Raw genomic sequence first — 115343 nt, forward strand, 5'->3', positions numbered from 1 at the left:
GTGAAAATCTGGGTGGATGATTTTAACGGAAAATTTAAAAAGAAAATCAGTCCGGAAATTTATAAAGCCATTATCACTGAGGCACACAAGCGGGATCTGCGTGTTGCGGCGCACGTTTATTATTTATCTGATTTAAAAGAATTGGTGAAGGATGGAATTGATGTGATCGGTCACAGCGTTAGAAGCGAAGTGATTGATGATGCGACTTTAGTTCAGATGAAAGCAAAAAACATTATTTACATTCCTACCCTTTCTCTGGATGAGTTCGCATACGTCTACGCCAAAAAACCGGAATGGATTAATGATGAATTCTTCAAAAAGTCACTCGAGCAAGGCGTTTATGAGATGATCACTTCAGAAAAGTATCAGAATGAACTGAAAAATTCTCCTGCCTTTGCCAAGAATATGAAAGCTTTTGACATCGCAAAACAGAATCTGAAAAAAGTTTTCGATGCAGGAATTCCCGTGGCAATGGGAACAGACAGCGGTGCAATGCCTTTGAGAGCTCAGGGATTTTCAGAACATCTGGAATTACAGTTAATGACAGAATCGGGATTAACTCCGCTTCAGGCAATTACCGTGGCGACGAAAAATTCGGCGCAAGCTTTAAAAATTGACAAAGATTTTGGAACGATTGAGACTGGGAAAATGGCAGATTTTATCATCTTAAATTCAGATCCTTCAGAAAATATTAAAAACACGAGAGACATTTTCTGGGTTTATAAAGCCGGAAAAGAAGTTAGTAAAGGTCCAATTGCAAAATAGAAGGTATGAAAAAGTTGATATTGAGTATATGTTTTGTTGGAATTTCTCTTTTAACAAATGCACAGTCGAATTATGAATTGGTAACTAAAATTTCACCACCCAATCCAGATCCTTCAGGAATTGCAGTGAGCTCAAAAGACCGGGTATTTCTAGGATTTCCACGTCATGCAGACAATCATAAAGAATTGGCCCTGGCAGAAGTGGTCGACGGTAAATTAATTCCTTTTCCCAATAAAGAATATGTTTATCCGGGCAATAAGGATTACAAAAACTGGTTGGTTTCACCACACGGAATGTACATCGATAAAAATGATGTTCTATGGGTTTTAGATGACGGCAAACGTTCCGGGCTGAAAGAGATCCCTGAAGGTGCTGCCAAGGTCGTGGGAATTGACATCAATACGAAAAAAATTATTCATACTATTATTATTCCCAAACCGGTTTTGTCGGATGACGCGCACTACAACGATCTCCGCGTGGATTTGTCTCATGGCCCGAAAGGCACTGTCTACATTGCAAATTCAGGATTTGGTGAACGGTTTTCTCTGGTTGTCTTGGATGTTGCTACAGGAAAAGCGAAAGAAGTTCTCCTGAACCACTATTCCACTTCTCCTGATAAGGGTTTTGTAGCATTTTTGGAAGGAAAACCATTGAAGTATGATTTCAAAAAACAAAAATTTCCTTTAGGCGGTGCAGATGGAATTGCAATAAGTCCGGATGAAAAAACATTGTACTGGACGGCTATCAGCAGTAGAAAGTTATACAGTATTTCAACAGATCTTCTGAGCACTATTGATTCGACTGAACAGGAAATTGAAAATGCAGTAAAATTTGAAGGTGAAAGACCCGCCTGCGATGGTTTGGCAGAAGACGAAAAAGGAAACATTTACTTTGGAGCATTTGAACAGCAATCTATCGTGAAGAGAAATTCAGCGGGAGAATTTTCTGAGATTTCATACGACAAAGAAAATTATGTCTGGCCAGATGGCCTGGCTTACAGAAACGGTTACATTTACATAACGCTTGGTCAGTGGAATCGGCTTCCCGGATTTAATGATGGAAAAGATTTAAGAAAGCCGCCTTACTTAGTCGTTAAAATTAAGACAGAAAAATAATAAATATAACATTACACCTTATACAATAAAAATTATGGAATACAGAAAATTAGGATACAGCGATTTAGACGTTTCAGCAATCACTTTCGGAGCTTGGGCTGCCGGCGGATGGATGTGGGGTAGCACAGATAGAAAAGATGCAATTGATGCGATCAAAGCTTCTTATAATGTCGGTGTGACTTCGATTGACACGGCTCCGATTTATGGACAAGGCGTGAGTGAAGAAATCGTTGGTGAGGCTATCAAAGGCTATTCAAGAGATAAAGTTCAAATTCTGACCAAATTCGGGATGCGTTGGGATTTGGCGAAGGGCGATTTTGGATTTAACAGCTTTAAAAATGACGGTGAAGCTATTGATATTTACAAATATGCCGGGAAAGAAAGCATCATCTACGAATGCGAACAGAGTTTAAAAAGACTGGGCACAGATTATATTGATCTGTATCAGATTCACTGGCCGGATTCAACCACGACGATTGACGAAACGTTTGAAGCGGTTTCAAAATTAATTGAGCAGGGGAAAGTTCGTTTTGCAGGCGTCTGTAATTATGATGCCGCTCAAATGGCTGAGGCTGAGAAGACTTTGAAATTAGTCTCCAATCAGATTCCATTCAGTATGGTGAATCGTGGAGTTGAAGAGGAAACGGTTCCTTACTGTATTGAAAACAGCAAATCTATTTTAGCATACAGTCCGTTGGGAAGAGGTTTGCTGACGGGAAAAATCACTTCAGATTACAAATTTCAAGACGGCGATCACAGAGCGGGTCATTCTCATTTCCAGCCAGATTTTATTGAGAAGACGAATAAGCTTTTAGATCAAATAAAACCGATTGCAGAACAGCACAATGCATCTCTGGGCCAACTGGTTTTAAGATGGACGATTGACAGACCAGGCATCACAATTGCATTAGCAGGAGCAAGAAATGCAGAACAGGCTGTACAAAATGCAAAAGCGATCGATATTAAATTAAGCAAAGAGGAACTGAAAACAATTGATGAATTGGTGAATGCGTTTTAAATTAAATTAATTTCCTGGATTATCTGACTGATCTGATTTGATAGAGAAATTTGTTTGACTAAATTTTAAACGCAAGGTTAGACAAGGAATTTTATTCTACTACCGATGAAGATAAAACAAAGGCGTTTCACTTAAGAATGAAATACAGGTTTGTTTATTAAATAAATTAAGCTGTTTTTTTGTAAGCTTAAAAGCGATGTGTTTGTTAAAAATCTTGTCAGGCAATGCTTTTAGATAAATAGAATAACATCACACCAAGAAAATATTAAATATGGAAAGAAGAACATTCATTAAAAACAGCGGACTTGCCGCAGCAGGATTGATGGCTTCATCTGCCGTACCTGCGTTTGCATCACAACTATTAAAAGAAAATTTTATGGAACAATTTGAAAATAAAGAACTGGGAAAAAGATTCAGACCCGAATATAAATCAGGATTTGGCGGTGTCGCTATAGGAAATGGTTTCAATGTCAATCCCGATATCGAATGTTTACAATCCATTGAAGCGGCCTGGAATGCGGGAGTCCGTTATTTCGATACTTCTCCCTGGTACGGTTTGGGACTTAGCGAACACAGAATGGGATTGTTTCTGAGAGACAAAAAACGCGATGAATTCACTCTTTCTACAAAGATGGGAAGAATACTTAAACCACATGACGATTTTAAACTGGATGGCCTGTGGAAAGGAAAACTCAACTTTTCTTATGAGTACGATTACACAGCCGCCGGCGCCAGAAAAAGTGTGGAAGACAGTCTGAACAGATTGGGAGTTGCCTCATTAGACATCGTTTTCATCCACGATTTGTCTCCGGATAACAAAGATATGAAGGGTGATTGGGTAAAATATTTTGATATTGCAGCCAAAGGCGCCATGCCCGAGCTGATAAAAATGCGTGAAGAAGGTTTGATTAAAGGCTGGGGTTTTGGAGTCAACACCATCGAACCTATTTTAAAAGCCATCGAGGTTTCGGATCCTGATATTTTCCTTTCAGCATGTCAGTATTCATTGATTCATCACAAAGACGATCTGAATAAAGTATTCCCGAAGGCTGCTGAAAAAGACATTTCAATTGTTGTGGGAGCTCCTTTGTGTGCAGGTTTTCTGTCAGGTAAAGACCGGTATTTATACAATGGCGATTTTCCGGCTGGGGTGAAAGAAAAACTGGTGGCACTACAACGTGTTGCCAATAATCATAAAGTAGATCTGAGGACGGCTGCGCTTCAGTTTGCGGCAGCTCCTGATGTGGTTTCCGGCGTGATTCCAGGGGCTCACACGGTAAAACAGTCTGAAGAAAATGCGGCATCGTTTAAAACGAAAATTCCTGCAGGATTCTGGGCAGAACTGAAAAAGGAAAAATTAATTGAAGAAAATGCTCCAACACCAAAAGCTTAATTATGGAAAAAAGAAATAACAGATACCATATTGATCTGAAAGAATTAGAATTAAAAGATGGCTCGATAGCCGGAAAGAATCTTTCTTTTGAGTTTGAAAACCATGATGATCTTTTTAAAATTTTCTATTTAATAAAAACTAAAAATCTCTTTGAAGATGAAAAAACGTCTCTTGAATTTACATTAGGTTTGAAATTATTTACAGAAGTTTTAATTAAAAATAAAAATCACCCGCTGTTTGAAGATTTAAGTCCGGCAATTTTAGAATTTATGAAAAAACTTAAAAGTTATTAATTTAGATAGTAAAATATGAGCACAGAAAAAATAGGCTTTATCGGCTTGGGAAATATGGGACATCCAATGGCGAAAAATCTGGAAAAAGCAGGGTTTCCATTGACCGTTTACAACAGAACTGCGGGGAAAGCGGAAGAGTTTAAAGCTGAGTCAAAAGTAGCTGGTGATATAAAAGAACTGGTAGAAAACAGTGATATCATTTTCACAATGCTGACCAATGATGAAGCTGCAAAAGATGTTTATAGACAGATTTTAGAACTGAATATTTCAGAAAAACTGTTTGTCGATATGAGTACAATCTCACCTGAAGCGAGTACAAAACTTGCAGATGCCGTTAAAATAAAAGAGGCTTCTTTCCTTGATGCTCCAGTTGCGGGAAGCACAAAACCGGCTGCCGAAGGAACTTTAATTTTCATGGTCGGTGGAGATGAGAATGATGTGGAAAGAGCAAAACCGTATTTAGAAAAACTTGGGAAACAGATCAAACATTTAGGCAAAAACGGAAAAGGTCTGGCGGCAAAACTGTCTGTCAACTATTTTATTTCAACGCTTTATAAGGGTTTGGCGGAGACGATTCTGTTCTCAGATCATTTGGGAATTGAAAGAAAGGATATGTTGGAAATCATTAACGAAAGTGCAAGCGGAAGCGGTGCGACCAAAGTCAAAACGCCTCTTTTGGTTGAAGACAATTATCAGCCTGCATTTTCTTTAGATTTAATGTTGAAAGATATTCTGCTGGCGAAAAATGCCGGTGCTGATTTTCCTCTGTCTCAAACTTTAATTGAAACTTATCAGTCCGCAAAAAACGATGGCTTCGGGAAAGACGATGTGATTGGAATTATCAATTATTTAAAAAAGAACCAAGGCCAGAAATAAATATGATAAACTAAAGATAAGATAAATTTCAATCAGCCATCAACTGACATCCAACACCCATCCTCAAGCATCCAACCAAAAACAAAAACTATGAAAGACTTCAAAATCTTATTCTTTTTCCTGAGACTTCCAATCGCCATTTCACTCGCCGGTCACGGCTTGGTACGAATTCCAAAACTGCAGGCTTTTACCGAAGGCATGGTAAAATCTATGGAGAAATCTGCAATTCCTGAAGTGTTGATTACACCTTTCGGATATCTGCTCCCATTTTTAGAAGCGATTGTCGGAATAGCTTTGTTGATTGGTTTTAAACCTAAATTAACCATTTATGCATCACTTGCCTTGATGAGCATTTTGATTTTTGGAAGCAGTTCCGTCGAAAACTGGTCAGCCATTGAAGCACAGCTACTCCACTCACTGTATCTGTTTGCGCTTTTGTGGTTTTATTTAAAATACAGTTCAGAAGAACATCAACCCATTATATAACAATATGAAAGAAAGAATTTTAGAAGGCGAATTATGGACCGCCAAAAAAATAGAAAACAATTATATCGTCAGTATAAAAGATCAGTCGAGCATTGTGCAGGCGCTGAATGATTTTGTATTAAATCAGAACATCAAATCCGGTCAGATCACGGGAATTGGCGCCGTGAGTGAAGCAACTCTCAGATTTTTTGACTTTTCCACTAAAGATTATGTAGACAAAAAGTTTGACGAACAGATGGAAGTGACCAATATCTCGGGCAACGTTTCTGTGGCTGAAAATAAGCCGCTCCTCCATTTACATATTACTTTGGGAAGGCAGGATTATTCAGCGATTGCGGGACATTTACAGGATGCAAAAATTCGCGGAGCCGGAGAATTCTTTTACTATCCAATGGCAATTCCCGTTTTTAAAACTAAAAATGAGGATATCGGAATCAATCTTTATGATTTTGAGAAGTCGGACGATAAACCTTAATTTTGATGTATATTTTTCTGCATGTTTGATATTCTAATTTCTCATATTCAAAACAAAGTAAACTTAACCGGTGAAGAAAAAAGTGAATTACAGTCTTTCTTTTCGGTAAAAAAACTGAAGAAAAGACAGTTTCTTTTGAAAGAAGGAGACATTTGTACTCATCTTTCTTTTGTGAGTAAAGGTTTGCTTAAATCTTATTATGTAGGTGAAAAGGGCGGAGAAAACATCAATATGTTTGCTTTTGAAGGTTGGTGGATTTCAGATTTTAAAAGTTTTATCAGTCAGGAAAAGGCTGTCTTGAATATTGATGCTGTAGAGGAAACAGAACTGCTGATGATCAGTCTTGAAGATTACGAAAAACTGACGTTAAAAATTCCCGTGATGGACCGATATTTCAGAATTTTGTATCAGAACAGTTTGGTGACAAAAGATTATCGTTTAATTGCATCAAACAGTTATACCGCAGAAGAGAAATATTTGGAGTTTTCAAAGAAAAATCCTGAAATAATCAAAAGAATTCCACACAATCTCATTGCTTCATTTTTAGGTTTAGCTCCGGAAACCGTCAGCAGAATCCGCAAGAAACTTTTATTAAAAAAGCTATAATTTTGAACTTAAAAATCTTGAATCTTGAATCTTGAATCTTGAATCTTGAATCTTGAATTTTGAATTTGTCGAAACTCATGACCCAGATCAAGTGCTTTCGCCAATGATCACCATAACTTTGTAGGAGAAATTTTACAGAATGGAAAACAATAAAAATATCGCCTTAGTTGTTGGTGCCACCGGAATTACCGGAAGCAACCTCGCCAACGAACTTATTTCTCAGGGATGGACAACCTACGGAATCTCCAGAAATACCAATAACAATGCCAGTGGATTAATTTCTGTGAAAGCAGACCTTCTTGACGTTGAAAGTCTGGAAACTGCCTTAGAAAACATCACTCCTACTCACGTATTTTTTACAACCTGGATGCGGAATGACACCGAAGAAGAAAACATCCGTGTCAACAGTGCTTTGGTAAGAAATCTTTTAAACGTTTTATCTCCAAAAAAATCAATTCAGCATGTTGCTTTGGTTACAGGACTGAAACATTACCTCGGACCGTTTGAAGCCTACGCAAAAGAAGGAAAACTTCCGGAAACGCCTTTGAGAGAAGAGCAACCGAGACTTCCGCTTCCTAACTTTTACTATGCTCAGGAAGATGAAGTTTATGCAGCGGCCGAAAGGGATGGTTTCAGCTGGAGCATTCACAGACCGCATACTGTAATCGGTTATGCAGTGGGAAATGCCATGAATCTGGGAACAACCTTAGCAGTGTACGCTAGCATCTGCAAAGAGACTGGCAGAAAATTCATCTGGCCCGGTTCACCCGCACAGTGGAACGGAATTTCCGATGTAACCGACGCAGGAATTTTAGCAAAACAGCTGGTTTGGGCATCTACAACAGAATCCGCAAAAAATACAGCATTCAATATCACCAACGGAGATATTTTCCGCTGGAAATGGTTGTGGTACAGACTGGCAGCATATTTTGGCGTTGAAGCAGTAGGTTTTGAGAATGAAATCAGACCTCTCGAAAAAGAAATGCAGAACGATCAGGAAATCTGGAGCAAAATTGTAGAGAAATATGATTTAAAAGAAGCAAATATCGAGAGATTATCTTCCGCATGGCACACCGATTTGGATTTAGGAAGGCCTCTTGAAGTAATGACCGATATGACCAACAGCCGAAAAGCAGGCTTCAGAGAATTTCAGAATACCGAAGAATCTTTCTTTGACTTATTTAAAAAATTAAAAGAAGAAAAGATTATTCCTTAAGATTTCAAAAGAGTTGTTTTAAAAGCAGCTCTTTTTTTTGTTTGATAAAATTTGTTCCTTTGCGAAAACAGATCCGTTGGTATTTTATGAAAAAATCTCAGGAAACCCGCTTAAATATTCTTCAGAAAGCTTTTGAACTGATTTACCAAAAAGGCTATCAGACAACAAGCGTTGATGAAATTATCGCTACAACTCAGGTTACGAAAGGTGCTTTTTATTATCATTTTAAAACCAAAGACGAAATGGGTCTGGCGATTCTCAATGAACTGATGATCCCCAATTTTAAAAACAACTTCATCCAGCCTTTTCAAACTGAGGGAAATCCTTTGGACACGATTTATAATTTACTTCATTATTTACTGATGGAAAGTGAAGATTTAAAAGTGGAATACGGCTGTCCGGCCTCCAACTTCACTCAGGAAATGGCCCCGTGGAATATTGATTTTACAAAAGCTTTAAATAACCTTTCTCTTGACTGGGAAAAAACAATGATTGACTCCATTGAAAAAGCCAAGGTGGACGGAGTATTAAAATCTGATGTGAATGCGAAAGAGGTTGCTGTTTTTGTAATATCGGGATATTGGGGTGTACGTAATTTGGGTAAACTTGAAAACTCAAAATCTGTATATCTTATTTATTTAAAAGGACTTAAGAATTATTTTGAAAGTCTGAAATAATTTTTTTCTTAAAAACATACTAATTAGTATGTTTTTGATTTATCTTTGCTGCATTGAAATTTATAACAATGTACCAAACGCTTACATTTCTCCATTCCATATTTCGCTGGCTGGTTTTACTAAGTTTGCTCTACTCTATTTTCAGAGCTTATCAAGGTTACTTTTCCGATAAAATCTTTTCAAAAACAGACGATTCCGTCAGACACTGGACGGCGACCATTGCACATATTCAACTGGTTTTGGGAATCACCTTATATTCTCAAAGTCCCATTATCAAATATTTTTGGAAGAATTTCACCGAAGCCCGAGAATCTTTTGACTTATTTTTTTTCGGACTGACTCACATTTCACTGATGTTGATCTCCATTATTCTAATTACCATTGGTTCCTCCATTTCAAAAAGAAAGTCCGATGACAGGGAGAAATTTAAGACAATATTAATTTACTTCGTTATCGCTTTAGTGATAATTTTCATCGCTATTCCGTGGCCCTTTTCACCGCTTGCCAACAGACCTTATTTCAGATAATTATGATTGATTTACTTAAAACCAAAATCGGACGCCTGAGAATCATTGCCATTCTTGAAGGAATTTCGCTATTAACATTAGTATTTATCGCCGTTCCCTTAAAATATGGATTTGATAATCCCGCTTTCGTCAAAATGATGGGACCGATTCACGGTTCATTATTTCTGCTTTTTTTATTCAATACGTTAAGTGTTGGTATAGAACAAAACTGGAAGTTTAAAGAAACAACCTGGAAAGTTCTTTTAGCGTGCATCATTCCGTTCGGAACATTTTATATCGATAAAAAACTACTAAGCAAACTATGAAGAATATCTTGATTTTCTGTGGAGTAATCTTATTGATTTATGTTGTGTACAGAGTTTATCAATATCAGACTTTGGACGATGGTTTAGACAAAATGATTAAAAACGGAGCCGTCATCCTAGATGTTCGCACTGAAAAAGAATTTGAGATGGGACACATTTCCGGTTCACAGAATATTTCTTTAGGAAACATCAGAGAAAGGTACACTGAACTTGACCCGAATAAAACCTACATTACCGTCTGCTCTCACGGTTTACGAAGTGTAAAAGTTGAACATATTTTAAAAGAAAAAGGTTTCAAAAAGGTTTACAACGGCGGTGCGTGGAGTGATTTGCAGAAAAGTATTGAACAAAAGTAATTTGGTTAGGTTTTTGAATATTCAGAAACACACTAATCATCACACTTTTGAAACTCATCACATTCACAAACAAAGGTATTTACTGTCCGCAGGGTAAATTTTATATTGACCCGTGGCGACCTGTAGATTATGCGGTCATCACGCATGGACACGCCGACCACGCCCGTTGGGGAATGAAAAAATATCTGTGTCATCATTTCACAAAACCTATTTTACATCAAAGAATTTCTCCAGATATTGAATGTCAGACCTTGCAGTATGGCGAGGTTTTAGACATTAATGGTGTCAAACTTTCGATGCATCCAGCTGGTCACATCATTGGCTCGGCGCAGATTCGTTTGGAATATAAAGGTTATGTAAGCGTGATTTCGGGTGACTACAAAGTTCAGGATGATGGTTTGAGTACACCTTTTGAGTTGGTAAAATGTAACGAATTTGTGACGGAAAGTACATTCGGACTTCCCATTTACAACTGGCTGGAAGTTCCGGATTTAAATAAAAGACTGCAGAATTGGGTTTTAAGAAATCAGGAAAATCAGAAGACTTCTGTGTTCATCGGATATTCTTTGGGCAAAGCACAAAGAATTATGAAAGCCGTAGAAGGAATGGGAAAAATCCAAGTTCACTACTCGATTGGCAAACTGAATAAAGCCTTTGAAGAAGTCGGAATTGTGCTTCCGGATTATGAAGTTCCCGATTTCAGGGAAAGCATCAAACATGTTGCAGGCGATATTGTGATTGTTCCTCCGGCGCTGTTAGACAGCAATGTCATCAAGAAAATTCCTGATGCGGCAACTGCAATTTGCTCCGGTTGGATGCAGGTTCGCGGTGCGAGAAGGTGGCGTAGTATGGATGCCGGTTTTCCAATGAGCGACCACGCCGACTGGAAAGGTTTATTACAGGCCATCAAAGCGACCGAAGCAGAAATCGTTCACGTAACGCATGGACAAACCGAGGTTTTTTCTAAATATTTAAATGAACTCGGAATTAAATCTGATGTTGTGGAAACTTTGTATGGGGACGATGATGAAGAGGTAACTGAAAAAGAAGTAGCAAAAGATAATAATTGATTCTAAATAACCTTGTCAAGGTTTGAACCGTGGCAAGTTTGGTGACAAACTTTAAGAGCAGATTTCAGATTTGAAAAAGCTGGAATAGTTTATAACAGCTCCGTAGGAGCCACCTGTTAATAGCAGATTAGAATAAGAATTATAAGAGCTCCGTAGGAGCGGCCTGTTAATTTTTTTGAACATCGAATTGCTCGCACCCCGACTTGAACGGAGCTCTTTTTGTGAGGAGGAAAACGAGCAAAAAAGCGGGAGTGGAAGGCATAAATGAGATGAAGCACAGACTTTATCGAAATTTACGAACAAAGTTCAAAGCTGCCCAAATAAAATAAAAGATTAGAATGAAAAATTTCGCAGAACTCATCAACGCCCTCGAAAGTACGAATAAAACAAACGCTAAAATCGATGCCATCATCGATTATCTGGAGCGTGCGCCTGATGATGATAAATTGTGGTTCATCGCCCTGTTTACGGGAAAAAGACCCAAGCGAAATGTGAACACCAACTATATGAAAGAATGGGCGTTGGAAATTACCCAACTGCCATTCTGGCTTTTTCAGGAAAGTTATTCTTCAGTCGGCGATTTGGGTGAAACAATATCGTTGATTCTTCCTCCTCCCACTGAAAAAATAGAGAAAACTTTATCTGAATGGATGACGGAAATCATCGGACTTAAAACGAAAACTGAAGCCGAGAAAAAAGAATTTGTTCTTAATTCCTGGAACGGTTTGGATTATACGGAACGTTTGATTTTCAACAAATTACTGGGTGGAAGTTTCAGAATTGGAGTTTCTTCGAAAACTTTAATTAATTCCCTCACAAAATTTTCCGGACAGGAAGCAAGTACGTTGATGCACAGTTTAATGGGAAAATGGCAACCTGATGAAGTTTCGTTTCAGGAATTGATTTCGGCTGAAAATATCAATCCTGACAACTCAAAACCCTACCCTTTTTGTTTGGCTTATCCGCTTGAAAAAGAGCTGGAAGATTTGGGAAAACCTGAGGAATGGCTCATCGAATACAAGTGGGACGGAATCCGTGGACAAATTATCAGACGAAACGGTGAAGTTTTCATCTGGTCGCGTGGTGAAGAACTGGTTACCGAGCAGTTTCCCGAAATTGCCGAGACCGTAAAAGCGATGAAAGGTAACTTTGTGATAGATGGAGAAATACTTGCGGTAATGGAAGGTAATGTTTTAAATTTTAATGAATTACAGAAACGTTTGAACCGTAAAACTTTAACTAAAAAAATGCTCACCGAGATTCCGATTGAAGTTTTTGCTTATGATATTTTGGAACTGGAAGGAACTGATTTAAGGGAAAAACCCATCTCCGCTAGAAGAGCAATGTTGGAGGAATTACTATTAAATGAAGAGCCGGGAAACATTAAAATCTCTCAGGCTATTGATTTTGAAGACTGGAGCAAATTAGATTTAATCAGAGAAAATTCAAGGGAAATCAACAGTGAAGGATTAATGTTGAAACAGAAAAATTCACACTACCATTCCGGACGGAAGAAAGGTGACTGGTGGAAATGGAAAATCAGTCCGTTGACCATTGATGCAGTTCTGATTTACGCTCAAAAAGGTAGCGGACGACGAAGCGCTTACTACACCGATTACAGTTTTGCCGTGAAAAGTGGCGATAAATTGGTTACCATTGCCAAAGCCTATTCCGGATTGACGGATAAGGAAATTATGGAAGTCAGCAAGTTTGTCAATAAAAATGCGATTGAAAAATTCGGTCCCGTCCGAACTGTGAAAGCTGAATTAGTTTTCGAAATTGCGTTTGAAGGAATTGGCTTCAGCAATCGACACAAAAGCGGTGTGGCATTGCGTTTCCCAAGAATTTCAAGATGGCGAAAAGACAAAACCGTGAATGATATTGATGATATTGAAGAGATTAAGAGACTGATACAGTAGATTTGATTTAAACCACAAAAGTCACAAAAGTTTTTGTGATTGTTTTAATTAATGAGAATCAGAAGTTCAAAAAAGCTGATGCCAAAGCCTTTTTTGAACTTTAAAAAGTATTAATTTAAAACTTTTCTTTTGTGACTTTTGTGGTGAAATATTTATTCAGTTAAAAAATGAGCAACTACGAAAATACCGAAGGCTTTAAAATCATTCAGAACTGGATGATGGAAAAAGGCAACTCACCATTTAAATTTCAGGTCGATACCTGGAAGAAATTTGGCAGTGGCTATAGCGGAATGGTGGTAGCTCCGACCGGTTTTGGGAAAACGTTTTCGGTATTTTTAGCTTTGGTTTCAGATTTTCTTACGAATCCCGACAAGTACAAAAAAGGGCTTAAAATGATTTGGATTACGCCACTTCGTTCCCTTTCCAAAGACATAGCCAAAGCAATGCAGGAAGCGATTGACGAGATTGGTTTAGACTGGGCTGTTGGCGTAAGAAACGGAGATACTGACCCAAAAGTCCGTCAGCAACAAGTGAAAAATATGCCTGAAATTCTGGTGGTCACACCTGAAAGTCTGCACTTGCTTTTAGCTCAGAAAAATCATCAGCGATTTTTTACGAATATGCATTGTGTTGCTGTGGATGAATGGCACGAATTGTTGGGTTCAAAACGTGGTGTGATGGTTGAATTGGGAATTTCACAGCTCTTTCATTATGTTCCGAAACTTAAAATCTGGGGAATTACGGCGACCATCGGAAACCTCGAAGAAGCGCAGGATGTTTTGATTCCGTATGACATTAAAAAAACAAAAATTACAGCTAAGGAACTTAAAAAAATTGATATTATCTCTGTGTTTCCAGATGAAGTTGAACTTTTGCCGTGGGCAGGGCATCTCGGACAAAAACTGGCGGATAAAGTGGTTCCTATTATTTTAGAATCGAAATCGACTATCGTCTTTACGAATACGAGGAGCCAGAGCGAAATGTGGTATCAGCTTTTGCTAAATGCCTATCCCGATTTTGCCGGACAAATCGCCATTCACCACAGCTCGATTGATGCGCATCTCAGAATTTGGATTGAAGAAAATTTAAGTTCAGGGAAACTGAAAGCCGTCGTTTCCACATCATCTCTGGATTTGGGAATTGACTTTAAACCTGTTGATACAGTCATTCAAATTGGCTCTGCGAAAGGCGTTGCGAGATTTCTGCAACGTGCGGGACGAAGTGGCCACTCCCCTTTTGAAACATCAAAAATTTTCTGTGTCCCCACGCACTCTTTGGAACTAATTGAAGTTGCGGCTTTGAAAGAAGCTGTAAAACAGAAAGTGATTGAGCCTCGAGAACCTGTAGTTTTGTGTTTCGACGTCCTGGTTCAGTTTCTGATGACTTTGGCGGTTGGTGATGGATTTTTACCCAACGAAGTTTACGAAAGAATTAAAAAAGTCTATACTTTTCAGGAAATCAGAGATGAGGAATGGAAAGCGATGATTGATTTTCTTACGATTGGAGGAAGTGCTTTAAAAAGCTATGAAGAGTATCATAAGGTCGTTGTGTTGGAAGACGGTTTGCACAAAGTGACTTCCAGAAAAATTGCGATGCTCCACCGGATGAATATGGGTGCGATTGTCAGTGACGCAATGCTGAAAGTTAAATTTATTTCCGGCGGTTACATCGGGATGGTCGAGGAATATTTTATTTCAAGACTGAAAAAAGAAGAGAAATTTATTCTGGCCGGCCGGGTTTTGGAAGTGGCGATGATTAAAGATATGACGGTTTTCGTGCGGGCTTCCAAAGGAAAAGCGCAGGCTCCGAGTTATCTGGGCGGAAGACTTCCTTTAAGCTCAAATCTGGGTCATTTTTTAAGAGAAAAATTATCAGGAGCATTGAATCCGAAGGCTTCTGAGAAGGAACTTAAATTTCTGCATCCACTTTTGGCGAATCAGGAAAAACGCTCTCATATTCCAAGAGAAGATGAATTTTTGATTGAATTAATTAAAAACCGTGAAGGCTATCATTTGTTTATGTACCCTTTCGAAGGGCGTTTGGTGCACGAAGTGATGGCGGCTTTGATTGCCTACCGGATTTCCAAACTGGCTCCGATTTCTTTTTCGATGGCGATGAATGACTACGGTTTTGAACTGTTCAGTGACAAAGAAATTCCTGTGACTGAAGATAATTTAGATAGAATTCTGACCAGAGATAATCTGATGGTTGATGTGATTTCCAGTATCAATTCAGCGGAAATGGCAAGCCGTAAATTCAGAGATATTGCGGTGATTTCGGGAATGGTCGTACAGAATTTCCCCGGACAGCAACGTTCGAATAAAGCTTTACAAAGTTCAGCCGGACTAATTTTCAAAGTTCTCGAAGATTATGACCCGAATCATTTTCTCGTGAGACAGGCTTACACAGAAGTTTTTAATATGCAGTTGCAGGAGCAAAGATTGGTGGAAGCTTTTAAAAGGATTGAAAAATCGAAGTTTATTTTAAAATATTCCAATAAATTTACACCTTTGAGTTTCCCAATAAAGGTCGACAGTTTAAGACAGACATTGACGAGTGAAAATCTCGATGCGAGAATTCAAAAATTAATTAAGCAATCCGGTAGAAATATTAAAGACGATTGAGTCGAAAGATATCCGTAAAGTTGTCATTCCAAAGGAATTTCAACGTTGCCGATATTAAAAAAATTAAGTTATTGCAGAATGAAAAATGATAAATTTAAATGAATATAGCGACTAAAGATATTACGATACATAACGAAATTTTTACCTTAACTAATCAACGCGCGCTATACTGGGAAAAAGAAAAAGCCTTAATTTTTTCAGATTTGCATATCGGAAAAACCGCTCATTTCCGTAAAAACGGAATCGCTTTGGCCAATCATATTATGAAAAATGATTTGGAGCGTTTATCTATTTTAATTGAAAATTTTCAGCCCGATAAATTTATTATCGTTGGCGATTTGTTGCACGCAGGAAATAATTCTGATGTAGATGAATTTTGCGCGTGGCAAAATCAATATCCAGAGATTAAGTTCTGTCTCGTAGAAGGCAATCACGACAGGATTTCGAAAACTTTAGAGAAGAAATTATGTTTGGATTCGAGAAGTGCTTCTTTGGAAATTGATGACATTGCTTTTGTCCACGACTTTGACCGTTCAAATCCAAAATTTCAAATTACGGGACATATTCATCCGGGTTTAGTTATTAATTCTCCTGTAAAAAGAATAAAACTCCCCTGTTTCGCCCAGACTTCAAAACAATTATTATTACCTGCCTTCAGCGAATTCACAGGTCTTGATACAAAAAACATCCCTAAAAAAGGGATGTACTTTGTCTTTACAGATTCTGAAATCTATGAGATTTAATTTTTTAAATTTGATCAAACCATTTGTAGATATCAGTATCAGACGAAATGTTGAGTTTTTTTCTGAGTCTGTTTTTTCTGTTTTGAATCGCTTTTGGTGTCACAAAAGTATAAGTTGCAACTTCTTTGGTGCTCAATCTCAATTTGAGATATATGCAGAAAATAATTTCAGAGTTTTGTAGGTTTGCATTAATGACCGAAAGTTTTTCAAAAAACTTTGGATATGCAGATTTAAATTTACTCAATAATCGTGGCGAATTTTCTTTCGCAAGTCTAATGATTTCTTCGTCTGCCGCAATTTTCGCGTTGTAATTTTCTGCGTTTAGGTCTTGTACGTTTTCGTTATTTTTATTCATCATATAGCAGAATTTTTCTCTATCATTACTTTAGTTTTGTTTTTAAAACTAAAATTTGATTAACATTCTTACAGTCAGTTATTTCTTCTTTTTAAAATTGAAGTGTTTTTAAAATTTAATTTATTTTAATAAGATTTTATCAATTGATTTGCCATTCTCAATTTATAAATCCAAATGTATCAGAATTTTTAGTTTTCTTTTTATGATTCTAATCAACAAAAACACGATTTATCGATTCTTACTTTTATAAAATTAATTCAAACATAGATTTTTGTTTGAAATTTTTATCTGCGATAAAAAATAAGGCTTTAATTTCGAATGTGGTATCTGTGTGGTATATGAATAATTCACTTTTGTAAAAATTTACATTTTCTTTACAATTCTAAAATTTACAGCATCATTACGTTTTAGAATATATTATGAATTTTTTTTATTTGATTTAATCCCTATAATATGATAAATGAAGATCTATTATTTTCTTTTGGTGCAGATTTAAAAACTTATGACCCCGAAGACATTATTTTTTCTGAAGGAGAAATGCCTAGTTATTTTTTTCTGATTTCCAACGGTAAAGTAAAATTGAATAACTATAATGAAGGAGGAAAAGAATTTATTCAGGGAATACTTTTACAAGGTCACAGCATTGCTGTATCTACTCTTTTTACAGAAAAATCCTATCCAATCAATGCGGTTGCGATTGAAGAAACTGAAGTGGTAAGACTTCCAAAAGCAAATTATTTTGAAATTTTACGAAAGCAACCAGAGTATTATTCTGATATTATAAGCTGTCTTTCAGAGCATATGCATTATAAATTTCTGATGATGCAGAGTATGGCTTTTCAAAATCCTTCTCAAAAGCTCTTGACGTTGATGGATTATATTAAATCTCACCATCATGATCAGTCCCAATATGCGCTACAAATTCAGTTAACAAGACAGCAATTGGCTTCACTTACGGGATTAAGCGTAGAAACAGTGATCCGTGTAATAAAAAATATGGAAACGGAAGGCATTCTAAAAATACAAAACAGAAAGATTTTTTATTAAATTTAATGAATTCTAAGTGGCTTGGTTTAGATAATGTTCTTGATAATCTTTCTGTTTAATTTTATTTCAGAATTAAAAGCTTGTTGATTTCGCTTTTAAAGCAACCCAAAATAAATTCAGTATAATACTCTTGAGCCCCTAAAGCCTGTGTTTTTGGGTGAAGCTCTAATTTTTTAGATAAAATAATTTCACCTTTGTAAGCAAAAGAATAATAAGAATAAATTTTGTAAGTTGAATTTCTGATTGGGTTTGCATAACCTGTAACGGCAATAGACCAATCGGTTTCAAATAATTTGGCAACATTCAGCGCCATTGTTTCTGAAACACTCTCGGAAACGCAATCACAGAGATCTGCTTCATTTTCATCGACGTTTAGAAGCTTAACTTTTTGCGCTAAAGAATAGGCTGTGATTCCGCCTTTGTAGAACATTCCTGCATTTGGCATTTGTGAAAAAGCCAATTGGAAAAGTCCAGATGTTACACTTTCAGCAATAGAAATGGTCTCATTGGTTGTAATCAATGCTTCGCTGATATAATTGAGTAAATTTTGTTGAAATTCCATGATATAAGTGATGTGTATTTGGTAAAATGTTGGTGTAATCCATTGGTTACAATAAAGATTTAATAAATTACCTCTTCCTCAGCAAAAGAAGTAATATGAGAAAATTAATTATGATGAAGATATCTGAAATTATATCAACTCTGTTTAAAAATCTCAGCTTCAGATTTTTGTAGTTTAGGTTTCATATTGATTTGTTTATTTGGTGAAAGGTTATGTTATTTGCAAGCAACTTTACAAAGAATCATATTCAAATATAATCTTCAAAACATTTATGAACTTATGATTTGAGTCATAATTCTAATAACAAATCTTACGTTCGTGAATTTTTACCAAATCATCTTTTTCCATTTTTTTGATGGTACGGATGATGGTTTCTACACGCAATCCTGTAAGATCTGCAATTTGCTGTCTTGTAAGTTTTACATTAAAAGAATGGGTATCACCACACTCTGAATAGCTTTTAAGATAATCAAAAAGCCCTGTAATTCTTGCAGCCGGATTCTGTGATGCCATATTTTGAATCATAATCATCTTAAAATAAAGTCTATGTGAAAGACAGGCATTCATTTCCATCGAAACATGAGGATGCTCTTTAATTAAATTGATAAAATTCTTTCTGGGTAAACGGATAACCGTCGTAGGTTTTAGGGTAATAGCATTTACGGGATATCTTTTGTCAATAAATAGCAGCGGATCGCCAAAACTCTGTCCGTTTTCTAAAATATTGTGAATAAACTCCTTCCCTTCTTCATTGTAATTATTCACTTTTACAGAACCATCCATAATTTGAAAATAATAAGAAGGCGAGTCTCCTTCGCGGAAAATAAATTCTTTTTCTTTGTAAATTTTAATTTCGGCACTGTAAGATTTCAGCAATTGCTCATCAATCTTCATGCAACTAATCGTTTTCATGGTATAGTATTTTAAGTTTAATACAAAATTTTACCATTTTCGATCAACAATTTGCCGTCTCTTTCCATTTTTTTTAATGCTCTGATCACAGTTTCTACACAAAGCCCGGTAAGATTTGCCATTTGCTGTCTCGTTAATGGGATCTGAAAGGTGAATCTCTTTTCTCCACAGCCAAAACTCTTCATGTAATCCATAAGAGTTTTTAGTTTCACCGTAGGACTTTGTGTACACATATTCTGTGCCATAATTTGTTTGAAATATAGTTTTTCTGAAAGTGATTTATTCATTTCAAAACAAACTTTGGGGTTTTCTTCTAAAAGGGTTAAAAATTTTTCTTTTGTAAGGATTAAAACTTCGCAGTAATTTAATGCAACTGCGTTCATGGGATACGATCGATTAATAAAAAGTAGAGATTCCCCAATACAATCTCCTTTTTCTAAAAGATGCTGAATGCTTTCTTTACCGGACTCGTCGTAATTGTTCATTTTTACGTTTCCGTAAACAATCTGGAAATAATGATTGGCAGATTCTCCTGCTGTGAAGATATTTTCTGATGAAGTATAATTTTTTGTAACCGCACCTGCATTTTCGAGGATTTTATTATTGATTACCATAGTTTTCTCAATATTTATAATGAATTGTGATGGTAATCCTCACAAAAGATATTAGTAAATATTAGGTGAAAACAATGTTTACAGTAACGGTTGGACTCGTTGAAATAAAAAGTGTCAAAACTTAGATATTTTACTGAATTTCAGTATTTATATTTTAAATAATAGAATTATCTACACGTTTAAAGGTGTAAATTTTAAAGTTTTAATAAATAATTTAAAACTTAGTACAAAAGCTAGATATTTACAAATTTCAAATAATTATTTTCTTTTTGTAGACGTTGAATCTTTTAGTGTTCAGAATTGTCTGTAATCGTAGAAACGGGCATTACACCTTAAGTAACAAGAACAGGTTCGAAGTCATTGTATCTGCAGATAAAGAATCTTATATATTTGGTCTGGATTTTCTTTACTTTTTTAGAAACAACAGGACAAGAATTCCCAAAGCTACGATTAGCACTTATTTTTTCATAATATTTATTTTTGGCTTAATTTAAATACTCAGTTATTTGATTTTCAAATAATTATTTCTACTTACCTAACAAATCTATTATTTAATAATGAGCTAAATTATGATTACAGTCATAATAATTTCTCAAAACTATAAGATCTAGCTAAATAATGGTTGTTTTGATTATTTTTCACATAAATCTAATATTTATTTTAGCAAATTTATATTTTGGTTAGGTTTTTGAAGTGTCAAAATAATACAAATACAATCTATTTGTAAAAATCATCCAAACAATCACAAATTATTATGTCAACAGAAAACTTAACTCATTTAGAAGCAGTAAAGAAAATTAAAGAGCTTACAGAAAAAGCAAAATTCTGTATGTTTTGTACCAATTTGGAAACTCTACCAATCAATACCCGACCGATGGGATTACAGGAAACTGACGAAAGCGGAAATCTTTGGTTCATCAGTAGCGATTCTAGCAACAAAAATTTTGAAATAAAAGACGACAAAAGAGTGCAGCTTTTATTTATGAATAATTCAGATTCAGAATATATTTCTATATTTGGAGAAGCTTCTATCTACAAAGACCGTTCAACTATTGAAGAAAAGTGGTCTGCCATGGCAAATGCATGGTTTGATGGAAAAGATGACCCGGATGTTTCAATCATTCGAGTAGAACCGAAAGACACTTATTATTGGGATACAAAAGCAGGGAAACTGGTAAGCCTGATAAGTTTTGTAGCCGCAGCTGTTACTGGAAATAAAACCGACAATTCAGACGGTGTTGAAGGGAACGCTACCCTATAAATTTTAATAAACTATTCTTTATTATAAAACTTTAAAACTAAGAAAATCATGATATTCGAAGATGATCCGCACGCTGTTGTTCATGAGACGAATAATAAGCCAATAAGCAATTTTGCAATGATTACACAGGTAATTCAGTTTAATGGGGATAAATCTTTTATACTCAATTCTCTGCAGAAAATTAAGAACAGTACCATTTGTGAAATTAAAAAGAAATTAATTGATACCTTCATTACAGAATATGCGGTAGATTTCAACGGATATGTTGAAAACGACAGTTATCATCTTCATTCTGACGGTTATCAGTTGTCACCTTCTTATGCGAAGCAATCTTACGAAAAAGTTTTAAGGGAACAGGAATATCTTAATAGAATAATCACCACACTAAACAACGATTAGTTGTTTGGTGTGGTGATTATAATTTGATCTAATAGTTAATTATTTATCGGTAACAAAATTCTTTTTTGCCAATTCTTTTCTTACGCGGCTCAAACTTTCCGGTGTAATTCCTAGATAAGATGCAATCATCCATTGTGGAACCCTCAGTAAAAGATCAGGGTACATTTTAATGAATTTCAAATAACGTTCTTCAGCAGTTTCTCCTAACAAAGAATTGATTCTGTCTTGTAAACTTTTTACGTGTTTTTGAATAATTAAATCATTCTTTTCAATCGTATTGGGGAATTCTTCCAAAAGTTTACTAAAAAAATCAGGCTGTAAAAACAGAACCTCAGAATCTTCAACAGCTTCAATATAGTATTTTGATTTTTCATGAAAATAGAGACTGCTTCGGTCACCAATCAGCCAATTTTCCGGAGCAAATTGTATAACGTGCTCTTTACCGTTTTTATCAATAGAATACATTCTCAGAAGTCCTTTTTCAACAAAAAAAGTATTTCGGCACACTTCACCTTCCTGTAAAAGCATTTCGTGTTTTCCTACTTTCTTCAATTCATACTGAATACTGCATAAATTTACTTTTTCGGCAGGAACTTCAAAAACTTTTGCTAAATATTCGTTTATATTGCTCATAAAATTTGGCTTAAAGAAATATCCTGATGTGATGCGTTGCTGATGGCTTTTCCGTTTTCGATAACAATCAATTGCGGACTTTCGTGACGGATGCCAAAATCTTCAGCGATTTTATTGGAGATTGGTCTGAATGCCAAAAGATCAAGAAAATAAAAACTTACATTCTGATCTTCAGAATTTTCAATTTCTTTCTCAAAATTTTTCAAAACCGTTTTACTGATGAAGCAACTTGTAGAATGCTTGAAAATTGCTACTTTATTTTCATAAGATTCTTTAATTGCTTTTTCTAAATCTTCCTCAGATTTTATCGTTTTCCAGAAAGATTTTGTTTCTCCCTGCTCCTGTTTTCCGCCAAATATTTTATCTAAAAAACTCATACTTTAAATTGTTTTAAGTGGTGATCAAGATGTTTATACTCCATAAATCCCCAGTCTTTTTCTTTCATTTCACCAAAAAGTTCATGTTTGGCTGGTAAAAGATGTTTTTTGGAAGCCAACTGATATTCGTCTAACCTCTGTAAAAGATTATTTTTGGCTTCCTCAAAGTTACATTCAAAATTAACGATTACTTTTTTAAAAGTAGGCATATTTCGGGGAATTCCGTTATTGAAAATCTGCATTTCTTTTTTTACGAAAATTCCAACAGATTTAAAGATAATATTAGTTGGCGGAAGAATTATTTTCTTTAAAGCGATCTGCAGAATCAAATCACAGTGTACCAACATCTGAGAAACGCTCATACTCCCCCATTTTCTCTCTGAGTTTTCAGAAAGTTGGGCAATTCTCTGTTTTATTTCGTTAAAATCATTTTGGTTGTGAAGACTTTTATACTGCAATTTTCTTGGTTTTAATTCACCGCATTCTTCGATATTAAGCTAATTAGGGAAGAAATCAAAACAGCATTTTCATCTTTTAAAAAATAAAGCATTTTATTTTTATACTGATCTTCTTTTGAATAGATAATCAAATAATGATTGTACTTTTTTATCCCCAAATCTGAATACGATATTTCTTTATTATCAAATTCTATGCAAGTGTCTCTGAAGAGAATTCCGCCGAGATTGAATTCTTCATTATTATTGTATTGACGGATGTATTTATTTAAAATATCATCAAAATAACAATTCCATAATTCATCTATAATATCACAAAAGAGCTGATGTTTTTTATCTAATTTTCTTCCGTAGAAAAGCTTGAAAGAAATTTTTAACTCTTTACCTAAATTAGTTTTAATAAAAATCTGGTATTCTCTACCGACATAAAATTCAAAACCTCTGATGAAGTGAATTCCGTAACGGATCCCTGCAATTTCATTTTTAGGAATTATAGTGAATAAATCGTCAGTATGATCTTTATTTTCGAACTTTAAAAATTCTTCATCAATAATGAGTTGACGTTTCCTTGTATCAAACAAACCTCTTACGATGGTAAATTCTTTCATAAATTTAGATCTATCGGAGAATTATATCTGATTAATATTCAATTTGAATGGTAAATCTGCACAATTAGCGAGAGAAAATTAATAACCGTGCAATTCAATTCCTTCCGTTCTCTGCAAAGTCACTTTCTTTCCCATTTTCTTTTGAATCACTCTGAAATGCTGCAATTCATCATCTGTTAAAATGTTAATTGCTGTTCCTTTTTCTCCGGCACGACCGGTTCTACCAATTCTGTGGATGTAGTCTAAAGGTGAACGAGGTAATTCGTAATTGATAACACAAGGCAAAGATTCAATATGAATTCCACGGCCAATCAAATCGGTTGCGACCAAAATTTGTGCACCGTTAACTTTAAATTCTTCCAGATTATTTTTACGTGCACCTTGTGATTTCTGACTGTGAATTGCGACTGCTTTTATTTTATTTTTTTTCAGTTTTTCAACCAAATTATCTGCAGATCTTGTAGATGAAACAAAAATCAACGCTTTTTCAACTTTCTTTTCTTTAATTAAATATCTTAAAAAAGGACCTTTATTTTCAGGAGAAACATGATAAGCCAATTGCTCGATATTATCAATTTCAACTTCCTCTTTTTTAATTTCAATAATTGTCGGATTAATTGATAAACGTTCTTTCATTTCAGAAACTTTATCATTTAAAGTCGCTGAAAATAAAGTGGTCTGTTTTGCAACAGGCATCATGGCAAAAAGTTTATTCATTTCTTCACCGAATCCAAGCTGGAACATTTTATCTGCTTCATCAATCACTAAATGCTGAATTCCAGAAATACTTAATGCATTGTGATCAATCAAATCCAATAAACGACCGGGAGTCGCAATAAGAACTTCCACGCCATACATTCCTTTCATTTGGGGATTGATAGAAACTCCACCATAAACTGCCATTGTACGTATTTCACGCTTCAAATTATCAGTAAAAGCTTTGAATACCTCATCAATCTGAATCGCTAATTCTCTTGTAGGAACCAATATTAAGACCTGAATATTACGGTCTTTTTTAACCTCTGCATTTTGTAGCTTTTCTAAAATAGGCATTACAAAACAAGCGGTCTTACCGGAGCCAGTCTCTGCAATTCCTATCAAATCTTTTCCCTGTAAAATAACCGGAACAGCCTGCTCCTGAATTGGAAAAGGTTTCAGATAACCCAGTTTTTTAACAGATCGAATAATATTGTGTGATAATCCTAACGATTCAAATGACATAAAATAAATATTTGTTGCAAAGATAAACTATTGCAGTTTGGTATTGTTGATCTAAACGCTTTTCAGAATGTATTTTTATTTTTTGAAATGCCGTTTTGTCCGATATTTCTTTTTTGGACAAATTTTTGAGGAATAATTTTTATAATTTTATCAAATAAACGAGACAGCTATATATGAAAAAAGCATTAATAATCGTCGATGTACAGAATGATTTTTGTGAAGGTGGAGCTCTTGCAGTTCCGGGTGCGAATGAGGTGATTCCTTACATCAATCTTCTGATGGAGGAAAACGACTATGAACAAATTGTTCTTACCCAAGATTGGCATCCTGCAAATCACAAAAGTTTTGCAAGTAACAATAACAGAAAAGTTGGAGAAAGTATTATTTTAAATGGTATTCCGCAGTTTATGTGGCCAGATCATTGTGTGGAAGGAACTTTCGGAGCAGAATTTCATAAAGATCTGAATCGTGATAAAGTAACACATATTATTCAAAAAGGAAAAAATACTGAAATTGATGCATACAGCGGTTTTCAGGATAACAATCATTTTATGAAAACCGGATTGGATGATTTCTTAAAGTATCACGAAATTCAATTGGTAGAAATCGTTGGTTTAGCAATGGATTATTGTGTGAAATTTACCTGTACTGATGCCGTTGCGAATGGTTACATTACTTGTCTTCACTTCAATGGAACTCGAGCTGTTAATGTGAAACCTGAAAATGGAAGAGACGCTATTTATGAAATGATTCAAAAAGGTGTGACAGTTTTGGGATAGTTTTTTAATTATAAATTATTAATTATGAAGATGAGTTTCTGAATGAAATTTTTCTACTCATAATTTCACTACACAAAAAAGACGTTGAAAATATTCAACGTCTTTTTTTATGTAAATTTTAAGTTAAGAACGAATAAAAATGTATAATTCATCATTCAAAACTTATAACTCTTTAAAGCATTTTCAAGTTGTTCACTTCTTGTTCTGTTAAAATCCTCCAGTGACCTCTTTTGATATTTTTCTTGGTTAATCCTGCAAACATTACTCTGTCAAGCGCTTCAACCTCATATCCTAATCTTTGGAAAATTCTTCTGATTACACGATTCCAACCGATATGAATTTCAATTCCGACTTCATTTCTCGGCTTTCCTTCGATGAAAGAAATCTGATCTACCATTGCAACCCCTTCATCCAAACGAATTCCTTCAACAATCAGTTTTAGATCTTCATTTGTCAATTTTTTATCTAAAGTTACATGATAAATTTTCTTGGCATCAAAAGAAGGATGCGTTAATTTTTTCGTCATGTGACCGTCATTTGTCAATAATATAACTCCGGTTGTAGAACGATCTAATCTTCCGACAGGAAAAACTCTGTATGGAGAAGCATTTGCAACTAAATCCATTACAGTTTTTCTAGCTTTATCATCTTTTGTAGTAGAAATATAACCTTTGGGCTTATTTAAAAGTACATAAACCGGTTTTTCTGGAGTAATATTTTGTCCGTCGAAAACTACTTTATCAGATTTCTGAACCTGATACCCCATTTCAGTTACCACTTTCCCATTCACTTCTACCAAACCTTGGGTAATCAGTTCGTCAGCTTCTCTTCTGCTGCAAATTCCTGAATTGGCAATATATTTATTAAGACGAATCGTATCTTTATGAACGTCTTTTTCAATCTTACTTAATCTTCTCTTCTGTACAAAAGATTTGGTTTTATCTTCTTTGTCTTCTGTTGTTCCTGGTCTTCTTCCGTATTTTAGGCTGCCTCTTTCGTATTTATCTCTGGTATCAAAACTACCGGGTCTGCTGCCACCTCTACTTGGAGCTGATTTGCTGAAAGGTTTTCTCTCTTCACCTTGGGTGGTGATAAAAGGCTCTTGTTCAGTTTTTCCAAACTTTTTGTCCATTCTAGCCTGGTAACTGTTGTCACTACTCCTTTTGGAGTCTGAATTCCTTTCTCCTGCTTTAGGAAAAGGTTTTTTGAAAGGTTTTGATCCTGAATTTCCTGATCTTGAAGCACGAGATTCATCAGAACTATTTCTTGTTGAACTTCTTGGTTTCTTTGGTCTTCCTGAATTATTGTCTCTGCTCATGCTAAATATTTGTGCAAAGATAGTAATTTAATAACGAGTTAAAAATTAAGAATCATAACTTTGTAGCGCATTATACCTTTAAATATTAAAAAATCATACGATGATTACCATATTAGACGAAAATTTTTCGCAGCTCAATCAATTCATGACCGAAAAATCATTCAGCAAAGTTTTTATTTTGGTGGATGAAAATACGCATGAATATTGTCTTCCATTACTTTTAGGAAATTTAGAAACAGATATCGCTTTTGAAATTTTAGAAATTGAAGCTGGTGAAGAAATGAAAAATATTCAGACAGCCAACCAGCTTTGGGAAATTCTGACCGAAATGCAAGCTGACCGAAAAGCTTTAATCATCAATCTTGGAGGGGGAGTTATTACAGATATGGGCGGTTTTGTAGCATCAACCTACAAAAGAGGAATTCAGTTCATCAATATTCCAACTACTCTACTTTCAATGTGTGATGCTTCAATTGGTGGAAAAACGGGAATTGATTTAATGCATTATAAAAATATGGTGGGAACATTTTCTTTCCCCGAGCAAATCTATGTTTATCCCCGATTTTTAGATACACTTCCTGCAAAAGAAGTAAAAAGTGGTTTTGCGGAAATGCTAAAACACGGTTTAATTGCTGATAAAAAACATTGGGAAGATTTAATTCAGTTGCAGCATTTAGATCCTGTTGGAATTGAACCTTTCATTCCACAATCAATGGAAATTAAACAGGAAGTTGTAAATGCTGATTTCCACGAAAAAAATGTGAGAAAAACTTTGAATTTCGGTCATACGATCGGTCATGCGATTGAAAGTTTATGTCTTCAAAGTGAAAATCCGATTCTTCATGGTGAAGCAGTTGCTTTAGGAATGATCTGCGAAAGCCACCTTTCTTATCTTGAAGGTTTAATTTCTAAAGAAGATTCAGGTTTAATTATAGAAAATATTCAGAAATATTTCTGCTTTGTTGATTTAACTGATTTTAAAGATAAAGATATTTTCAGTTTATTATTAAATGATAAGAAAAATTCAGATGCAAAAATTAATTTTTCTTTGCTTTCGGGAATTGGTTCTTGTGTATTTGATCATCAATGTTCAACAGAAAACATTCAAAAATCTATTGATTTTTATAAAAAACTGAGTGAGTTTTAATTTTTAAACTAAATTTTTAGATAATAGATTTATAAAATTAATATTCATAGCATATTAGTTTTTTCGGTCATAATTTGTTTATTTTCAATTAATTATAATAATAACCATTTATTATTGTGAATCGTTTTATTCTTTATTTTTAGGCACAATTATTTTTTTGGCAAGCAATTTGAAAGATACGACTCGTCAAACTGAAAAAGTTTGGTAGTAAAATTTAAAATTAGAATTAGTAAAATATTAAAAAATTTAAGTTATGAAAAAGTTAATCTTAGGAATTGCAGTTTTGTCAACATCTTTGGCATTTGCTCAGACAACACCAACTTCTACATCATCTTCATCTCCGGTAAGATTTGGTCTTAAAGCAGGAATGAACGTAGCTTCTTTATCTAAAGATGCAGGTTTAGAAGATCAAAAATCTAAAATTGGTTTTAATGCAGGTGTATTTGCAAACATTCCTATTGCAGAATCTTTTAGTATTCAGCCAGAGGTTTTGTATAACCAGTTAGGAGCAAAAGTTGAAAGCAGAGACGAATTTACAGTGCTTGGTACAACAACAAGAAATGTACAGTCTTATTCTACAAATTTAGATTACATCTCAGTACCGGTAATGTTCCAGTATAATTTTGTACCTAATTTCTATATAGAAGCAGGTCCTGAATTTGGATTTATGGTTTCAGCGAAAAATAAAGGTGACAGAACTACAACTGTAACAAATGCTTCAGGAACTAGTACTTCTACAGCAAGCTACACAGATGATATCGATAAAGATAACCTAAATACATTCAACTTCGGTGTAGGTATTGGTGCAGGTTATTATTTTACAGATAATATCGGTTTAACTGCAAGATATACAGCAGGTGTAACTGATGTTGCGAAAGACAGACCAAGTGGTTCTGATGCTATTAGAAATAACAACTTCCAAGTTGGTTTAGCATTCAAATTCTAATAAGAAACAATCTTAATTTCAATAAAAAATGTCAGACTTAGAAATAAGTCTGACATTTGTATATTAAATCATTTATACTTAACTAAATAATTCTATTTCCTCACCCTTTGCAACAGGATATTCCTCAGTAAAACATCCGAAACAATGATTGGAAGAACCTAAAATTTCTTTTAAATTATCTGTACTCAAGAATTCCAAAGAATCAACGCCTAAATAATCTCTCAATTGCTCGGTAGACATATTTGCCGAAATCAAATCATCTTTCGATGGCGTATCAATTCCTAAATAACACGGTGCAATAATTGGCGGAGAAACACTTCTGAAATGAATTTCCTTTACACCAGCTTCTTTTAAAATCTTTACCAATCTTTTTGAAGTTGTTCCACGAACGATTGAATCGTCAATAATTACAACTCTTTTTCCTTTAATTTCAGAAATAATTGGATTCAGCTTAAGATTCACTACCCTTTCTCTCATTTCCTGGGTCGGTACGATGAAACTTCTACCGATATATCTGTTTTTAATCAAAACCGGACGGAAAGGAATTCCCGAAGCTTTAGAAAAACCAATTGCAGCAGGAACTCCCGAATCAGGAACTCCAATCACGAGATCAGCTTCTACAGGAGCCTGTTCCCAGATTTTCTCACCAGATTTTTCTCTGATTTCGTAAACATTGATGTTTTCTAAAGAAGAGTCGGGTCTAGCAAAATAAATATATTCAAAAGAACAAATTCTCTGCTTTCCTCTTGCTTCATCTGCCATGTAAGAATTAAGTTTACCTGGTTCGTTTTCGTTGGTATAAACGATTTCTCCGGGTAAAATATCACGAACATATTGAGCTCCGACAGCATCTAAAGCCACAGACTCAGAAGCAACAACATAAGAATTTTCGCTGGTTGCTCCCAAAACCAAAGGTCTGATTCCGTTGAAATCTCTGAATGCGAAAAATTTATTTCTCGTCATGCCAACCACAGAATATGCTCCTTCAATTTTTTCCATGGTCGCTTTAATAGCTCCACGAAGACCTAAATCAAGATTTTTTTGAATTAATCTTAAGATAACCTCAGAATCTGAAGTTGCTCTGAAAACTACGCCTTCAGCTTCCAATTCTGTTTTTAATTCTCTCGCATTGGTAAGGTTACCGTTGTGAGCAATAGAAAGTATAATCTGGTCATATTCGTTTTTGGCAAAAAATGGCTGAAAATTATATTTCTTTTTGTCTCCTGCAGTCGTGTAACGGGTGTGACCGATTGCAGAATTTCCCATAAAAGTTTCAGGATCTTGGATCTCTTTATAAACATCCAAAACCAACCCTTCATCTTTCATATTGGTGATTTTTCCGTCTTTAAGAACAGAAATACCACAAGCTTCCTGACCTCTGTGCTGTAAAGCAAAAAGCCCGAATTGCGAAAGAGAAAACGTATCTAAATCATTATCAGAATACATTCCGAAGATGCCGCACTCCTCGTTCGGAGCATCCAGTCTTTCTTCTTCCTGCGTTCTGAAAAGATTTCTTCCGTAGGTTTGAGTTTCAAACTGTTTTAAATATTCACTTTTATGAATGTCTAAACTTTTCATTTCTATTTTTTCTAAATTAGAAGTTAGATATTAGATGTTAGAAATTAGTCTAAGTTAACTTCAATTATAATTTTAAACTTGTCTTTAATGAATAAATCATTTTCTGTATCTCAGTTAAAAGTTCTTTTACAGGAACTATTTTAGTTTCGGAAATAAAATTTAAATCTATTAATAATTGTAGTTGTGTTTGCAACTCATAAGTTGAGCCAAACGCAATTCCAAGAAATTGATAAAATTCATTTTTATTATTTCTTCCTGCTCCTTCTGCAATATTTGAAGGTATTGAAACAGCACATCTTCTAATTTGAGACAGTAAACCAAATTTTTCTTCATTTGGTAATTCTGCAGTGACCAAATAAACTTCTTTTACTAAAGCCATTGATTTACTTCAAACTTTAAGATCCTCTATCCGGTGCGATTTCATACTAACCTCTAATATCTAACTTCTAACTTCTAAAAATTTACTTACCAAGTAAATTTTTCAATCGATTGTAAATTTCTACATAAGCTTCAGTAACTTCTCCTAAATCTCTTCTGAATCTATCTTTATCCAACTTCTTCATCGTGTCTTTGTCCCAAAGTCTGCATGTATCAGGAGAAATTTCGTCAGCCAAGATGATTTCGCCAGTAGAAGTTTTTCCTAATTCAATTTTGAAATCAACCAAGATGATATTCATTTTATCAAAAAGATCGATCAGAATTTCGTTGATTTTTCCTGTTAAAGCATACATTTCGTTTAATTCTTCATACGTTGCAGCACCTAAGAAAACAGCGTGGTGATCGTTGATTAGTGGATCTCCCAACTCGTCTTTTTTGTAGCATATATCGAAGATGGTAACAGGAGATTTAATTCCTTCTTCAACACCTAATCTTTGAGCCATACTGCCTGCAGAATAGTTCCTTACCACCATTTCCAAAGGAATAATTGATACTTTCGTTACCAATTGCTCTCTTTCGTCTATTTGTTTGATGAAATGAGTTTTGATTCCTTTTTCATTTAAATATTCAAAAATAAGAGTAGTGATGGCATTATTCATTTCACCTTTTAAATCTACTGATCCTCTTTTTTGAGCATTAAATGCAGTTGCATCGTCTTTGAAACGTACTACAACTTCTTCAGGGTTCTCGGTTGCAAATACTTGTTTTGCTTTACCTTCATACAACATTTCTAGCTTTTGACTCATAATTTTTACTTTTTACTTTAGAAAACTTCCAAACCAAAGTTTTCTGTTATAGTTAGATTTATTACTTTTTTATTTAATTAAAATTCCTGTTAAAACAGCGATTCCGAAACTTAATAATGTACCTATTAATACATATTCTGTTAGTTTTCTCTGTTTTGCCTGTGCCAAATCACTGAATCTGAAAACAGATTTTGCTGCCACCATAAATCCTACGCCTTCCCAATGATTGACAACAATAAATGTGAAGACTAACAATCGTTCTAAAATTCCGATATATTTTCCTGCACTCGATAGAGATTCGGTTTGTACATTGTTTTCTTCTTCCGTTACCGGTGTCCAAGATGACAATATTATTTTGATGAAAATTGAAGCGGGTGTCGTTAAAAACAGAGCTCCCATTATAGTTTTTAAGAAATTCTGATCTTTTAAAAATTCAAAATTAAATTCATTGAAATAAAGAGAAACTCCACCAATCACAGCTACATGAAGAATTTGATCGATGAAAAACCATCTTTTTTTATTCTGATTGTTCTGAAAAGTTAATTTACACGTATCAATAATAAAATGAGAAATTCCGACCAAAATAGCAACCCACCAAAGTTTCAGATCCCAAAGGAAAATTAAACTTAAAATGATATGAATCAAAACATGAATGTACAAATAAGAACTTTTCAGTTTTCGGTTTTCTTTATCTGCAACCCAAGAATTTGGCTGAAGAATAAAATCTCCGAGTAAATGTGCCAATATGAGTTGAATAAAAATCATCTTACAATTCTGAAATTTTCTTTCTAAAATATTGATTGGTTTCTACGATAAGCTCGTAGTTTGCACGTTTCAGCCTTTGGCTGATTGATGACTGGGAAATTGCAAATTTCTTTGCCAAGTCTTCCTGCGTAGTATCTTGCTTCATAATCATTTCGTGAATGATTTCTGAAGTTGCCATCGTCCAGTTGTCAAAATCTTTTGATGCCCATTTTAAAAGGATATTCAAATCTCTGTCAACAGAATCGTTGGAAGTCTTAATAGAAACGGTATGACCATCACTCTTCAAATCATTAAGCAATCTTCCTGAATTGACATAAGCTGAACCATTGGACTCGGTGATTTTCTCAGACGAGAAATTTTCCTGACCAATACCAATTGCCATTCTTACATCTAAATTTTCCTGACTTTTTATTAATGATTTGATAGCTAAGAAACGCCAAAAAACGTCATCGATATTACATTTAAACTGGAACTCATCACCTCTGTATATTTCCCATGTTTGTGGGGCACTCCCCCAGTTTTCTAGGAGATTTTTAAGTTTGGTAATCCAAACTTCTGTGTCTGCATGTTGCGAATTAATAATATCACCAGTGATGACCGCTATCATTTTGCAAATATAATCATTATTACTTATAAATAAAATATATAAGTGAATTTACTTATATAAAGAAAATATTAGTCTTTAAGCTTATAATTTTCAAATAGAAATTTAAAATACAAAAGACTCTGCCTGAATTTAAGCAAAGTCTTTTGTAATCTTGTTACTATTTTTAAACTTATTTTTTAATAAACTGATAAATTTTATCGTCAAGTTTCAATAAATAAGTACCTGTTTTTAGATTCTGAACAGAAATATTCTTTTTGTTTTTAAAGGGAGTTTTCTCTGTATAAATTAATTTTCCTGAAAAATCTAAAATTTGTGCAGTTTGAATATTTTCAGTTTTTCCGCTTATAAAAATGTTATCATTAACAGGATTTGGATAGATTTTAAATTCTTTTCCAGCTAAAAATTCAGCTTCAGAAGTTGCAAGCGTGCCTAAATTTTGACAATAATTACTCGCATAAGAATCCCATTCTGCAATATCAAAAGTTGTTGCAGGTTGATTAATTACTGCTTTTCTATACAATGAAACATTTCCTAAAACCGAAGAGTTGTTTTGTGAGGAAACCCCGATTGCATCTACTGTTATAGATTTATATCTCAATTCTAAATACTGACTTCCAGAATACGTCATTTGCGGAGCTGCAGTAATAAATTTCGCCTGACTAATTGTGAAACAGGAAAAATTAGCTTCAGGATTTAGAATTACAAAAGTTTCATTGTTCTGAACAATTCCATCCAATTCAAAAGGTGCCGGAAAATAATAATTTGTTCCACTCGGAAACTGAATTGACAATCTGTAATCATTTAAATTGACCGCATGACCTGTTTTATTGGTGATTTCAATCGCTTTATTATTAGATGTTCCCTCAAGATATTTTGTCACCATTAAATCTTTAGCATAAATATCTGTTGCTAAAGTTGTTGCTGAAGCTGTATTGCTGTCTCCAGAAAGTAAATATCCGTTATCATAGGCTTTAACGGTATATGTGTAAGCTGTAGAAGGTGTTAAGTGGTCTGCGCTGAAAGAATTTCCTTTTGAGGTACCAATTAAAGTTCCGTTTTGATAAATTTTGTACCCAATTACATCTGTGCTTGTACTTGGTGTCCAAGTTAATGTTGTAAAATAAGCACTGTTTTGACTTACAGTTAAATTACTTGGATTTGACGGTGCTACAGAATCTGGAGCTTGCCCCCAAATTGCATTCACCCAAGCCGGATTATCAATAAACGGATTTCTGTTTTTCTGTAAATTATAAACCGAGTTATTCCTGTCAATTTCTCTTTGAGAAACAGGATCTTGCTGATGCCATTGAAGAAGCATTGCAATATATGCAGGTTCAAAAGATCTTTCTTCAGTTCCGTCTAAAGGATTGGTGTCGGAAGCCGGATTTGCACTGTTGTTATAATTAAAACTTCCTAATTTTCCTTCGTATCTTACAGCAAAATATAATAAACTTCTCGCTACATCACCCTTAAATTCATTAATTGGTTCATAAACACGACCTGTATAAACATAATTAGGGATTGCGCTATTTGATATTTTTGAGCTATTTGTAAAAGTGTAGTAATTTGTTGCTCCCGCAATTCCGTAAGGATAATTGCTTCTTAACTGATTGATTCTTGCATCGGTCGGAACTACATAAAACAAATCTGAATACATCGGATAATTACTGTAGAAGGTGCTTTGAGGCATCATGTGCTCTCTATTCCATCCTAGTCCTTCTGCTCCGGAAGATCCAATAATGTTTGCTGTTGTATATTCGTAAGCATCCGGTCCGGAAGGAATTTCAGAATACATATCTAATAAAATAGTTGTATTCGAAGGTCCGTGATCATAATATATATCTAAATCAGTTTGATTATAATAATTTGTCAAATCACCATAATGCCAATTGATGTTTTTATTAGAAATAATATCATGCAGTTTAGACTTCAGCGCATAACCCGTTAATCCTGTCGTTCCATCATAATATCCTGTCGGAATCTGAGCCGAAACATAAGCCGATATTAAAACTATAGGAAGTAGAAGTTTTTTCATTTAATAAAAATTGGACGGCTAAAGTATGAAATTTATATATTGAAAACCAAAGATTCTCATTAATATTATGTTAATTTATGCAATATAATTTGTTGTAAATTAATAACTTAATTATAGTATTGCATCTTAATAATAAATAATTTTCGTATTTCGGCAATTTAAGTATCTTTGGCGCATAAGTATAATGTAATATGAACACAGAAACGATTAACAACATTAAAATGATCGCGGAAACAGCAAAGGAATTTGCTGAAAAGAATATCAGACCCAATATTATGGAGTGGGACGAAAGTCAGACTTTTCCTAAAGAACTTTTTCATCAGTTAGGTGATATGGGTTTCATGGGAATTGTAATTCCTGAGCAATATGGTGGTTCTGGTCTTGGTTATCATGAATATGTTGCTATTCTAGATGAAATTTCTCAAGTTGACCCTTCAATAGGTTTATCGGTTGCAGCACACAACTCGCTTTGTACCAATCATATCTATGAATTCGGAAACGAAGAGCAAAGAAACAGATGGCTTCCACAATTAGCGACCGGAAAGGTAATCGGAGCTTGGGGATTGACAGAACACAACACGGGTTCAGATTCAGGTGGAATGTCTACTACTGCTGTAAAAGACGGTGACGAGTGGGTAATTAACGGTGCTAAAAACTTTATCACTCACGCAATTTCTGGTGATATTGCTGTTGTAATGACAAGAACTGGAGAAATCGGTGCTAAAAACAATTCTACAGCTTTCGTTTTAGAAAAAGGAATGGCTGGTTTTACTTCTGGTAAAAAAGAAAACAAGCTTGGAATGAGAGCTTCAGAAACTGCAGAACTTATTTTTGATAATGTTCGTGTTTCAGACGCAAATCGTTTGGGTGAAGTTGGAGAAGGCTTTAAACAGGCTATGAAAATTCTTGACGGTGGTAGAATTTCTATTGCTGCATTGAGTTTAGGAACTGCAAGAGGAGCTTACAAAGCTGCTTTAAAATATGCTAAAGAAAGAAAACAGTTCGGGAAATCTATTTCAGAATTTCAAGCAATTAATTTTATGTTGGCAGATATGGCAACAGAGATTGATGCTTCAGAATTGTTGATTCAAAGAGCTTCTACATTGAAAAACGCAAAGCAAAAAATGACAAGAGAAGGCGCAATGGCAAAATTGTATGCTTCTGAAGCTTGTGTAAGAATTTCTAATAATGCTGTTCAGATTTTCGGAGGTTACGGTTATACAAAAGACTTCCCTGCTGAAAAATACTACAGGGATTCTAAATTGTGTACAATTGGAGAAGGTACTTCTGAAATCCAAAGATTGGTTATTGGTAGAGATATTACAAAGTAATTGATGTAATAATTCACTTTTATATAAGAAAAAGCAATAGCATACGATATTTTCGTATGCTATTTTCATTTTATAGAGAAATATTTTAAGGTATATTAAATGTATTGCATATTATTTTATTGGTATAGTCTAAAATTTTCTTAAATAATTTTGTTTTTGATAATATAATTTTTATTAGCTTTGATATTCCACAATCAAAATAGATATTATATGAAAAAACAACTATTTGTGATTGGAATGCTTATTTCAGGCATTTCTTTCGCACAGACAGACCGTCTTTGGTCTGAAACTTCCAGAAAAACTAATTCAGAAATTTTTGAAAACAAATCTTCAATCACTAATCCTAAAATCTATAGTTTAGATATCAACGGATTGAAAAATGTTTTAGCAAGAGCACCAAAAAGATTATCGGTTGGAGAAAAATCAGAAATCATTATTTCTTTTCCAAATTCAGACGGTAAATTGGAAAATTTCAAAGTAAGAGAAAATTCCAATTTTGATCCCCAGCTTGCTGCAAAATATCCGGATATCAAATCTTATATTGGAGAAAGTTTTGGGGATTCAAATTCAACGGTGTACTTCAGTATTTCTCCGTTAGGATTGTCTTCAATGGAAATTTATGGAGATAAATCAGCGGTTTTTATTGAGCCTTATTCTAAAGATCTTTCAACGTATGTGGTTTATAAAAAATCAGATAAAAAAGATGATTTAAACAAATTTGAGTGTACGGTAATTGACGTTGCTCAAAAAGGAGTTTCAAGCATTGACAATCTTCAGGCAAGACCAAATGCGGATGATGCAAAATTAAGAACTTTCAGACTTGCACTATCCTCAACGGGAGAATATACAACCTATTTCGGAGGAACAAAAGCACTAGCTTTAGCTGCCATGAATAATACAATGACTCGTGTAAACGGTGTATTTGAAAAAGATTTCTCGGCAAGAATGGTTTTAATTGCCAATAATGATGCAGTAATTTATACCAATGCTTCTACAGATCCATATTCTGCTGCTGCACAAATGAGCAATTGGAATTCTCAACTTCAATCAACTTTAACTTCAGTAATTGGTGAAGCAAATTATGATGTCGGACATTTATTCGGAGCTTCCGGAGGTGGCGGAAATGCAGGCTGCATCGGTTGTGTTTGCGTGAACGGCTCAAAAGGAAGCGGTTATACTTCTCCGGCTGACGGAATTCCTTCGGGAGATAATTTTGATATTGATTATGTAGCTCACGAATTGGGTCATCAGTTTGGAGGAAATCACACCTTCTCTCATTCTAACGAAGGAACAGGTGTCAATATGGAGCCGGGTTCAGGCTCCACTATTATGGGATATGCGGGAATTACAGGTCAGGATATTCAGGCGCATTCAGATTCTTTCTTTCATGCTGTAAGTATTCAGCAGATTACGGATAATATTAAAGCTAAAACATGTCCGACAAGCACGAGTACAGGAAATTCTATTCCTACAGCAAATGCAGGCTTAGATTATACAATTCCAAAAGGAACACCTTTTATGTTGACGGGTTCGGGAACTGATGCAAATGGAGACTCTTTAACTTATATTTGGGAACAGATGAATAATGCTTCATCTTCTCAAACGGGAGCAAGTTCTGCAGCAAGTGCTACAAAAGCAACAGGCCCTACTTTTAGATCATGGACACCACAGACTACTCCTATAAGATATTTCCCGAGAATGGCTTCAGTTTTAACAGGAGCAACAACTACGGCAGGTTCAGAAATTACTGTTGAAGCATTGTCAAATGTTGCGAGAACATATAATTTTAGATTTACGGTTCGTGACAACAGATCGGGAGGTTCTGGGAATAATTCTGACGATGCGGTAATTACAGTAAACGGAACTGCAGGACCATTCAGTGTGAGTTCTCAAAATACTGCGACCACTTATTCAGGAGGAACTTCTCAAACGATAACATGGAATGTTGCAGGAACTACCGCAAATGGTGTAAATGCTGCAAACGTAGATATTCTTTGGTCTACAGACAGCGGAAATACTTGGGCTACTCTACTTTCAGGAACTCCAAATGATGGTTCTCAGGCGGTAACGATTCCAAATGCTTCTACAACTACAGGAAGAATTATGGTAAAAGGTTCGAATCATATTTTCTTTGATGTAAATAATGCGAATATTACTGTAAATGCAGGTTCTGGAACTTCAGATACTACTCCACCAACTGCTCCAACTTTAGTGGCTTCAGGAACAACTTCTACAACAACGAATCTTTCTTGGTCAGGAGCAACAGATAATATAGCGGTAACCGATTATGATGTTTACCAAGGTACTTCACTCATTGGCTCTTCGGCAACGACTTCTTATTCTGTAACAAGTTTAACACCATCTACAACCTATAGTTTCACTGTTAAAGCAAAAGATGCAGCTGGAAATAATTCTGTTTCTAGTAATACGGTTTCTGTGACAACACTTGCGGGAAGCGCGGTAACTTATTGTTCGGCAACTGCAACTAATACTGCAGATGAAAGAATTGGAAATGTAAAGTTCGGAACGATTAACAATACTTCAACAGGAACTGCAGGTTACGAAAACTTTACTTCAGTTTCTACAAATGTTACGAGAGCTACAGCTTACACGATTTCTGTAACTCCGGTTTGGACTTCAACTAAATATAATGAAGCGTATGCGGTTTACATTGATTACAATAAAGATGGAGATTTCACAGATAGCGGAGAATTAGTGTGGACAAAAACAGGTTCACAAACAACTCCGGTAACAGGCTCAATCACAATTCCATCAACTGCAACTCTTGGAACAACCAGAATGAGAGTTATGATGCAGTATAACTCTGTTCCGTCATCATCATGTGGTTCTTATACTTACGGACAGGTTGAAGATTATACTTTAAATATTGTTTCTTCAGGAAGAGGTGATGATTTTGATGCTAAAGATTTGATTACTGATCTTAAATTATATCCAAATCCTGCAAAAGATATTCTAAATGTATCCAATACTACAAGCGATGATTATAAAATATTTGATATGGCAGGAAAACTAATCAATTCTGGAAAACTTGAAAGAGGTTCTGTAAATGTAAGCAGTCTTGTAAAAGGAGCTTATATGATTCAGGTTGGAGAAATAACTAAAAGATTTATTAAAAACTAATTACCATCTTAATTAACCTTGAGATAAGGAGGCTGTTCGGAAACGAGCAGCTTTTTTGCATAATAATGATTTGTGGGATTCGTAAAACGTATTAAAAACCTAACATCTAATATCTGATATCTAATATCTAATTTTTATATTTGCCTTAAATAAAAAATTTCATGGATAAAATTGACAGCCTGAACCAAGTAGCGGAATTCCACACAACCTTTAAAGCGCCTATTTTAGATACTCCGCAAATTCCTTCTCAGGAAAGATGCAACCTTAGAGTTGAACTTTTGCAGGAAGAATTAAACGAATTAAAACAGGCAATCGCCGATAATAATATTGTAGAAATTGCTGATGCTTTATGTGATTTGCAGTATGTTTTGAGCGGTGCGGTTTTAGAATTTGGTTTGGGAGATAAATTTGTTGAGCTATTCAATGAAGTTCAGCGTTCTAATATGTCTAAAGCTTGTGATAATGAAGAACAGGCGAATGAAACCGTTGACTTTTATAAAGAAAAAGAGGTTGAATCTTTCTATGAAAAATCAGGAGAAAAATTTAATGTGTATAGAAAAGTAGACCATAAAGTTCTGAAAAACAAATACTACTCTCCTGCAGATTTAAAAACAATAATTGAAAAATAGATGAAAAAATTAATTACGAATATTTTTACCGTTTCAGTGTTGACTGTTACTGCACAACAGCTTTCTGCCCAAAAAGCGGTGGTAAACCGTGAAGTTGAAACGACGAATGACGGAAAGATGCTTTTGGGAGCACAGTTGAAAGATCAATTCGTTAAAGAGCCATATTCAGAATGGTACACAAAGGAATTTAACGAGTATCAAATAGATCAGAAAGCAGTAAGTGAACTGAAGAAAAATAAAATTACGACTTATGATCTTGTCGTTTTTATAGGAACATGGTGTGAAGACAGTCACCGTGATTTTCCAAGATTGATGAAAATTTTGGAAGAAGTAAAATATCCGGATTCCAGATTGACGATTATTGCGGTGAATCGTAAAAAAGAATCTCCAAACGGAGAAGAATCAAAATATAATGTTTCTAAAGTTCCTACAATCATTGTTCAAAAATATGGCAAGGAAATTGGAAGAATCATTGAAATGCCGACAAGCGGTTACATCGAGAGAGATCTTGTTGAGATCCTGAAAAAAGATGACCCATCGGTAATCAGAGAAATATTTAAAAAAGAAAATTGAAAAATTTAAGATTAATTATTCCGTTTGTTGGAGGGATTCTGCTGATGTCGATTCTGTTCTTCAGTTTCAAATCTTGTTTTAAACCAACTGAAAAAACTGAAAAGTCAGATTATTATATTCTGACCAATCAGATTTCCAAAATGAATAAAATGGTTGTTTTGGAACAGGATTTTTCTGCAATGCAGAAAACAAAATTCGGCTATGAATTTCTGGGTAAAGAAATGACAAGCAACAGTATTATTACTTATACCAAAACGAATGCGCAGGTTTCTTATGATTTGAATAAAATGAAAATGGAAGTGGATTCTATTAATAAAAAACTTATCATTACCGATCTTCCGAATGCAGAAATTAGAATTGTACCCAGTGTGGAAATTCAGTCTTTAGATGATTCTTTTATCAACCGTATTTCTGAGCAGGATATTAAAAATGTTCAGAATAAAGCAAAACAGACAGCCATAAAATCTGTTGATCAAAACAAACTGAGAAGTGAAGGTCACCAACAATTAATGGAAAATCTTAATAATATTTTTGTTTTGGCAAAGGCTTTGAATTATAAGATAGAAGATCAAACCGGGAAACTCGGCGTTCTTGGACTCTAAAAATTCAAAACTATGGATTCAACAGAAGATAAAAAAAAGAAAGAATCTGCCAATTCAGCAGAAACAAAAAAGCAGAATGAAGATTTTCGTGATCTTCCAGCTTCATCAGAAAAACAAAATCCACCGGATGTTGATAAAGAAGACGTTCAGAAATCTTCAAAAAACAAAACGGGAAAAACAGATAATACTAAGTGAAAGCTTAGTATTTTTTTTGTTTAGAAGTAGATCTAATTTTGAAAATTCAATTTTAACAAACGCAAAATTTTAAAATAAATTGCATTTTTCGTGAAATATACTGTCAGTATTTCTTAAAGACGTAAAAAATGCGTATTTTTGCATCTTAAAATTTCTTAGTAAACAATGATAAAAATTACACTTCCAGACAATAGCGTCAAGGAATTTGAAGGAGAAGTTACTCCTTTGGATGTGGCAAAATCTATAAGCGAGGGATTGGCTAGAAATACCATTTCCGCAGTTGTAAACGGCACACAAGTCGAAATTACCACGCCTATAACCACAGATTCTACGGTACAGCTATTAACCTGGAATGATGATCTTGGAAAGAAAGCTTTCTGGCATTCTTCTGCCCATCTTTTGGCGCAGGCTATCCTTGAATTTTTTCCTGATGCTAAGTTAACAATTGGTCCTGCTATCGAAAACGGTTTTTATTATGATGTAGATTTCGGAGACGAAAGTTTATCTGATAAAGATTTCGAAAAAATAGAAAAGAAAGTTTTAGAAAATGCTAAAAAAGGATCTACATTCTCATTATATCCAGTTTCTAAAGAAGAAGCTTTAAAAACGTATGCTGACAATCCTTACAAAGTTGAATTGATTTCTAATCTTAATGATGGTGAAATCACTTTTGTAAGACACGATAACTTTACAGATCTTTGTCGTGGAGGTCACATTCCAAATACATCAATTGTAAAAGCTTTTAAAGTTCTGAATGCTGCAGGTGCTTACTGGAGAGGAAATGAAAAAAATCCTCAGTTAACGAGAGTGTATGGTATTTCTTTCCCAAAACAGAAAGAACTGACAGAATATCTTGAGTTATTAGAAGAGGCAAAAAGAAGAGATCATAGAAAATTAGGTAAAGAATTAGGGATTTTTGCTTTCTCAGAAAAAGTAGGTGCCGGTTTACCGCTTTGGTTGCCAAAAGGTACAGCTTTGAGAAAAAAATTAGAAAATTTCCTATCTGATGCTCAGAAAAAAGGTGGTTATGAATTTGTTATGTCTCCTCACATCGGAGCTAAAGAATTGTATGTAACTTCAGGACACTGGGATAAATATGGAGCAGACAGCTTCCAGCCAATTAAAACTCCGAATGAAGGAGAAGAATTTATGCTGAAGCCAATGAACTGTCCGCATCACTGTGAGATTTACAAAACGTCACAATGGAGCTACAGAGATTTGCCCAAAAGATATGCCGAATTCGGAACGGTTTACAGATATGAGCAAAGCGGTGAACTTCATGGTTTAACAAGAGTTCGTGGATTTACTCAGGATGATGCACACTTATTCTGTACTCCGGATCAGTTGATGGACGAATTTAAGAAAACTATTGATTTGGTTCTGTATGTTTTCGGTTCATTAGGTTTTGCTGATTTTACGGCTCAAATTTCATTAAGAGATCCTGAAAATACTGAAAAGTATATTGGAAGTGATGAAAACTGGGAAAAAGCTGAAAATGCAATTGTAACTGCTGCTAAAGAAAAAGGATTGAATACCGTGACGGAATATGGTGAAGCTGCATTCTACGGTCCAAAATTGGATTTCATGGTGAAAGATGCTTTAGGCAGAAAATGGCAGTTGGGAACAATTCAGGTAGATTATAATTTGCCGGAAAGATTTGACCTTACTTACGTTGGAAGTGATAACGAAAAACACAGACCGGTAATGATTCACAGAGCACCATTTGGTTCTATGGAACGTTTCATTGCTATATTATTAGAAAATACTGCCGGAGATTTCCCATTGTGGTTGGCTCCGGATCAGTTTACGATATTGCCAATCAGTGAAAAATATGTAGATTATGCTAAAAAAGTTTCACAACTTTTAGAAAATCACGATATTAGCGGTCTGATTGACGACAGAAATGAAAAAACGGGTAAAAAAATCCGTGATGCAGAATTGAAGAAGATTCCATTCATGCTTGTAGTAGGAGAAAATGAGGAGAAGGATGGCACAATTTCTGTAAGAAGACGTGGTGAAGGAGATCTTGGAGTAATGAGTCTTGAAGATTTTGTTACTTACTTTAAAGAAGCATCAAAAACCGGAATTGAGTATCAAGCTTAACCCCGAATAATTATTTTGAATGAGAATAATATCATTCAACAGATTTTTAAATAGAAAGTTAACCAATAAAATTTAATACAATAGCACAACGATTTAACAACAGAGGCCCACAAAGACGTCCTGTACAAGAGGACTTACACATGATAAACGATAAGATTCGCGTAAGAGAACTTCGTTTGGTGGGCGATAACGTAGAGCCGGGAATTTTCCCTATCGATAAAGCAAGACAAATTGCTAAAGAACAGGAACTTGACTTGGTTGTAATTTCAGATAAAGCTGAACCGTTTATTGCGAGAATATTAGACTATAAAAAGTTTTTATACGAGCAAAAGAAAAAAACAAAAGAACTTAAAGCGAAACAAATCAAAGTTGTCGTGAAAGAGATCCGTTTCGGACCTCAAACTGACGAGCACGATTATGATTTTAAGAAGAAACATGCTGAAAAGTTCTTAGAAGAAGGTTCAAAATTGAAAACCTACGTATTTTTCAAAGGCCGTTCTATTATCTTTAAAGATCAAGGTGAAATTTTACTTCTAAAATTAGCTCAGGAATTGGAGCATGTTGGAAAAGTAGACCAGTTACCAAAGCTTGAAGGTAAGAGAATGATTATGATGATGAGTCCTAAGAAACCGGCTAAATAATACATAATGACACCAAAATATTTGAAGTTTATACTTTGATATTTTTGGTTTACGATATATAAAAGAGATTTTCTTTGAAAGTCTCTTTTCGTATTATTATTTTTCGTAATTTTGCACACCAATTATATGCGTGAGGGATAGTAATGAAAAGCCCACAGCAAGCGACGGAAATGTTGCTGAGCGAGGACTTGTAATGAATAGCCCGACCCGAATGAGTGAATGCAGCGAAGCGGAATGAATGAGTGAGGGACACGCCCAAAAAGCTAATAGCCAAAAGCTTTTAGCCGATAGCTAAAATATTGATAACAAAAACATAAAAAAGCAAACAATGCCAAAATTAAAAACGAAATCAGGTGCTAAGAAACGTTTTGCTCTTACCGGTTCTGGAAAGATCAAAAGAAAAAACGCTTACAAAAGCCACATCTTAACTAAGAAAGAAACTAAGCAGAAGAGAAATCTTACTACTACTTCTTACGTAGCTAAAGTGGATGAGAAAGGCGTTAAACGTCAATTAGCAATTAAGTAGTTTTTATAAATCTTATTCGGTTTATAAGAATTCAAACAAATTCAACATTTTAACCCTGAAACGGTGCACCAAAGAGTAACAAAAGTTGCCGCCCTTTTCAAAAAAACAATTTAAATTATGCCAAGATCAGTAAATGCCGTAGCTTCTAGAGCTCGCAGAAAAAAATTAATGAAACAAGCTAAAGGTTTTTTCGGTAGAAGAAAGAACGTTTGGACTGTTGCTAAAAACGCGGTACAAAAAGCAATGCAATATGCTTACCGTGGAAGAAAAGAGAAAAAGAGAAACTTCAGATCACTTTGGATCATGCGTATCAACGCAGGAGCTAGAGAGCACGGAATGTCTTACTCTCAGTTTATGGGAGCTCTTAAAAAGAACAACATTGAGCTTAACAGAAAAGTTTTAGCTGATTTAGCAATGAATCATCCTGAAGCTTTCAAAGCAGTTGTAGATCAAGTAAAATAATGTAAAATTTTTTGTTATCAATATTAAATCCTGAGTTTTTTGCTCGGGATTTTTTTATTATCTACATTTGCTTAATATTAAAAAGTAGTACATTTAAAGTGAAAAAATTAACAGGTCTTCTACTCCTTTCTTTGGCTTCATACGGTTTGCAGGCACAGAGTTTTATTCAGGCTTACCAGACAAGAGCCAATCAGATTACGCAAACGAATATTACCACGTTGCTTCAGGAATTTTCGAATCTTGGTGTAAAAACTACAGGTTCTACGGCAAATACAAATACGCTGAACTGGCTTAAAGGTAAATATCAGTCTTTTGGTTACGATACGAGTCAGATTACAGAAGATACTTTTACCTACGGAAGTGCCACTTCCAAAAATTTAATCATTACTAAAACAGGAACAGTTTATCCAAATATTTACGTTATCATTTGTGGACATTATGATACCATTACCGGTCCCGGAGTAAGCGATAACGGAAGCGGAACTTCTATTTTACTGGAAGCCGCAAGAATTTTGAAAGATGTTCCTACAGAATATTCGGTGAAGTTTATTCATTTTTCGGGTGAAGAACAGGGTTTGATAGGAAGTAATCATTATGTGAATAATGTTGTTTTTAATAATAACGTTCGTCAACTTAATTTGAAAGTTGTCTTTAATATTGACCAGGTTGGAGGGAAAATTTCAAATCCAAGTAATACGATTGTTTGTGAAAGCGATCAAACTTCAGCGGGAGGAACAGCCAATAATGCACCATCACTTGCAATGACTCAGCAATTGGCAAATTGCACGACGCTGTACTCTCCTCTCCAGACAACTCTGTCAAATGCCTATGCATCAGATTATGTACCTTTTGAAGCTAAAGGAGATATTATTACAGGTTTTTACGAAACTCCAGTGAGTGGAAATCAACATACTGTAAATGATACTTTTGCGAATATTGATCCTGTATATGTTTTTAATGTAGGGAAAGCAGCAGTTGGAGCGCTTCAGCATTTTGCTGTGGCAACCTCTGTTTTAAGTACTAATGAAACTGCTGTAAATAAGTTAGAATCAATAAAGATTTATCCTAATCCTGCAAAAGATTTCCTGAATGTAGAAGTTCCAACTAACATTAAAAATTTCTCTCTTGAAATCAATGATATGAGCGGAAAATTAATTTCTACTCATGAAAACGAAAACAAGATTAATGTTTCTAAATTAACAAGCGGAGTTTATCTTTGTACCATAAAGTCTGATGGTGAAATAATAACTAAAAAAGTGATTATCGATAAATAAAAATAAATTGAATTTTTAAAAAATCATTTATCAATTCAAACTTTTTATTAAATAAAAAATAATGATTCCTTACTTTCGTTTGGAATCATTTTATTTATACATTTGCAAAAATTAAAAAGTGAAGAAAATACTTGGTATTATTGTTTTGTCTCTAGGACTTCAGAATGTAAATGCACAAAGCTTTATTCAGGCTTATCAAACGAGAGCAGAGCAGGTAACTCAAACCAATATCACTACCAATTTGCAGGAATTTTCGAATTTCGGAATTAAAACTACGGGTTCTGTAAATAATACCAATGCATTAAATTGGCTTAAAAATAAATATGCCTCTTACGGTTATTCTACAAGTCAGATTGTAGAAGATCCTTTTTCTTATACGCAAGGAGGCAATACTATCAATTCAAAAAATCTTGTCATTACAAAAACCGGAACGGTTTACCCTAATAAATTTGTGATTATCTGTGGACATTTCGACAGTATTAATGGTCCCGGAGTAAATGATAACGGAAGCGGAACTTCAATTATTTTGGAGGCAGCAAGAATTTTGAAAGATGTTCCGACAGAATATTCTATTAAGTTTATTCATTTCTCAGGAGAAGAACAAGGCTTGAGAGGAAGTACTCATTACGCAAATACTGTAGCTTATCAAGGTACAAATCGTGTTTTAGATATCAAATTGGTTTTCAATCTTGATCAGGTTGGAGGTAAAATGGGTAACAATAATAATACGATCTACTGTGACGAAGATATGGGCGGAAATCCTAATAACACTGCTGCTTCCGTTGCTGCAACTCAGGAATTGGTAACCCTTACAGGTCTTTATTCACCGTTATTAACTGATATAGACGAAGCTGAAGATACCGATTATATTCCTTTTGAATTGAAAGGTGAAGTGATTACGGGATATTTTGAAAGAATTAGAAGCAATTATCCTCACACCGCCAATGATACTTTTGCTAATACAGATCCCGTTTATATTTACAAGGTTGGAAAAGCGTCAGTTGGTGCTCTACAACATTTTGCCGTTGCATCTACAACGATTTTATCCACCGCTGAAAATTCTGTGAATCAGCTTGAAGAAATATCAATTTATCCTAATCCTGCAAAAGATTTTTTAAATCTTGAACTACCAAAGACGGTGAAAAATTTTAGTTTTGAATTAATAAATTTACCTGGTCAAATGATAATGAAAACAGAAAATGAGTCTAAAATAAATATTTCTGGCATTGTAAAAGGTGTTTACTTAGCAAAAATAACAGCCAATAATCACACTGTCGTTAGAAAAGTAATCATCGAATAATACAACTTTAAGCCTGCAATTTGCAGGCTTATTTATTTCTGTCTAAAAGTATTTCTTCAATATCTTCTAAACTGATATTTTTAGCTTTCAATAAAATTAAAAAATGATATAGCAAATCTGCAGCTTCATTTTTAAACAGATCATCATTATTATCTTTTGATTCAATTATCAATTCTACAGCCTCTTCTCCTACTTTTTGAGCCATTTTATTGAGCCCTCTCTGAAATAAAGAATAGGTATAAGAATCTTCAACTTTATCATCAATTCGATGGCTGATTTTTTCCTCCAGTTCATACAAAAATCCTTTAGAATTTTTTTCTCCAAAACAACTGAAACTTCCTGTATGACAAACTACATTTTTAGGAATTACTTTAATTAAAATTGAATCATTATCACAATCAATTTCAATATTTTTTACAGTTAAAAAGTTTCCTGATTCTTCTCCTTTTGTCCAAAGTCTGTTTTTTGAACGGCTGAAAAAAGTTACAATTTTCTCTTCTTTTGTTTTGGCAAAAGCTTCTTCATTCATATACCCCAACATTAGAATCTGTAAAGTTCTTTCGTCCTGAATGATTACAGGAACTAAGCTATTATTATTTTTATCAAAATTTATGTTCATCGTATTTCAATTTTTTTAGATTTTAAATCATTTTTCAAATCCTGAATTTTCACTTCTCCAAAATGGAAAATACTTGCAGCCAAAGCTCCTGTTGCTTTAGTTTGATTAAAAATATTTTCAAAATCCTCAGTTTTTCCTGCACCTCCCGAAGCAATGACGGGAATATTTACATTTTCAGAGATTAATCTTGTTATTCTTAAATCAAAACCATTTTTAGTTCCGTCGCCATCCATCGAGGTTAAAAGAATTTCTCCGGCTCCCAATTCTTCTGCTTTTTTTGCCCAATCTAAAGTTTTCAAATCGGTCATTTCTTTTCCTCCTTTTACAAAAACCCAATCTGAATCATCAACAAGCTTTGTATCAATCGCAACCACAATACACTGACTTCCAAATTCTTTCGCTAAATCAGAAATAAGCTCTGGATTTTTCACAGCAGAAGAATTAACGCTGATTTTATCTGCGCCAGCTTCTAAGAGTTTTCTCACATCTTCAACAGAAGAAACTCCTCCTCCAACTGTAAAAGGAATACTGAGTTCTTTAGCTATATTTTTTACCAATTCAACGAAAGTTTTACGTTCTTCGATAGTAGCAGTAATGTCGAGAAATACTAATTCATCTGCACCTTCATTCTCATATTTTTTTGCTAATTCTATTGGATTTCCTGCATTTCTCAACCCTTCAAAATTGATCCCTTTTACCGTTGTTCCATCTTTTATATCCAAGCATGGAATAATTCTTTTTTTAAGCATTTTCAATAAAATTTTGAAGTTGTTTTAAACTTATTCTCCCTTCATAAATCGCTTTTCCGATAATCGTTCCGGAACATCCGATTTCTTTCATTTTAAATACATCTTCAATACCCGAAATTCCTCCACTTGCAACCAGTTCAACAGAAGTTTGAGCTAAAATCTCCTGATACAATTCTGTGGAAGGTCCTTCCAGCATTCCGTCTTTTGATATATCGGTACAGATCGTATTTTTTACACCTTTTTGCTGATATTGGAGAATAAAATCAATGACATTTTTGTCACTTTTTTCGAGCCAACCGGATGTTTTTATTTTTCTATTTTCACAATCTGCTCCCAATATAATTTTTTCTGACCCAAATTTTTGAATTAAATCGAAACAAAACTCAGGATTTTTGACAGCAATACTTCCGATTGTAATCTGTTTTGCGCCTGAATTAAAAGCAATTTCTATGTCTTCTAAACTTTTTAAACCACCTCCAAAATCGATTTGTAAAGATGTTTCTCTTGCAATATTTTCCAATAGTTTCTGATTGACAATATGTTTAGATTTTGCGCCATCCAAATCAACCAAATGAAGAAATTTGATTCCGAAGCTTTCAAATTCTTTGGCAACTTCTATAGGATTTTCATTGTAAATTTTCTTTGTCTGATAATCACCTTTTGACAGACGTACACATTTTCCTTCAATAATGTCAATAGCAGGAATAATTTTCATACTTAAAGTTTTAAAAAGTTATTTAATAATTGACTTCCAATTCTACCCGATTTTTCAGGGTGAAACTGCATCGCATAGAAATTATCTTTCTGTAAAGACGCACTGAAAGGTAAAATGTAATCGCAGACAGAAGTAGTATTTTCTGATAATTCACAATAAAAGCTGTGAACAAAATAGACATCGCTTTTTTCTTCAACTCCAGAGAGAACAGGAGATTTAAAGTTTGAAATCGTATTCCATCCCATGTGTGGAACAATTTCTTTAGCAGGAAATTTCTTTACATTAATATCAAAAATTTCCATTCCAACAGTGTTTCCTTCTTCGTTATTTTTACACATCAACTGCATTCCAAGACATATTCCCAAAACAGGTTGCTTTAAAGTTGGAATTAATTGGTCCAAACCTTTTTTCTTTAAAATTTTCATCGTTGAAGATGCTTCGCCAACTCCCGGAAAAATCACCTTGTCAGCATTTTTTATCAGTTCAAAATTATCGGTAATAATAGAATTTGCACCTAATCTTTCAAGAGCATTCTGAACGGAATTTACGTTTCCACCGTTGTATTTTATAATCGCTATCATCTTATAAACTTCCTTTTGTTGACGGTAAATTAAAATTCTGATCAGATTGATTAACTGCCATTTTTATTGCTTTAGCAAAGGCTTTAAAAATTGATTCTATCTTGTGATGCTCGTTTTCTCCCTCAGATTTAATATTTAAATTGCATTTTGCAGCATCTGTAAACGATTTAAAAAAGTGGTAAAACATTTCTGTTGGTACATCACCGATTTTTTCTCGTCTAAAATTGGCATTCCAAACCAACCATGGACGGCCGCCAAAATCAATCGCTACCTGAGATAAACAATCGTCCATTGGAAGCAAAAAACCATATCTCTCGATTCCTTTTTTCTTTCCTAAAGCTTTTAAAACTGCCTCTCCAAAAACAATTCCGGTATCTTCGATTGTGTGGTGTTCGTCAACTTGTAGATCTCCGTTCACTTTAATTTTTAAATCTAAATTTCCATGTCTGGAAATCTGTTCAAGCATATGATCAAAAAAGTGCAAACAAGTTGAAATTTCAGATTTTCCGCTTCCATCAAGATTAACTTCAATTTCAATATCCGTTTCATTGGTTTTTCTTGATACTTTAGATTTTCGTGGAGTCTGTTTTAAATATTGATAAATTTCACTCCAGCTTTCAGTTGTTAAATCAGCTTCTTTATTTTGAATTTTATTAATAAAAATAGATTTAGAACTTAAATTTTTTGCTAACTGAATGTCTGTCAGTCTATCTCCGATCACGAAAGAATTTTTAAGATCATAATCTCCGTAAATATATTTTCCAAACATACCAATTCCTGGTTTTCTGGTAGCTAAACTTTCGCTTTCAAAACTTTTATCAATCAATATATCATTGAAAACTATTCCTTCATTTTCAAAAGCTTCCAACATTTTATCCTGAGGCTTTTTGAAATCTTCAAACGGAAAATTGCCCGTTCCTAAACCATCCTGATTGGTTACGATTACTAATTCATAATCTAATTCTTTTGCAATTTTTGCTAAATTTTGAAAAACTCCCGGATAAAACTCAAGCTTTTCTAATGTATCAACCTGAAAATCTGTAGGTGGTTCCATAATCAATGTACCGTCACGGTCAATAAATAATACTTTTTTCATGTTCTAAATACTTTTTAAAATAGTAATCAGCGTTTCATTTTCATCTCGGTTTCCAACATTCAGTCTGATGCAATTCGGAATCTGAGGAAACCTTTTGCTGGTCAGAATTTTATTTTTAATCAATGTAGAATATACTTTTTCTCCATTTTCAAATTCAATCAGAAAAAAATTAGCATCCGTAGGAAATACTTTTGAAATACATTCTAAATTTTTCAACTGATCTTTGAGCCAGTCTCGTTCTTTCAGAATTTCATTTAAATTATTTTGAAAATCTTCGATCTGATCTAACTTTTCTAAAACTAAATTTTGACTCAAAACATTCACATTATAAGGTGATTTCACTGTGTAGATAAGATTGGTAATTTCTATGGACGAATAAGCAATTCCAACTCTTGCTCCCGCCAAACCCCAAGCTTTTGAGAATGTTTGCAAAGCAATTAGATTTGGATATTCATTGATTAATTCAAGACTTGACTTCTGCTCTGAAAATTCAATATAAGCTTCATCGACAACCACAATTCCGTCGAAATTCTGGAGGTAAAATTCAATGTCCTCGATTGAATTTCCCGTCGGATTATTGGGTGAACATAGAAATAATATTTTTGGTTGATTTTCTTTTATTATATTTAAAAAATCTTCCTTTATAATTTCAAAATTTTCATTGAGATTGAGCTGAACAACTTTATTTTCATTGATTGCGGCATAAAATCCATACATCGCAAATGAAGGATTCATCATTAAAATTGAATCAGTTTTGGGCTCACAAAAAACTTTAATAATTAAATCAATCAATTCATCGCTTCCATTACCTATTGAAATTTGATTAGGTGAAATAAACTTTATTTCTGATAGTTTTTGCTTTAATTTTTTCTGTGTAGAATCCGGATAACGGTTGAATTCACCAAACGGACTTTCGTTAGCATCCAGTAAAACAGGATTTTCAAACTCATTCTGATCTCTGAAACTGATGTAAGGTTGCAATTCCAAAATATTTTTTCTAACTAAATTATCGATATTAAATTCTTTCATTTTCTTGATTTAATCTGATTGAAACGGCATTTTTGTGAGCAAATAATCCTTCTGCTTCTGCCATAATTTCTATTGTTTTTCCTAAATTTTGAAGTCCTTCTTTTGACAAGTGCTGAAACGTAATTTTCTTTACAAAACTGTCTAAAGAAACGCCGCTATAATTTTTTGCAAAACCGTTTGTAGGAAGTGTGTGATTGGTTCCGCTGGCATAATCTCCGGCACTTTCACAGGAATAATTTCCAAGGAAAACCGAACCTGCATTTTGAATTCTGTTAATGTAATTTTCAAATTGTTCAACGGCTAAAATCAAATGTTCAGGTGCATACAGATTAGTGAATTCTAATGCTTCCTCCATAGAATCCAACAAAATAAAGTAGCTGTTGTTCAAAGATTGCTGAGCAAATTTGTTTCTTGGAAGTTTCTCAATCTGTTTTTTAACTTCCTCAATCGTTTCATTTAAAACCTTCAAATCTGTTGAAATAAAAATGACCTGACTGTCAATTCCATGCTCAGCCTGAGACAACAAATCTGCAGCACAAAACTCAGGAATAGCATTTTCATCAGCAATCACCAGAACTTCACTGGGACCTGCTGGCATATCGATGGCCAACCCAAAATTCTGAGTAAAATCTTTCGCTGCCACTACAAATTGATTTCCCGGACCGAAAATTTTATAAACATTGGGAATACTTTCTGTGCCTAAAGTCATGGCTGCAATGGCTTGAGCACCTCCCGTTTTAAAGATCTGACTAACTCCGCAAAGTTTTGCCGTATAAAGAATTGCGGGATTAATATTTCCGTTTTTATCCGGCGGAGTACATAAAATAATTTCCTTACAACCAGCTAATTGTGCGGGAATCGCAAGCATTAAAACAGTCGAAAATAAAGGGGCAGTTCCGCCCGGAATGTAGATTCCAACTTTTTCTATCGCTCGATTTTCTCTCCAACAAACCACTCCTTTCGTAGTCTCAATCTTTTCAATTTCAACGATTTGGGAAGCGTGAAATTTTGTAATATTCTCTTTAGCTTGTTGAATAGCATGTTTTAATTCCTCACTTGTTAATTCTTCTGTATTTTCTATTTCCTCTTCTGAAACTTTAATATTTTTAACTTCAGCATTATCAAATTTTTTATTAAAATCAATTAAAGCCTGGTCTCCATTTTCTTTAACTTGATTAAAAATATCTGCAATGATTTCCGTGAGTTTTTCTCTTTTGAAAACAGGTCTTTTTATTAATTCAGACCAATTATTTTTATCGGGATATTTATAAATTTTCATATCAAATTACCATTTTATCGATTGGAATTATTAGAATATCCTGTGCTCCTTTCTCTTTCAGTTCGTCGATTACTTCCCAAAATCTTTCTTCATTAATTACAGAATGAATACTGCTCCAACCCTCTTCTGCCAAAGGAATTACCGTAGGGCTTTTAAGGACAGGAAGTGTTTTAGAAATAATCCTGATTTTGTCATTCGGGACATTCATTAAGATATATTTTGAATTTTTCGCCTTTAAAACAGCTTTAACTCGGAATAAGAATTTTTCTAAAATAGCTTCTTTATCTTTATTTAATTGAAATGTTTTTGCCAGTACAGCTTCTGATTTTAAAAGCGTTACAGTTTCTCTCAAACCATTTTTAAACAGAGTACTTCCGGAGCTTACAATATCACAGATTCCGTCGGCAAGACCAATGTTTGGAGCAATTTCCACTGAACCTGAGATCACGTGAATATCAGCGGAGATACTGTTTTGTTCGAGAAAATTCTTAAGGGTATTTGGATATGATGTAGCAATTTTTTTACCTTGAAAATATTCCAAATCATCGGTTTCAATTTCTTTTGGGACAGCCAGTGAAACCCGGCATTTTGAAAATCCTAGCTTCTGGATAATTTCAATGTTCTTTTGTTTTTCAAACAACAGATTTTCACCGACAATAGCAATATCCACGATTCCATCTTCCAGATATTGAGGAATATCAGAGTTTCGCAGATACATAATTTCGATGGGGAAATTTTCTACAGAAACTTTTAACTGGTCTTTTCCGTTGTTGACGAAAATCCCGCAGTCTTTGAGGAGTTGAAGAGATTCTTCATAAAGCCGTCCGCTTTTTTGTATGGCAATTTTTAGTTTACTCATTTTACTTTTGTTGAGTCTGAGCAAATAAAAACTGGTTGAATTGAAAATTTCCCGGGATAAATTTTAAACACAAAAAAACCGTCTATTTACTCAGACGGTTTTTAAATATTTTTGATTTTTTAACACAAAATATATCGATCAATTCCGCCTAACAGAGATGATGATAATAATGATGTAGTGTTAAAAAATTTGGTTTCATTGTTGAAATTTTGTGATACAAATGTAGAACTTATTTTTAAACTGTAAAGATTTTATTGCAATATTTTTTTGTAAAGGCTCATTAATTGACTGGCAATTGGTTCATCATTAAACTTCTGAACAAACTCAAAACCCTTATCAGCACGACGTTTTCTTTCTGATTCATTATCCCAAAGAAATTTTATTTTTGATTGAATATCTAAATAATTATCAGGATTTATGTAAACAGAATCTGATCCACCCGCTTCAGGAAGACAACTCGTATTGCCTGTAACAGCCACTGTTTTTGAGAAAAGTGCCTCTATCAAAGGAATTCCGAAGCCCTCAAAAAAGCTTGGATAAACAAAAATATCCGCTGATTTGTAAATGACTGCCAATTCATCCATTGCAACATTTTCTAAAAAATAAATCTGGTTCTCCATTTTATTTTTCTCAATAAAATGCTTTATTTTTTGAAAATACTTTGTTTTCTTTCCAACAACAACCAGAGGTATTGATGTGTCTTTTATTGCTTTAACAATACTGAATAAATTTTTACGTTCTTCAATCGTTCCGACATTTAAAATAAACCGTTCAGGAAGATTAAATTTTTCTTTAGTTTTTTGTGAAAATTCCTCAGTTTGTTGTTCTTTAAAAGCTTTATGACAGCCTTGATAAATAACTTCAATTTTACTATCCGGAATTTTCAGATATTGAATAATATCTCTTTTGGTCTGCTCTGAAATGGCAATGATTTTATCTGCTGCATTTGCCGCTTTTTTGAATTTCCAAAAATGGATTTTTCTGTCAAAAAAAGAATAATATTGAGGATATCTTACGAATATCAAATCGTGAATAGTAACGATTTTTTTGATGGGTTTCTTGTCCCATTTTAAAGGTAATTCACCCGATAATCCGTGAAAAATATCCGCATTTTCTTTCTGCGCATCTTTCCCCATTTTGAATTGGCGAGACATTGTTCCTTTTGAGGTTTCTAAAAAGATAACGTTGGAGCTTTCTAAAATATCAGATTCTCTTTCAGATTTGTTTTTATTAAGTAACAGGTATTGGTTTTCAGGATAATATTTAGATAAAATCCTGATTAAATCTCTCGAATAATTCCCTAATCCTGAAGTATTATGAAAAAAACGTTTGGCATCAAATGCTATCTTCATTCTCAGGTTTTATAATGTTTTGGCTAAGCTGTTTTTTCTTCCAGTGTTCAGCTTTATCTTTATATAAAAAGAATTTTCCCAGCTTATATTTAAACTGCATATTATTATCATAATGCGGTCCCATAAAACGATGTGGAATGTTCGGATTTTCTCTTAAGCAGGCTTTGATTGCATCTGTGTAAACTGTTGGTCCTGTTGTTTTATGCACATTATGAGGATGTGGATTGTTTTTGATATTATCTAAAATCATCTCCAAAGTTCTCTGTAAAAATGGGTGTCCTGCAGCATAAGCAAGACCCCATTGTACATAATATGTTTGTGGAATTTCGTCCGTTACCAAAGCAACATCGTCTTCACGAATAAACTTTTTAATTGGCTTATTAATTCCGCTATCTACATCTAAGTAAACACCACCTTTTTTATAAAGAATGGCATATCTGAAAAAATCTGCTTTGGCAGCTCCTATCGTCAATCTATTGTAAGCTTTCAGATATTCCGGTGGAAATTCATCTTGAAAGAATGCCTGAATTCTGTTATCATCATAAAAATGATATTCATACTCGGGATTTTTCTTAAGCATTCTTTTGATATGAAATTTCGTAAGCCAAGGAAGCTTATCGGTTTTAAACGTCTGAAAAATTTGTTTAGGAATTGCCATTTGCAAGAAATTTAAACAGCTACATTATTTTCTCTTAAAGCATCATTAAGAGATGTTTTTTTATCTGTAGATTCTTTTCTCTGACCAATAATCAAAGCACAAGGAACCTGATATTCTCCAGCTGGATATTGCTTGGTATAACTTCCAGGAATTACCACTGAACGAGCAGGAACTCTACCTTTGATTTCAATTGGAGTATCTCCTGTAACATCGATAATTTTAGTTGAAGCTGTTAGAACAACATTAGCTCCCAAAACTGCCTCTTTTTCTACGTGAACTCCTTCTACAACGATACATCTTGAACCAATAAAACAATCATCTTCAATAATTACCGGAGCAGCCTGAAGCGGCTCCAATACGCCACCGATTCCAACACCACCACTCAAATGAACGTTTTTACCAATTTGTGCACAACTACCAACTGTTGCCCAGGTATCAACCATCGTTCCTGAATCTACATAAGCGCCAATATTTACATAAGAAGGCATCAAAATAACTCCAGATGCAATATAGGCTCCTTCTCTTGCAATTGCATGTGGTACAACTCTCACCCCTTTTTCAGCATAGTTTCTCTTCAAAGGCATTTTATCATGAAATTCAAACGGGCCTACCTCGATAGTTTCCATTTTCTGGATAGGGAAATACATTACCACAGCTTTTTTTACCCATTCATTTACCTGCCATCCGTTTTCTGTAGGTTCTGCTGTACGAAGTTCACCTTTATCAACCAAAGAAATAACCTCTCTAATTGCCTTTTGGCTGTCTTCATTCTGCAATAATTCTCTGTTGTCCCAGATATTTTCAATAGTTTGTTGTAACGACATAATACTGTTTAAAATTTATTTAAAAAATTCACTGCCAAATATACAAAAAAGTTGTGCAAAAGTGATGATTTAGAATGGATGTAGATGATTAAAATTTCATTAAATATTCCTACAAAAATCTTCTTACTTTGGCTTTATATTGAAGATAATCTTTGCCGTGTTGATTTAATAAAAAATCTTCTTCCAATCTGATTTGAGTTTGAATTAAAATATTAGAAACAACAAAAAAGATAAGTGAAATTAAAGTAGGTAATGTGAAAAACAAACCTATTAAACTTAGTAGCATTCCAAAGAAAATAGGATTTCTTGAATATTTGAAAAGCCCAGTTGTTATTAATTCTGTCTTAAGTTCTTCATCAATTCCGATTCGCCAAGAATTTTTCATCTGAAACTGAGCAATCAAAACCCAAATTAAGCTTAAAACCATTAAACTCATTCCAAAATATTTAAAAATATTATTTCTTAATAAGCTGATATTAAATTTTAAAGAAATATCTTGGGGGAAAATGAGCAGTAAAATCATATAAACGAAAAGTAGAAATAAAGCAATTTTAAAATACTTTCCGATCAATCCGTAAGCAGAATCATCTTTTGGCAGAACATTCGGATTTTTACCAATCCTTTTTGAAACGATAAAGCTTGTTCCAAAAAACGCTGTTAGAAAGAAAACAATAAAGAACAAAGGAGTGAAAACTCTGATAAAGTCTGTCATAATTAATAATTTTGACAAATGTAGAGTTCAATGAAATGCAATTCTATTGCAAAGTTTTACAAGACCCTTTGTGCATGAAGATAGGCTTTGTTCCAGTATTTTTCATTTAAAGAAGAAATGATGACACCTTTGGAAGTTGAAGCATGAATGAATTTTACTTCGCCATCATTTTCAATCGTGTGAACAATTCCCACATGGGAAACCCGACTTCCGCCTGAAGTGGCAAAAAATAAAAGATCACCCGGTTTTACAGTTGCAATATCAATCGATTTTCCTGAATCTGCCTGATCTGAAGATCTTCTTGGTAAATTAAAATTATTTTCCTGAAAAACTTTTACGGTAAATCCTGAACAATCGAAACCTGAAGAAGAGTTTCCTCCAAATTTATAAGGAGCTCCCAAATATCTTTCTGCATCCTTTAATAAGCTTTTTACAGAACCTGCAACTTTTCCGTCAAAATTAGAATCTAATTTTCTTAAGTTTTCAGATTTAGACATTGTTTTGGAAGGTGTCTTTTTTGATTCAGCTACACCTTTTGAGCTTCCGCAAGATATAATTGTTGCAGATGTTATTGCTAAAACAGCCAGTCTTTTATATAATTTAATTTCCGAAAAACGCATTTTCTTATTCATTTGAAAATCAATTAGATATTAATTCAATACAAATATAAATTAAATATTTTAATTATACAATAACTATACTACAACTATACTTTAATTATATAATAAATATTATTTTAATTCATTTTTAATCTCTATATTTGAGCCTGTTTTAGAAAATATGGCGACTTACGAAAGTTTTATTAAGCTCAACGGAGCAATTGGAGATTTGGTTTTTTATAATCTGAATGGTAAAAATATTGTCCGGAAAAAAAGTGGATTTAATAAAACAGCCTACAAGAAAAGCCCGACTTATGAAAAGGTCAGACAAAACAGCTCAGAATTTGGGCACTGTTCGAAAGTTGGGAAATTAATCCGTTCTGGTATTTCGAAATATATTGAGTTGGCGGAAGATGCCCTACTCTACCAGAGATTTGCAAGGACGATGACGGAAATTAAAGATTTAGATGCAGAACATGAAAAAGGAAACCGAAAGGTAATGTTTGGTTTAAAAACTAAAGAAGGAAAAATCATACTTCAAAACTTTGAACTGGGGAAATTTCAAAGTTTTAGACAGGATGCACATATTTTATTAGGTTTGTGGGATAAAAGCCTGCATTTAGATAAAGCAATTATCGCTGACGAAATTATGATTGTAAGTGTTAAAATAGATTTTGAAAATTTTCTCACGGAATCTTTTGAGGAAAAAATATTCTTACATGAAAATCAAAATGAAATGGTTTTTGAAAACCATTTTTCAGAGGAAGATGAAGTGCTTCATTTTGTTGTAGCAAAAAAAGATTCTCAGATTATAAAAATGGGATTTGTTTAAAATAAAAAATCGGCTGCAAACTTTGTTTACAGCCGATTTTAATTTATAATAGTTTTATCTACTTCGTTTTGTCTTTTGCTCCAATCCAAGAACCGCTTTTTGAGGGAGTTGGAGAATCGTTTCTCCAGTTACCGTTACCTTTTTTCTCAAGATTTAGTGTTCCCGAAAATTCTCCGTCTGCCGGTAAAACCAGTTCTGCTGTAAGTTGTCCCGATCTGTCTAAATTTCCTGAAATATTGTAGTTTACATTACTATTCTCATTATACATTGTTCCTGTCACTTTTCCGTCACTGGCAACTACAAATTTCCATAGACCTTTTTCTGTACCTTCGTAAGTACCCGACCAAGTTCCGATATAGTCTGTAAGCGTTTCGTCATCTGAAGTACAACTGATAAGGCAGAAAGTTGTCAATAAAAGTAAAAAAAGTTTCTTCATAGTTTACAATAGTTTATGAAATAAGTTTATTTAGTCAATATATCTTTAAAAAAAGTCTTAAAATTTCAAGATAGTTTTTGAAATTGGTGCTATCTCTACATTTTTAGAATTGGGCAAATATATCAATTTAATTTTATAGTTTAATCTTTTAAGATGATATTTTAAGTAATTCGGAATAAATTTATTTTGAAACATTATTTTTCATAGCATATTTTTTTCTGCTCTCAAAAGACCTTGTTTAAAGGAAAACTATTTTTAATCTGTAACAAAATTGAATTATGATTTGAATCATAAACGTTTGGTTAATATAAGATTTAGATTTGAGGCAATTAATAACCACAGAGATTTAGATTCAATTAAGTGTAAAAACCTTCCAGAATTGGAAGGTTTTGTTTTTTTATCTAAAAAATTTATTAATTTAAATTCATAAATAATATTTACATTTGTACCACTTCAAAATTTGGGGGATTAGCTCATCTGGCTAGAGCGTTAGACTGGCAGTCTAAAGGTGACGGGTTCGATCCCCGTATCCTCCACTTTTCAAAACCTAAGTCTTAATATTCTTTTTAGTAACTATAAATTACTTAATTAAGGCTATTTTTATTGTTTTAATAAGAAATCTTTAATTGAAATTATTAATTTGTATTCATTTGAAAGAATTTTAAAATTGTAGTTAATTTTATGTATTATTCCGAAATATTCTTCAGAAAAAGCACTTATGAAATTGAAGAAAAAGATATTATAGATTTCTTTGCTCAAAATCAAGAGGAAACATCTGTACTTGAATTTAAATCAGGTGATGTTGCTCTTGAAAAAATATATAGAGAAGTAACTGCACTACACAATTCACAAGGTGGCTTAATAATTATAGGTTCGCCTAGACCAACAAAAGATAAGAATGGAAAGGAAACATTTCAGGGCTCGTTAACAAGAAGTATTCATAGGCATAAAGATTGGTTATATCAAAAAATTTCAAGCAATATATCTCCAGTACCTACTGAATTACGTATACACGATGTTTCAATTGAAAATGGAATAGTTCAAATAATTGATATTCCCAAAAGTAATAATCCGCCGCATCAATGTTTAAATGACGGAATTTATTATTTGCGATTTGAAACAGAAACAAGATATGCTCCTCATGGTCTCGTAGAATCGTTTTTTAATAGAAGACAAGAACCTACGGTAGATTGTTTTATTCAAAGCAACATTATTACTAAACAAGACAAGAAACAGATACAAGTTACTCTCAAGATTATAATTAAATCTAAACTCCCATTAATAGGTCTTCATTATATAATTAATGTAGACAATGTTTACAAGGCTGAAGCTTTCGATGAAACAGTTGACGGATGGTATCCATTACGAACTATAGTAAGTAATAAAGGAATAAGATACTCTCGATCGGTGGATAAAAATAATATTGTACTTGTTGAAGGGGTCTCGTATGAAAGCGATTATTTATTATCTAATCTAAATGAACCATTATTAATATCTATATTAATTTGGAGTTCAAACATGAATTTGAAAAAGTTTTATTTTATTATTTCCCCTAACGATAATAAATATTATAAACTACCAATACATGATGATTCTAACCATGAAGTCAACTTTGCTATTAATGAAATAGTTTCGAATGCTAAAAGTAGAAATGAAAATATTGATGAAAAAGGTTTTTTAAAATTAATAGCAAAACTTTATGAAAATAAAGTTCAATCTTAATTAAGGTAGATTAAATTTTACGTTTATTTAAAAGATATTATTCTTTAAATCTTTGGAACTAAAAGATTTTTATGTTCAATAAGTTTTTATCAATTTTTTATTAAAAAACGTGCACTGTTTCCAGCACACGTCTTAACAAGATTGAATATATAATAACTAACTTTTCTTTATTTCCATCCACCACCTAAAGCTCTGTATAAATCTACGGCAGCTTTCATTTTACTGTATTGTGCATTAGAGATATTCAGTTCGGCATTCAATGAATTGACATTGGCGTTTAATACTTCAAGATAATTAGCCATCCCATAGTTCACCAATTCCTGAGAATATTCTACTGAGTTTTGGTAAGCATTCAATTCTTTCGTTTTTAAATCAATGAAAGAATCCTGTACAGAAAATACTCTGATAGCATCAGAAACTTCTTTTCCTGCAGTAAGAACGGTTTTTCTAAAATTTAAATATGCCGTTTCCTTATTTGCCAAACTAACTTCGTAGTTGGTTTTAATCTGTCTTTTATTTAAAATCGGTTGTGCTAAACCTCCGATCAAACTTGCAAATAGTGAATTGACACTGAATAAATGATCAATATCCACTGACTGTAATCCACCGCTTCCTGTCAGTTTTAAAGTCGGATAAAACTGTGCTTTTGCAGAATTTGTTAATTCAAAAGCATTCATCAGATTAAATTCTGCCTGCATTACATCAGGACGGTTTGCCAATAAATTGGCAGGATAGCCTAATGCAAAGTTTGCAGGAAGTGTTTGTCCTTCTAAAGTTGACCTTTCAATCGCTTGTGAAGGTTCACCCATCAAAAGACTCATCGTATTTTCCAGTTGCTGAATCTGAGTATCAATATCAATCAACAAAGACTGAGCATTGTAAACCAAAGCAGCACTTTGCTGAACGGCAACTTCTGTCAGCGTTCCGGCTACTTTTAAAGCTTTCGTAGTTTCAAGATTATTTTCACGGATTTTTATCGTCTCCTGAATGATTTTTTTCTGATCATCTAAAGTCAATAACTGATAATAACTTGAAGCAATTGATGAAACCAAATCACTTTTCACAGCCTGGTGTGCCGCAATATTTCCTAAATACGTTGCCAGCTGAGCTTTTTCCTGAGCTTTTAATTTTCCCCATAAATCTGCTTCCCAAGCGATGCTTCCGGTAATGTCAAACTGGTTCACATATCTTCTCTCTCCAATGATCTGCCCAAACTGAGTGTTCAAAGACTGCGTCTGAAAAGTATAACCAGGCCCCACTGTTAATGTAGGTTGGTAAGCGGCTTTGCTCTGTCTCAAATACGCTTCTGCAGAAGTAATGTTCTGCAGAGCGATTCTTATATCTAAATTGTTTTCTAAAGCTTTTGAAATATGCTTTTGAAGAATAGGATCGGTAAATATTTCTTTCCAGGAAACATTCGCCGTGCTTGTGCTGTCCTGCGGAAGCATATCTGTACGGAAAAGTTTTTCATCTACTACCGCTGCAGGTCTTTCATACTCCTTTCTGACATGACAAGAAGTAATAACCAGAGCGGTAAGCACTGAAAAAGCAGTTCCTTTTATTATTGATAAATTTTTCATTATTTAAATCTTAAAGATTTCTTATTCAGCTAAATTGATGTCTTTTGGTTTGATCGGCTTGATTTTTTCCTGCAAAGTCTGGAAAACCACGTACAACACAGGGATTACAAATATTCCTAAGATCGTACCTATCAACAATCCAATAGAAGCACCTGTTGCGATGGATCTGTTACCAACTGCACCAATTCCGCTTGCCAAAACCAAAGGTAATAGACCACAGATAAAGGCTAATGATGTCATCAAAATCGGTCTCAGTCTCGCTTTAGCTGCGTTGATGGCTGATTCCACGATCGTTTCACCATGATGTCTTCTCTGAACCGCAAATTCGATAATCAAAATCGCATTTTTCGCTAACAATCCGACCAACATGATTAATGCAATCTGGAAGTAAATATTGTTCTCTAATCCCATTATTTTCTGTCCGAAATAAGCTCCCATTACCCCAAGAGGAAGTGAAATTACCACGACTAAAGGCAAAATGTAACTTTCGTACTGAGCGGAAAGAATGAAATATACAAACACCAAACTCAAAGCAAAGATCAATAAAGTCTGAGATCCTGAACTTAATTCTTCTCTCGTAAGACCTGTAAATTCAACATCATAATTCTGATCCAAGGTTTCTTTAGCAACCTCCTGAACCGCAGTAATCGCATCACCAGAACTGAATCCGGCTTTGTTGGCTCCTGTGATTTTTACCGAAGTAAACAAGTTGTAACGACCAACAGATTGTGGACCATAGGTTTTTGTCAACGTCACAAACTGTGAAATCGGTGACATTTCTCCTGAACTTGTCTTCACATAATATTGGTTAAGATCTTCTGCACTTACTCTGTTTTCAGGAAGTGCCTGAATCATTACTCTGAACTGTTTTCCGTACTTGGTAAAGTCAGCACCATAAATTCCACCAATGTAGCCTTGCATCGTTGCCAAAATATCATTTACAGAAACTCCTTTTTGTTTAGCTAAAGGAACATTGATTTCCATCATGTACTGAGGATATTTGGTATTGAATGAAGTCTGAGCAAATTCAATTTCAGGTCTCTGCATTAAGTTTCCGATGAATTCGTTGGTTTTAGCATCCAATTCAGCAAAATCACCTCCTGATTTATCCAAAAGTACCATTTCAAAACCTGCACTGTTACCGAATCCCGGTACACTTGGAGGTTGGAAGAATACTACTTTCGCATCAGGCACTTTTCCTGCAAGACCAAATAATCTCTTAGAAATCTCTTCAGAAGATAATCCATCTCCTTTTCTATCGTCAAATGGTTTCAGTTTAATAAAGGCAAGACCATTATTACTACCGTTTCCGGATAATAATCCTCTACCCGTAGAAATCGTGACATTCTGAATTCCAGGGATTTTCATGGCATCTTTCTGCAAAGTCTTCAGAACGTTGTAGGTTCTTTCCATTGATGCGCCTGGAGGCAACTGTACATCAGTAAAGATAATTCCTCTGTCTTCTGTAGGTACGAAACCTTTTTTCATACTTCCGTTAGCCCAATAGATAATTCCACAAGTACCCACAAGAATAAGTAAGGTCACCCATTTATGTTTAATTAAGAAATTGAATCCTCTTCCGTAACGGTCTGTAGCCGTTTTAAATCCAATATTAAATTTATAAAAGAACTTCTGAATGAAATTTTTATTTTTATAATCTTCGTGATGCTCTTCGTGTGGTTTTAAGAATAATGAACATAAAACCGGACTCAACGTCAATGCATTAACAGCTGAAATAATGATTGCAATAATCAAAGTGATTCCAAACTGCTGATAAAATACTCCGGTTGGTCCTGTAATAAATGTCACCGGAATAAATACTGCTGCCATTACCAAGGTAATCGAGATAATCGCTCCTGTAATTTCATCCATCGCCTCTACGGTTGCTTTCTTCGCATTTGAAATACCGTTTTCCATCTTGGCGTGTACAGCCTCGACGACGACGATCGCATCATCGACCACAATACCAATCGCCAATACCAATGCGAAAAGCGTTAAAAGGTTTAATGAATATCCAAATAAATTCAGGAAGAAGAATGTACCCACAATTGATACCGGAACTGCTATCGCAGGAATCAAGGTTGATCTGAAATCCTGTAAGAAAATATACACCACAATAAATACCAGGATAAATGCTTCTATCAAAGTATGAATTACTTTTTCAATAGATGCATCCAAAAATTCGTTGGTGTCAAAGTTGAAAGTGTATTTTACACCTTCAGGATATGAACTTTCATTTTCTTTAAGCTGCTTTTTAATGTTTTCAATAATCTCCTGAGCATTCGATCCCGGAGTCTGGAAAACTCCCATACTGATCGAAGGATTGTCACCATTTTCACCAATTCCAGAATAAGAAAGACCTCCCAATTCAACTTTCGCAACATCTTTCAGCATTAAATTCTGTCCGTCAGGAAGAGATTTAATGATAATATCATCGTACTGTTCTTTTTCACTGAATTTCCCGACATATTTAATGATATATTCAAAAGAACTTCCGCTGTTTTGCCCCAAAGAACCTGCAGCTGCTTCTCTACTCTGATCGTTAATTGCATTCGTAACTTCCGTTGGAGTAATTCCATACGCTGCCAGTTTTGCAGGATCCAGCCAGATTCTCATTGAGTAGTTTTTTCCACCAAAAACGTTGGCTTCACCTACTCCATTGATCCTCTGAAGATTTGGGATAACGTTGATATTCAAAAAGTTTTGAAGATAAACATCATCAATATTTTTATTCTCAGAATAGAACGACAGATACATCAGTGCACTGGTCTGCTGTTTCTGAGTTACTACCCCAGCTCTTGTAACCTCACTTGGAAGTAAAGGGGAAGCTCTCGCCACACGGTTTTGAACGTTTACCGCAGCGATATCTGCATCAACCCCTTGTTTAAAAAATACCTGAATCTGAGCCGAGCCGTCGTTACCTGCTGTCGAAGTAATATAATCCATTCCTTCAACACCATTGATCTGTTCTTCCAAAGGAACAACTACACTCTTCATTACGGTTTCAGCGTTGGCTCCGGTGTAATTTGCTCTCACACTCACTGTTGCCGGTGCAATGTCAGGATACTGTGTAACCGGAAGCGCTGTCAATCCCAAAACCCCGAGAATAACAATCAGGATGGAGATTACAGTGGATAAAACCGGTCTGTTAATAAAGTTCTTTATCATTTTAGAATTTCGGTTTTACTGATTGTACAAGGCTATCCATGCTTACTTTTTTAGGTTTTACGGCAGTACCCGGTTTTATATTTCCTGTTCCCGCTGCAATAATGACTTCACCTTTTTTAAGTCCGGATTTTATCAAAGCTAAATTGTCGATTCTTTCAATGACTTCTACAACCGTATTTCTTGCCGTATCTTTTTCAACTTTATAAACGTAAACAATACCTTGCTGCTCGTAAGTTGCACTTTCCGGAACCACCAAAACGTTGTCAAATGTCTTAGGGAATCTTATCGTTCCGCTGTTTCCGTTGCTTAAAAGTTTCTGTGCATTTTTGAATGCAACTCTGAACTGAATTGTACCCGTTGTAGCGTCGATAGAACCTGTGATGGCTTCAATTCTTCCTTTTTCAGGATATAAGCTTCCGTTGGCAAGTTGCAATTCAACCATTGGAAGGTTTTTAATTTTTTCAGGAACACTTGCTCCGACAGATTTTTCAAGGAAGTCAAAATATTCTTTTTCATTCATTGAGAAATAAGCGAAAACTTCTGAAGTGTCTGAAATCGTCGTTAGTGCTGTTTGGTCTGTTGGTCCGACTAAGCTTCCTACTTTTAATGGTAATTTACCGATCACACCAGATATAGGCGCACGAATAATTGAGTAATCAACGTTAGCTGCTGCTCCTTTATAATTGGCATTCGCCTGCTGTCTTGCAGCAATTGCCTGCTGAACCTGAGCCTGAGCCTGAGAAAGATTTGCCTGAGCAGTTTGAAGCTGAATATTACTGATGATGTTTTTTTCAACCAAAGGTTTCAGCTTATTGACTTCAACCTGTGCTGCATTTACTGCTGCCTGAGCTGCTGCAATGTTTGACTGTGCGGCACCTACTCCCGCTTTGGCTGCTGCTGCAGTTTCATTTAATGTATTGGTTTCCAGACGGAATAATGGCTGTCCTTTGGTTACATATTGTCCTTCATCCACAAGAACCTGAGTAATGTAGCCTGATATTTTTGCTCTCACGTCATTGTTTACTCTACCTTCAATACTTGCAGGGAAGACATCATATCCCGTTATATTTTTATTTTCTACCGAAATTACCGGAAATGGTTTTGGGCCATCCTGTTTCGGAGCTTCTTTTTTGCAGGCAGTCAGAGAAAATGCTGCTACAGAAAATAGTATAAGCTTGTTTGTCATTTTTATAGTTTATTAAGAGATTCCTGAATATTTACGATACTTTTATTTAAAAGAGATTTATAAACCTCCATTTTTTGGTCATAGTCTTCATCTTTTATTTTTCTGAATTGATTAAGATCGTCTAAGAGTTTAAGCTCATCCTGCATTTTCTGAACTATTTTTTCAAATCTGATTTTTTTATAATCATCATTGGCGAAAAAATAACGTTTTCTCTCATCCATTTTATTGACATCGATAATCAATTCTGAATTTATAAGTAAGTTGAGACTGGTAGAAACAGAACTTTTGCTTGCCGAAAAAACTTCGACAAACTCATCAAAAGTAATTCCCACCTTCTCAAAATCGAAAATCAGGTAGGAATAAATTTTTGAAGCCAAAGGTGGCAGATTGAGAATAGTGCCGTAAAATTTTACCGCATCCTGAAAGATTTTCTCATCTACTTCCAGACTTTTTTTCATTATAGAATAATTTTGAACAAATTTAAAAATTAGTTCGGAACTAAACGAACAAACTCAATAGAGTTTATAAATAAACAGTTTCTTAAAGAATCAATGAAAACAGATTTAACTTTTTGCTGTTTTTTAAATCAACACTTTTTCAAAAGCTTTTCGCACACCGCCTGCAAGAAAAACTTCACCACAATACGAGTAGCCTTTGGATTCCAAAATTTTTAGCATGGCGAGATTGTCATAATTGGTATCTACTTTTATGCTGGAAACATTTTGTGATTTTGTAAAATCTTCAATATAATCGAAAAGTTTTTTTGCAAGTCCCTGTCCTGCAAAGTCTTCAGAAACTGCTACTCTATGAACTACGACGAATTCTCCATTAGTAAGCCACTCACCTTCAATGGAGCTGTAAGCAGGTTCATCATTAAATATTAATGCTACAAAAACAGCTACTTCACCATCAACTGTAAGAACGTAACCAAATTCTTTTGATACATCACTTTCTACCGTTTGTAAATTCGGATAACCGTTTTGCCACTGTGCACTTCCGTCTACCCTTCTTCGTTCGATAGATTGCTGGATAATTTTCCATATAATATTGATGTCTGTGGTATCTGCTTTTCTAAAATGGATTTCGTTTTTATGAGTCATATAAAGTTTTTATTACAAACTTGTAAGTTGGCAAATAACATAATTAGTGCCAAAAAATTCATATTAAAATTTTATTAAGAAAATAATAATTTGTTGCTGAGTGCTAAAAAAAAACCGAAAATTAAAATGAATTAATTTTCGGTTCCGAAGTAGTAAAATTTAAAATTATGAAATTGTTTTTATTGATTCTGATTTTGTTGAAGATAAGCATCTATAATGTCAAATGCTTTCTTTTCATCCTGCAGATCTACCATCACTTTTAAAGTTGTTGCTGTAGGTGTTGTAGTAAAAGTAAGATAATTATTTTCTACATCATTAGTGATCTGTGCATCTTCTAACTTTGACTTTATCAACTGTATTTCTGCAGGCTTGTCACTTTCAAAAACTGATACTCTCGTGTTTCTTTCCATATAAAATCCATTTTGAGTATCTAAATTTAGAATTTTTTTTTCAGAATTCCAAATTTGGAGTTTTAAATATTATTAATATTATTTTCAATTTTGTCTAAAGCAATTTGAATTTCCTCTTTAGTAACATTTAAATGTGGTCTGAATCTTATTGACTGATCTCCGCAAGAAAGGATAATTAAACCGTCATTATACAATTCATTTCTCATTTGATCTCTATGTTCTCCTGAAGGCAAATCTATTGCGCACATCAAACCTTTACCTCTTGCATTAGATAATTTTTCAGGATATTTCTGAGCTAAGTTTTGTAAACCTTCCAAAAGATATTCACCAACAATATTGGCATTTTCTAAAAGATTTTCTTTTTCAATAACTTCCATTACCAATTGAAAACGAAGCATATCAATAAAGTTTCCGCCAAAAGTAGAATTGATTCTTGAGCTTTCACGGAAAACATTATTAGGAATTTCGTCAAATTTTTCTTTGTTCGCTAAAACTCCACAAACCTGAGTTTTTTTACCGAACGAAATAATGTCAGGTCTTACACTTAAATGTTCAAAAGCCCACATTTTACCGGTAATTCCGATTCCTGTCTGTACTTCGTCAAAAATTAAAAGAACTTCATGCTCGTCGCAGATATTTCTTAAACCGACAAAAAATTCGTCTCTGAAATGATTGTCGCCACCTTCAGCCTGAATCGGTTCTATGATAATACAAGCTACTTTATCAGGATTTGAAAGAATTGATTCTGTGATTTGGAGCAAAGCTAAATTTTCATTTTTAATGGTTTCCTCTAAATTTTCTTCAGTAATCGGGAAATGTAATTTAGGATTCAAAATTCTCGGCCATTCAAACATCGGGAAATATTGATATTTTCTTGGATCTGAAGTGTTGGTTAAACTTAAAGTATACCCACTTCTTCCGTGAAATGCCTGTCTGAAATGAATACAAATTCCCGCTTCAATATCTAAACCTTTTTCGAAATTTTTTCTTGTTTTCCAATCGAAACAAGCTTTCATAGCATTTTCAACACCCAAAGCTCCACCTTCAATAAAAAATGCATACTGCAATTCTTTAGGTAAAACTACTCTTTCGAAAACTTCAAGAAAATGTGCATATTCTTTAGAATAAACATCTGCCAAAGTTGGTTTGTTGACAGCCATTTTTCCCAGCCATTCAGATTTTTCAACTAAATAAGGGTGATTGTAACCGATAGAAGCAGAGCCGAACATTGAAAACATATCAAGAAAATTTTTTCCTGAAACCGAATCATGAATCCACGATCCGTGAGAATTTTCAATATCCATTACAAAGTCAAAACCGTCTGCTAAAACGTGTTTTCCTACGGTTTCTTTTATTTTATTTGACTGAATTTCTACTGTATTGTCCATATAATTGTGATTGAAAGATTGAAATATTTAAAGATTTAAAATAACTGAGGACAACATCTTAAATCTTTAAATAACTTGAATTTTAATTATAATTTATAAATCAAATTTAATTCCCTGAGCCAATGGAAGACTTGCTGTGTAATTAATGGTATTGGTTTGTCTTCTCATGTAGTATTTCCATACATCAGAACCGGATTCTCTACCGCCTCCTGTTTCTTTTTCACCACCAAAAGCACCCCCAATTTCGGCACCTGAAGTTCCAATATTAACGTTTGCAATTCCACAATCTGAACCTGCATGAGAAAGGAATAATTCTGCTTCTCTCAAATTCTGAGTCATAATTGCTGATGATAAACCTTGAGGAACATCATTCTGGATTGCAATTGCTTCTTCTAAAGTTGAGTATTTAATTAAATATAAAATAGGCGCAAAAGTTTCGTGCTGAACGATTTCGAAAGAGTTTTTAACTTCAGCAATACAAGGTTTTACATAACAACCAGATTCGTAGTCTTTTCCTTTTAAAACTCCACCTTCAACAACAAATTTACCGCCTTCTTTTTTACACTTTTCAATCGCTAATTCATATTGATTGACAGCTTCAACATCGATAAGCGGCCCAACGTGCATGTTTTCGTCTAAAGGATTTCCGATTTTTAATTGTCCGTAAGCTTTTGCCAAACGGTTTTTCACTTCGTCATAAACAGATTCATGAATAATTAATCTTCTTGTAGAAGTACATCTTTGACCTGCAGTTCCTACAGCTCCGAAAACAGCTCCGATAATTGACATATCCAAATCTGCGTCTTTAGAAATAATGATAGCATTGTTTCCGCCTAATTCAAGGATTGATTTCCCAAATCTTTCAGCAACTTTAGAAGAAACCATTCTTCCAACTCTTGTAGAACCTGTGAATGAAACCAAAGCGACGCGTTTGTCGTCAACCAATTTCTGTCCGATTGTATGATCTGCAACCAACACACTTGAAATTCCTTCAGAAAGATTATTTTCTGCTAAAACTTCATTCATAATATTTTGGCAAGCAATTGCACAAAGCGGAGTTTTTTCTGATGGTTTCCAGATGGTAACGTTTCCGCAAATCCAAGCTAAAGCTGTATTCCAAGCCCAAACTGCAACAGGAAAATTAAATGCTGTAATGATGCTGACAATTCCAAGCGGATGATATTGCTCGTACATTCTGTGTCCCGGTCTTTCCGAATGCATTGTGTAACCGTGAAGCTGTCTTGATAAACCAACTGCAAAATCGCAGATGTCTATCATTTCCTGAACTTCACCAAGACCTTCCTGTAATGATTTACCCATTTCATAAGAAACCAGTTTTCCAAGATCGTCTTTATATTCTCTTAATTTTTGCCCGAGTTGACGTACAATTTCGCCTCTTTTCGGCGCAGGCATTGTTCTGAATTCTAAGAATGCTTTTTGAGCAGATTCTATTACTTTGTCGTAATCTTTTTCGTTCGACAATTTTACTTTTCCAATTAATCTTCCGTCTGCCGGAGAATAACTTTCTATCGATTTTCCTGATGCAAAGAATTTTCCGCCAATGGAAGTTCCTTTATTTTCATCTTTGATTCCTAAATTTTTTAATGAATTTTCAATTCCGAAATCTTTGATTTTTTTTGACATAAAAATTTAACTTTTCGTTTTGCCTAAGATAGAAAATATTACTCAACTGGAAAATTTTAATTTTTTTTAACCTATTTATTATTTGGAATCATTTTAAACATGCCTATCTTTGTACACCAATATTTACTACTCTGAAATGGAAAATAAGGAAGTTTTAAACGAACAAAATGTAGAAAAAAGTACAAGGTGGAAAAAAATGCTGAAGAAATTCGGGATTTGGGGAATTGTATTTTTTACGGTAAAAGGTATCATCACTTCTACCCTTATTTATTTCATGGGTAAAAACTTCTGGAGTATCATCAGCGGATACTTTACCGGTGCTGCTGAATAAAAAAAAGCAAAGAAATTATTCTCTGCTTTTGATTTTTGTTTAAAACTAAATTATTCTTTTTTCTTCCTTCCCGAATTGATTAGACTCTGACTAAGAAGATATTCAATTTGTCCGTTGACGCTTCTGAATTCGTCATTTGCCCATTTTTCAAGAAGTTTATAGGTAGACTCATCTATCCTTATCACGAAAGATTTTTTGCTTTTGTTTTCGGGAGAGTTTTGAGCTTTTTCTGATTTCATTTTGTCTGTTTTTCTTATTGCTTTGTTTTTAACGCAAAGAGAGCAAAGATTTTTTTATAATCTGATTTTTTTTAAGTTCGCAAAGGCGTTTCACTCAGCAAAGAACACTGTAATTTTAATTATTTACAACAATCTCTTTGTTATCAATCTTAGCTCAACCTTAATTATACAAAGTTCCTGCATTTAAAATTGGTTGTGCTGCTTTTTCGCCACAAAGAACGACCATTAAATTGCTTACCATTGCGGCTTTTCTTTCATCATCCAATTCTACGATATTTTCTTCTGAAAGTTTCTTTAATGCTAAATCTACCATTCCTACTGCACCTTCAACGATTTTAGTTCTTGCTGCAACAATTGCTGTAGCCTGTTGTCTTTGTAGCATCGCTCCTGCAATTTCTGATGCATAAGCTAAGTGCGAAATTCTCGCTTCCTGAATAATAATTCCTGCTTTTGAAAGTCGGTCTGTTAATTCCTGTTCAAGAATTGAATTGATTTTATCTCCTCCTTCTCTTAATGTAATCGGAGCATGATCGTCTTCTAAATTATCATAAGGAAAACTCATCGCCAAATGACGAACTGCTGCTTCACTCTGCATTTTCACAAAATCTGAATATCTTTCAACATCAAAAGCAGCTTTATAAGTATCGCCTACTTTCCAAACCATTACAACGGCGATTTCGATTGGATTACCCATTTTGTCGTTAACCTTCAAAGTCTGTCCCTGTAAGTTCTCTGAACGTAAAGACATTTTTTGAGATGAATACAAAGGATTGATAAAGAAAAGTCCGTTGTCTTTTACAGAGCCTACATATTTTCCGAAGAAATTAAGTACTCTTGAATGATTAGGCTGAATAATCATTAAACCTTTCAATAAAAAACACGTGATAAAAAATGAAATAATTGAAATGATGATATACGTGACATCTGGATTTTCTCCATCATTTATACCATAAATAAAAAGATAAGCTGAACCTCCCAATAAAAGAAGAGAGATTACTAATGCCAAATAACCTGACATTGGTTTTAAAGATTTTTCCATGATTATAATTTTTAAAGTGATATTATTTTGATATCATAAAGATATGTATAAGTTTTGAGTTATTAGTTATGTGTCTAAAATTATTTAATTGTATTTCACAACAAAAAATCCCGAAAAATAACTTTCGGGATTTTTATAAATATATATGAATGATTTATTTTTTCTTTAAAGCAACAAACTTAAAGTAAGATACTAATGCTAAAGTAAACATTGTTGCTAAGCCGATATATACCCAAGCCGGAATTGGAACAGGATCTCCTGCTGCATAAGAGTGAAGTCCACTTAAGTAATAATTTACTCCGAAATACGTCATGACCATCGAACAGAAAGCAAACATTGTCGCGACACTGAATGCCCATCTGCTTCTTAATCCCGGAACCAATCTCATGTGTAAAACAAATGCATAAACCATAATCGAGATAAATGCCCATGTTTCTTTCGGATCCCAGCTCCAATATCTTCCCCAAGATTCATTTGCCCAGATTCCGCCTAAGAAGTTTCCTACTGTTAATGCAAAAAGTCCTATTGTTAAAGACATTTCAGATACAATTGCCAATTCTTTTAATGTAGAATCATTATGTAATTGAAACTGTTTTCTATCTGTAATGATATAGAATACCAATGTAATTACGGCAATAATCATCGACAGTGCAAAGAAACCATAACTCGATACAATAATGGCAACATGCACAACTAACCAATACGATTTAAGAACTGGCGCCAATGGTGTGATCTGTGGGTTAAGTGCTACTGCTCCGTGAGCAAAACCCATCATAATTACCGCAACCATAAATCCAGCTGCTGGAATTAATGCATTAGAATGGTTTTTATTTGATAATTTCTTTTCAGAATCTTGTTGTTTCAATTTTGGATTTCCAAATCCGAAATAGAACATCATCCCCGCTGAAACTCCTATCCATGAAATGAAAATAATTGCTTCGTAACCATTACTCCAAGGAGCATGACCAGAAATATACCATCTTGCAATCAGTCCTAAAAAGTGAACAATATAACCAACAAGTCCGAGATAAATGATTGCTTTGATAATATTATTAAGGATTTTGGTCGGCTTAAATAATTCCACAAAACCTAAAACAAATACCAATCCACCAATTACCGTATAGAAAATTAACAAGAAAAAGTTAATGTTTGCTTTATTAATGAAAACTTCTAAATCTACTTTTTCTTTTGCAGGAACAACTGCTTTCCCCCATTTCTGCTGATAGTCTGAAAGTTTTTTCAATTCAGCATCTGCTTTGCTCCAATCTCCTGTTTTTTGAGCCTGAAGTGCTTCTGCAAAATACGGTCCCATTACTTTTTGAGATTCCATATCCGGTTCCATTTTCTGGTCAAGCCAAGAATGCCAAGTGTGATTCGGGTCATTTTTTACAGGAACAATTCTCATAAACTGTCCACTGAAAAACTCATTAAAAATCTGAACTTTTTCGTTTAATTTAATAACTTCCTTGTCATACTCAGACTGTAATGCCGGTTTTTTACGGAATGCGGTGTTATATTCTTCATCTAAAATATAAGTAAGATTTCCGTTGGCATCAGATGGAAATAAATTCATCAAAGTTGTATAGCCATCTTCATCTGCCTTCACGCGTTTTAAAAGTGCTTTCCCTCCTTTTGCATCTACTTTTATAAGAGGAACCATCGTCCAGCTTGGTGTATCTGTATTAATTGATAAAAACCACTGTTCAGCTGTTAAGTATTTTCCGTCAGTTCCCTTAAATTTATCTTTTTGGTAAAGTTTTCTTAAAATATCTAAAGCCTGTGTATTAATCGGAACAATTCTACCTTCGTAATTTTGCACCAAAAGATAGCCAAATCTGTCTGCGTGCTCTTCACTAATTTTATTTCTCGAAATAATTTCGTCTGGTGAAATAATTTTCATCTTCGTCAAAGGAGCAGCTAAAGAATTAGAATTCTGCTGATTTCCTTGTGGTTGAGTTGTTTGAGGGGCTACTTCATGAGTATGATTATCTCCTTCTTTATGTACATGGGTACCACTTCCATCGTCTGTTCCATGCATTTCAATTTTCTGAGCGCTTAATGTTAAGCTTAAGAATAATAAAACAACTGTTGTTGCTCTTTTCTTATTGATGTCTTTCAGCATTTTATTAAGTTTCCAGAAGTGTGTCCCTTTCCAGAAAAACATCACAAACATACCTCCGAATAAGAATGTATAACCGATGTAAGAAATCAATGTTCCCCAATAATCGTGGTTTACAGAAAGTAAAGTTCCCATTCTATCCGGTGTATAACTTGCCTGGAAAAAACGGTAACCTTTATAGTCAAGGATATTATTCATGTAAATTTTATAGGGTGTCTGTTTTCCTTCGTCAATTACTTTTACGTGACTTTCATAAGCACTTGGAGATGAACTTCCCGGATATGTTTCCATTACAAAATCATCAAGTTTAATTGCGAAAGGTGTGTTATAGATTTTAGGACCAAAACCAACCATAATATTCAATCCATCCATTGTTACTTGCTTGTAAGAATTAGGATTTCCTCTTTCTACAGAAAGCTCTACAATTTGCTTTGTTTTTGGACCTTGAAGTTCGATAGTCATTGCATCAGGAACATTCTGGTCTTTCTTTTTATCTCCTTCAAAAGCTATCAATTTTCCTTTTCTAAGAGGTTCAGGAACAACTAATTTTAGTTCATTAATATTATATAAACTTCTTAAAACCAAAGGTTGAAACTGGTCTTTCGTAGTATTTCCAGTTGCCTGAGTTGCCATTGTCATGTATGTTGCATCAACAGGAGTTTTAATGAACATTTGACCATTTTCCTGTTTGAATTCTACTGCTCCATCAATAGCTCTGTTGAAAGTAACCAAGGTTCCGTTGATTGATTTTGTTTCTCCGGATTTGATGTAAATATTCTGTCTTCCCGTTTCTGCTGTAGAAACTAAGTGAAGATATTCAACACCATTTTGATCAGCAACTAAACTGTCTTTTTTTCTTTGAACATAATCTAAGGTTTTCACTTTAATTTCTTGTCCGTGAAAGTCATAGGTTGCATTAAAATCTTTGTGCAAAGGTGACATCAAATAAGGTACATCCTGATAATTCAGTACATCACCTTTATTTTCAATCTGAATCTTAAAAAACTGTTTGTCTGTTACAATTTCGTTTGAAGTTTCACCTTCTCTAATGGTCATTTGTCCTTCAAAACTGATGTATCTTGTAATCGCACCACCAATGAAAATAAAAATAAAGGCAAGGTGGAAAACCAAAACCGGCCATTTTTCTCTTTTCCAAAGACGGTAACGCGCTATATTTCCACAAAAGTTTATGATAAGGAGAAGCATAATGAGTTCAAACCATTTTGCTTCATAGATTAAGGCTTTTGCAGCAGGTGTTCCATAGTCGTTTTCAAGGAACGTTGCATAAGCCATAGAAAACGCGTAAACCAGCAATAGAACTGCCATTGTTCTGGTTGAAATAAGAATATCTTGGATCTTCTTCATATTTTTTTTACTTGACATGCAAAAATAAGCATGATAAACCGAAAGGCGGATAAAAAAAGCTGTTTTTTGTCATTTTAAAGGGGATTTAGCTTATTTTGAAACATTCTTAATAAGTGAATTTTAATTAAATAAAACATAAAATCAAGTTACTATTTCAGTCATAAAATATCACATCAAAAAACAAACGTGTTTTCTTCTAAAAAATATTTAAAATCTAAAAAAAACATTAAATTTGCGCAGACTGACATTATGGAAAAGAAAACACCAAAAAAACAACCAGAACTGCCTGAAACAGGCAAAATCTTATCAAAACCACGTATTTTTTTCGGATTAACATTTATTGTTTTTGCCGGAGTGCTTACGTTGTCTTTTATTTCCTACCTGATGAATTGGAAGGCAGATCAAAGCCAAGCCGGAACAATATTAGACAAGACCATAAAATCATCCAACATATTCGGAAAGCTGGGTGATTGGCTAGGTAATATTTTCATTTTTGAAAGTATAGGAATTGCTTCATTTATTGTTGCATTTCTTTTCGTTGTGTTCGGAACAATGATTCTTAAGAAGAAAATTTTCAAACCTTGGATGACTTTCGGGCATTCTTTATTCTTTATTTGCTGGTTGCCAATTTTATTGGGTGCAATTACGAGAGGTAACGGAAATGGTGGTGTTTTAAGCGGAGTTTACGGTTATCAGATTATGGATTCTCTTTCCGCAATCATAGGAGATGTGGGTCTTTGGGTTGTTTTAATTGTGAGTATTGCACTTTATTTTATTCTTGAATTTAATCTTCGTCCAAGTTCTATTAAAGCAAAACTAGATACGATCAACGAAAATACGATTGGAAAAGTAAAATCAATGTTGCCTAATTCTGAGCAAAGTTTTGATGCGGATCAGGAATTGGAAGAAGAAATTAGAGCAGAGGAAAAAGAAAAAGATTTAAATATTACCGTAACAGATATTTCGGAAAATAAAAAAAATAAAGAAGTTGCTGTAAAATCTGAACCAATTATTCAGGAGAATTTGAATGTTGCAAATGTTGAAACAATTGTAACACCCAATCAAACTTCTTTTGAGCAGGAAAAAGAATTAGCACCGATTTTAAATCTAGACTTAGATACAAAACCAATTATTCCTACTGTAAAACCGGAAGATGCTTTTGAAGTTCATTCTAATTTTTCTACTCCGTCACAGGATGATATTAAATTTAAAGTAGAAGTTGCTCCTGTAATCGATATTATTGATGATGCTGACAAGCAATCTCAAGATTTGGTTGACAAACACGGTTTGTATGACCACAGGTTAGACTTGGCTAAATTTCAAATGCCTCCAATCGATTTATTAAAAGAATATGGTAATGAGGAAATTTCTATTAATAAAGAAGAATTAGAAGAAAATAAAAACAAAATTGTTGGTCTTCTGAAGAATTTCAACGTCGGAATTGCTGAAATTAAAGCGACGATCGGACCTACAGTTACTTTGTACGAAATTGTTCCCGAAGCTGGAATCAGAGTTGCTTCTATTAAAAAATTACAGGATGATATTGCCTTGAATCTTTCCGCTTTAGGAATCAGAATTATTGCACCGATGCCAGGAAAAGGAACAATAGGAATTGAGGTTCCAAGAAAAAATCCTACGATGGTTTCTATGAGATCGGTGATTGCTTCTCAGAAATTCCAAAATACAGATATGGATTTGCCTGTTGTTTTCGGTAAAACCATTTCTAATGAAGTATTTATGGCAGATTTGTCTAAAATGCCTCACCTTTTGATGGCAGGAGCAACCGGACAAGGAAAATCTGTCGGAATCAATGCTATCTTGACTTCCCTACTTTACAAAAAACATCCAAGTGAACTGAAGTTTGTGATGGTAGATCCTAAAAAAGTGGAACTTTCTTTATATTCAAAAATTGAAAGACATTATCTGGCAAAACTTCCTGATTCTGATGATGCTATTATTACCGATACCAATAAAGTAATCAACACTTTGAATTCTCTTTGCGTTGAGATGGATCAGCGTTATGATTTGCTTAAAAATGCTTTCTGTAAAAATTTAAAGGAATACAATAAAAAATTTAGTGAAAGAAAATTAAATCCTGAAAACGGACACCGTTATTTACCATATATCGTTTTGGTGGTGGATGAGTTTGCAGATTTAATTATGACCGCCGGAAAAGAAGTTGAACTTCCGATTGCAAGATTGGCGCAGCTGGCAAGAGCGGTAGGAATTCACTTAATTGTTGCAACACAGAGACCTTCCGTAAACGTAATTACGGGTATGATTAAAGCTAATTTCCCTGCGAGAGCGGCATTTAGAGTAATTTCAAGTGTAGATTCGAGAACGATTTTGGATTCTACAGGTGCAGATCAGCTGATCGGAAAAGGTGATATGCTTTATTTTAACGGTAATGAAATTTTAAGACTTCAATGTGCTTTCGTTGATACTCCTGAAGTTGAAAGACTGGCAGAATTTATCGGTGAGCAAAAAGGGTACGCTTCAGCATTCATGCTTCCTGAATTTGTTTCTGAAGAAGCAACCAGTACAGTCGGAGCATTTGATCCCAACGAAAAAGATGCGTTATTTGAAGATGCGGCAAGAATTATTGTTTCAACACAGCAAGGCTCTACGTCAATGCTTCAAAGACAGTTGAAATTAGGATATAACAGAGCCGGAAGAATTATGGATCAATTGGAAGCAAGCGGTATTGTTGGTGGATTTAACGGTGCAAAAGCAAGAGAAGTTCTTATCAGCGATTTGTATTCTTTGGAACAGTTTTTGGAAGATCTGCGAAATTAAATTCAGAAAATCAATATTTTTAACTTTTAAGTTTAATGAAAGTCTAAAGAATAGAAAAATTAGAAAAATCAAAATGAAAAAATTAGTTTCAAAAATAGTTTTAGGAGCATTTGTAGTGGGAAGTATGAGTTTGGTTCAGGCTCAGAAAATTGATGCTAAAGCAAAAAAGATACTTGACGATATTACGGCAAACTACAATTCTAAGAAAAATTCTTATTTTAAATTTGCTTTCGGAAGCGGAATGAACGGAGCTGTTTCTAAAACAGAGCCCGGAATTTATTATTCTGCAGGAGATAAATATAAGTTGAAAATCATGGAAACAGAACAGATTTTCGACGGAAATAAAATCTACAATATCAATACAGAAGATATGGAAGTTACCGTTGCAAAACCAAACGGAAGCAGCACGATGTTTTCTCCTATCAATTATTTAACGTCTTACAGAAAAGATTACAATGTGGCGTATAGCGGTAAAAAAACAGTTGATGGCGTAAATGCAGATTTAATTAAACTGACTCCTGTAAAAGCAAACGGATTAAAGTACATATATCTTTATGTAGATTCTGCGAAAAAGCAAATGCTTAAGCTTGAACAGCACGGAAACAATAAAGACATCTCTGTAATTTCTATCAAAGAATATAAAGAAAATCAGCAATTAGACCCGAATATGTTTGTTTTTGACAAATCAAAATTCAAAAATTATCTGGTTACAGAATTATAATTCTAAATAAATATTAAAATTTCAAGTCACAAAGAAAACTTTGTGGCTTTTTCATTAATTTTGGCGAATGTTTAAAATATTAGACCGATATATCATCAAGACCTTTTTTGGTCCGTTTTTATTTATATTCAGTGTTCTGTTTTTTATTTTTATTGTAAACATTATCTGGATTCAGCTTGGTCAGTTTATGGGTAAAGGGTTAACCACTTTACAGATCATGAAACTCCTTTTTTATCTTGGAGTAAGTGTTGTAAGTATGGTTTTGCCTTTAACGGTTCTTTTGGCGAGTATCATGTCTTTCGGTGAACTGGGAGAACGGTACGAACTTGCAGCGATGAAAGCCGCCGGAATTTCTTTAACGCGAGTAATGATGCCGCTTTTGGGTGTAACTGCTGTTTTAGCAGTCATGCTATTTTTCTTTTCAAATAATATCATTCCCGATTTTCAGCGAAAAGCAAAGAATATGCTTTTTAATATCGCTCAAACAAAACCTGCATTGAATTTCACTCCAGGACAATTTATTGATCAGATTCCCGGTTATATGGTGAAATTTGATAAGATTCAGGGAGAAGAAGGTCGAGATTTAGACGGAATTTTCATCCATAAAAAAGCAAGTAATTTTGAAAATCAGCAAACAATTGTTGCAAAAAAAGGAAAATTTGCCAATGCAAAAAACAGAAACTTTATGCAGCTTCAATTATTTGACGGATATATTATTGAAGATTCTCACGCCGGAAAATCAGATAATGTAAGAGCTAAACAACCCGATCAAGCCATTAAATTTGATACGTTGGTTACTCATTTTGACATCAGTGAATTGATTAATAAAGCCATCGAAAAAGAACAAATTACAGATGATTATCGTTTTCAGACCTATACAGAACTTTTAGCGACCATTGATAAAACTAAAAAAGATAACACCAAGACTGCAGAAAATATCAGTAATGACATTATCAATCAAACCAATTCTGTTATTACTTACATGGAGAAAAATAAAACTAAAGCTCCGGTAAAATCTCAGTATAAATTAGATTCAATAAAAGGTGATAAAAAACTTCAGATATTGACTAATGCCTATTCAAGATTGGATAATTTGAAAACCAATTTAGATACAAAAAATAAAGAGCTTGATCCAAGTGTAAAATATTTCAGTAAAGTGGTAATTTATCAGCAGAGAATCCTCACCTACTCTTTTACATGTATCATTTTCTTTATGATTGGTGCGAGTTTAGGATCGATTATCCGAAAAGGAGGAATGGGAGTTCCGGTAATTATCGCAATTGTGATATTCATTATTTTCTACGTCATCAATGTTGGTTTTGAAAACGTTGCATGGTCAGGAAAAATGAGTCCATATCTTGCAGCTTGGCTTCCAAATATTATTTTATTCCCTTTTGGAATTTTAATGACTTACAAAGCTTTGACAGATTCTCAACTATTCGATTCTGAAAAGTACAAAACCTTCTTCAAACCGCTTACAAAAGTTTTCGTCAAACAGAAAGAACATAAACGCTATCAATAATGATTAAATCCGGAAGTTTTTCCGGATTTTTCTTTCTAACAAATAACAAAAGGTGTTTTACATTCTTTCTCTAAAAATTTAAAAAAATTGAATATTAAAATTTCTTTAAAAGATTGGTCTTGCTTTACTACATTTGAACAGAAAATTATTTTCTAAAATTACTTAATCAGCATATTTTTTGCTTCTCTCAAAAACCAAATCTTAATTAATGAAAAAACTTATTCTTTTACCAAGTCTTATTTTTCTATTTTCGTGTGAAAACAAAAATAAAGAATCAATTGACGTAAAATCTTCTTCAGATAGCTTACAAAATATTTCAACAAAAGATTCTTTAAAAAATAATTCCCCGCAAAATATAGATGAAATCAAAGTAGAATATGAATCATTAAATAATCAATTAATTGCTAAGAAACTAGATTCTGCAAGTTTTGATTATGAGTGTGATGAAATTTCGGGGAATGTGGTTTATTATAGCTCAAATGGAGAATTGAAAAGCATCAAACATTTTTATGCAGACAGTCATTTTTCTTCTGTAGAAAATTATTATCTGAAAAATGGTAAACCTTTTTTTATATTTAAAGATGATACTGTTTGGAATTTTGACGGCGGAACTCCCGAAAAACCCGAAACAAAAGATGAAGTAGAACAGCAACGAATTTATATCGTCAATGAAAAACCTGTCGAATGTTTAGAAAAGAAATTCACTATAAAATCCAGCTCTAAAAATAATCCGAAACCTGAAAATGTTCAGAATATTCAAAGTAAAAACTGTTCGTATTCAGAATTACAGAAAATTTTTGAAGTTCTTCTAAAAAATAAAGACAAGAAAGGAAAAACTACTTGTATTCAATAAAAAAGAAAAAGAGGCTTCATCACTGAAACCTCTTTTATATTTAAAAACCGAAAGTTATACTTTCATAATTTCAGCTTCTTTTGTCTTAAGGTGATCGTCACAAAGTTTTACGTGCTTATCTGTAAGTACTTGAATTTCTTCTTCAGTTCCTTTGATTGCATCTTCAGAAACTCCTTCCAGTTTCTTTAGTTCTTTGATTCCGTTTTGTCTTGCGTTTCTTACAACGATTTTTGTATCTTCAGTTTCTCCTTTAGCCTGTTTTGCCAATTCTCTTCTTCTGTCTTCCGTCAGAGGCGGAACGTTAAGGATGATATTTTCCCCATTATTAGAAGGTGCAAATCCTAAGTTAGAATTAATAATAGCTTTTTCAATAGCGTTGATTGCCGTTCTATCCCAAGGTTGAATAGAAATTGTCATCGCATCGGGTACAGAAACGTTAGCAACCTGATTAAGAGGAGTTGGAGCACCATAATATTCTACCATCACATCCTGAACCATGCTCGTAGATGCACGTCCCGCTCTGATTCTTTGAAATGCATGATCCAAGTGCTTTATAGCTGCTTCCATATCATGTTTTACAGATTCTACGATAAGATCTAATTCTTCCATTATATAATAAAAATTTGATAAGTTACACATTGATTAAAGATGAGTAATAAGTAATGGGTAATAAGTAATCATAATGCTAAAAACCTAATCCCTGAAATCTATTATCTTCTATCTAATTATAAATTAACTAATGTTCCTACATTTTCTCCGTCTACAATTCTCAATAAATTACCGTCTTTATTCATATCAAAAACAATAATTGGCAATTTATTTTCGTGGCTTAAAGTAAAGGCAGTCATATCCATCACCTTAAGGTCTTTTTCAAAAACTTCTTCGAAAGTTAAAGAATTATATTTTACTGCATTTTCATTTTTCTCAGGATCGCTGTCGTAGATTCCGTCTACTCTTGTTCCTTTTAAGATAACATCAGCTCCGATTTCGATAGCTCTTAATGTTGCTGCAGTATCTGTTGTAAAATATGGATTTCCGGTTCCTGCTCCGAAGATTACTACTCTACCTTTTTCAAGATGTCTTACAGCTCTTCTTTTAATGAAAGGTTCTGCAACTTTGTCCATTTCAATAGCAGATTGAAGTCTTGTTTTGATTCCTGCATCTTCCAAAGCGCCTTGTAAAGCCATTCCGTTGATTACGGTTGCAAGCATTCCCATGTAGTCACCCTGTACTCTATCCATCCCTTTTGCAGCTCCTGCTACACCACGGAAAATATTTCCTCCTCCTATTACGATTGCTATTTCACAACCTCTGTCAACCACTTTTTTGATTTCCTGAGCATATTCCATCAGTCTATCGGTATCAATACCATATTGTCTGTTCCCCATTAATGCCTCACCGCTCAGTTTCAGAAGGATTCTTTTATATTTCATCTTAAATTTTAATAATAGTTTTTGAGAATTAATTTCCTTAAAAATTAACTTTGCAAATATAATCATTATAAATATTGAAAAAAGAAAAATATTATACATAAATAATGGTAGAAATATTTTGATAAGTAGCAAAAAGGATTATTTTTGCATTAATTAAATACTGATTTGAAGAAAGTTCTAATTTTTTCACTATTTCTTTCGGGAATTGTTTCATTTGCACAATCTGGAACAAACGTTTACTCTTTCTTGAATATTCCCGTTTCTGCGAGACAGGCTGCTTTAGGTGGCGACGCTATTACCATGAGAGATTACGATGTATCTTTTGCGATTGCCAATCCGGCTTTGTTGAATAAAGATTCAGATAAACAACTTTCTGTAAATGCCTCGACTTATTTAGCAGATTCGAAATTCGGAACGGTTGCTTTTGCTAAAGATCTTGATAACGGTCACATGGTAACTTTAAACGCAAGATATTTAAGCTATGGAAATATCCCGAGAACCGACGAAAGTGGTTTTGAAATGGGAGAATTTTCAGCTTCAGACGTTGCTGTCGGAGCTGGTTATGCTTATCAGTTTGAAGAAGATTGGACGATTGGTGGTGGATTAAATTTTGTTACTTCAAAAATCGATACGTATACCTCTTCTGCAATCTCTGGAACTGCGGGCGTTACGTATCACAATAAAATAAATAAAGAAGTTGCTTCAGTAGTTTTTAGAAACTTCGGTTATCAGTTTAAATCATTTAATGGTGAAAGAGAAAACCTTCCTTTTAGAATAGATTTAGGATATACAAGAATTTTAAAAGCGATTCCTTTAGCGATTACAATTACGGCGCACGATTTACAGAAATTTGATATTTCTACTGATTATAATATTAACGGACAAGAAGTTGGTTTCGGAAGAAAACTTGCCGATCACTTTTCTTTAGGTGCTGAACTTTTCCCTGAAAAAGGGTTCAATATAAGATTAGGTTATAATGTAAGAAGAGGAAATGAATTAGCTGTGGCAGATCAAAGAAACTTCACAGGTATTTCAGGAGGATTTGGTTTAAAAATATCAAAATTCCGTTTAGATTATGCTCATGTAAGATATCATAACTCTTCCAATGTGAACCAAATTGGTATTTCTGTTGACTTAAGTGGTAACAGAGGACAATAAATTTCATTTAAATTTAAAATTATTCAGGTTTATACTTGAAACCTTCTTGATTTTTTCAGAAAATTTCTTGAAATTTGTGATATGAAAAAACCAGTAATTGCTATTGATGGCTATTCTTCTACAGGAAAAAGCTCAATCTCAAAAATTATTGCCGAAAAATTGGGAATTGTACACTTAGATACAGGTGCACTTTATCGTGGTATCACTTGGTTTGCATTACAAAACTGTGTAGATGATAATGGAAATATCGATTTACAGGAACTTTTCAAATCATTTCATATAATCAAACTTGAATTTAAAAAAGTGGAGGATGAATTGGTTTTATATTTAAATCATATTAACGTCTCCAAAGAAATTCGTACTGCTGAAGTTTCAAATAATGTAAGTTTGATAGCTAAGCAAAAAGAAGTAAGAGATTTTTTGTTAGAAACTCAAAGGTCAATCGCTAGAAATGGCGGGGTTATTATGGATGGAAGAGACATCGGAACTGTAGTTTTACCTGATGCTGATTTTAAATTTTTCCTTACTGCAAGTATCGATGAACGCACAAAAAGACGATATAATGAGCTTCTTGCCATGGGAATAGAATCTGATGAGGCTGAAGTGAAAGAAAACCTTATTGCAAGAGATAAAATTGACAGTGAAAGAGAAATCGCACCTTTAAAACAAGCTGAAGATGCAATTTTGATTGATAATACAAAGATGACAAAAAGTCAAACTATTGACGCTATTTTGTTACAGATAACAAAAATCAATACTTTTTACTAGATAAACCTGCTTTGGTATGTTAATTGTAACCTTTTAAAACGTAAAACTAGTATTTATTAACTATTAAAAAAACAAAAAATGTCTAGAAAAGAAAACAATACAGCGGGTATTTTAGCAGGACTTTTAGCAGGTGCTGCAGCAGGTGTAATTTTAGGAATGCTTTACGCTCCGGAAGAAGGTAAAGAAACAAGAAAAAAAATCAAAAATAAAGCAAACGATCTTAAAGATCAGGCAAAAGATAAGTATGGTGAAGTTTCTGAAAGAGTAAAAGACCAGTATGGTAACATCTCTTCTACTTTCAAAGAAACTGCAAATAATGTTGCTCACACTGTGAAAGACGGATACGATAAATACAAAGATCAAATTGTTTCTAAAACGACTGACATGGTAAAAGATGTAGAGTCTAGCCTGAACGATCTTAAATGATAATATTTAATTTTAATTAAATAAAAAAGGAACTTTAGTCTAAAGAGTTCCTTTTTTTGTAACTTTTAAAAAAATAAAAGGATGATAGAAACTATAAAAGAATACGCATCAAAAAGAATAGATTTGCTTAAAATTGAGGCTACAGAAAAATCTTCAATTTCGGCAGGTGTTATCGCTTATCTTGTGATATTATTGGTAGCTTTTGCCTTTTTTATTATTCTTTTTAACTTCGGGTTGGCTTTTTTACTGGGAAAAGCTCTCAATAATACTTCTTATGGGTTTTTAATTGTTGCGGCATTTTATTTTGTAATAATGATTTTAGTTGCTACCTTTAAGAAACGAATCGTGCATATGGTTGCAAATAGAGTAATTGAATTTTTAAATCACTAAACTATGGGAAGAAATTACGAGAGTCTGGAAGAATTAAAAAGGAAAAAGAGACTTTTAAAAGGTGAAATAAGTGATTTAGAAAATCTTTTAACTTTTAAAAACACAAAAGAAAGTCTAAGTGCATTTACAAATGGGCTTACAGATCAGTATCTAAAAGAACAGATTGATGAAGAGGGTGAAGAAAAAACAGTTATCAGAAAAGATGTTATCGCAAAACAGATCACATCTGAAGTAAAAGACCTTTTTCTTAGCAGGAATACGGCAATGGGAATTGCAGGCGGAGCTTTCAAAGGTGATGCAATAGATACTGTTATAAAACTTGCAGTAACTGCCTTTGTTGCAAATTATGCAAAGAAAAATATGAAAAGTTCAAACTGGAAAAAGAAAATTTTAGGAGCTGCTTTAATTTATGTTGCGCCGATGGCTTTAAAATTTGTTCGCACCAAGTTGGAGGCTTATCAAAAAACAAAAAGTGTTTCCAGCATGGAGCAACTTATATAATCTGAGAAGTTAGAATATAGAGGTTAGAAGTTAGTGTAAAATAAAATTTGTTTTACTAATTTTTAACCTCTAATTTCTAATTTCTTTTTTATTTTGAAAACATTTGTCCCAAAATTATCCCTGCAGCCATTGAAACATTCAGACTTTCTGTAGACTGCGATTTCCCAAATCTTGGAATACTTATTTTTTTGTGAAGAAGTTTCTCTGTTTCGTCACGCATTCCGTTTCCTTCGTTTCCTAAAATTAAATTGATCTTTTTTGGTTTTTCAAAATTGTAAATATTTTCGCCATCCATATCGGTTCCAACATTAATATTTTCTGTATTTGAAAGGTATTCAACCAAATTACAGTACACGATATTCACTCTTGTAAAAGATCCCATTGTTGCCTGAATTACTTTAGGGTTATAAAAATCTACCGTATCTTCACTGCAAATAATTTGCTCTATTCCGAACCAATCTGCTAAGCGTATAATTGTCCCTAAATTTCCAGGATCTTGAATTCCATCTAAAACCAGTTGGAAATCTTTATCCTCAAACTGCGATTTTTCTAATAATTCACATACTGCCACAGAATCTTTAGGATTTTGCAGAAAACTTATCTTTTTGAGTTCATTTTCAGTGATGTGTGTAAATTGTACCTCTTTGGACAGAAAATTGTTAGGTTCTGTAGAAAATATTTCTTTAATTTTAAAGTTAGAATTAGGAAGTTCAAGAATAGTTTTATTCCCTTCAACCAAAAACAAATTGTATTTTTGCCTGAACTTCTTTTTATCTAAAGACTGTAAAATTTTAATTGTATGAGCTGTAAGCATTTTAAGAATTCTCCTCAAAAATATTATAAAATAATATCATTTGCAACATTTGTTGGTTTACTTTATGCGTGTAGTACCACAAAAAAAGTTCCGGATGGAGAATATCTGCTTACTCAAAACAATTTTGAGTTTGAAGATAAGAAACAGTTTTTCGATGAAGAACTGAAAGATTATGTTCAGCAAAAGCCCAATAAAAAGCAATTGCTTTTCATGCCTTTGAGTCTTCTTTTATATAATGCAGCCAATCCTAAATACGATACAATTCTTAATGAATACATGACTTATCCGAGTGAAATGAGAAATCAGAAACTTCGGGATTCTCTTTTTATTAAATACAACATGCAAAGCAGTGTTGGGAAGAGTCTTTTTATGGATAGATTGTATCATAATTGGGGAACTCCGCCTGTAATTTTAGATCAGACAAGAACTGAAAAAAGTGCTCAGTCTATCGAAAAAAGAATGACTTACAGAGGTTTTTGGGATTCTGAAGTAAAGTTTGCTCACAAATTAGATTCTGCCAATAAAAAAGCATCCGTACAATATTCAATTAAACACAATAGTCCTACTATTATTAAAGAATATTATTACAATATTCCAGATCCGGGAATCAGAGGACTTTTTCAGCAAAGAATTAACGAAAGTTTAGTAAGAAGCGGAAGACTGCTTGATCAGACTTTTTTAGAAAAAGAAATTGTACGAATTAATGATTGGATGCGAGAAAATGGATATTACCGTTTTAATGCTGGAAATGATGAGGTTGGTTTCATTGCAGATACTTTGAGAAGCAGAAAAGAAGTTCCTTTGGTTTTGGAAATTCATAAAGATTCGATAGATCGACCTTATAAAAGAGCTACTTTCGGAAATATCGATGTTGCAATTGTTGATCGTAACAGAGATTTTCCGAGACGAACCGTTAAAGACAGTTTAAGAAGAGTGAGATTTCACAAAGTAAATGATAATTATAAATCTGCAGCGCTGTGGAGAGCTGTGATTGTTGATAATAAAGCAGTTTATGATCAGAAAAAATTAGATCTTACTAAAAGAAACTTTTTGGCTATGAATAATTTTAGCATTTTAAAAGCCAGGGATTCTTTGAGACAAGGTGGCGGAACATCTCCAAATGATAGTATTGTAGATGTTTTATATGTTCTTAAACCACTTGATAAATATCTTTTAAAAGGTGGAACAGATCTAAATTATTCTCAGTTTTTAAATTGGGGGATATCTCCTTCTGGAGATTTGACAACAAGAAATATTTTCGGAGGAGCAGAAAACCTTACGACAAGTCTTGCAGGAACTTTTGGATCTATCAGAAATCCTAAAAATTTAGATAAAAGAATTTTAGCATATGAATATTCGGCGCAAGCTTCATTAAGCTTCCCAAGGTTGCTATTGCCATTTAATTATTATAAATTAATTCCGAAAAGATATACTCCAACTTCATCGATTGTTTTGGGAGCGTCGGTACAGAATAATATCGGTTTGGGAAGAACCAATTTCAATACAGGTTTAAATTATTTTGCCAACGTTAATGATCAGGTTTCTCATAGATTAACGCTGTTTAATACACTCTTTAGTTTAACTAAAAATAAAGATAGTTATTACGACTTTTTTGTGAGTGATAATGCAATTCGAGAGACTGTTTTTAGTGATTATTTTAATTATAATCCAACAGCTCAACAGGAACTTCAAGCAGGAATATTAACAAGAGATCAGGTTTCTGAGCAGATTATTAAAGATCTTGGCTATGTTGCAACGCTTGATGCTAAAAAGGCTGATGATTTATTATCTTTTCTGGGAACACTTACTAATAAAGACAGACAAACGCAGGATGTTTTAATTTCATCGATGGTGTATAATTTTGTTTATAACGAAATTGGCAAAAAAGATTACCCAAACGCTTTTTATTTTAATGGAAAGGTTGAATTGTCAGGGAATATTCCAAGTCTTTTTAATCAGAAAAGAAATGATGGCGGTGGAATTTTAAGAAGTCCTGAAAGAACAATTTTTGGAATTCCCTATGCTCAGTTTGTGAAATTTGATTTTGATATAAGAAAATATTTTAAGTTCAATGGAGATCAGACTTTGGTTCTTCGTCAATTTATTGGTTTGGGAATTCCCTACGGAAACTCTTCTACAATGCCGTTTGTAAGATCTTACTTTAATGGTGGAGCCAATGACATTCGAGCTTGGGTTGCATTTGGAGGTTTAGGTCCGGGTGGATCTCAGATTGATGAAAGGGTGCGTACTTATTTGATGGGAAATATAAAACTGACCACAAATATTGAATATCGAGTTCCATTTACAGATATGTATCAAGGCGCAATTTTTACCGATATTGGTAACGTTTGGAATACTGAAAACAATGGTTTTGACGATCAGTTTAAATTTAATAAATTCATCAGAGAAATGGGAATAGGAAGCGGATTCGGATTAAGAGTGAATGTTGCTTACATCACATTAAGAGTAGATTTAGCCTACAAAATCTATGATCCCAACAAAACGGATGGTGAAAGATGGAGATTTAATGACATTAAACCATTGAAACCAACTTTAAATATTGCCTTCGGATATCCTTTCTAATCTGGAGAAATTCCCAAAGTAAAATAAACTACAGCAGCCACTCTTGCGAGAATTTCGCGGGATTGGTTTCTGTAATAACTTTCAGGTTTTGTAACATCTTGTGCATCAAATCCCAAAGCATTCATATTATTGTTTCTTGCAAAAAACAAAGCTCTTAAATTGTGAAATCCTTGCGAAACTATAATCACATTTTTCTTCTTGTAAATGTCTTTGCAACGTAAAATGCTTTTATAGGTATTAAATCCTTCCGGATCTTCAATAATAATATCTTCAGGAACACCTTCTTGGTAAATCAGATAATTTTTCATTGCAGCGGGTTCGTTGTATCCTCGGCTTTTTTCGCCACTTACGATAATTTTTTTAATTTTTCCGTGATGATACAGCAGTGCAGTTGCATCCATTCTTTTGGTAAAATAAGGATTTGAAAGTCCGGAACGCATTCTTGGTGATGTTCCCAAAACCAAAGCTATTTCACGGGGAGGAATTTTTGAGATTTTATTATATGTTCTACCATTGGTCAAACCGAAAACCCAAGCATTCGACAAACATATCAGAAGAAAAACAATTTCTACTGATACGAAGAATAATTTGAATATGTATCGGATGATTCTCAATTAAAATCAAAGTTAAGTTTTATTTTCTTTGTTTTTGCAATAGACATACAAGCTAAAATTTTCCCTTGTGCTTCTTCTTTTTCGGTTAAATATTCATTTTCGAGCAGTTCAACTTCGCCTTCTTCCAAAGTACATTCACAACTTCCGCAAATCCCTGATTTACAGGAATACGGAACAGGAAATCCTTGGGTTAATAACTGTTGCAAAATTTTCTCACGATTATCTTGTAATTCAGACTTATACAATTTTCCAAGCATCTTAAAATCTACCTGAACATCTCTAATCAAAGGGAATTCTTCTTCTATTGGGTAAATATCGTCATTAAACTCTTCAAATAATTCAAAATGAATATTTTTTTTTGGAATACCATGATGATAACAGGCGTTTGCCAAAGTTTTAATCATCTCTCCTTTTCCACAAATCAAAACTTCATCTACGGCATCCCAAATCGTAGATTCTTCATCAGTATCATCCAAATGCAAGATTTGATTGATAATTAAATTTAATTTTTTTGCATCCAATCTTCCATAAAAAAGCTGATCTGCTGTTTTTTCTTGTGAATAAAAATAGAAAATCTGCAGTCTATCGTTGTATTTTTTAGCTAAATCATCCAGCAAATCTCTGTAAATTAAATCCCCAGTATTTTTATTTCCAAAAAAAAGAAAAAGTCTAGTTCGTGGTTCGTTATGAAGGATATTTTTGAAATGGCTTAAAATCGGAGTAATTCCTATTCCTGCGGCAAAACCAACAATCGTTCTGAATTCATGAGGTTTTGAGACTAAAGTAAATCTTCCGTTTGGTTCGCTTATCAAAATTTCATCGCCAATTTCGTAATTGTTAAATAATTGAGAAGTTGCTCCTTCTTGTGAATTTATTTTTATTCCTAAACTTATTTTTTGCTCATACGGAGCCGACGTCATTGAATAATCATTAATAACATCTTCACCATGAGATTTAAATTTTATGCTAACGAACTGCCCTGCTTCAAATTGAAAATTATCTTTCAAATCCTCAGGAATTTCGAGCTCCAAAGAAAAAGTATTTTTGGTCAGCTTTTCTTTTTTAGCTATTTTTAACCGATGAAACTGCGTCAGTTTCCCTTTATAGATTTGTTGTTCCATACTTCATTTCAAAAATAAATAAAAAATAATTATGAAATCGTCATTGCGTCAATTTTTCTTAAAACAGAATTAATTGAAATGCTGATGATGGAAACCTTAAAACCAATAAATATTTCCGTATGAAAAAAATAATTTTATCAACGCTTTTGATTACCGCTTTGGTGAGTTGTAAAAAAGAAGCCGAAAAAACGGAAGATAATCTTACCACAATCGATTCTATAGATACTCAAAATACTGCGGAACGTGAACCCGTAATCAATTCATTGAAATTTTTGTCAACAAAAGAAACTTCAGATTATTTACAGAAAAAAAATGACACATTATACATTACAAATTTCTTTGCGACTTGGTGTGGACCATGTGTGAGAGAAATTCCTTATTTTAAAACAAAAATTGAAGAATTAAAAGATAAACCTGTAAAAATTACTTTTGTAAGTTTAGATCAAAAAGAAATCTGGAATACGGAAGTTCCCCGTTTTACAACACAACACGGAATTCAAAATCATACGATTTTATTAGACGGACAACTTTTGGATGCTAATTTTTTCCAATCAAATTTTAAACAATGGGATGGCGGTGCAATTCCGTTTACTTTCATGAGAAGAGGCAATAAAACCGATGAAACTTTGGGAATGATGAGTGAAAGCCAACTAAACGAGAAAATATCTTCTCTTTTGAAATAAAGTTTAGTTAAAATCTCTCATGTCTAAAAAATTTAAAATTCTGTGTTTTCTTTTATTAATCGCAATAATTCTAACGGCGATTATTAATTTGAACACAGGATTTTTAAGTCTAAATTCTCTGGATTTTTTCACAGAATCTTCCAATAGTCAGATTGCTGAAATTCGGGTAAATAGAGTTTTAGTAATGCTTTTAGCAGGAATTTCCATTCCGACTTCAGGTTTTTTGATGCAGGAATATTTCCAGAACCCTTTAGCTGGACCTGATATTTTAGGAATCACTTCTGTATCAAGTTTATCAGTCGCTTTTTATATATTTTTTTCAAATAGTGTTATTCTTCCCGAATTTCTTCAAAATAGCTTTTTAAGTTTAGCCGCAATTGGAGGAAGTTTGTTATTGATGTTGGTTTTACTTTCCATGTCGAATAAATTTCAGGATAAGTCTTACTTAATTATTTTTGGTTTTTTGGTTTCGGCTTTTGCAGGAGCTATTGTTTCCTTACTTCAGTTTTACGCTGAAAATCAAAGCTTAAAAAACTATATTTTATGGTCTTTCGGAGCAAATAATATGGTAACGAGAAATCAGATTTATGTTTTATCAATTTTAGTTTTAATAGGATTATTTATCTGTTTTAAAACGATAAAACCTTTAATTGGAAATTCGTTGGGAACTTCTTATGCACAAAGTTTAGGCGTAAATTTAAATCAATTAAAAATCTTTATTATTGTTGCATCTTCCCTACTTTCGGCATCAATTACAGCATTTTTAGGGCCTATTTTATTTATTGGAATCATAGTTCCGCATTTTTGCAGACTGATTTATAATCCTGCAAAACTTTGGCAGCAATGGATTTTGAATATGTTTTTGGGAGTATTGATGATGCTCCTTTTTTCAATTGTTGCAGAAAAAACACAGATTCCTTTGAATGTGATAAGTTCAATATTTGGAATTCCTGTGATATTGATGATGCTTTTGAAGCAGAATAAAGTGTGAAATGGTGAATAAAGTCAATGAGTGAATTGTCAATTTTAAATTCTCTTGAAGATTTTGTTAATTGAGCAGATGATTAAAAGTATTTTAATTAAACTTGGATAATATAAAAATGATACGTCCACTTTGTCATTCCGTATGAATCTAAACTAACTTTGTAGAGATGCTTCAGCGTGACAAATAAACCGGAAATAAAATATGCACCTACAAATCAACCAGGCAAACATTGGCTACAACAAAACCTTAATTTTAAATGCAAATGCCAATTTGAATTTAGGAGACGTATGTTTGTTGATTGGCAACAATGGTGTTGGGAAAACCACTTTAATTAAGTCTATTTTACATCAAATTCCGTTATTAAATGGAGAAATTTCTATTAAAAATAAAAATATAAAAAATCTTTCCGTTAAGGAGATTGCAGAAAACATTGCGGTCGTTTTTTCAAAATCGATTATTCCACAGAATTATACGGTTGAAGATTTGATTTCGTTAGGAAAATACATTTATTACCCATTTTATTTTGAGCTTAAAGATGAGGATAGAGATGAAGTTTCAAATATTATTGAAGAGCTAGATTTATTACAATATAAAAATACTTTACTCAAAAATCTCTCAGACGGAAATCTTCAAAAAGCCTTTATCGGAAGAGCTTTAACACAAAACTCCCCTATTATCGTTCTTGATGAACCAACAACTCATTTAGATGAAAAAAATAAATTAATCATCTTAAAAACCCTTAGAAAATTAGCCAAAGAACAAAACAAACTCATTCTTTTTTCTTCTCACGATTGGCGACTGGCGAAAGAATTTGCAGACAAAATTTGGTATGTAAAAGATAATCATTTGTATTCCGGAATTGTGGAAGATATTTTGCTCCATCATGATGAATTAACAAGTATATCTTTATTTCAAATTAATGACAATTTCGTTGCTCCAAAGATTATTGCTCCAGATTTTTATAAGGAAATGTTATATTCTTTACTTCAAAAAAACTTTCAAAAAGACCTTTCATCTTTAAATTTCGAATTTCAGGACAACTTTTGGTTAATTTCAAATGATTCTATAAGACACCAATGCGAATCCTTTGAAGAAATCGTTAATTTATTGAAAACCATTTACTGATACGATATTTTATTTGTTCAATTCATATACTATGCATGCATAGTATTATGCTTGTCATATAATTTAATTAACTTATTGTCAGATTGTTAACAAATTTTAACGTTAATAAATACTATGCATGCATAATATTTGCTACATTTGATAAAACCGATTAGCAAAAAAAATTATAATGGATAATAACAAAGATAAAACCGAAAATGTTGATCTCATTTTGAAGCAGACTTGGTTAGCTGTTTCCAAAATGTACACTGAGCTTGCTCAAGAACATGATTCTACTGCTGTTCAAGCACTTACTCTTCTTAAAATTGACCCAAAAGAAGGAACAAGAAGTACTAATTTGGGACCTAAAATGGCAATTGAGCCAACTTCCCTAACAAGAATCATCAAACTTCTAGAAGACAATGGCTATATCTATAAAGAAAAAACGACTACTGATAAAAGAGAGGTTATCATTAAACTAACTGATAAAGGATTAAGTTCCCGAAATATGTCTAAGGAAGTTGTTGTCAATTTTAACAAAAAAGTGATGGAAAAAATAGCTCCTGAAAAATTGGAAACCTTTAAAGAGGTTATGACAGAAATTATGAAAATAGCTACAGATATAAACAACCGAAAATAAATAATAAATATAATCAAATGAAAAGAAGAATCAAACACGTAACGGTTCTTGGTTCAGGAATTATGGGAAGCGGTATTGCGGCTCACTTTGCCAATATTGGCGTAGAAGTTTCGCTTTTGGATATCGTGCCTTTTGAATTAACTGAAGCAGAACAGAAAAAAGGTTTGACCAAAGATGACAAAGCGGTAAGAAACAGAATCGCTTCTGAAAACTTTGAAAAACTGAAAAAAGCAAGTCCGGCTCTACTCTATTCTCCAAAATTTGCGGATAGAATCAAGGTTGGAAATTTTGATGATGATTTACCAAAAATAAAAAATACAGACTGGATTATTGAAGTTGTGGTTGAAAAACTAGACATTAAAAAATCAGTTTACGAAAAAATCGAACAGTTCAGAAAACCGGGAACTTTAGTTTCTTCAAACACTTCCGGTATTCCAATTAATATTTTGGTGGAAGGAAGAAGCGATGATTTCAAACATTATTTTGCAGGAACGCACTTCTTTAATCCTGTAAGATATCTTCCTCTTTTAGAGATTATTCCAACAACTGATACATCTCCGGAGATCATTGATTTCTATATGAATTATGGAGCCAAATTCTTAGGTAAAACAACCGTTTTAGCAAAAGATACTCCTGCATTTATCGCGAACAGAATTGGGGTTTTCTCAATGATGGATTTGCTTCACAATGTTCAAAAATTAGGTTTAACCGTTTCTGAAGTTGATAAATTAACAGGTCCAGTAATCGGTCGTCCAAAATCTGCAACATTCAGAACAGCGGATGTTGTTGGTTTGGATACGTTGGTGATGGTTGCAAATGGTGTTCGTAATAGCGGTACGGAAGCTAATAATTTCAATGATGTTTTTGCACTTCCAGGTTACATCCAGAAAATGGTTGATAACAAATGGTTAGGTTCAAAAACAGAGCAAGGTTTCTACAAAAAAGTGAAAAATGCAGAAGGAAAATCTGAAATTCACGGATTAAATCTTGATACTTTAGAATACGAACTTCAAGGGAAATCTTCTTTCCCAACTTTAGAATTAACTAAAAATATTGATAAGCCAATTGACAGATTCAAAGTTTTAATTGGTGGTAAAGATAAAGCTGGAGAGCTTTACAGAAAATCTTTGGGTGCGTTATTCGCTTATGTTTCGCATAAAGTTCCTGAAATCTCTGATGAAGTTTATAAGATCGATGATGCCATGAGAGCAGGTTTCGGTTGGGAAAACGGTCCGTTTGAAATCTGGGATGCAGTTGGCGTTCAAAAAGGTATTGAATTAGCTAAAGATGCAGGTTACGAAGTTTCAGACTGGGTAAAAAATGTAGAGACTTTCTATAAAGTTAATGATGAAGGACAAAGCATTTACGTTGATAAAAACTCAGGAGAATACAACAAAATTCCGGGTCAGGATTCTTTCATTATTTTAGATAATATCAGAAAAAACAAAACGCTTTGGAGTAATTCGGGAGCTTCGATTGAAGATTTAGGCGACGGAATCATCAACTTCGAAATCCGTTCTAAAATGAATTCTCTTGGAGGCGAAGTTTTAGATGGATTGAACAGAGCGATTGATTTAGCTGAAAAAGAATATGATGGATTAGTAATCGGAAATCAAGGGACAAATTTCTCTGTTGGAGCAAATTTAGCAATGATTTTAATGATGGCTATCGAGCAGGATTGGGATGATTTGAATATGGCAATCGCGTATTTCCAAAAATCAATGATGAGAGTTCGTTACTCTTCTATCCCTGTTGTTGTTGCTCCTCACGGAATGACGCTTGGTGGTGGTTGCGAAATGACCATGCATGCCGACAGAGTTGTCGCAGCAGCAGAAACGTACATAGGATTGGTTGAAACCGGGGTTGGTGTAATTCCTGGTGGTGGTGGAACGAAAGAATTGACATTGAGAACATCAAGAGAATTCCATAGCGATGATGTTAAAAATAACAGACTTCGTGAAGCTTTCATGAATATTGCCATGGGTAAAGTGGCAACTTCTGCTTATGAAGCTTACGATATGGGAATTCTTGAAAAAGGAAAAGATATCGTGACAGTTGATAAAAGAACGCAGATCAAAACAGCAAAAATGTTGGCAATAAGTTTAGCCGAACATGGTTATACTCAACCGATCGAACAAAAAGTAAAAGTTTTGGGTAAAGATGCATTGGGAATGTTCTACGTTGGAACTGACCAAATGTTGACAGGAAACTTCATCTCTGCACATGACAAGAAAATTGCAGATAAATTAGCGAATGTAATGGTCGGTGGAAATCTTTCTGAACCAACAATCGTAACTGAACAATATTTATTGAATCTTGAAAGAGAAACTTTCTTACAGCTTTGTGGTGAGAGAAAAACATTGGAGAGAATTCAGTATATGTTACAAAACGGAAAACCATTAAGAAATTAATAACTCCAAATTAACACAAACTTTGTCATTCCATAGGAATCTAAACTTAGATGCTTCCAAAATGACAAAGTGTATGTTTAAATCAAATAATTAAAACAAATGTCAAAACAAGCATACATAGTAAAAGGATTTAGAACAGCGGTAGGAAAAGCGCCAAAAGGCTCCCTTCGTTTTACTCGTCCTGACGTAATGGCGGCTACAGTTATTGAAAAATTAATGGCTGAACTTCCGCAATTAGACAAAAACAGAATCGATGACCTTATCGTAGGAAACGCAATGCCGGAAGCTGAACAAGGCTTGAACGTTGCCCGTTTGATCTCTTTAATGGGATTGAATACAGACAAAGTTCCCGGAGTTACCGTAAACAGATATTGCGCATCAGGAAGTGAGGCTATTGCGATTGCTTCTGCAAAAATTCAGGCAGGAATGGCTGATTGCATCATTGCTGGTGGTACAGAATCAATGTCTTATATTCCGATGGGTGGCTATAAACCGGTTCCTGAAACGGAAATTGCAAAAACAAACCCAGATTATTATTGGGGAATGGGTTACACTGCAGAAGAGGTTGCAAAACAATATAATATTACAAGAGAAGAACAGGATCAATTCGCTTTTGAATCTCATATGAAGGCTTTAAAAGCGAATCAGGAAGGTAAATTTGCCAATCAGATTGTTTCAATTCCTGTTGAATATAATTTCTTGGATGAAAACCAGAAAATGCAGACTAAAAAGTTTGATTTTTCAGTAGATGAAGGGCCAAGAGCAGATACTTCATTGGCTGGTTTGACTAAATTAAGACCTGTATTTAAAAACGGAGGAAGCGTAACTGCAGGAAACTCTTCTCAAATGAGTGACGGAGCAGCTTTCGTAATGGTGATGAGCGAAGAAATGGTAAAAGAATTAGGTCTTGAACCAGAAGCAAGATTAGTAGCTTATGCAGCTGCAGGTCTTGAGCCAAGAATCATGGGAATGGGACCGATTTACGCTATTCCAAAAGCTTTGAAACAAGCAGGTTTAGAATTAAAAGATATTGAATTAATCGAATTAAACGAAGCATTCGCATCACAATCTGTTGCTATCAAAAAAGAATTAGATTTAAATCCTGATATCTTAAATGTAAACGGAGGAGCCATCGCTTTGGGTCATCCACTTGGATGTACAGGAACAAAATTAACGGTTCAACTTCTTGACGAAATGAGAAAACGCGGAAACAAATATGGAATGGTTTCTATGTGCGTTGGAACAGGGCAAGGCGCGGCTTCAATCTTTGAGTTATTATAGATGAAAAGAACAAAGAATAAAGAGAAAAGACAGAGGTGAAACATAATTTTAAGAATTTAAACATTTGGAAGTTGGCTATTGAACTAGCTAATGACACTTATATTCTTACTGATTGTTTTCCTAAAAATGAAGAATTTGGATTAAAATCTCAACTTAGAAGATGTTCTGTTTCGGTTGCTTCAAATATTGCTGAAGGATCAAGCAGAAGTTCAAATAAAGATTTCAATCGATTTTTGGAAATAAGTCTTGGATCTCTTTACGAATTACAAACTCAAATTATAATTTCTTCAAACAGAAGTTATTTTGATTTGTCTAAACTTGAAAATATAGAAAATAAAATCACAGAATTACAGAGAATGATTTCTGGCTTTCAAAAAAACTTAAAGTTGTAAGTCTTTATTCTTTTCTCTTTATTCTTTAAATCTAAAAAATTAAAACAATGAGTGATACACTTAATAAAACATTAAAAGGCGGTGAGTTTTTAATTAAAGAAATTCCAGCTAATGAAATATTTTCTTTGGAAGAACTTTCAGAAGAACAAAAAATGCTTCGCGATTCTGCGAAAGAATTTATAGATAGAGAAGTTATTCCGCACCACGATCGTTTTGAGAAAAAAGATTATGCATTGACAGAAGAAACAATGCGCAAATTAGGCGAAATGGGACTTTTAGGAATTACAGTTCCTGAAGAATACGGAGGTCTTGGAATGGGATTCGTGAGCACAATGTTGGCTTGTGATTATGTTTCAGGAGGAAATGGTTCATTAGCAACAGCTTACGGGGCACACACCGGAATCGGGACTCTTCCTACTCTTCTTTACGGAAGTGAAGAATTAAAAAAGAAATATCTTCCGGATTTAGCTACAGGAACAAAATTTGGAGCTTATTGCTTGACTGAACCGGATGCCGGTTCTGATGCAAACTCAGGAAAAACAAGAGCAAAGTTGTCAGAAGATGGGAAACATTATATCATCAACGGACAAAAAATGTGGATTTCCAATGCAGGTTTCGCAGATACTTTCACTTTGTTCGCTAAAATTGATGATGACAAAAACATCACTGGTTTTGTAATCAACCGTTCAGAGCTTGAAAATCCTGAAAGTTTGACTTTCGGAGAGGAAGAGCATAAATTAGGTATTCGTTCGTCTTCAACTCGTCAGGTTTTCTTCAATGATATGAAGATTCCTGTAGAAAACATGTTAGGTGAAAGAAACAACGGTTTCAAGATCGCTTTGAATGCTTTGAATGTTGGTAGAATTAAATTAGCTGCTGCAAACCTTGACGGACAAAGAAGAATCTTAAACCACTCTATTCAATATTCAAATGAGAGAAAGCAATTTGGAGTTTCAATATCAACTTTCGGAGCAATCAGAAAGAAAATTGCTGAAATGTCAACCGGAGTTTTCGTGAGTGAAGCAGGTTCTTACCGTTTAGCAAAAAATGTTGAAGATAAAATTGAAGAATTAGTTTCTGGCGGAATGGATCATCAGCAAGCTGAATTAAAAGGTGTTGAAGAATTTGCAGTAGAAGCTTCTATTCTTAAAGTCTTCGTTTCTGATCTTACACAAAATACAGCAGACGAAGGAATCCAGATTTATGGTGGAATGGGATTCTCAGAAGACACACCAATGGAAGCTGCATGGAGAGATGCCAGAATTGGAAGAATTTACGAAGGAACCAACGAAATCAACAGACTTCTTGCAGTTGGAATGTTGATCAAGAGAGCAATGAAAGGAGAATTAGATCTATTATCTCCGGCAATGGCAATCAGTAAAGAATTGATGGGAATTCCGTCTTTCGAAGTTCCTGATTATTCTGAATTGATGAGCGAAGAAAAAGCGATTATTGCCAATCTTAAGAAAGTTTTCTTAATGGTTTCCGGTGCTGCTCTTCAAAAATATATGATGGATATTGAGAAACAGCAACATTTATTATTAAATGCTTCTGAAATTCTTAACCAGATCTATATGGCAGAATCTGCGATTTTAAGAGCTGAGAAACACTTCTCTGCTGATTCTGTGGAAGCTGCAATGGCTCAATTAAACCTTTACAAAGCTATTGACAAGATTATTGCTGCTGCTAAAGAAGGAATTGTTTCTTTTGCAGAAGGTGACGAACAAAGAATGATGCTTTCTGGTTTAAGAAGATTTACGAAATATACAAATACTCCAAATGTTGTAGCATTAACTGAAAAAGTGGCTGCACATTATATTGAAAAAGGACATTATTAGTCTTTTATATATAAATTTGATTTTAAAACGTCTCAATTTTGGGACGTTTTTTATTTTAATTATTTTTAAATAATAGTAAATTCAGAATTCGTAATCACGATTAAAAATCTCAAATGTAATGAACAAATAATATCAGTTGTTTTATAATAAAATATGAAGTTTTAAGTCACTATAATTTAACCTTATAAAATTTAAACAATGAAACTATTATTAATTACAATATTAAATTCAGTAGCAATCTCAGCACAAATTTCTCCAATAAAATCTTTAAAAATTGATTCTGCAAAATTATTAAAATTAGAAAAACCTTTTATTTTAAAGCCATCCGCTGTATCAGATTTTGACAGTTCAATTGCAAAATTGTGCAAAATGCCTGTTGTCAAACCAAAAAATCCAAATTTATATTCAAGCCTAAAAACTCTAAATGGAAATACTACTCTATACAAAACACCAAATTTACTAGATGTAGCTCAACCTCCAAAGTTGGCTGCGAAATAAATTTCTTTAAATCAAATTGTTAATAAAATCTCCTAAACTTTTCATTAAAATTATAGAGTTTTTCTAAGCTGTTTTATATTTTTGTATTCTATTTTTCTAATAAGAATGACAAAAGAAGAACTTTTAAATAAAGCGATAAAAATTGCTGATAAAGCACATAAAGGGCAAAAAGATAAATATCATGCGCCGTATATTGCTCACGTAATGCGTGTAATGGAATACGGTAAAACGATGGATGAGAAAATTGTAGGCGTATTACATGATGTAGTCGAAGATCATCCCGAAGAATTCAGTTTTGAATATTTAAGATCTGAAGGTTTTCCGGAATATATTCTATTTGCAGTGAGCTGCCTAACAAAATTTGATCCTGAAGAAATCTATGATGATTTTGTAAAAAGAACCGAAAGATCATCTCTTGCAGTTGCCGTAAAGCTAAATGATCTTCGTGATAATATGGATTTGAGAAGGGTAAACCGTGAATTAACATCAAAAGATATTCATCGTTTCAATAAATATTTGAAAGCGTATCGATATTTAACAGAGAAATATTAGATTAATCAGCTCCCGGAAAATGATAGGTTTTGTTTTTATGATCATTATCGGTGTCGTCGATGTTGATATTTAAAGCAAGGTAAACGAAATGAACATTTTTATTTCCTTTTGCTTCAAATTCTCTCTGCCAAAGATAACCGCCTAGAACTCCGAAGTTTTCATCAATTTGATAACCGAAGCCACCATAAACTCTGTTTCTTGCAAATGAAGGTTTCATTGGTGTAACAACAAAAACTTCGTCATAAACGTTTGCGAAAACAGTTCCGGGTGCAATTTTTTTAGCATTTAAAGGGACTGAAACGTTCAAACGATAACGGTAACGCATTCTCTCAGAATTTTTTTCAGTTTGAGGTTCATAAAACCAAGATTTTTCAACACGAAATCTGTTTTCAAACTTTACTCTTCCTTGTTTAAAATCGATAACATCCTGCAACCAAACTCGAAATTCTTCTTTGTTAATTGCGTGATCTTTGTAAGTTGCGTAACGTCCTAAACCGATAAATGGTTTGTGATTTTTTGTAAGATTATAACCTAAACCTCCTTTTATTTCGTAATAATCAGGGTAAGTGTATTCTTCAATTCCTCTGGATTGCCCTTCAGCATAAAGGAAAAATTTTGGATGAAACTTATAGGTGATGGTGAGTGCATTAAACGATGAGATGTGCTCTTGCGCTTTGTAAATACTTAAACTTAAAAGTAAACCCAGACTTAAAATAAGTTTCATCCAAAAAAATTTTTGCAAATTTATATTATTTAACTATTCTGTAATATTAAGTTTACTTAATATTAATATTGTAAGAAAAACCAATATGAAACCATCTTTGTGGCATTGGTACTCCAAAAGTTTCTGTATAATCAGAATCAGTTACGTTATTGATTAAAACATAAACTGAAAAGTCTCTCTTATTAAAACTCAGTTTTTCATCAAGCAAATGATAACTTCCTAAATTTACTCGATCGTTATATCTATAAACCAGTTCATTGGTAAAATATTTCAGAAATTTTGTCTGAAGTTTTGCTACAAACTGATGTTTCAAATTATCAAGTGCATAACGGGAGTTCAAATCATTTAAATCCTTCAATTTATTGTCGATATACGTGTATCCCAAAGTATATTTCATCCAATCGAAAACCTGATGCCCGACTTCAGCTTCAATACCTTTAATTTCAGTGTCTCCAATATTTCTTGAATACCAAACCGGATCTTCTAAAGAATTTTTAGTCCAGTCGATTGAATTATTAGAATCTCTGTAGAAACCGCTTAGTTTTGCTAAAATGTTTTTGTTTTGGTATTGATATCCAAGTTCTGCATAAATAGCGTTTTCCGGTAAAAGATTAGGATTTCCTTGCTCTGTTTTGCTTGTATAATACAAATCTGTGAACGTAGGAACCCTGTGAACTCTGGAGATATTTCCGTACACTTTATTATTCTGATAAAATGTATAACCAACGTCTAATCCCGGATAAAAAAAGTTTCCATGGGTAGAATAATTTGCCCAAGAAGCTCCCGGACTGATGTTTAGTTTTTTATCAAAGAAAGAAAAATGATGCTCGAAGAAAACCTGAGTTACAAACCGTTCTCTGTCTCCCAAATTGTTACTTGCCAAAAATTCTTTTCTCAATTCAACACCTAAACCTGTTGTTCCCAAACTTGAAGTATAGCTGGAATTCACTTCTCCTCCTACATTATTTCCGATATGCATATTTCTGTAGATTTCAGGCTTTTCTCTGTTAAACAGATACATATCCTGCCCTCTTCTCCAATAAACATTAGAATTAAGCTTTAATTTTCCGAAAGTTTGTTGGTGTGCAAGGCTCAAAATTGATGATTGTAATTCTTCATATTGCTCCGTTGCTTTTGGTGAAGAGTAAAATCCGTTGGCGCCAAATTTCTTTTCAGAAAAACCGGCTTGCAATCTGATGTCACCATTTTTTATTTTTAATTGATTTTGATAGAAAACATTTCTGATTTCAAAATCAGTATTATGTCTGTAACCTTGTGATGAATTTGAATTTGCCTGTAAAGTATTTGAAAACTTTTCGTTTCCAAGATTTGCATTAAATCCGAAACCGTATGTTTCGTAATCTCCTGCATTGGCACGGATTTTCACATTCTTTCCAATATGAGTTTTAGTAATAATATTGATTGCTCCGGCATAAGCATTTTGTCCAAATCTTCTTGCAGCAGGACCTTTGATGACTTCTATTCTTTCAACATTATCTAAATCAACAGGAATATTTAATGAATTGTGACCGGTTTGCGAATCATTCATCCTGATTCCGTTGATTAAAATTAAAACCTGCTCAAACGAACTTCCTCTGAAACCGACATCACTCTGTACTCCATTTGCACCTCTCCTTCTGATGTCCATTCCTGGAATTTGCTGTAGAATCTCATCAATACTTGCAGCCGGAGAATTCAGAATATCTTCTCGTGTAATCACAGAAATATTCTGATTGGCATTTTTATAAGTGGTTGCGATAAATTTTCCCTGAATCTCAACAGAATCTATATCTGAAGTTTTTATCTGTGCATTTACCGAGCAAAGCGAAGCAAAAAAAATTACAGTTCCGAGTTTCTTATTCATATTACTTTAGTTTATTTTTTGAAGCTTTCAAAATTAGCAGACTTTCTCAGAACCAAAAAATGATACATATCATAAAAAAAGATGCATAAAAAATATGCATCTCCAAAGTGTTTTTAAACTCTTTTTTATCTTTTTCTCATTAAATGTGTAATAAAATGTTGGAAAAATTTTCTCATACTTATTACTAATTTAGGAATGCAATTTTACACGAAAAATATTTACAAAGCAAGAGCAAATGTTTCAAATTCATGTAATTTTCAAAAAGAAGCATTAAAAATTATTTTACAAATTGATTCATAATGATTTAAAATTTTCTTATTGATATTTTGAATATAGCAGTAGGTAATTCTTTTAAATAAAATCCATCAAAAATTCGTATTTTTGCTAGTCTTAATTTTACTATGGCTTCAACAACAGATATAGATATAAAGAAACAGGTCTTCGTTAAAAACGCACACCTTAACAACCTGAAACATATTGATGTTTTAATTCCGAAAAATAAATTAATTGTCATTACGGGAGTTTCCGGAAGCGGAAAATCTTCTTTGGCTTTTGATACAATCTATGCGGAAGGACAGAGAAGATATGTGGAAAGTTTAAGTTCTTACGCACGTCAGTTTTTAGGTAAATTAGAAAAACCAAAAGTTGATGATATTAAAGGTTTAGCGCCTTCTATTGCGATTCAGCAAAAAGTAATTTCTTCAAATCCACGTTCTACAGTCGGAACTTCTACGGAAATTTACGATTACATGAAGCTTTTGTTTGCAAGAATCGGAAAAACATTTTCTCCGGTTTCGGGGAATGAAGTGAAAAAAGATTCGGTGACTGATGTTATAGATTATATTAAAACCGCAAAAAACAATGTTCCGTTCTTATTAACTGCTCCGTTAGATTTTGATGTTGAAAACTTTACAGATACTTTAAATGTTTTAAAACTTGCAGGTTTCACAAGATTAGAAATCAGCGGAAATGTTGCCGGAATTGAAGATTTAGAAAGTTTTGGTTTCACTCCCGAAAAAGGAATGGAAATCAATTTGGTGATAGATCGTTTTTCTTACGAAGAAGATGAAAGTTTTCTTCAGCGTTTGGCAGATTCCATTCAGATGGCGTTTTATGAAGGTCGTGGATATTGTTCATTAAAAAATACCGAAAACGGCACTGTAAAAGAATTTTCAAATAAATTTGAGCTCGACGGAATAGAATTTCTTGAGCCTAACGTTCATTTTTTCAGCTTTAACAATCCTTTTGGCGCTTGTCCTACTTGTGAAGGTTACGGAAAAGTGATCGGAATTGATGATGATTTGGTCATTCCAAACAAAGCTTTGTCGGTTTTTGAAGATGCAGTTGCTTCATGGAAAGGTGAAACTATGAGCGAATGGAAAAAAGATTTCATTAAAAAAGCAAAAGACTTCCCTATTCATAAGCCTTATCATCAACTGACCAAAGAACAGAAAAATTATCTTTGGAAAGGTGATGGAAAATCAAGTTTCCCTTCTTTGAATAATTTCTTCAAAATGTTGGAGGAAAACTTGTATAAAATTCAATATCGTGTGATGCTTTCTCGTTACAGAGGAAAAACGCTTTGTCCGACTTGCGAAGGTTTGCGTCTTCGTGAAGAAACAAGCTGGGTGAAAATCGACGGAAACAATATTCAGTCGATGATTGAGCTTCCTTTGGATGAACTTTTACCATTAATTCAAAGCTTAAAACTTTCAGAACACGATAAAGAAATTGCAAAAAGATTACTCTACGAAATTACAACGAGAGTTGAATTTTTATTAAAAGTTGGTCTGGGATATTTAACAATTAACCGAACTTCGAACACGCTTTCGGGAGGTGAAAGTCAAAGAATTAATTTGGCGACAAGTTTGGGAAGTTCTTTGGTGGGTTCAATTTATATTTTGGATGAACCGTCGATTGGATTGCACTCAAGAGATACCGAAAATTTAATTGGAGTTTTAAAAAATCTACGTGACATTGGAAATACCGTAATTGTTGTTGAGCATGATGAAGACGTCATGAGAGCAGCAGATTATATCATTGATATTGGTCCTGAAGCCGGATATTTAGGCGGAGAATTGGTTTTTGCAGGTGATTATAAAGAACTGAAAGATGCAGATACGCTGACTTCAAAATATCTTACAGGAAGACTGGAAATAAAAGTTCCTGAAAAACGCAGAAAAGCTAAGGAATTTATTCATATAAAAGGTGCTAGATCAAATAATTTAAAAAATATTGATGTTGATGTTCCGTTGGAAAGTTTAGTCGTTATTTCAGGAGTTTCCGGAAGTGGAAAATCAACTTTAATGAAAGAAATTCTGACGAATGATATTCAGATTCAATTGGGAATGGGCGGAAAGAAAGGCGATTATGATTCTGTAGAATTTCCAAAAAAATTAATCAAACACATCGAATTAATTGATCAAAATCCTATTGGAAAATCTTCCCGTTCAAATCCTGTAACTTATCTGAAGGCTTATGACGATATTCGTGATTTGTTTTCTAAGCAGAAAAGTGCGAAAATGATGGGTTACAAGCCAAAACATTTCTCTTTCAACGTTGATGGCGGAAGATGTGACGAGTGTAAAGGTGAAGGAGTAATCAATGTTTCCATGCAGTTTATGGCGGATATTGAGCTTGAATGCGAAACATGTAAAGGAACCCGTTTTAAAAATGAAGTTCTTGAAGTGAGATTCGACGAAAAAAATATTTCTGATATTCTTCACATGACCGTTGACGAAGCTTTAACGTTTTTCAGAGAAAATAAAGAAGATAAAATCGTGACAAAACTAACTCCGCTTCAGGATGTTGGTTTAGGATATTTGCAGCTCGGACAAAGCTCTTCTACTCTTTCCGGAGGTGAAGCCCAACGTGTAAAACTGGCTTCATTTCTTGTAAAAGGTGTGACTACAGATAAAACCCTGTTTGTTTTTGACGAACCATCTACAGGATTACATTTCCATGATATTCAAAAGTTATTGAAATCTTTACAGGCATTGATCGATCTCGGACATTCTGTGATTGTTATTGAACATCAACCTGATATCATGAAATGTGCAGATCATATTATAGACATCGGTCCGGAAGCAGGAAAATATGGCGGAGAAGTAGTTTTTGCAGGAACCCCGGAAGATTTAGCAAAGAATAAAACTTCGCATACAGCAAAATATATTGCGGAGAAATTATAATTATGGTATGAGATTTCTCTTTTCAATATTAATAATTTTATTCATTAGTTCATGTAAAAAAGATGATAAACAAAATAATGAAAAGAGAGATTTTATTGTTTCTAAATTTAATGATGATATTAATAAACATTTTGAGGAAGCTAAGCTTAAGAATCCTGAATTAGCTGAAATTAAAGAAATTAAATTTTACGATTATCCAAAAGGAGCAGTTAATTTCATTATTTTAAACAATGGAATAGTTTATTTCTACAACGAAGAATTGATATGGAATTGGTGTGGATGGAGCCCTGATAAAACAGAAGTATTAAGAAGAAAGCTTAGCAAAGATAGTTTACATCAAATCCATTACAATCAAATATATTCTTTACTTAAAGATAAATCTTTTGAGAAGAGCATGAAAAATCATCAAGGTAGACTTCAAACTTTGTCATTCTCTTTTGAAAATGATACGATTAAAAATTTTGATATCTACAAACTATTGAAAAACATTGACAGTTTAGGTTATCATTCATATAATATTAGAAGAATAGCACCTTTTGAAAGTGAAGTGATAAAAAATAACTAGGTTTATTAACTTTTATCCACAAAAAAATGTGGATAAGTTGTGGATTTTAACATTAAATTTACATTTCGTATTAAAAATATTCCTACATTTACTATGTAATAAAAATGAAATGAATCTTTTTCTTGCCTTTTTCGAATTCGAAATCGCAATTAAATTTGAAATAAAAATTTAAGCACAGCATCGTCGGCTGTGCTTTTTTGTTGTTGTCTAATTAAAAAAATGAGATGTATTTATCTACTGAATCCGCTTCTAAAGAGCGGATTCTTTTGCTTAAGGTTTTTCTTTAGAAATCCAAATTCCGCTGATCACGTTTTGATCTCTGTAAATCCAGACACTTACAAATTTGAGATCTTTAGATTTTTCAAAATCAGCATCAAAAACAATATATTCTATCGGATCTCTGTCTTTTGTAAAGTCTTGAAGATATGCCGAATTAAATTTTTTAATAGTGATTTTTCCATTATTTTGTAATGACTCTTCACAATTTTTCTCATAATTTTCATTTAGTTTTCTTTCTAATCTTTTGTCTAAAATAAAATTATTAAATTTTGAAAAGTCTTTATTTTCACATTTTGTAAAATATTCTTTGATAAATTGTTCACTAATCTGAACTCTTTCTTGACTGATTTTTGAGTTGCTAATTTTTGAATAAGATTTTTGAGAGAATAAAATAACGGAACAGCTTACTGCAAGAAGGCAAAATAATTTTTTCATTGTTTTTGTGTTTAATCATTTCAAAAGTAAGAATTTATTTGATTGAATTTTCACGTTTCAAAATAAAAACCGACAAGCAAAACTTATCGGTTCTTGAAAAATGAAAAATTAATATGGATATGAACTATTTGATGTTTTTAGAATCGTTTTAATTCTGAAACAAATTTATATTTATTTAGAATAAATATAAATAAATATTCAACTGACTTTTATCAGTTTCTCATATTTAGTTCATCTTTCTCTCTTGTAAGCTGATCTAGTTTTTTCAATAATGTTGGGATTCTAAAATTTCCGTGCATATTTTCTATTTCAGATTGAGTTTTGTCAACATTAATTCCAATCGCAGTAAGAAATAATGGAGTTTTGCTTTCGCCACGTAAAACAATTCTTCTTTGATGATCTTCACTATTAAATCCGTTTTTTGCAATACCAATAATAGGATATTTTTCATCTAAAGATTGATAAAGATAGCCACCTAAACCAAATTTGCCGTCATTATCTAAAGTCACATAACCATCTACAATAATTAAATCACCGTGTTGTAACTCAATTTTCTTTAATAAACTCAGAATGCAAGGTAATTCTCTTTTATAAAATGCTCCGCTTTCATAATCGGAAGTAATCTCTGTATTTTCAGAATAGATAAAACTTTCAGTCTCAGAATTCCAGTTTTCGAATGCGATGCAGACTGTTTTAGCGAAGTTTTCGTAATAATAGGTGTCGAATGCGTAAATCATATTTTAAGAACTAAAAAACTCTCCAAAATGCCACAAAACTCCAGCGGGATCAAGCAGAAAACATTCTTTTCCCCAATCCATTGTTTTTGTTGGAATTAATTTTATTGACTTATATTTTTCTTTCAAATTTAAAGCAGAAAGCTCTTCCCAATAAAGATCTACATTTTCTATTTCAAGGAAAATCATGGTATTTTCAATCCATTCTTTTGCATAATAATCCTGAAGATAAAATGCAAAATCTCCTTTTTTAAACACTGAAAATTTAGGATCAATTTCGACTTCTTCGAATCCTAAATCTCGATAAAATTCTCTGCTTTCAGCAAAATCTTTTGATCCGATAAAAGGTCTTATTGATTTTATTTTTTGATTCATATTATTTTTTATTTATCCAGTTATCAAAAGTCATTTCGAACTTAATTTCGTTTTTTCCGTGTATTCCTATTTCATTCCAGCCGGTTTTCCGATAAAACACTTCTGCTCTTGTATTTGGTGAAGTTCCAAGCCATACATTTTCTTTTGTTTTACTAAAATACCAATCCAACATCATGTCATGTAATTTTTTTCCGATTCCCATCTTTTCAAAATCAGGATCTACAAACAACGCCCAAATATTATTTTCTTTTAAATCTACAATAGAAAAGCCTGTGATTTTCTCATCAATTTCGCAAACCCACCCCTTTCCTCTTTCGGTCATAAATTCTTCACAATCTTTATCAGTAACAAGATCAGGATTTGACAAAGTATTTTCTTTAACGGAATTTCTCACCACCTGAATTTGAGGAATATCTTCTATTTTCGCTTCACGAATAATCATATTCAAAACTTTTCTTATTATTTTTTATCAACGACAATTCTCTCTTTACGATTTGCCAATTCCCAAGCTGTTGCAAAAACCAATTGAGTTCTTTTTTGCAATAAATTAAAATCAATTTTTTCAACATCATCGGTTTCCTTGTGATAATCTTCATGAATTCCGTCAAAGAAAAATGCTACAGGAATTCCATGTTTTGCAAAATTATAATGATCAGAACGGTAATATAATCTGTCGGGATCTTTCGGATCGTCGTATTTATAGTTTAATTCAAGATTATTTGTCTTTTTATTTGCTGCTTCTGTAATGATTTTTAATTCTGAACTTAACATTTCAGAACCAATCACATAAACATAATTCTTACCTCGATTTGCAATATCATCTCTTCCAATCATATCAATATTCAAGTCAGCAACTGTATTTGCCAAAGGAAAAACAGGATTATCAGAATAGTACTCCGAACCGAAAAGTCCGTGTTCTTCTCCCGTTACATGAAGAAATAAAATAGATCTCTTTGGTCCGTTACCTTTCTTTTTAGCCTTTTGAAAAGCTTTTGCAATCTGCATTACAGCCACAGTTCCGCTTCCGTCATCATCGGCGCCGTTGTAGACCACACCGTTTTTAGTTCCGATATGATCGTAATGGGCAGAAACAACAATGATTTCTTCAGGTTTTTCACTTCCTTCAATAAATGCTAAAATATTTTCAGAATCAGGTAAATTTCCACCACCTCTTTTTTTCATGTAAGAAGAAGGAACTTTCTGATAATATGAACCTAGTTTTTCAGGAAATTCAATTCCCAAATCTTTATAAAATTTGACGATATACTCTCCTGCTTTTTTCTGACCTTGACTTCCAGTGTCTCTTCCTTCCATTTCATCAGAAGCAATCACATATAAATTTTTCTTTAAATCATTATACTTAATTTGCTGATATGCTTTATTAAAAGCTTTATCACTTTTAGAATTGCTTGAACTGGTGTTTTGATTTGAATTCTGCTTATCACTTAAATGTATAGAGCTTCCACAGCTCGTAAGAATAATTACTGAAAAGATAGGAATGAGAAATTTTTTCATTTAAAAATTTGTTTGTTTAAAAATAACAAAAAAAATCCAACTGTAAATTGGATGCTATTTTTTTATATATTTGATAAAAGCCTATGGAAAAAAATTACGGATTTAATGATTATAAATTTTTCACAGAAATGTCGGAGCTCGCTTCGAGACATCAGAGTTATGATTTGTCATTAGGTCTACCTGATTTTGAAATTGATCCTCGTTTAAGGTATTATCTGAAAGAGTCTGCAGATATGATCAGTCACAGCTATGAATCACTTTCCGGAAATCCTTTGCTGATTGAAAGTATTATTCAGTTTAATTTAAATCGAAAAAACAGCGTAAAACTTAAAAAAGAAGAAATTAATATTGTTCCTTGTTCTACTTTTGGCTTGTACACTTCTTTAAAATCTATTTTAAATATTGGTGATGAAGTAATTGTTATTCAGCCATCTTACTATACTTATGCGCCTTCGATTGTTTTAAATGGCGGAGTTCCTGTTTATTACGATTTGGATGTTGATTTTAAGGTTGATTGGGAAAAACTTCAAGACTGTATTAGTTCAAAAACTAAAGCAATCATTGTAAATTCACCTCAGAATCCCACCGGAAAAATCTGGATTAAAGAAGACTGGAATCAGCTTTATGAGTTAATAAAACATCAGGAAATCTATCTTATTTCGGAGGAAATTTATGATATTTATTGTTATGACAGTGAAGAACATTACAGTTCATTCTTGCATCCTGAACTAAAGAAAAGAACATTTTGTATTTTTTCATTTGGTAAGATGTTTCACGCAACCGGTTGGAAAGTAAGTTATCTTTTAGCTCCTGAAAATTTATTAAATTACTTTAGAATTCATCAGCAATATATTTCTTATAGTTCAAATTCTCCTTGTCAATATGCAATAGCAAAATATCTTGAAGTTTTTGATCCTGCTGAAAACCAAAAAATAATGCAGCAAAAACGTGATATTTTTAATGAAATGTTACAATTCACACCTTTGAAAATTGAAGAAAAATCGCAAGGTGGATTTTTTCAGATCGTTAATTTCAGGAATGTAAATAAAACTATGACAGACGTAGAATTTTCAAAATGGCTGACTGTTGAAAAAAAAGTTTCCTGTTTACCGCTTTCGGCTTTTTATAATTCTAAACAAGATTCTGATTATGTAAGGTTTAGTTTTGCTAAAAAAGATGATGTGATTATTAATGCTTTGGAACATTTGAAAAAAAACATATAATGAAAAAAGCACCGCAAATGCAGTGCTTAGTGTTGATTTTAATTTAAAGAGCTAAAACTCTTATATCTATCCTTCGGTTTTTTGCTTGACATTCTTCGCTGTCATTTTCAGGACAAACCGGGTGTTGAGAACCATATCCTTCTGTTTCTACCCGATCTCCGGCAATTCCCAGTTCAAGTAATTTCAATTTTGCAGTTTGTGCTCTTAAATTGGATAGTGAAAGATTACTTTCTTCACCTCCTATATTATCTGTATAACCACCTAATTTTATTCTTAAATTCGGATATTCATTCATAATTTCAGCCAGATTAGCTAGTTGAATTTCTGAACCAGCCTTTAAGTCACTTGAACCCGTTTCAAAATATAAATTTTCAATGGTGTACCATTTATTCGGATCTAAAACCGCCTGACTTTTCTTATAAACATCCTCCTGTAAAAAGTATAATTGGCTTTGGTTACCTAAGGAAATTGTTTTACCACTTTTCAGTCTAACTTCCTGAACATTTCCGGTATTATAAACAAAATCGCCATTTTCATTTAATTGACCATTAATTCCTGAAGGTGCAATCACTGCGTTATTTCCTGAGATCGTTTGATTTTCTGTGTGAATTCCGGATTTACCAAGTAAGCTTTCAATTTTAGCTTTTCTGTTTGCTTCAATTTTATCTTTATGCAAAACTGC

At 33.6% G+C, this 115343-nt stretch carries 116 protein-coding genes and 1 tRNA gene (2 of these 117 running past the window's edge); 63 read left to right on the forward strand and 54 right to left on the reverse strand.

Annotation, left to right across the window (positions count from 1 at the left end):
* The 18 genes from OEA66_RS09000 to pdeM form a co-directional block, all read left to right on the forward strand.
* Positions 1 to 765, forward strand: partial view of an amidohydrolase family protein gene (locus OEA66_RS09000; protein WP_267281056.1) — the 3' portion only. It extends 612 nt beyond the left edge of the window; only the last 765 of its 1377 coding nucleotides appear in the window; the start codon falls outside the window, past its left edge; it ends in the stop codon at positions 763 to 765.
* Between the two features lie 5 nt (positions 766 to 770).
* Entirely contained in the window at positions 771 to 1880 is a 1110-nt protein-coding gene (locus OEA66_RS09005; RefSeq protein ID WP_267281057.1) for an L-dopachrome tautomerase-related protein, read from the forward strand.
* A gap of 34 nt (positions 1881 to 1914) precedes the next feature.
* Entirely contained in the window at positions 1915 to 2898 is a 984-nt protein-coding gene (locus tag OEA66_RS09010) for an aldo/keto reductase (protein ID WP_267281058.1), read from the forward strand.
* 271 nt (positions 2899 to 3169) lie between these two features.
* A complete protein-coding gene (locus OEA66_RS09015; RefSeq protein ID WP_267281059.1) occupies positions 3170 to 4291 on the forward strand; it encodes an aldo/keto reductase in 1122 nt (373 codons plus the stop codon).
* Between the two features lie 2 nt (positions 4292 to 4293).
* On the forward strand, positions 4294 to 4584 hold the full coding sequence (locus OEA66_RS09020; protein WP_267281060.1) for a DUF3861 domain-containing protein: 291 nt from the start codon (positions 4294 to 4296) through the stop codon (positions 4582 to 4584).
* A 15-nt stretch (positions 4585 to 4599) separates the two neighbouring features.
* The gene (locus tag OEA66_RS09025) at positions 4600 to 5460 is read left to right on the forward strand and encodes an NAD(P)-dependent oxidoreductase (RefSeq protein ID WP_267281061.1); all 861 of its coding nucleotides are present in this window, start codon (positions 4600 to 4602) and stop codon (positions 5458 to 5460) included.
* A 90-nt stretch (positions 5461 to 5550) separates the two neighbouring features.
* Positions 5551 to 5946, forward strand: coding sequence for a MauE/DoxX family redox-associated membrane protein (locus OEA66_RS09030; RefSeq protein WP_191735165.1), 396 nt, complete (start codon positions 5551 to 5553; stop codon positions 5944 to 5946).
* A gap of 4 nt (positions 5947 to 5950) precedes the next feature.
* Positions 5951 to 6421: a PPC domain-containing DNA-binding protein gene (locus OEA66_RS09035; RefSeq protein ID WP_267281062.1), complete on the forward strand. Its 471-nt coding sequence runs from the start codon at positions 5951 to 5953 to the stop codon at positions 6419 to 6421.
* A gap of 21 nt (positions 6422 to 6442) precedes the next feature.
* Positions 6443 to 7027, forward strand: a complete 585-nt coding sequence (locus OEA66_RS09040; protein WP_267281063.1) for a Crp/Fnr family transcriptional regulator — start codon at positions 6443 to 6445, stop codon at positions 7025 to 7027.
* A gap of 139 nt (positions 7028 to 7166) precedes the next feature.
* Positions 7167 to 8243, forward strand: a complete 1077-nt coding sequence (locus OEA66_RS09045) for an SDR family oxidoreductase (protein WP_267281064.1) — start codon at positions 7167 to 7169, stop codon at positions 8241 to 8243.
* A gap of 59 nt (positions 8244 to 8302) precedes the next feature.
* Entirely contained in the window at positions 8303 to 8920 is a 618-nt protein-coding gene (locus OEA66_RS09050) for a TetR/AcrR family transcriptional regulator (RefSeq protein ID WP_311136917.1), read from the forward strand.
* A gap of 68 nt (positions 8921 to 8988) precedes the next feature.
* Entirely contained in the window at positions 8989 to 9447 is a 459-nt protein-coding gene (locus OEA66_RS09055) for a hypothetical protein (RefSeq protein WP_267281065.1), read from the forward strand.
* A 2-nt stretch (positions 9448 to 9449) separates the two neighbouring features.
* Positions 9450 to 9752 carry a DUF3817 domain-containing protein gene (locus OEA66_RS09060; RefSeq protein WP_267281066.1) on the forward strand — a complete coding sequence of 101 codons (303 nt, stop codon included), beginning with the start codon at positions 9450 to 9452 and terminating at the stop codon, positions 9750 to 9752.
* Positions 9749 to 10108, forward strand: a complete 360-nt coding sequence (locus tag OEA66_RS09065) for a rhodanese-like domain-containing protein (protein WP_267281067.1) — start codon at positions 9749 to 9751, stop codon at positions 10106 to 10108. The genes OEA66_RS09060 and OEA66_RS09065 overlap by 4 nt, the downstream gene beginning before the upstream one ends.
* A 47-nt stretch (positions 10109 to 10155) precedes the next feature.
* Positions 10156 to 11178 (forward strand): ligase-associated DNA damage response exonuclease, encoded by a 1023-nt coding sequence (locus OEA66_RS09070; protein ID WP_267281068.1) that lies wholly within the window; start codon positions 10156 to 10158, stop codon positions 11176 to 11178.
* A gap of 338 nt (positions 11179 to 11516) precedes the next feature.
* On the forward strand, positions 11517 to 13097 hold the full coding sequence (locus OEA66_RS09075) for an ATP-dependent DNA ligase (protein WP_267281069.1): 1581 nt from the start codon (positions 11517 to 11519) through the stop codon (positions 13095 to 13097).
* A gap of 167 nt (positions 13098 to 13264) precedes the next feature.
* Positions 13265 to 15721, forward strand: a complete 2457-nt coding sequence (locus OEA66_RS09080) for a ligase-associated DNA damage response DEXH box helicase (RefSeq protein WP_267281070.1) — start codon at positions 13265 to 13267, stop codon at positions 15719 to 15721.
* A gap of 98 nt (positions 15722 to 15819) precedes the next feature.
* Positions 15820 to 16464 carry a ligase-associated DNA damage response endonuclease PdeM gene (gene pdeM, locus OEA66_RS09085; RefSeq protein WP_267281071.1) on the forward strand — a complete coding sequence of 215 codons (645 nt, stop codon included), beginning with the start codon at positions 15820 to 15822 and terminating at the stop codon, positions 16462 to 16464.
* Between the two features lie 4 nt (positions 16465 to 16468).
* On the opposite strand, the gene OEA66_RS09090 is transcribed toward pdeM, so the two are convergent.
* Positions 16469 to 16822, reverse strand: coding sequence for a helix-turn-helix domain-containing protein (locus OEA66_RS09090; protein ID WP_267281072.1), 354 nt, complete (start codon positions 16820 to 16822; stop codon positions 16469 to 16471).
* A gap of 450 nt (positions 16823 to 17272) precedes the next feature.
* Between OEA66_RS09090 and OEA66_RS09095 the strand changes: the two genes are divergently transcribed.
* Positions 17273 to 17866: a Crp/Fnr family transcriptional regulator gene (locus tag OEA66_RS09095; RefSeq protein WP_267281073.1), complete on the forward strand. Its 594-nt coding sequence runs from the start codon at positions 17273 to 17275 to the stop codon at positions 17864 to 17866.
* A gap of 61 nt (positions 17867 to 17927) precedes the next feature.
* Here the strand turns inward: OEA66_RS09095 and OEA66_RS09100 are convergent, their stop codons facing one another.
* The 3 genes from OEA66_RS09100 to OEA66_RS09110 form a co-directional block, all read right to left on the reverse strand.
* Positions 17928 to 18428, reverse strand: coding sequence for a CinA family protein (locus tag OEA66_RS09100; protein ID WP_267281074.1), 501 nt, complete (start codon positions 18426 to 18428; stop codon positions 17928 to 17930).
* Positions 18429 to 18725: 297 nt separating this feature from the next.
* A complete protein-coding gene (locus OEA66_RS09105; protein ID WP_267281075.1) occupies positions 18726 to 19340 on the reverse strand; it encodes a Crp/Fnr family transcriptional regulator in 615 nt (204 codons plus the stop codon).
* A gap of 17 nt (positions 19341 to 19357) precedes the next feature.
* On the reverse strand, positions 19358 to 19954 hold the full coding sequence (locus tag OEA66_RS09110; protein WP_267281076.1) for a Crp/Fnr family transcriptional regulator: 597 nt from the start codon (positions 19952 to 19954) through the stop codon (positions 19358 to 19360).
* 754 nt (positions 19955 to 20708) lie between these two features.
* On the opposite strand from OEA66_RS09110, the gene OEA66_RS09115 reads away from it, so the two are divergent.
* The gene (locus OEA66_RS09115; RefSeq protein WP_267281077.1) at positions 20709 to 21215 is read left to right on the forward strand and encodes a pyridoxamine 5'-phosphate oxidase family protein; all 507 of its coding nucleotides are present in this window, start codon (positions 20709 to 20711) and stop codon (positions 21213 to 21215) included.
* A gap of 48 nt (positions 21216 to 21263) precedes the next feature.
* Positions 21264 to 21614 carry a hypothetical protein gene (locus tag OEA66_RS09120; protein ID WP_267281078.1) on the forward strand — a complete coding sequence of 117 codons (351 nt, stop codon included), beginning with the start codon at positions 21264 to 21266 and terminating at the stop codon, positions 21612 to 21614.
* A gap of 39 nt (positions 21615 to 21653) precedes the next feature.
* Here OEA66_RS09120 and OEA66_RS09125 read toward each other — a convergent pair whose 3' ends face one another.
* The 5 genes from OEA66_RS09125 to OEA66_RS09145 all read right to left on the reverse strand — a co-directional run bounded on the left by OEA66_RS09125 (position 21654) and on the right by OEA66_RS09145 (position 24908).
* Positions 21654 to 22247 (reverse strand): Crp/Fnr family transcriptional regulator, encoded by a 594-nt coding sequence (locus OEA66_RS09125; RefSeq protein ID WP_267281079.1) that lies wholly within the window; start codon positions 22245 to 22247, stop codon positions 21654 to 21656.
* Positions 22244 to 22624, reverse strand: a complete 381-nt coding sequence (gene ytxJ / locus OEA66_RS09130) for a bacillithiol system redox-active protein YtxJ (RefSeq protein WP_267281080.1) — start codon at positions 22622 to 22624, stop codon at positions 22244 to 22246. Before ytxJ ends, OEA66_RS09125 begins: the two co-directional genes overlap by 4 nt.
* Entirely contained in the window at positions 22621 to 23082 is a 462-nt protein-coding gene (locus OEA66_RS09135) for a DUF1569 domain-containing protein (protein ID WP_267281081.1), read from the reverse strand. The genes ytxJ and OEA66_RS09135 overlap by 4 nt, the downstream gene beginning before the upstream one ends.
* An 11-nt stretch (positions 23083 to 23093) precedes the next feature.
* Positions 23094 to 23687 carry a hypothetical protein gene (locus OEA66_RS09140; protein ID WP_267281082.1) on the reverse strand — a complete coding sequence of 198 codons (594 nt, stop codon included), beginning with the start codon at positions 23685 to 23687 and terminating at the stop codon, positions 23094 to 23096.
* 78 nt (positions 23688 to 23765) lie between these two features.
* Positions 23766 to 24908, reverse strand: coding sequence for a DEAD/DEAH box helicase (locus tag OEA66_RS09145; RefSeq protein ID WP_267281083.1), 1143 nt, complete (start codon positions 24906 to 24908; stop codon positions 23766 to 23768).
* Positions 24909 to 25081: 173 nt separating this feature from the next.
* Between OEA66_RS09145 and pncA the strand changes: the two genes are divergently transcribed.
* Positions 25082 to 25687 carry a bifunctional nicotinamidase/pyrazinamidase gene (gene pncA / locus OEA66_RS09150; RefSeq protein WP_267281084.1) on the forward strand — a complete coding sequence of 202 codons (606 nt, stop codon included), beginning with the start codon at positions 25082 to 25084 and terminating at the stop codon, positions 25685 to 25687.
* Positions 25688 to 25859: 172 nt separating this feature from the next.
* Here the strand turns inward: pncA and OEA66_RS09155 are convergent, their stop codons facing one another.
* Positions 25860 to 27005 (reverse strand): pseudouridine synthase, encoded by a 1146-nt coding sequence (locus OEA66_RS09155; protein WP_267281085.1) that lies wholly within the window; start codon positions 27003 to 27005, stop codon positions 25860 to 25862.
* A 100-nt stretch (positions 27006 to 27105) separates the two neighbouring features.
* On the opposite strand from OEA66_RS09155, the gene aroB reads away from it, so the two are divergent.
* Together aroB and OEA66_RS09165 are read left to right on the forward strand one after the other, a co-directional pair.
* On the forward strand, positions 27106 to 28152 hold the full coding sequence (gene aroB / locus OEA66_RS09160; protein ID WP_267281086.1) for a 3-dehydroquinate synthase: 1047 nt from the start codon (positions 27106 to 27108) through the stop codon (positions 28150 to 28152).
* 253 nt (positions 28153 to 28405) lie between these two features.
* A complete protein-coding gene (locus tag OEA66_RS09165; protein ID WP_267281087.1) occupies positions 28406 to 29098 on the forward strand; it encodes a porin family protein in 693 nt (230 codons plus the stop codon).
* A gap of 78 nt (positions 29099 to 29176) precedes the next feature.
* Here OEA66_RS09165 and purF read toward each other — a convergent pair whose 3' ends face one another.
* The 6 genes from purF to OEA66_RS09195 form a co-directional block, all read right to left on the reverse strand.
* Positions 29177 to 30676, reverse strand: coding sequence for an amidophosphoribosyltransferase (purF, locus tag OEA66_RS09170; protein ID WP_267281088.1), 1500 nt, complete (start codon positions 30674 to 30676; stop codon positions 29177 to 29179).
* Positions 30677 to 30740: 64 nt separating this feature from the next.
* Positions 30741 to 31055 carry a four helix bundle protein gene (locus OEA66_RS09175; RefSeq protein ID WP_267281089.1) on the reverse strand — a complete coding sequence of 105 codons (315 nt, stop codon included), beginning with the start codon at positions 31053 to 31055 and terminating at the stop codon, positions 30741 to 30743.
* Between the two features lie 82 nt (positions 31056 to 31137).
* Positions 31138 to 31860 carry a phosphoribosylaminoimidazolesuccinocarboxamide synthase gene (gene purC, locus OEA66_RS09180; RefSeq protein ID WP_267281090.1) on the reverse strand — a complete coding sequence of 241 codons (723 nt, stop codon included), beginning with the start codon at positions 31858 to 31860 and terminating at the stop codon, positions 31138 to 31140.
* A gap of 69 nt (positions 31861 to 31929) precedes the next feature.
* Positions 31930 to 32625: a DUF3307 domain-containing protein gene (locus OEA66_RS09185; protein WP_267281091.1), complete on the reverse strand. Its 696-nt coding sequence runs from the start codon at positions 32623 to 32625 to the stop codon at positions 31930 to 31932.
* 1 nt (position 32626) lies between these two features.
* Positions 32627 to 33232 carry a SatD family protein gene (locus OEA66_RS09190; protein ID WP_267266150.1) on the reverse strand — a complete coding sequence of 202 codons (606 nt, stop codon included), beginning with the start codon at positions 33230 to 33232 and terminating at the stop codon, positions 32627 to 32629.
* Positions 33233 to 33401: 169 nt separating this feature from the next.
* Entirely contained in the window at positions 33402 to 35267 is a 1866-nt protein-coding gene (locus tag OEA66_RS09195; protein WP_267281092.1) for an endonuclease, read from the reverse strand.
* 191 nt (positions 35268 to 35458) lie between these two features.
* Here OEA66_RS09195 and OEA66_RS09200 point away from each other — a divergent pair, with 191 nt between their 5' ends.
* The 12 genes from OEA66_RS09200 (at position 35459) to OEA66_RS09255 (ending at position 48044) form a co-directional block, all read left to right on the forward strand.
* Positions 35459 to 36598, forward strand: coding sequence for an acyl-CoA dehydrogenase family protein (locus tag OEA66_RS09200; protein ID WP_267281093.1), 1140 nt, complete (start codon positions 35459 to 35461; stop codon positions 36596 to 36598).
* 210 nt (positions 36599 to 36808) lie between these two features.
* On the forward strand, positions 36809 to 39739 hold the full coding sequence (locus OEA66_RS09205; protein ID WP_267281094.1) for a reprolysin-like metallopeptidase: 2931 nt from the start codon (positions 36809 to 36811) through the stop codon (positions 39737 to 39739).
* A 161-nt stretch (positions 39740 to 39900) separates the two neighbouring features.
* The gene (locus OEA66_RS09210) at positions 39901 to 40368 is read left to right on the forward strand and encodes a pyrophosphohydrolase domain-containing protein (protein ID WP_267281095.1); all 468 of its coding nucleotides are present in this window, start codon (positions 39901 to 39903) and stop codon (positions 40366 to 40368) included.
* Positions 40369 to 40941, forward strand: a complete 573-nt coding sequence (locus OEA66_RS09215) for a TlpA family protein disulfide reductase (RefSeq protein ID WP_267281096.1) — start codon at positions 40369 to 40371, stop codon at positions 40939 to 40941.
* Positions 40938 to 41543 carry a DUF4230 domain-containing protein gene (locus OEA66_RS09220; protein WP_267281097.1) on the forward strand — a complete coding sequence of 202 codons (606 nt, stop codon included), beginning with the start codon at positions 40938 to 40940 and terminating at the stop codon, positions 41541 to 41543. The genes OEA66_RS09215 and OEA66_RS09220 overlap by 4 nt, the downstream gene beginning before the upstream one ends.
* Positions 41544 to 41555: 12 nt before the next feature.
* Complete coding sequence (locus OEA66_RS09225; protein ID WP_267281098.1) at positions 41556 to 41738, forward strand: hypothetical protein; 183 nt, start codon at positions 41556 to 41558, stop codon at positions 41736 to 41738.
* 165 nt (positions 41739 to 41903) lie between these two features.
* On the forward strand, positions 41904 to 43841 hold the full coding sequence (gene thrS / locus OEA66_RS09230; protein ID WP_267281099.1) for a threonine--tRNA ligase: 1938 nt from the start codon (positions 41904 to 41906) through the stop codon (positions 43839 to 43841).
* 140 nt (positions 43842 to 43981) lie between these two features.
* A complete protein-coding gene (infC, locus tag OEA66_RS09235) occupies positions 43982 to 44482 on the forward strand; it encodes a translation initiation factor IF-3 (protein ID WP_115596428.1) in 501 nt (166 codons plus the stop codon).
* Between the two features lie 328 nt (positions 44483 to 44810).
* Positions 44811 to 45008 (forward strand): 50S ribosomal protein L35, encoded by a 198-nt coding sequence (rpmI, locus tag OEA66_RS09240; RefSeq protein ID WP_230669123.1) that lies wholly within the window; start codon positions 44811 to 44813, stop codon positions 45006 to 45008.
* 117 nt (positions 45009 to 45125) lie between these two features.
* On the forward strand, positions 45126 to 45470 hold the full coding sequence (gene rplT, locus OEA66_RS09245; RefSeq protein ID WP_066678564.1) for a 50S ribosomal protein L20: 345 nt from the start codon (positions 45126 to 45128) through the stop codon (positions 45468 to 45470).
* A gap of 98 nt (positions 45471 to 45568) precedes the next feature.
* Positions 45569 to 46744, forward strand: coding sequence for a M28 family peptidase (locus OEA66_RS09250; protein WP_267281100.1), 1176 nt, complete (start codon positions 45569 to 45571; stop codon positions 46742 to 46744).
* A gap of 118 nt (positions 46745 to 46862) precedes the next feature.
* On the forward strand, positions 46863 to 48044 hold the full coding sequence (locus OEA66_RS09255; RefSeq protein ID WP_267281101.1) for a M28 family peptidase: 1182 nt from the start codon (positions 46863 to 46865) through the stop codon (positions 48042 to 48044).
* Positions 48045 to 48072: 28 nt separating this feature from the next.
* On the opposite strand, the gene hisIE is transcribed toward OEA66_RS09255, so the two are convergent.
* The 13 genes from hisIE to OEA66_RS09320 all read right to left on the reverse strand — a co-directional run bounded on the left by hisIE (position 48073) and on the right by OEA66_RS09320 (position 59149).
* A complete protein-coding gene (hisIE, locus tag OEA66_RS09260; RefSeq protein WP_267281102.1) occupies positions 48073 to 48663 on the reverse strand; it encodes a bifunctional phosphoribosyl-AMP cyclohydrolase/phosphoribosyl-ATP diphosphatase HisIE in 591 nt (196 codons plus the stop codon).
* Complete coding sequence (gene hisF / locus OEA66_RS09265; protein ID WP_267281103.1) at positions 48660 to 49412, reverse strand: imidazole glycerol phosphate synthase subunit HisF; 753 nt, start codon at positions 49410 to 49412, stop codon at positions 48660 to 48662. Before hisF ends, hisIE begins: the two co-directional genes overlap by 4 nt.
* Complete coding sequence (gene hisA / locus OEA66_RS09270; protein ID WP_267281104.1) at positions 49405 to 50127, reverse strand: 1-(5-phosphoribosyl)-5-[(5-phosphoribosylamino)methylideneamino]imidazole-4-carboxamide isomerase; 723 nt, start codon at positions 50125 to 50127, stop codon at positions 49405 to 49407. Before hisA ends, hisF begins: the two co-directional genes overlap by 8 nt.
* A 2-nt stretch (positions 50128 to 50129) precedes the next feature.
* Positions 50130 to 50708 (reverse strand): imidazole glycerol phosphate synthase subunit HisH, encoded by a 579-nt coding sequence (hisH, locus tag OEA66_RS09275; protein WP_267281105.1) that lies wholly within the window; start codon positions 50706 to 50708, stop codon positions 50130 to 50132.
* 1 nt (position 50709) lies between these two features.
* On the reverse strand, positions 50710 to 51804 hold the full coding sequence (hisB, locus tag OEA66_RS09280; RefSeq protein ID WP_267281106.1) for a bifunctional histidinol-phosphatase/imidazoleglycerol-phosphate dehydratase HisB: 1095 nt from the start codon (positions 51802 to 51804) through the stop codon (positions 50710 to 50712).
* Between the two features lie 3 nt (positions 51805 to 51807).
* A complete protein-coding gene (gene hisC, locus OEA66_RS09285; RefSeq protein WP_267281107.1) occupies positions 51808 to 52833 on the reverse strand; it encodes a histidinol-phosphate transaminase in 1026 nt (341 codons plus the stop codon).
* The gene (hisD, locus tag OEA66_RS09290; protein WP_267281108.1) at positions 52820 to 54112 is read right to left on the reverse strand and encodes a histidinol dehydrogenase; all 1293 of its coding nucleotides are present in this window, start codon (positions 54110 to 54112) and stop codon (positions 52820 to 52822) included. Before hisD ends, hisC begins: the two co-directional genes overlap by 14 nt.
* A 1-nt stretch (position 54113) precedes the next feature.
* Positions 54114 to 54971, reverse strand: a complete 858-nt coding sequence (gene hisG / locus OEA66_RS09295) for an ATP phosphoribosyltransferase (protein WP_267281109.1) — start codon at positions 54969 to 54971, stop codon at positions 54114 to 54116.
* 251 nt (positions 54972 to 55222) lie between these two features.
* Entirely contained in the window at positions 55223 to 56323 is a 1101-nt protein-coding gene (locus OEA66_RS09300) for a glycosyltransferase family 4 protein (protein WP_267281110.1), read from the reverse strand.
* Positions 56307 to 56981 carry a glycosyltransferase family 32 protein gene (locus tag OEA66_RS09305; protein ID WP_267281111.1) on the reverse strand — a complete coding sequence of 225 codons (675 nt, stop codon included), beginning with the start codon at positions 56979 to 56981 and terminating at the stop codon, positions 56307 to 56309. The genes OEA66_RS09300 and OEA66_RS09305 overlap by 17 nt, the downstream gene beginning before the upstream one ends.
* Positions 56982 to 56992: 11 nt before the next feature.
* Complete coding sequence (locus OEA66_RS09310) at positions 56993 to 57805, reverse strand: 2,3,4,5-tetrahydropyridine-2,6-dicarboxylate N-succinyltransferase (RefSeq protein WP_115619041.1); 813 nt, start codon at positions 57803 to 57805, stop codon at positions 56993 to 56995.
* A 109-nt stretch (positions 57806 to 57914) separates the two neighbouring features.
* Positions 57915 to 58517 carry a methyltransferase family protein gene (locus tag OEA66_RS09315; protein WP_267281112.1) on the reverse strand — a complete coding sequence of 201 codons (603 nt, stop codon included), beginning with the start codon at positions 58515 to 58517 and terminating at the stop codon, positions 57915 to 57917.
* Between the two features lie 56 nt (positions 58518 to 58573).
* On the reverse strand, positions 58574 to 59149 hold the full coding sequence (locus OEA66_RS09320) for a C40 family peptidase (RefSeq protein WP_267281113.1): 576 nt from the start codon (positions 59147 to 59149) through the stop codon (positions 58574 to 58576).
* A 148-nt stretch (positions 59150 to 59297) separates the two neighbouring features.
* Here OEA66_RS09320 and OEA66_RS09325 point away from each other — a divergent pair, with 148 nt between their 5' ends.
* A complete protein-coding gene (locus tag OEA66_RS09325; protein WP_267281114.1) occupies positions 59298 to 59948 on the forward strand; it encodes a hypothetical protein in 651 nt (216 codons plus the stop codon).
* 58 nt (positions 59949 to 60006) lie between these two features.
* Here the strand turns inward: OEA66_RS09325 and OEA66_RS09330 are convergent, their stop codons facing one another.
* Positions 60007 to 60384 carry a hypothetical protein gene (locus tag OEA66_RS09330; protein ID WP_267281115.1) on the reverse strand — a complete coding sequence of 126 codons (378 nt, stop codon included), beginning with the start codon at positions 60382 to 60384 and terminating at the stop codon, positions 60007 to 60009.
* A gap of 462 nt (positions 60385 to 60846) precedes the next feature.
* Here OEA66_RS09330 and OEA66_RS09335 point away from each other — a divergent pair.
* Positions 60847 to 60920, forward strand: a tRNA-Ala gene (locus tag OEA66_RS09335).
* A 145-nt stretch (positions 60921 to 61065) separates the two neighbouring features.
* Positions 61066 to 62106 (forward strand): AlbA family DNA-binding domain-containing protein, encoded by a 1041-nt coding sequence (locus OEA66_RS09340; RefSeq protein ID WP_267281116.1) that lies wholly within the window; start codon positions 61066 to 61068, stop codon positions 62104 to 62106.
* Positions 62107 to 62273: 167 nt separating this feature from the next.
* Here the strand turns inward: OEA66_RS09340 and OEA66_RS09345 are convergent, their stop codons facing one another.
* From OEA66_RS09345 to amaB, 8 genes are all read right to left on the reverse strand, one after another.
* Positions 62274 to 63686 carry an efflux transporter outer membrane subunit gene (locus OEA66_RS09345; protein ID WP_267281117.1) on the reverse strand — a complete coding sequence of 471 codons (1413 nt, stop codon included), beginning with the start codon at positions 63684 to 63686 and terminating at the stop codon, positions 62274 to 62276.
* A 21-nt stretch (positions 63687 to 63707) separates the two neighbouring features.
* Positions 63708 to 66854 (reverse strand): efflux RND transporter permease subunit, encoded by a 3147-nt coding sequence (locus OEA66_RS09350; RefSeq protein WP_267281118.1) that lies wholly within the window; start codon positions 66852 to 66854, stop codon positions 63708 to 63710.
* Between the two features lies 1 nt (position 66855).
* Positions 66856 to 68040 carry an efflux RND transporter periplasmic adaptor subunit gene (locus OEA66_RS09355; protein WP_267281119.1) on the reverse strand — a complete coding sequence of 395 codons (1185 nt, stop codon included), beginning with the start codon at positions 68038 to 68040 and terminating at the stop codon, positions 66856 to 66858.
* A 2-nt stretch (positions 68041 to 68042) separates the two neighbouring features.
* Positions 68043 to 68498, reverse strand: a complete 456-nt coding sequence (locus tag OEA66_RS09360) for a transcriptional regulator (RefSeq protein ID WP_267281120.1) — start codon at positions 68496 to 68498, stop codon at positions 68043 to 68045.
* 123 nt (positions 68499 to 68621) lie between these two features.
* Positions 68622 to 69140 carry a GNAT family N-acetyltransferase gene (locus OEA66_RS09365; RefSeq protein WP_267281121.1) on the reverse strand — a complete coding sequence of 173 codons (519 nt, stop codon included), beginning with the start codon at positions 69138 to 69140 and terminating at the stop codon, positions 68622 to 68624.
* Between the two features lie 179 nt (positions 69141 to 69319).
* Entirely contained in the window at positions 69320 to 69550 is a 231-nt protein-coding gene (locus OEA66_RS09370; protein ID WP_267281122.1) for a DUF2007 domain-containing protein, read from the reverse strand.
* Positions 69551 to 69612: 62 nt separating this feature from the next.
* Positions 69613 to 70938, reverse strand: coding sequence for an L-lysine 6-transaminase (gene lat, locus OEA66_RS09375; RefSeq protein ID WP_267281123.1), 1326 nt, complete (start codon positions 70936 to 70938; stop codon positions 69613 to 69615).
* Positions 70939 to 71031: 93 nt separating this feature from the next.
* Positions 71032 to 72582 (reverse strand): L-piperidine-6-carboxylate dehydrogenase, encoded by a 1551-nt coding sequence (gene amaB, locus OEA66_RS09380; protein ID WP_267281124.1) that lies wholly within the window; start codon positions 72580 to 72582, stop codon positions 71032 to 71034.
* Between the two features lie 136 nt (positions 72583 to 72718).
* On the opposite strand from amaB, the gene OEA66_RS09385 reads away from it, so the two are divergent.
* Positions 72719 to 72913: a hypothetical protein gene (locus tag OEA66_RS09385; protein ID WP_267281125.1), complete on the forward strand. Its 195-nt coding sequence runs from the start codon at positions 72719 to 72721 to the stop codon at positions 72911 to 72913.
* Positions 72914 to 72963: 50 nt separating this feature from the next.
* On the opposite strand, the gene OEA66_RS09390 is transcribed toward OEA66_RS09385, so the two are convergent.
* The 3 genes from OEA66_RS09390 to OEA66_RS09400 form a co-directional block, all read right to left on the reverse strand.
* Positions 72964 to 73152: a type II toxin-antitoxin system antitoxin gene (locus tag OEA66_RS09390; RefSeq protein ID WP_267266114.1), complete on the reverse strand. Its 189-nt coding sequence runs from the start codon at positions 73150 to 73152 to the stop codon at positions 72964 to 72966.
* A 160-nt stretch (positions 73153 to 73312) separates the two neighbouring features.
* Positions 73313 to 74191 (reverse strand): SPFH domain-containing protein, encoded by an 879-nt coding sequence (locus OEA66_RS09395; RefSeq protein WP_267281126.1) that lies wholly within the window; start codon positions 74189 to 74191, stop codon positions 73313 to 73315.
* Positions 74192 to 74345: 154 nt separating this feature from the next.
* Complete coding sequence (locus tag OEA66_RS09400) at positions 74346 to 77675, reverse strand: cytochrome c biogenesis protein (RefSeq protein WP_267281127.1); 3330 nt, start codon at positions 77673 to 77675, stop codon at positions 74346 to 74348.
* 249 nt (positions 77676 to 77924) lie between these two features.
* On the opposite strand from OEA66_RS09400, the gene OEA66_RS09405 reads away from it, so the two are divergent.
* From OEA66_RS09405 to OEA66_RS09420, 4 genes are all read left to right on the forward strand, one after another.
* Entirely contained in the window at positions 77925 to 80471 is a 2547-nt protein-coding gene (locus OEA66_RS09405; protein ID WP_267281128.1) for a DNA translocase FtsK, read from the forward strand.
* Between the two features lie 73 nt (positions 80472 to 80544).
* Positions 80545 to 81192: an outer membrane lipoprotein periplasmic chaperone LolA1 gene (gene lolA1 / locus OEA66_RS09410; protein ID WP_267281129.1), complete on the forward strand. Its 648-nt coding sequence runs from the start codon at positions 80545 to 80547 to the stop codon at positions 81190 to 81192.
* Positions 81193 to 81259: 67 nt separating this feature from the next.
* Positions 81260 to 82714 (forward strand): LptF/LptG family permease, encoded by a 1455-nt coding sequence (locus OEA66_RS09415; RefSeq protein WP_267281130.1) that lies wholly within the window; start codon positions 81260 to 81262, stop codon positions 82712 to 82714.
* A gap of 208 nt (positions 82715 to 82922) precedes the next feature.
* On the forward strand, positions 82923 to 83567 hold the full coding sequence (locus tag OEA66_RS09420) for a hypothetical protein (RefSeq protein ID WP_267281131.1): 645 nt from the start codon (positions 82923 to 82925) through the stop codon (positions 83565 to 83567).
* A gap of 54 nt (positions 83568 to 83621) precedes the next feature.
* On the opposite strand, the gene frr is transcribed toward OEA66_RS09420, so the two are convergent.
* Together frr and pyrH are read right to left on the reverse strand one after the other, a co-directional pair.
* Positions 83622 to 84176, reverse strand: coding sequence for a ribosome recycling factor (gene frr, locus OEA66_RS09425; RefSeq protein ID WP_267281132.1), 555 nt, complete (start codon positions 84174 to 84176; stop codon positions 83622 to 83624).
* 116 nt (positions 84177 to 84292) lie between these two features.
* Complete coding sequence (gene pyrH / locus OEA66_RS09430; RefSeq protein WP_267281133.1) at positions 84293 to 85000, reverse strand: UMP kinase; 708 nt, start codon at positions 84998 to 85000, stop codon at positions 84293 to 84295.
* Between the two features lie 165 nt (positions 85001 to 85165).
* Between pyrH and porQ the strand changes: the two genes are divergently transcribed.
* From porQ to OEA66_RS09455, 5 genes are all read left to right on the forward strand, one after another.
* Positions 85166 to 86158, forward strand: coding sequence for a type IX secretion system protein PorQ (porQ, locus tag OEA66_RS09435; RefSeq protein ID WP_267281134.1), 993 nt, complete (start codon positions 85166 to 85168; stop codon positions 86156 to 86158).
* Positions 86159 to 86239: 81 nt separating this feature from the next.
* Positions 86240 to 86926 carry a (d)CMP kinase gene (gene cmk / locus OEA66_RS09440; protein WP_267281135.1) on the forward strand — a complete coding sequence of 229 codons (687 nt, stop codon included), beginning with the start codon at positions 86240 to 86242 and terminating at the stop codon, positions 86924 to 86926.
* A gap of 78 nt (positions 86927 to 87004) precedes the next feature.
* The gene (locus tag OEA66_RS09445) at positions 87005 to 87352 is read left to right on the forward strand and encodes a YtxH domain-containing protein (protein ID WP_267281136.1); all 348 of its coding nucleotides are present in this window, start codon (positions 87005 to 87007) and stop codon (positions 87350 to 87352) included.
* An 81-nt stretch (positions 87353 to 87433) separates the two neighbouring features.
* A complete protein-coding gene (locus OEA66_RS09450; RefSeq protein WP_267281137.1) occupies positions 87434 to 87742 on the forward strand; it encodes a phage holin family protein in 309 nt (102 codons plus the stop codon).
* Between the two features lie 3 nt (positions 87743 to 87745).
* Complete coding sequence (locus OEA66_RS09455; protein ID WP_267266101.1) at positions 87746 to 88243, forward strand: phosphoribosyl-ATP pyrophosphatase; 498 nt, start codon at positions 87746 to 87748, stop codon at positions 88241 to 88243.
* A gap of 88 nt (positions 88244 to 88331) precedes the next feature.
* Here OEA66_RS09455 and OEA66_RS09460 read toward each other — a convergent pair whose 3' ends face one another.
* Positions 88332 to 89057, reverse strand: a complete 726-nt coding sequence (locus OEA66_RS09460; protein WP_267281138.1) for a TrmH family RNA methyltransferase — start codon at positions 89055 to 89057, stop codon at positions 88332 to 88334.
* Between OEA66_RS09460 and tamL the strand changes: the two genes are divergently transcribed.
* The gene (gene tamL, locus OEA66_RS09465; protein ID WP_267281139.1) at positions 89043 to 91640 is read left to right on the forward strand and encodes a translocation and assembly module lipoprotein TamL; all 2598 of its coding nucleotides are present in this window, start codon (positions 89043 to 89045) and stop codon (positions 91638 to 91640) included. The genes OEA66_RS09460 and tamL overlap by 15 nt on opposite strands.
* Here tamL and OEA66_RS09470 read toward each other — a convergent pair.
* Together OEA66_RS09470 and OEA66_RS09475 are read right to left on the reverse strand one after the other, a co-directional pair.
* Positions 91637 to 92254, reverse strand: coding sequence for a SanA/YdcF family protein (locus OEA66_RS09470; RefSeq protein ID WP_267281140.1), 618 nt, complete (start codon positions 92252 to 92254; stop codon positions 91637 to 91639). The genes tamL and OEA66_RS09470 overlap by 4 nt on opposite strands.
* Positions 92251 to 93375 carry a ferredoxin--NADP reductase gene (locus OEA66_RS09475; protein WP_267281141.1) on the reverse strand — a complete coding sequence of 375 codons (1125 nt, stop codon included), beginning with the start codon at positions 93373 to 93375 and terminating at the stop codon, positions 92251 to 92253. The genes OEA66_RS09470 and OEA66_RS09475 overlap by 4 nt, the downstream gene beginning before the upstream one ends.
* A gap of 119 nt (positions 93376 to 93494) precedes the next feature.
* Between OEA66_RS09475 and OEA66_RS09480 the strand changes: the two genes are divergently transcribed.
* From OEA66_RS09480 to OEA66_RS09525, 10 genes are all read left to right on the forward strand, one after another.
* Positions 93495 to 94058: a TlpA family protein disulfide reductase gene (locus tag OEA66_RS09480; RefSeq protein WP_267281142.1), complete on the forward strand. Its 564-nt coding sequence runs from the start codon at positions 93495 to 93497 to the stop codon at positions 94056 to 94058.
* 19 nt (positions 94059 to 94077) lie between these two features.
* Positions 94078 to 95049, forward strand: coding sequence for a FecCD family ABC transporter permease (locus tag OEA66_RS09485; protein WP_267281143.1), 972 nt, complete (start codon positions 94078 to 94080; stop codon positions 95047 to 95049).
* A 195-nt stretch (positions 95050 to 95244) separates the two neighbouring features.
* On the forward strand, positions 95245 to 96168 hold the full coding sequence (locus tag OEA66_RS09490) for an ABC transporter ATP-binding protein (RefSeq protein WP_267281144.1): 924 nt from the start codon (positions 95245 to 95247) through the stop codon (positions 96166 to 96168).
* Positions 96169 to 96337: 169 nt separating this feature from the next.
* Positions 96338 to 96787: a MarR family winged helix-turn-helix transcriptional regulator gene (locus OEA66_RS09495; protein WP_267281145.1), complete on the forward strand. Its 450-nt coding sequence runs from the start codon at positions 96338 to 96340 to the stop codon at positions 96785 to 96787.
* Positions 96788 to 96804: 17 nt separating this feature from the next.
* Positions 96805 to 99198, forward strand: a complete 2394-nt coding sequence (locus OEA66_RS09500; RefSeq protein WP_267281146.1) for a 3-hydroxyacyl-CoA dehydrogenase/enoyl-CoA hydratase family protein — start codon at positions 96805 to 96807, stop codon at positions 99196 to 99198.
* A 99-nt stretch (positions 99199 to 99297) separates the two neighbouring features.
* Positions 99298 to 100479 (forward strand): acetyl-CoA C-acyltransferase, encoded by a 1182-nt coding sequence (locus OEA66_RS09505; RefSeq protein WP_267281147.1) that lies wholly within the window; start codon positions 99298 to 99300, stop codon positions 100477 to 100479.
* 35 nt (positions 100480 to 100514) lie between these two features.
* Positions 100515 to 100871 (forward strand): four helix bundle protein, encoded by a 357-nt coding sequence (locus tag OEA66_RS09510; protein WP_267281148.1) that lies wholly within the window; start codon positions 100515 to 100517, stop codon positions 100869 to 100871.
* 47 nt (positions 100872 to 100918) lie between these two features.
* Positions 100919 to 102709 (forward strand): acyl-CoA dehydrogenase FadE, encoded by a 1791-nt coding sequence (locus tag OEA66_RS09515; protein ID WP_267281149.1) that lies wholly within the window; start codon positions 100919 to 100921, stop codon positions 102707 to 102709.
* Between the two features lie 198 nt (positions 102710 to 102907).
* Complete coding sequence (locus OEA66_RS09520) at positions 102908 to 103207, forward strand: hypothetical protein (RefSeq protein WP_267281150.1); 300 nt, start codon at positions 102908 to 102910, stop codon at positions 103205 to 103207.
* Between the two features lie 105 nt (positions 103208 to 103312).
* Positions 103313 to 103759, forward strand: a complete 447-nt coding sequence (locus OEA66_RS09525; RefSeq protein WP_267281151.1) for a phosphohydrolase — start codon at positions 103313 to 103315, stop codon at positions 103757 to 103759.
* A 1-nt stretch (position 103760) separates the two neighbouring features.
* Here OEA66_RS09525 and OEA66_RS09530 read toward each other — a convergent pair whose 3' ends face one another.
* Together OEA66_RS09530 and OEA66_RS09535 are read right to left on the reverse strand one after the other, a co-directional pair.
* Entirely contained in the window at positions 103761 to 104483 is a 723-nt protein-coding gene (locus OEA66_RS09530; protein ID WP_267281152.1) for a DUF2490 domain-containing protein, read from the reverse strand.
* Positions 104484 to 104535: 52 nt separating this feature from the next.
* Positions 104536 to 106347, reverse strand: coding sequence for a TonB-dependent receptor plug domain-containing protein (locus OEA66_RS09535; protein WP_267281153.1), 1812 nt, complete (start codon positions 106345 to 106347; stop codon positions 104536 to 104538).
* Positions 106348 to 106748: 401 nt separating this feature from the next.
* On the opposite strand from OEA66_RS09535, the gene uvrA reads away from it, so the two are divergent.
* Complete coding sequence (gene uvrA / locus OEA66_RS09540; protein ID WP_267281154.1) at positions 106749 to 109535, forward strand: excinuclease ABC subunit UvrA; 2787 nt, start codon at positions 106749 to 106751, stop codon at positions 109533 to 109535.
* Positions 109536 to 109542: 7 nt separating this feature from the next.
* Positions 109543 to 110100, forward strand: coding sequence for a hypothetical protein (locus tag OEA66_RS09545; RefSeq protein ID WP_267281155.1), 558 nt, complete (start codon positions 109543 to 109545; stop codon positions 110098 to 110100).
* 270 nt (positions 110101 to 110370) lie between these two features.
* Here the strand turns inward: OEA66_RS09545 and OEA66_RS09550 are convergent, their stop codons facing one another.
* The 5 genes from OEA66_RS09550 to OEA66_RS09570 form a co-directional block, all read right to left on the reverse strand.
* On the reverse strand, positions 110371 to 110814 hold the full coding sequence (locus tag OEA66_RS09550) for a hypothetical protein (protein WP_267281156.1): 444 nt from the start codon (positions 110812 to 110814) through the stop codon (positions 110371 to 110373).
* Positions 110815 to 111026: 212 nt separating this feature from the next.
* A complete protein-coding gene (locus OEA66_RS09555) occupies positions 111027 to 111551 on the reverse strand; it encodes an endonuclease V (protein WP_267281157.1) in 525 nt (174 codons plus the stop codon).
* A gap of 3 nt (positions 111552 to 111554) precedes the next feature.
* Positions 111555 to 111923 (reverse strand): VOC family protein, encoded by a 369-nt coding sequence (locus OEA66_RS09560; protein ID WP_267281158.1) that lies wholly within the window; start codon positions 111921 to 111923, stop codon positions 111555 to 111557.
* A 1-nt stretch (position 111924) separates the two neighbouring features.
* Entirely contained in the window at positions 111925 to 112365 is a 441-nt protein-coding gene (locus tag OEA66_RS09565; protein WP_267281159.1) for a GNAT family N-acetyltransferase, read from the reverse strand.
* Positions 112366 to 112382: 17 nt separating this feature from the next.
* Positions 112383 to 113438, reverse strand: coding sequence for a M28 family metallopeptidase (locus OEA66_RS09570; protein WP_267281160.1), 1056 nt, complete (start codon positions 113436 to 113438; stop codon positions 112383 to 112385).
* An 83-nt stretch (positions 113439 to 113521) separates the two neighbouring features.
* Here OEA66_RS09570 and OEA66_RS09575 point away from each other — a divergent pair, with 83 nt between their 5' ends.
* Positions 113522 to 114661: an aminotransferase class I/II-fold pyridoxal phosphate-dependent enzyme gene (locus OEA66_RS09575; protein ID WP_267281161.1), complete on the forward strand. Its 1140-nt coding sequence runs from the start codon at positions 113522 to 113524 to the stop codon at positions 114659 to 114661.
* A gap of 43 nt (positions 114662 to 114704) precedes the next feature.
* Here OEA66_RS09575 and OEA66_RS09580 read toward each other — a convergent pair whose 3' ends face one another.
* A protein-coding gene (locus tag OEA66_RS09580; RefSeq protein WP_267281162.1) for a sodium-translocating pyrophosphatase crosses the window boundary here: on the reverse strand, positions 114705 to 115343 show its end. 2097 nt of this gene lie beyond the right edge of the window; only the last 639 of its 2736 coding nucleotides appear in the window; its start codon lies beyond the right edge, outside the window — the gene reads right to left on this strand; its stop codon occupies positions 114705 to 114707.

The organism is Chryseobacterium luquanense, assembly GCF_026460945.1.
GTDB lineage: Bacteria > Bacteroidota > Bacteroidia > Flavobacteriales > Weeksellaceae > Chryseobacterium > Chryseobacterium luquanense.

What these genes read in the sequence shown, in the direction of transcription:
- OEA66_RS09005 (WP_267281057.1), top strand. Translation starts at nt 771, where the DNA reads ATGAAAAAGTTGATATTGAGTATATGTTTTGTTGGAATTTCTCTTTTA.
- OEA66_RS09010 (WP_267281058.1), top strand. Translation starts at nt 1,915, where the DNA reads ATGGAATACAGAAAATTAGGATACAGCGATTTAGACGTTTCAGCAATC.
- OEA66_RS09015 (WP_267281059.1), top strand. Translation starts at nt 3,170, where the DNA reads ATGGAAAGAAGAACATTCATTAAAAACAGCGGACTTGCCGCAGCAGGA.
- OEA66_RS09020 (WP_267281060.1), top strand. Translation starts at nt 4,294, where the DNA reads ATGGAAAAAAGAAATAACAGATACCATATTGATCTGAAAGAATTAGAA.
- OEA66_RS09025 (WP_267281061.1), top strand. Translation starts at nt 4,600, where the DNA reads ATGAGCACAGAAAAAATAGGCTTTATCGGCTTGGGAAATATGGGACAT.
- OEA66_RS09030 (WP_191735165.1), top strand. Translation starts at nt 5,551, where the DNA reads ATGAAAGACTTCAAAATCTTATTCTTTTTCCTGAGACTTCCAATCGCC.
- OEA66_RS09035 (WP_267281062.1), top strand. Translation starts at nt 5,951, where the DNA reads ATGAAAGAAAGAATTTTAGAAGGCGAATTATGGACCGCCAAAAAAATA.
- OEA66_RS09040 (WP_267281063.1), top strand. Translation starts at nt 6,443, where the DNA reads ATGTTTGATATTCTAATTTCTCATATTCAAAACAAAGTAAACTTAACC.
- OEA66_RS09045 (WP_267281064.1), top strand. Translation starts at nt 7,167, where the DNA reads ATGGAAAACAATAAAAATATCGCCTTAGTTGTTGGTGCCACCGGAATT.
- OEA66_RS09055 (WP_267281065.1), top strand. Translation starts at nt 8,989, where the DNA reads ATGTACCAAACGCTTACATTTCTCCATTCCATATTTCGCTGGCTGGTT.
- OEA66_RS09060 (WP_267281066.1), top strand. Translation starts at nt 9,450, where the DNA reads ATGATTGATTTACTTAAAACCAAAATCGGACGCCTGAGAATCATTGCC.
- OEA66_RS09065 (WP_267281067.1), top strand. Translation starts at nt 9,749, where the DNA reads ATGAAGAATATCTTGATTTTCTGTGGAGTAATCTTATTGATTTATGTT.
- OEA66_RS09075 (WP_267281069.1), top strand. Translation starts at nt 11,517, where the DNA reads ATGAAAAATTTCGCAGAACTCATCAACGCCCTCGAAAGTACGAATAAA.
- OEA66_RS09080 (WP_267281070.1), top strand. Translation starts at nt 13,265, where the DNA reads ATGAGCAACTACGAAAATACCGAAGGCTTTAAAATCATTCAGAACTGG.
- pdeM (WP_267281071.1), top strand. Translation starts at nt 15,820, where the DNA reads ATGAATATAGCGACTAAAGATATTACGATACATAACGAAATTTTTACC.
- OEA66_RS09090 (WP_267281072.1), bottom strand. Translation starts at nt 16,822, where the DNA reads ATGATGAATAAAAATAACGAAAACGTACAAGACCTAAACGCAGAAAAT.
- OEA66_RS09095 (WP_267281073.1), top strand. Translation starts at nt 17,273, where the DNA reads ATGATAAATGAAGATCTATTATTTTCTTTTGGTGCAGATTTAAAAACT.
- OEA66_RS09100 (WP_267281074.1), bottom strand. Translation starts at nt 18,428, where the DNA reads ATGGAATTTCAACAAAATTTACTCAATTATATCAGCGAAGCATTGATT.
- OEA66_RS09105 (WP_267281075.1), bottom strand. Translation starts at nt 19,340, where the DNA reads ATGAAAACGATTAGTTGCATGAAGATTGATGAGCAATTGCTGAAATCT.
- OEA66_RS09110 (WP_267281076.1), bottom strand. Translation starts at nt 19,954, where the DNA reads ATGGTAATCAATAATAAAATCCTCGAAAATGCAGGTGCGGTTACAAAA.
- OEA66_RS09115 (WP_267281077.1), top strand. Translation starts at nt 20,709, where the DNA reads ATGTCAACAGAAAACTTAACTCATTTAGAAGCAGTAAAGAAAATTAAA.
- OEA66_RS09120 (WP_267281078.1), top strand. Translation starts at nt 21,264, where the DNA reads ATGATATTCGAAGATGATCCGCACGCTGTTGTTCATGAGACGAATAAT.
- OEA66_RS09125 (WP_267281079.1), bottom strand. Translation starts at nt 22,247, where the DNA reads ATGAGCAATATAAACGAATATTTAGCAAAAGTTTTTGAAGTTCCTGCC.
- ytxJ (WP_267281080.1), bottom strand. Translation starts at nt 22,624, where the DNA reads ATGAGTTTTTTAGATAAAATATTTGGCGGAAAACAGGAGCAGGGAGAA.
- OEA66_RS09140 (WP_267281082.1), bottom strand. Translation starts at nt 23,687, where the DNA reads ATGAAAGAATTTACCATCGTAAGAGGTTTGTTTGATACAAGGAAACGT.
- OEA66_RS09145 (WP_267281083.1), bottom strand. Translation starts at nt 24,908, where the DNA reads ATGTCATTTGAATCGTTAGGATTATCACACAATATTATTCGATCTGTT.
- pncA (WP_267281084.1), top strand. Translation starts at nt 25,082, where the DNA reads ATGAAAAAAGCATTAATAATCGTCGATGTACAGAATGATTTTTGTGAA.
- OEA66_RS09155 (WP_267281085.1), bottom strand. Translation starts at nt 27,005, where the DNA reads ATGAGCAGAGACAATAATTCAGGAAGACCAAAGAAACCAAGAAGTTCA.
- aroB (WP_267281086.1), top strand. Translation starts at nt 27,106, where the DNA reads ATGATTACCATATTAGACGAAAATTTTTCGCAGCTCAATCAATTCATG.
- OEA66_RS09165 (WP_267281087.1), top strand. Translation starts at nt 28,406, where the DNA reads ATGAAAAAGTTAATCTTAGGAATTGCAGTTTTGTCAACATCTTTGGCA.
- purF (WP_267281088.1), bottom strand. Translation starts at nt 30,676, where the DNA reads ATGAAAAGTTTAGACATTCATAAAAGTGAATATTTAAAACAGTTTGAA.
- OEA66_RS09175 (WP_267281089.1), bottom strand. Translation starts at nt 31,055, where the DNA reads ATGGCTTTAGTAAAAGAAGTTTATTTGGTCACTGCAGAATTACCAAAT.
- purC (WP_267281090.1), bottom strand. Translation starts at nt 31,860, where the DNA reads ATGAGTCAAAAGCTAGAAATGTTGTATGAAGGTAAAGCAAAACAAGTA.
- OEA66_RS09185 (WP_267281091.1), bottom strand. Translation starts at nt 32,625, where the DNA reads ATGATTTTTATTCAACTCATATTGGCACATTTACTCGGAGATTTTATT.
- OEA66_RS09190 (WP_267266150.1), bottom strand. Translation starts at nt 33,232, where the DNA reads ATGATAGCGGTCATCACTGGTGATATTATTAATTCGCAACATGCAGAC.
- OEA66_RS09195 (WP_267281092.1), bottom strand. Translation starts at nt 35,267, where the DNA reads ATGAAAAAACTTCTACTTCCTATAGTTTTAATATCGGCTTATGTTTCG.
- OEA66_RS09200 (WP_267281093.1), top strand. Translation starts at nt 35,459, where the DNA reads ATGAACACAGAAACGATTAACAACATTAAAATGATCGCGGAAACAGCA.
- OEA66_RS09205 (WP_267281094.1), top strand. Translation starts at nt 36,809, where the DNA reads ATGAAAAAACAACTATTTGTGATTGGAATGCTTATTTCAGGCATTTCT.
- OEA66_RS09210 (WP_267281095.1), top strand. Translation starts at nt 39,901, where the DNA reads ATGGATAAAATTGACAGCCTGAACCAAGTAGCGGAATTCCACACAACC.
- OEA66_RS09215 (WP_267281096.1), top strand. Translation starts at nt 40,369, where the DNA reads ATGAAAAAATTAATTACGAATATTTTTACCGTTTCAGTGTTGACTGTT.
- OEA66_RS09225 (WP_267281098.1), top strand. Translation starts at nt 41,556, where the DNA reads ATGGATTCAACAGAAGATAAAAAAAAGAAAGAATCTGCCAATTCAGCA.
- thrS (WP_267281099.1), top strand. Translation starts at nt 41,904, where the DNA reads ATGATAAAAATTACACTTCCAGACAATAGCGTCAAGGAATTTGAAGGA.
- infC (WP_115596428.1), top strand. Translation starts at nt 43,982, where the DNA reads ATGATAAACGATAAGATTCGCGTAAGAGAACTTCGTTTGGTGGGCGAT.
- rpmI (WP_230669123.1), top strand. Translation starts at nt 44,811, where the DNA reads ATGCCAAAATTAAAAACGAAATCAGGTGCTAAGAAACGTTTTGCTCTT.
- rplT (WP_066678564.1), top strand. Translation starts at nt 45,126, where the DNA reads ATGCCAAGATCAGTAAATGCCGTAGCTTCTAGAGCTCGCAGAAAAAAA.
- hisIE (WP_267281102.1), bottom strand. Translation starts at nt 48,663, where the DNA reads ATGAACATAAATTTTGATAAAAATAATAATAGCTTAGTTCCTGTAATC.
- hisF (WP_267281103.1), bottom strand. Translation starts at nt 49,412, where the DNA reads ATGCTTAAAAAAAGAATTATTCCATGCTTGGATATAAAAGATGGAACA.
- hisA (WP_267281104.1), bottom strand. Translation starts at nt 50,127, where the DNA reads ATGAAAATTATTCCTGCTATTGACATTATTGAAGGAAAATGTGTACGT.
- hisH (WP_267281105.1), bottom strand. Translation starts at nt 50,708, where the DNA reads ATGATAGCGATTATAAAATACAACGGTGGAAACGTAAATTCCGTTCAG.
- hisB (WP_267281106.1), bottom strand. Translation starts at nt 51,804, where the DNA reads ATGAAAAAAGTATTATTTATTGACCGTGACGGTACATTGATTATGGAA.
- hisC (WP_267281107.1), bottom strand. Translation starts at nt 52,833, where the DNA reads ATGAAAGAATTTAATATCGATAATTTAGTTAGAAAAAATATTTTGGAA.
- hisD (WP_267281108.1), bottom strand. Translation starts at nt 54,112, where the DNA reads ATGAAAATTTATAAATATCCCGATAAAAATAATTGGTCTGAATTAATA.
- hisG (WP_267281109.1), bottom strand. Translation starts at nt 54,971, where the DNA reads ATGAGTAAACTAAAAATTGCCATACAAAAAAGCGGACGGCTTTATGAA.
- OEA66_RS09300 (WP_267281110.1), bottom strand. Translation starts at nt 56,323, where the DNA reads ATGAAGATAGCATTTGATGCCAAACGTTTTTTTCATAATACTTCAGGA.
- OEA66_RS09305 (WP_267281111.1), bottom strand. Translation starts at nt 56,981, where the DNA reads ATGGCAATTCCTAAACAAATTTTTCAGACGTTTAAAACCGATAAGCTT.
- OEA66_RS09310 (WP_115619041.1), bottom strand. Translation starts at nt 57,805, where the DNA reads ATGTCGTTACAACAAACTATTGAAAATATCTGGGACAACAGAGAATTA.
- OEA66_RS09315 (WP_267281112.1), bottom strand. Translation starts at nt 58,517, where the DNA reads ATGACAGACTTTATCAGAGTTTTCACTCCTTTGTTCTTTATTGTTTTC.
- OEA66_RS09320 (WP_267281113.1), bottom strand. Translation starts at nt 59,149, where the DNA reads ATGAATAAGAAAATGCGTTTTTCGGAAATTAAATTATATAAAAGACTG.
- OEA66_RS09325 (WP_267281114.1), top strand. Translation starts at nt 59,298, where the DNA reads ATGGCGACTTACGAAAGTTTTATTAAGCTCAACGGAGCAATTGGAGAT.
- OEA66_RS09330 (WP_267281115.1), bottom strand. Translation starts at nt 60,384, where the DNA reads ATGAAGAAACTTTTTTTACTTTTATTGACAACTTTCTGCCTTATCAGT.
- OEA66_RS09340 (WP_267281116.1), top strand. Translation starts at nt 61,066, where the DNA reads ATGTATTATTCCGAAATATTCTTCAGAAAAAGCACTTATGAAATTGAA.
- OEA66_RS09345 (WP_267281117.1), bottom strand. Translation starts at nt 63,686, where the DNA reads ATGAAAAATTTATCAATAATAAAAGGAACTGCTTTTTCAGTGCTTACC.
- OEA66_RS09350 (WP_267281118.1), bottom strand. Translation starts at nt 66,854, where the DNA reads ATGATAAAGAACTTTATTAACAGACCGGTTTTATCCACTGTAATCTCC.
- OEA66_RS09355 (WP_267281119.1), bottom strand. Translation starts at nt 68,040, where the DNA reads ATGACAAACAAGCTTATACTATTTTCTGTAGCAGCATTTTCTCTGACT.
- OEA66_RS09360 (WP_267281120.1), bottom strand. Translation starts at nt 68,498, where the DNA reads ATGAAAAAAAGTCTGGAAGTAGATGAGAAAATCTTTCAGGATGCGGTA.
- OEA66_RS09365 (WP_267281121.1), bottom strand. Translation starts at nt 69,140, where the DNA reads ATGACTCATAAAAACGAAATCCATTTTAGAAAAGCAGATACCACAGAC.
- OEA66_RS09370 (WP_267281122.1), bottom strand. Translation starts at nt 69,550, where the DNA reads ATGGAAAGAAACACGAGAGTATCAGTTTTTGAAAGTGACAAGCCTGCA.
- lat (WP_267281123.1), bottom strand. Translation starts at nt 70,938, where the DNA reads ATGGACAATACAGTAGAAATTCAGTCAAATAAAATAAAAGAAACCGTA.
- amaB (WP_267281124.1), bottom strand. Translation starts at nt 72,582, where the DNA reads ATGTCAAAAAAAATCAAAGATTTCGGAATTGAAAATTCATTAAAAAAT.
- OEA66_RS09385 (WP_267281125.1), top strand. Translation starts at nt 72,719, where the DNA reads ATGGAAAATAAGGAAGTTTTAAACGAACAAAATGTAGAAAAAAGTACA.
- OEA66_RS09390 (WP_267266114.1), bottom strand. Translation starts at nt 73,152, where the DNA reads ATGAAATCAGAAAAAGCTCAAAACTCTCCCGAAAACAAAAGCAAAAAA.
- OEA66_RS09395 (WP_267281126.1), bottom strand. Translation starts at nt 74,191, where the DNA reads ATGGAAAAATCTTTAAAACCAATGTCAGGTTATTTGGCATTAGTAATC.
- OEA66_RS09400 (WP_267281127.1), bottom strand. Translation starts at nt 77,675, where the DNA reads ATGAAGAAGATCCAAGATATTCTTATTTCAACCAGAACAATGGCAGTT.
- OEA66_RS09405 (WP_267281128.1), top strand. Translation starts at nt 77,925, where the DNA reads ATGGAAAAGAAAACACCAAAAAAACAACCAGAACTGCCTGAAACAGGC.
- lolA1 (WP_267281129.1), top strand. Translation starts at nt 80,545, where the DNA reads ATGAAAAAATTAGTTTCAAAAATAGTTTTAGGAGCATTTGTAGTGGGA.
- OEA66_RS09415 (WP_267281130.1), top strand. Translation starts at nt 81,260, where the DNA reads ATGTTTAAAATATTAGACCGATATATCATCAAGACCTTTTTTGGTCCG.
- OEA66_RS09420 (WP_267281131.1), top strand. Translation starts at nt 82,923, where the DNA reads ATGAAAAAACTTATTCTTTTACCAAGTCTTATTTTTCTATTTTCGTGT.
- frr (WP_267281132.1), bottom strand. Translation starts at nt 84,176, where the DNA reads ATGGAAGAATTAGATCTTATCGTAGAATCTGTAAAACATGATATGGAA.
- pyrH (WP_267281133.1), bottom strand. Translation starts at nt 85,000, where the DNA reads ATGAAATATAAAAGAATCCTTCTGAAACTGAGCGGTGAGGCATTAATG.
- cmk (WP_267281135.1), top strand. Translation starts at nt 86,240, where the DNA reads ATGAAAAAACCAGTAATTGCTATTGATGGCTATTCTTCTACAGGAAAA.
- OEA66_RS09445 (WP_267281136.1), top strand. Translation starts at nt 87,005, where the DNA reads ATGTCTAGAAAAGAAAACAATACAGCGGGTATTTTAGCAGGACTTTTA.
- OEA66_RS09450 (WP_267281137.1), top strand. Translation starts at nt 87,434, where the DNA reads ATGATAGAAACTATAAAAGAATACGCATCAAAAAGAATAGATTTGCTT.
- OEA66_RS09455 (WP_267266101.1), top strand. Translation starts at nt 87,746, where the DNA reads ATGGGAAGAAATTACGAGAGTCTGGAAGAATTAAAAAGGAAAAAGAGA.
- tamL (WP_267281139.1), top strand. Translation starts at nt 89,043, where the DNA reads ATGAGCTGTAAGCATTTTAAGAATTCTCCTCAAAAATATTATAAAATA.
- OEA66_RS09460 (WP_267281138.1), bottom strand. Translation starts at nt 89,057, where the DNA reads ATGCTTACAGCTCATACAATTAAAATTTTACAGTCTTTAGATAAAAAG.
- OEA66_RS09475 (WP_267281141.1), bottom strand. Translation starts at nt 93,375, where the DNA reads ATGGAACAACAAATCTATAAAGGGAAACTGACGCAGTTTCATCGGTTA.
- OEA66_RS09480 (WP_267281142.1), top strand. Translation starts at nt 93,495, where the DNA reads ATGAAAAAAATAATTTTATCAACGCTTTTGATTACCGCTTTGGTGAGT.
- OEA66_RS09485 (WP_267281143.1), top strand. Translation starts at nt 94,078, where the DNA reads ATGTCTAAAAAATTTAAAATTCTGTGTTTTCTTTTATTAATCGCAATA.
- OEA66_RS09490 (WP_267281144.1), top strand. Translation starts at nt 95,245, where the DNA reads ATGCACCTACAAATCAACCAGGCAAACATTGGCTACAACAAAACCTTA.
- OEA66_RS09495 (WP_267281145.1), top strand. Translation starts at nt 96,338, where the DNA reads ATGGATAATAACAAAGATAAAACCGAAAATGTTGATCTCATTTTGAAG.
- OEA66_RS09500 (WP_267281146.1), top strand. Translation starts at nt 96,805, where the DNA reads ATGAAAAGAAGAATCAAACACGTAACGGTTCTTGGTTCAGGAATTATG.
- OEA66_RS09505 (WP_267281147.1), top strand. Translation starts at nt 99,298, where the DNA reads ATGTCAAAACAAGCATACATAGTAAAAGGATTTAGAACAGCGGTAGGA.
- OEA66_RS09515 (WP_267281149.1), top strand. Translation starts at nt 100,919, where the DNA reads ATGAGTGATACACTTAATAAAACATTAAAAGGCGGTGAGTTTTTAATT.
- OEA66_RS09520 (WP_267281150.1), top strand. Translation starts at nt 102,908, where the DNA reads ATGAAACTATTATTAATTACAATATTAAATTCAGTAGCAATCTCAGCA.
- OEA66_RS09525 (WP_267281151.1), top strand. Translation starts at nt 103,313, where the DNA reads ATGACAAAAGAAGAACTTTTAAATAAAGCGATAAAAATTGCTGATAAA.
- OEA66_RS09530 (WP_267281152.1), bottom strand. Translation starts at nt 104,483, where the DNA reads ATGAAACTTATTTTAAGTCTGGGTTTACTTTTAAGTTTAAGTATTTAC.
- OEA66_RS09535 (WP_267281153.1), bottom strand. Translation starts at nt 106,347, where the DNA reads ATGAATAAGAAACTCGGAACTGTAATTTTTTTTGCTTCGCTTTGCTCG.
- uvrA (WP_267281154.1), top strand. Translation starts at nt 106,749, where the DNA reads ATGGCTTCAACAACAGATATAGATATAAAGAAACAGGTCTTCGTTAAA.
- OEA66_RS09545 (WP_267281155.1), top strand. Translation starts at nt 109,543, where the DNA reads ATGAGATTTCTCTTTTCAATATTAATAATTTTATTCATTAGTTCATGT.
- OEA66_RS09550 (WP_267281156.1), bottom strand. Translation starts at nt 110,814, where the DNA reads ATGAAAAAATTATTTTGCCTTCTTGCAGTAAGCTGTTCCGTTATTTTA.
- OEA66_RS09555 (WP_267281157.1), bottom strand. Translation starts at nt 111,551, where the DNA reads ATGATTTACGCATTCGACACCTATTATTACGAAAACTTCGCTAAAACA.
- OEA66_RS09560 (WP_267281158.1), bottom strand. Translation starts at nt 111,923, where the DNA reads ATGAATCAAAAAATAAAATCAATAAGACCTTTTATCGGATCAAAAGAT.
- OEA66_RS09565 (WP_267281159.1), bottom strand. Translation starts at nt 112,365, where the DNA reads ATGATTATTCGTGAAGCGAAAATAGAAGATATTCCTCAAATTCAGGTG.
- OEA66_RS09570 (WP_267281160.1), bottom strand. Translation starts at nt 113,438, where the DNA reads ATGAAAAAATTTCTCATTCCTATCTTTTCAGTAATTATTCTTACGAGC.
- OEA66_RS09575 (WP_267281161.1), top strand. Translation starts at nt 113,522, where the DNA reads ATGGAAAAAAATTACGGATTTAATGATTATAAATTTTTCACAGAAATG.